Raw genomic sequence first — 115,343 nt, 5'->3', positions numbered from 1 at the left:
CTGACTTGCTTCGCGACATGCCACCGTAGAACAACGCCAGTGCAGGCGTCATCAGTAGCACGAGTGAAGCGGAAGTCAGCAGCCATGCAATGTTGCCGCTATCCATGTTCCGTTTTCTCCTTTTCCCAGCCACTCGGCTAGTCAAGAAACAGAGTCGCGTAGAACTGTTTCGCGCGAACGGCCCCAATGTTTCGGGAGCGTTACAAACGAGCCACTGCGGTAAAAGGTGTGTTGCGAGGGGGGCGAAATACGGACATTCCGCATGGCGAGTCGCGGGCGCAGTTACCCGGCGCGTCGGTAGCGAACGGCTAGTCCTCGGGGTACTCGAGCGAATCGAACAGCCATTCGCCGTCGATGTTCACGAGGGTGTAGACCGCCTCGCCGCCATAGAACTCGCCGTCCAGGGCATACGTCTCGTAGGCCGTCAGTGTGGCGTGACTGCCCAGGATGTCACCCGACTCGGGGGTGCCCTCAAACCCGGTCTCCTCCTCGTCGAGGTTAAACACATCGACGCACGACGTGGGGTCGAGCCCGAGCGACTCGAAGTAGTTGGGGGTCGTCACGGCCATGAGCGCGGGGCAAGAGTCTTCGCGGTACGCGGCGTCGAGTTCCCAATAGACGGACTCGAGCTCGTAGGGCAACGCCGCGGCGTAGGGGTCCTCAAAGTCGTCGAAGACCGAGTCGTTGAGGTCCGCCGCGCCACGAACCGCGACCACGATCAGCACAATGACGCCGACGATCACACCAATGACGGCGAGAACACCCACAATGATGAGCGCGAGCCCCCAGCCGGGGAGTTTCTTTCGCGGCGCAGACGCTGCGGCGTGGTGGGCATCTTGACGCGGCGGCATAGCGAACGGGTCGGAATAGGCGCCAACCTGACCGTCGGCGTACGTCGGCCCGGCATGCTCGTGCGTTCCGGGTGCATCGGCCCACGACTGAGGCGCGTAGCTCTGCGGGGTCGCTGCCGCCGAGGGTTGCGCGGGGCCGAAGCCCTGAGCGGGCGGTGAGGCTTGCTGAGCATCGACGGCCTGCTCGGCGAGCGGAGCCTGCTGGTAGTGCTGAGCCTGCTGCGCGGGTGGGGCCTGACCGGCAGGAGGTGCCGCAGGGGCCGGAGGCACGTACGTGTCCGCGAAGTGCTCGGTCCAGGCTTGGCCGTCCCAATAGCGCAGTCGCCCCGAGCCGTCGTCGTACCAGTTTGCGGGAATCTCAGGCATGGTGCTCCCCTACTCGCCCAGTAGGCCGTCGACGAACTGCTGCGGATCAAATGGAGCCAGGTCGTCGACGCCCTCGCCTAGCCCCAGGAACTTCACGGGCACGCCGAGTTCGCGCTGCACGGCGATGACGATGCCGCCCTTGGCTGTGCCGTCCATCTTGGTCAGAATGATCCCGGTAAGCGGCGCCACCTCGCCAAAGATGCGCGCTTGGCTGAGACCGTTTTGCCCGGTCGTCGCGTCGAGAACCAACAACACCTCGCTGGGCGGGCGCACCTTGGACACCACGCGCACGATCTTGCCGAGCTCGTCCATGAGTCCAGCCTTGTTCTGCAGGCGGCCGGCGGTGTCGACCAGGAGCACGTCCGCCCCATCGGTACGCGTCTTGTCGGCGGCCTCGAAGGCGACCGACGCGGGATCCGCGCCCTCCTTGTGCGAGCGCACGACGGGCACGCCCACGCGAGAACCCCAGGTCTCGAGCTGATCGGCAGCCGCGGCGCGGAACGTATCCGCGGCACCGAGCACCACCGAGTAGTCCTCGGCGACCAGCACGCGAGCAATCTTGCCCACCGTCGTGGTCTTGCCCACTCCGTTGACGCCCACCACGATCGCGGTGGTGCCCTCCGCCGCGCCGGGTGTCCCGAGCGAGAGGGAACGGTCCAGCGTGGGGTCGACGATGTCGAGGAGTGCGTCGTGCAGGGCCCGCTTGGGCTCCACGTCGGGCTCGCGGGTCAGCCGGGTCTTGAGCGCCGCGAGGATGTCGTCCGTGGCGGCCGGGCCCACGTCCGCGAGGAGGAGCGTCTCTTCCAACTCGTCCCAGGCATTGGCGTCGAGTTTGCCGCGTCCAAAGATGGAGAGGAGGCCGGCTCCTAGGCCGCCGCCGAGGCGGGATCGCAGTCGCGCGAAGCGGGCGTCTGGATCCTCGGGACGGTCACCCTTGGGTGCCGGAGGCTGGACGTCTGGCTGTGCTGGCGCGGTGCCTGAGGGAGCCTCGGCACCCGCCGGGGGCGTGGTGACATCATCACTCGGCTTGGCCGGCGGCGTGAATTTATCGAGGTCTCGGCGGTCACGACTCTTCGTGACGAAGACCGCGGCACCCGCGACAAGAATGGCGACGCCGGCAATTGCGGCGACGATTGCGTCCTGGTCACCAGGAATCCATGAAATATCCACGGCGTCAGTGTGTCAGGTGCGAGCCGTTTGCGTCACGTCGACGCTCAGGCTGCGGCGTTTCCCTTGCCGCGCTTGAGCTCTGCTTCGATCGCAGCGGCCACTTCAATTTCGGTGGTGTCGCGGCTGAACTCCTCGAGACGTGACATGTCGGTCACGAGTCGCAGGTTGTTGTCCTCGCGCTCCACATCGGCAAAGAGTTGTTCCTTGCCTCGTTCACCCTCGAGTCCGAGGATGACCCTCAGCAGGTGCTGCCCACGGCCCTCAGCGGCGACGGCCGCGATGAACACGATGGCGGACAAAATAAACGCGATGGTGAGCGTTGACTCCATGTTCGTGAACATTTACCACTCCTTCGGACCTAGACACTTCTCATATAGGACAAATCGTCTCTCGCGATCAGCCGTTGCGCAAGCCCCCAGAAAGGGTGGCTTTTGGGCGCCAACTTCCCGGCGGCCGCCTACCGGCCTTCCCTGTTTGGGGAACGCAGGAGAGCTCTACTCTGTTCCATGCGCGCAGGCAGAGATTGACTGCTGGGGGTGAGTGGCTCTCCCTGACGCGGCTTGGTGGCTACCGGATCGGGATCGTAGTGCGAGCGATCGGAGCGCGCTCACCGCGACGGTGAACGGCGACGGCTACTACGACGTCGGGTGCGAGTCTATAGGGTTTGCCCCGTCAACGTAAGGGTTTAGCCGCAACTGACACGACTACTAGCCCAAAACCGCCGCACGTCCCCCCCATTGGTCCGATGTCGCACGTCCCGGGGGCGTGTCGGTGTGCTGCTGGTCCGTTCTGGACCGGAAGCTACTCAGACTCCTTGAGCCTTTGGCTGATCACGGTGGTGACACCGTCCCCACGCATCGTCACGCCGTACAGCGCATCCGCGATTTCCATCGTGCGTTTCTGGTGCGTGATGACGATCAGCTGGCTGTCTTCTTGTAGTTCCGTAAAGATCTCCAGCAGCCGGCCCAGGTTGACATCGTCCAGCGCGGCTTCAACCTCGTCCATCACGTAGAACGGGCTGGGGCGCGCCTTGAAGATGGACACCAGCAGCGCGACCGCGGTGAGCGAGCGCTCACCGCCGGACAGGAGCGACAGCCGCTTGACCTTCTTGCCAGCCGGACGCGCCTCGACCTCGAGCCCCGTGGTCAGCATGTTCGCCGGGTCGGTGAGGATCAATTTTCCCTCGCCGCCGGGGAACAGGCGCGGGAAAATGCGCTCGAACTGCGCCGCGGTGTCGTTGTACGCCTCGACAAAGATCTGCTCAACCCGCTCGTCGATCTCGCGGACGATCTCCATGAGGTCCTCGCGCGACTTCTTGACGTCCGCGAGTTGGTCGGTGAGGAATTTGTGTCGCTCCTCGAGCGCCGCGAACTCCTCAAGTGCGAGCGGGTTCACTCGGCCCAGCTGGTTCATCGCGCGCTCTGCCTGCCGGAGCCGCTTCTCCTGCTGCTCGCGCACATACGGCACACCCGAGGCGTCGCCTTCCTCGGTGACCCCAACGACTTCCGTACCCTCGGCACCGGTGCCCGCCGCATCGTCGCGTCGCCGCGGCACCGGCAAGTGGGGCCCAAACTCCTCGATCAGTTGCTTGGGATCCACGCCGAGCTCATCGATGGCGCGCTGCTCAAGCTGCTCGAGGCGCACCTTTTGTTGCGCGCGCGCCACCTCGTCCTTGTGGGCGTCGTCGGTCAGACGGCGATATTCCTCGGCGTACTCCTCGACACTTCGGCGCACCTCGGACAGCTGCCCCGAGCGCTCGGTGCGCGCCTGCTCGGCGGCCGCCCGCGCATCGTCTGCGCGTTGGACGGACACGTCAATCTGGGCGAGCGTCTCGTTGGCGCCTTGGATGACCTCGCGCGCGGCCTGAGCCTGACGCTCGCGGCGCTTGGCCGCCTCTTCCGCTCGGGCGCGGGCGTCGCGCTCGGCCGTGGCCGCACGTTCCAGGGACTCCGCTCGGGCGGTCAGGGCACGTGCGCGCTCCTCGGCGGTGCGCAACGCGAGTCGAGCCTCTGTCTCTCGGGCACGGGCCGCGACCGCGTCCTGAGCGTGGGTGTCGCGCTGCGCCTGGGCCGCGATGGTGTCGGTCTCGGTCTGCTCGGGTGCTGCCTGCGCTGCCGCGAGTCGTTCCGTGAGGCCGGTGAGCGTCTCCTGGTCGCCGGCAATGCGTACCGCGGCCTCCTCGAGTTGCACGGTGAGCCGCTCGGCCTCCCCCTTCGCGGCGCGGGCCTGGGCGCCAAAGTGACCCAGCTGTTCGGCGACGGCCGCCATGCGTGCGTCGGACTCGTTCAGTCGTTCCATGGTGATGCCGTGATGCGAGCGGGCCGCTGACTCGCGCTCCTCGGCCGTACGGGTCTCGAACTGCGTGGCCTCAACCACCACCGTCGCGGCGGCGCGCTTGGTCTTCGCCTCGTCGAGTGCGGCCTGCATGTGCAGCACGGACGGCGCGTCTCCCGCGCCACCGGAGGCGTTGCGCGAGCCCAGCAGGTCCCCTCGTCGCGTGACGGCGACGACGTCACGATGCTGGCTCACCACTGATCGTGCGGTGGCGAGGTCGTCGACCACCACGACACCGGAAAGGAAGGCCCGGACGGTGTCGACGATGCCACCCGAGCCGGAAATGAACTCCGATGCCCAGGACACACCATCGGGCAGCGTCACGTTGGGGTTGTCGACCGTTGCGGTGGAGTCACCGATGAGGAACTCCGCGCGCCCGGCATCCTCGTCGCGCAGCCAGCGAATCGCATCGACCGCGTCCTCTACGCTTTCCACCGCGAGGGCATCGGCAAGCGAACTGAGTGCCGCCGCGATGGCATCCTCAGCATCGGCCGCGACGTCAATCTGCGCGGCCACCGTGCCGCGCACCGAACGTGATCCGGAGGCGAGGAGTTCGCCTGCGCCATCCTTGCGGGTCAACGTCAGCTCGAGAGCCTCGGCCTTGGCGGCCCAGGTGTCGCGCTCGCGCATCGCGGTGTTGAGCTTGTCTTTGAGATCGCTAAGGGCGCTCTTGGCGTCCTCCCATTCCTCGGTGGCGGCCTCGTGTGCCTCGTCGAGGTCCTCCTCGCCGTCCTCGACTGAGGCAACGGACGTCTCGAGGTGCTGGAACTCGGTAGTGGCATCGTTTCCGCGCTTGATGGCTGCGGCGAGGGCCTCATTGAGGCGGCCGATCTCGGCCTCGGCGGCCTCGACTCGCGAACGCCGGGCGGCGACGTCGCCGGCAATACGGGCCACGCCCTCGCGGCGGTCTGCCACGGAGCGCAGCAGGTTAGCCAGGTGCCGCTCGGACGTCTCTGCCACTGCCTCGGCATCGGTTCGGCCTGCCTCGGCGGCGGTGAGTGCCTCCGCGGCCGCGGCGACTTCGGCGGCAAGTTCCTGGCCCGCCGCCCGCGCGCGTTCGAGTTGTTCGTCTAGGTCCACCAGGTCGGTGGGCGGCGAGTGGTCGACGTTGGAGCCCAACATCCGCACGCGCTCGTCTGCGAGGGCGGCGAGGTTGCGCAGCCGCTCACGAATCGAGCTGAGGCGGTAGTAGGTGTCGTTCGCCTTGGTGAGCGCGGGAGTCGCCTCGGCGGATGCTCGCTCCAGGTCGGCGAGGCGGTCACGCATCTCAGCCAGTGACTTCTCGACTGCGGCGCGGCGTTCGAGCAGTGCGGTCTCGTCGGCCTGCTCCTGCTCAAGGGAGTTGCCCAACTGAGACAGGTCGTCGGCGAGAAGCCGAGACTTGGCATCCCGCGCATCGGCTTGGATGGTCTGTGCTTGGCGTGCGACCTCCGCCTGCTTGCCCAGGGGTCCGAGCTGGCGGCGGATCTCTCCGGTGAGATCCTGAACGCGTGTGAGGTTGGCCTGCATCGCGTCGAGCTTGCGCAGCGCCTTGTCCTTGCGCTTGCGGTGCTTGAGGATTCCAGCGGCCTCCTCGATGAAGTGGCGGCGCTCCTCGGGGGTGGCCCGCAGCACAGCGTCGAGCTGGCCTTGGCCGACGATCACGTGCATCTCGCGGCCCAGGCCGGAGTCGCTCAGCAGGTCCTGGATGTCCAGCAGTCGGCACGAGGTGCCGTTGATGGCGTACTCGGAGCCGCCCGAGCGGAACAGCGTGCGGCTGATCGTGACCTCGGTGTAGTCGATGGGCAGCGCACCGTCGGTGTTGTCGATGGTGAGGGCGACTTCGGCGCGACCCAGCGGCGCACGGCCGGAGGTTCCCGCGAAGATGACGTCGTCCATCTTGCCGCCGCGTAGCGTCTTGGCGCCCTGCTCACCCATCACCCAGGCGAGCGCGTCCACGACGTTGGACTTGCCGGACCCGTTGGGGCCCACCACGCAGGTGACGCCCGGCTCAAACTCTAGGGTGGTCGCCGACGCAAAGGACTTGAAGCCCCTAAGCGTCAGCGTCTTGAGATACACGGTGTCAGCCTAGGGGAAAGTGCGCCCGATCCAACGCAAGCCAGGGGGTACGGACGCGAGAGCGTGCCAAAAAGGACCATCAGCGCGCACGCGCGGCTCAGGGCGTGCGAAATCGGACCAATAGGGGGTGGGGCGCCATAGCCGGGAGGGGGTGCCCGCCTAGACCTTGCTGCCCCGCCGGACTACAGGCTGGGGAACCAGATGCCGATCTCGCGAGCCGAGCTCTCCTCGGAGTCCGAGCCGTGCACCAGGTTCTGCATGACCTTCAGGCCCCAGTCGCGGCCCAGGTCGCCACGGATGGTGCCGGGAGCCGCGGAGGTGGGGTTGGTGGTGCCCGCGAGCGAGCGGAAGCCCTCGATGACACCGTTGCCCTCGGCAACGATGGCGAGCGTCGGGCCCTCCATCATGAAGTCGACCAACGGCTGGTAGAACGGCTTGCCCACGTGCTCGGCGTAGTGGTCGGCGAGCAGTTCAGGGGTGGCGTGGCGAAGCTCGACGGCGACGAGCGAGTAGCCCTTTGCCTCGACGCGACGCAGGATTTCGCCGGACAGTCCGCGGCGGACTCCATCGGGCTTGACAAGGATCAGAGTGCGTTCAGTCATGTCCGCGAGCCTACTAGCCGCATGAGTATTCCCGGTGCGCGTCCCCCGTCTCCCCCTCCAGCGTTCAGCAAATGGTTAGTTTTCCGGCGCCCTGAGCCGCCATGTTCACCTCGTGGTTGCTTTCGCCGGAGCAATGGGAGGATGGAGCCCGTGATCACTCTCGCTGACTTCGACACGTACCCCGACTTCCCCGTCCCAGGGATCCTCTTCTACGACATCTCGCCCATCCTGGCGAGCCCGCGGAAGTTCCGGGAGGCGTGCGACGCCCTCAAGCCCGTCGCCGGCACGCAGGTGGACATCGTGGCCGGCGTCGACGCACGCGGCTTCATCTTCGCCCCGGTGGTCGCACAGGACCTTGGAGTGGGCATGACGATGATCCGCAAGAAGGGCAAGATGCCCGGCGAACTCCTCGAGGCCGATGCCACGATCGAGTACGGCGCGAGCGAACTGGTCATGAATCCGTCGGGGATTGACGGCAAGCACGTGCTGGTCGTGGATGACGTGCTCGCCACCGGCGGCACGGCGACCGCAGTGGCAAAGATGCTGCTCACCGCCGGCGCGGCGAGCGTGCGCTTTAGTTTCCTGATGGAGATAGAGGCGCTGCCGGGTCGCGACGTCCTCGCGAACTACGACGTGAAGTCCGTGGTGCTGGTGTAGCTCAGCGAGCCAAATCTATGCTTCGCTGACCTGCCGCTTGTACCCGGGCGCCCACCGCACCCCCACGAGCACCAGCGGGATCAGCACGAGCGCGCCCATCACGACCTCGTAGAGGATGAGCCCCTCGTTGACTGTGGTTGGCACGGGGTCCTGATCATTGAGCCAGGCGGCATGAATCGCGATGCCGGCAATCAGCGCGCTGGCGGCAACGACGACGATGATGATCGCTAGCCACAACGGCATCTGGCTGGTCTCAGGATGCTCACGAAGGAACCTGGACCACCGCACCACCGCGTAGAACAGCGAGAAGTTGATCAGTAGCAGGCCCGCAAAGAGCACCAAGTAGACGGAGAAGGGCGCACGCGCGGTTTCGGCGTTGCCACCGTCCGCGAGCGCCGTCAGGGAGGTCTTCTCCAGCGCCCAGAACAGCATTCCCATACCGATGAGCCCGGCGACCAATGCACCAGCCATCTTCCACATGAACGTGCTCATCGTCACTCCCCTGTTGCGCCAGCGTCCTCGCCGTCTCGCGTGTCCCCGACTGTAGCCTCACCTTGCGCCTCGATCCGTTCGGCGCGCTCACGGTCAATACGACCACCGATGCGCAGCCCCATGATCCACAGCACCAAGAACATCACGCCGATGACGGCAATAGCAGGAAGGATGACGCCCGCGGCGATCATGGGAATCTGCAGAATCCAGCCCGCGACACGACCCCAGCGTTCCTTCTGCTTGCCCGCGACGTAGAACAGCGCCACCATCAGCACGGTGCCGCCGCCCCAGATCCATCCGGCGGTCAGCGAGACCTCGGTGGTGCGCGACAGTCCCCACGTGACGAGCGTCGCGAACAGGGCCGCGAGGGCCTGCAGGCCCAACACTGCTTGGGTGAAGGTCAGGGTCGCGGGTCGCTGCGGCTTTTCAGCGCCTGCGGGCGCCTGGTCGGCCGATGATGCGGCTGGGTTGTTCGTATTCGCGTCGCCCGTGGGTGGGGTGGGCTCAGTTGAGTCGGTCACCGGGCGCGCCCCGTTCCCTTGCGCTTGTCCGCCCCTAACAGCACACGTGCCTCGGCGATCACCGTGACCGAGCCGACCACGAGTACACCGGCACCCATGTCGTGCTCGGCCTCGGCCAGCTGTACGGCCTGATCCAGGGCATCGGGAAGTGATTCCGACCTACGCACACGGTCCTCGCCGAAGAGCTTCTCGGCAATCTCCGCGAGTTCATCCACGGGGATCGCCCGTGCCGACGCCGATGCGGTGATGACCACCTCGTCGAGCAGCGGTTCGAGTCCGGCCAGAATGCCCTCGGCGTCCTTGTCGCTCAGGATGCCGACGACGCCGACGAGCGCCTCGAACGCGAAGGACTCCTCGATCGCGCCCACGAGCGCGTCGATGCCTGCGGGGTTGTGGGCGGCATCTACCAGGATCATGGGCGAGGTGCGAACCGCCTCGAGTCGACCGGGCGAGGTCACGGCGGCAAAGCCGGCCTCGAGCGTCTCACCATTGAGCGCCGCGAGTGGGCCACCATCGGCGAGTAGCGCCTCGACGGCGACGACGGCCAGAAGTGCATTGTGCGCCTGGTACTCGCCGTACAGGGGCACAAAGAGTTCCTCATAGCGGGCGGCGGGAGTGCGCAGCGTCACGAGCTGCCCACCCACGCCGGGCTGGCGGTCGACGACCTCCAGGGTGTCGCCCTCCCACAGTGCGCGAGCCTCGCGCTCGGCGGCGGCCTTGATGAGCACCGGGGTGACGGATTCCGATTGCTCGGCGATGACCGCGGTGGCGTTGGGCTTGATGATGCCGGACTTTTCCAGGGCAATGCCGGCGAGGTCGTCGCCCAGCCACTGCTGGTGGTCGAGCGCCACGCGGGTGATGACGCTGACGTCACCGTCGGCCACGTTGGTCGCGTCCCAGGCCCCGCCCATGCCGACCTCGATCACGGCGACGTCGATGGGCGCATCGGCGAACGCGGCGTAGGCGAGCACCGTCAGCACCTCGAAGAAGCTCAGGCGCGGCCCGTGCTTCTCAGCGGACTTGGCATCGACCATGTGGATGATGGGCGCGACGTCGTGCCACAGGCGCACGAACTCGTCCTGCGCGATGGGCTCGCCGTCAATCTGGATCCGCTCGCGCACGCTCGTGAGGTGCGGCGAGGTGAACAGTCCGGTACGCAGCCCGTGCTCGCGCACCAGCGACTCAATCATGCGGGCGGTCGAGGTCTTGCCGTTGGTGCCAGTGAGGTGGACCACCTTGTACGCGCGTTGAGGGTCTCCGAGCAGTTCAACCGCCTCACGCACTCGCGAGATCTTGGGGTCGAAGTCGTGCTCGGGGTTGCGGGACAGGATGTGGGCGTAGATTTCGCGTTCGGCCTCGTCGAGGGTGAGACCGCCGAGCGCGAGGTCGGCATTGGGGTCAGTCATGGCGTCAAGTCTCCCATGACCACCCATGCCCACCCCACTCACCACCGTGTCGCCACGTACGAGAAGCGGCTGTGGGTCGAATTCGAGCCACCATCCTCACTGCGCCACTCCTCGACTCGAGCGAAGGCGCTGTGGCCGAACGCGGTCGGGCGAAAAGTGCACCCATGCACAACGTGGGCCCGTGTGGTCGCCGTCACTGCTATACGACGAGCCGAAACAAGTATGCCCAGGCTGGCCTCGTGTATTGGAGCCCTCGTCCGTCCGCGCGGATCAGATCGGCATCCGCCAACTCTGGCCTTTTGGGGATCAGGTATTCGTCGAGAGACGTGTCTGCCAGGCTCCACTGATCCGCGTCACGCTGCACCACGCCCACCAGTTGCAGCCTGGCGTCGAGTCCCGCGATGCTGGCATCTCCGTGGCTCGCGTTGGCGAGCAGTAGCCCACCGGGAGCGAGGTACCGCTGACAGTGATCCCAGACCGGGCCCGCGAACAGCGAGATCAGTAGGTCAAAACTGCCCTCCTGACATGCGAGCGGCGCCGTATAGTCACCGTGCACAAAATCCACCTCGGGTGCCAACGCGGGAGGCACGTGCCGCTCGAGCTCGGAAGCCACGAGCGCGCCATCCGCGAAGTATTTAGCTGCACGGCGGTCCATGTCGAGGAAGGTCACCGCAGGAATTGCGGTAGCTGGCGACAGGTCTACGTAACTGCCCGCATACAGCGCCCGCTTGGGAGCCCACGTCCTTGCGATCTCGGCAAATAGCGGCGAACGGTCCCCGATCGACTCTCGGTAGGCCTCCCACGACACCGTGGCCGCGCGCCCGCTCCTCCGCGATGAATTCACCATGTTCGAACCGTACCTACCCTGCGCCCGCGCCGCAGGGGCTCACGTGCTGGGGCTAGCATCGGGCCATGCCTATCGCCGATCTCAGCCACCGCATCGCCGATGCCGATGTCACCACTCCCGGCCAGCCGGGTCCGCGCATCGGCTATTGGAAAACACATGCGGACACGCGTGGGCTCTACGCGGAAGGCACCTCGTTCTCGTTCTCGCACCTGGACATGATCGGAGGCACGGGCACCTACTTGGATGCCCCGCTGCACCGCTTCGAGAACGGCGCGGACATCGCTTCACTGCCGCTTGAGCGGCTCGTCAACGTTCCCGGCATAGTCGTTGACGCGCCCTGGCAGCACGACGTCACGCTTGCGGCCGATGCTGTGGCCGGCTTGGACGTGCGCGGCAAGGCCGTTCTAATCCGCACCGGGTGGGATGCTCGCTTTGGTACCGCCGAATACCTGGGCGGACACCCCTACCTCTCAACCGAAGCGGCCGATGCCCTGGTCGACGGTGGTGCCGCGATCGTCGGAATCGACTCGGTGAACATCGACTCCACCGAGGGCAACGAACGCCCCATTCACACGGCCCTGTTGGCGGCGGGCATACCAATTGTTGAGCATCTACGCGGCCTCGAGCTGGTGCCGCACAACGGCTTCCTGTTCACCGCGACGCCGCTGAACTTTGTGGGCCTAGCAACGTCGCCGGTGAGGGCAGTCGCGAGCTGGTGACTCTCACTCCCACCGTGCGTAATGCCTGGTAAAGAAAGAAATTGAGCGCTACGCCGGCTGCGACTCCGTCTCCGAGGCACCGGCCGTATCAGAGGTGCCCCTAGGCTCGACCCTGCCCCTCATGAGGGCGTCGGTGGCAGCAGCTTCGGGTACATCCGTCGCGTTCTCTACATCCGCGGCTCCGAGGGCATCGGCCGCGCTCTGCACATGGCGTCGCGCCTCGCCCACCAACGTGATTGATCCGGCGACCACGACCCCGTTCCTGTCACCTGTCCTAGTGGTCGCCATCTGAATCGCGAGCCGCATGGCCGTTGGCACGTCCTCGGCCTCGCTGACGCGTGCCGCCCCAAACACCTCGCGCGCGGCCGCAGCGAGTTCGGCGACCTCCATGGCACGCACGGACTCGGTGCGGGTAATAACCAGGTGGTCCATCACCGGCTCGAGACCGACAAGGATTCCATCGGAGTCCTTGTCCGCCAGGACGGCGACCACGCCCACCACGCTGTCGAAGGCGAAGGTTTCGCCCAGCGCCCCTACCAGCGCGTCCACGCCGTGGGGATTGTGCGCGGCGTCTACCAGGATGGTGGGGTGTTGCGCGAGGACCTCGAGCCGCCCGGGACTCGTCGCCGCGGCAAACCCCTGCGCGACCGCGGGTAGCTCAAGCGACCGCGGAATTCCTTGCCCCAGGAACACCTCGCACGCCGCGAGCGCCACCAGTGCATTCTGCGCTTGAAACTCGCCGTGGAGCGGCACGAAGGCATCGACATAGGTGAACGCTGCGGTGCGCAGTGTCACCACTTGCCCGCCAGCGACAACGCGGCGGTCGTCGACCGACATGTGGCCGCCCTCCCAGAAGACCGAGGCCGAGCGCACTGCCGCGTGAGCGGAGATGACGTGTGCGGCGACGTCGTCCTGTACCGCACTGACGACCGTGGCGCCATGCTTAATGATCCCGGACTTCTCTGCGGCGATGCCGGGCAGCCCACCCGTGAAGTAGTCGGCATGGTCCTCTGCCATTGGCGTCAGGACTGCCACCTCACCGGTCACAACGTTCGTCGCATCTCGCTGACCACCAATGCCTACCTCGATGACCGCGACATCCACGTTTGCGTCGGCGTAGGCGACAAGACCAAGAACGGTGAGCACCTCAAAGAAGCTCATCCTCGGACCGCCCGCCTGGATCGAAGCCGAGTCGACGGCGTGGACGGCCGGAGCCACGCGCTGCCACAGACGCACCAGCGCCTCTTGCGGCATGGGCGCTCCGCCGATCATGATGCGCTCGCGCAGCGACGTCAGGTGGGGCGAGGTGAAGAGTCCGGTGCGCAAACCGCTGGCGCGCAGTAGCGATTCGATCATGCGACTGGTCGAGGTCTTGCCATTGGTGCCGGTCACATGAACGACACGGAGCCGTTCGTGAGGATTCCCGAGTTGGCTCAGCGCCTCGGCAACACGGCGAAGCTTGGCGTCGTGGTCCTGCTCGGGAGTACGAGAAAAGATGTGTGCGTGGATCTCACGCTCAGCGTCGTCCAGGCTCAGCCCGGGGAAAACTGCGGGGGTCATGGAGATAATTGTGCGGCAAGATTTGGCGTGCTGACGACCGAAATCAGCAACAATTTTTCCAGCTTTCGAGGGGGACGAAAAGCCCCTGATAGATGGCTGGTGGCGGCTCGTAGTGACGACATTTGCACACTCCTCTATGCACACGCGCCATAAGCAACTATGGTCAGACAAAATGGGGGCCTGAGGGAGGCAACATGTCAGACGTCGCACAACCACGATCGGGTTGGTACCTAGATCCCGAGAACCAGGATCTTCAGCGGTACTGGGACGGAAGCGCGTGGACCACCAAGACGGCGCCCGCGCCCGGGAGCACCCAGCCCGCTGCGCCCGGGAGCGCCCAACCCGCTGCGCCCGAGAGCACCCAACCCACTGCCGCCACGACGCCTCCACAGGCGCCTGCAGGGAGTGAAATCCCGACGTCAGGTCAGGCACCAGCCGCGCCCGTCCAGAGTGCCGAGACAGCCGCCTCGGAGCCCGAGCGCCCTAGTCGACGCATCGGCCGAGGCACCATCGTGGTGATCTTTGTGGGGGCGATCGCAATCGCCATCGGCGGCAGCATGCTGCTCACCGGCGGTTTCCCTAGTTAACTCACTCCGTGCTGACCAGGCGGAATTGCGTAGCCTCCTGAAACTTGCGCGCAGCCTCGGGGTCGAGCTTCACGTTGACGAACTCGGTGCTGTTGTCTGCGTAGCGCAGCTCCACCTCGATCACTCGGCGCCAGTCAGTCTCGAGGTTGAGCGAAAGAGTCTCAATCGCCCGGTGGACGCGGCCGGTGTGGAATCCCGGGGGCGCGATGTCCTGAACTTGGCGGAACATCATCAACGCGCGCTTCAGCGCCATTCGATAGGCAGATGTCGTCATGTTCAGCGTCGTCACCTGTCGGAGCGCGTCACTGGCCGAGTCGAAAGCAATTTCATGAGGCAACGGGGCGTCTGCCCTTCGAGGCGTTCCCGCAGCGGCGGCGGCGCGCATCGCCGACGGCACCCCGCCAGGGTGGTCAGCCATGGAGAACAGGGTGGGCTGCACGTCGACGCCTCCGGGCCCTTCGACGTCCGACTCACGGGCGCTGCGGCGGCGCTTCGCGAACACCGGGTGCATAGACGTGAGCGAGCGATTAGCGTCTCGCACCTCGTCAGCGTCAGTGAGATGGCGCGGGTTGCGAGGGTTGTAGTGACGTCCGTTCATTGCTGACTCTCCTCTCGAGTCAGTGCCACTATCTCACCGGGGTCTGACACGACCAGGAGTCGTGTCGTGTGCCGTGCTCGTCACCTTCGGCGTCTGCTCCTGCGTGCCCGGCGCTATGGCGTCTCGTCGTCAAAGATCCCCGTGGACAGGTAGCGGTCGCCGCGGTCGCATGCGATGAACGCCACGGTGGACCCGGAATTCTCGCGGGCAATGTCGAGCGCGATCGCGGCCGCACCCCCGGAGCTCACTCCAAGCAGCAGCCCCTCGTGACGCGCGAGGTCGCGAGTGGTCGCGACGGCCCGCTCCTGGCTGACGGTGCGGATCTCGTCGATGTTCGTGGGGTCGTAGATGGCAGGCAAATATCCGGGCGACCAGGCCCGAATTCCTGCGATCTGCGAGCCGGGCGCGGGCTGCACCCCAATGACTGTCACCGCCGGCGACAGCCCCTTGAGGGCCTTAGAAAGCCCCGTGATGGTGCCCGTCGTCCCCATCGAGGACACCACGTGCGTCAGCGTCCCGCCGGTTTGCTGCCACAGCTCGGGTCCAGTGGTCGCCTCGTGCACCGCGGGATTCGCGGGGTTGGCGAACTGGTCGAGCCGCAGCGCCGAACGTTCCGTGGCAATCGCTTCCGCGACGTCCCGAGCGTGCTCGATCCCCAGGTCCTGGTCGGTCTCCACGATCTCGGCCCCGTAGGCGCGCATCGTGGAGAACCGTTCCCGGGACGATCCCGCGGGCATCACCAGAATCATGCGGTAGCCCTTGACCGCCGCAGCGGCCGCGAGCGCGATGCCCGTGTTGCCGCTCGTCGCCTCCACAAGCGTCGCGCCCGGAGCGAGCACGCCACTCGCCTCGGCGGCGGCGATCATCGCAAACGCGGGGCGATCCTTGACCGACCCCGCAGGATTGTCACCCTCGAGCTTGGCGAGAACGAGCGAGCCGCCGTCACCAGCCGGAAGGCGCTGCAGTCGCACCAGTGGGGTGTTGCCCACCACCGACTCGACCGTCGCGTACCGACTCGGGTCAGGAACACCGCTCGCCATGACGTTCAACCCGCTATCGCGCGTCGTTCTTGGCGACGGAGACTGCCAATTCGTCGCCCGATGCCACGGTCACCTGGGCGGCGCCCGTCACCGGATCCTGGGCCAGGGTCTCCCCCGCGATCAGCTCCGTGTGAGCCTCGACGGCCGCGACGCGGTCGGCGGGCACCGTCAGTTGCAGGTGAATGCGGTCGGAGACGTTGAGCCCGGCATTCTTGCGCTCGTCCTGGACGGCGCGCACCACGTCGCGGGCGTAGCCCTCGGCCTCCAGTTCAGAGGTCAGCGCCGTGTCGAGCAGCACAAAGCCGCCCGAGGGCAAAACCGCCGCAGCGGACGAGCCCGCCGCCGCATCGTCCGCCGCACCGATCACCGTGACGAGGTCGTACTCGCCCGCGACCAGGGCGATGCCGCCGGAGGTAACCACACCATCGGAGGAGACCGACCAGTCGCCGGACTTGGATCCCTTGATGGCCGCCTGCACCGACTTACCGATGCGCGGGCCTGCGGCGCGCGCGTTGACGTTCAGGCGCTGCTCCACGGGGTGCGCGGCGGTGAACTCGTCGGCGGTCACCCACCGCACTGCCTTGACGTTGAGCTCGGACGCCACCAGGTCTCCGTACGGCGCCATCGCATCGGTGTCCGCGACGGCAACCTCGAGCGACGACAGCGGCTGGCGCACGCGAATCTGCTCCTTCTTGCGCAGCGCGTGAGCGGTCGAGACCACCTCACGCACCTGGTCCATGACCCCGCCCAGCGACGAGTCACTCCACGCCGCGGGCGCCGTCGGGAAGTCCGTCAGGTGCACGGAGCGTCCGCCGGTCAGGCCGCGCCAGATCTCCTCGGTCAGCAGCGGCAGCAACGGTGCACTCAGGCGCATCACGGTCTCAAGCACGGTGTACAGGGTGTCGAACGCGTCGGTGTCCTCGCCCCAGAACCGGTCGCGCTGGGTGCGCACGTACCAGTTGGTGAGCAGGTCAAAGAAGACGCGCAGCGACTCCGAGGCGCCGGGGATGTCGAACTCCTCCATCTGACGCGTCACGTCGGCGACCAGCTCGGAGGCCTTAGCCAACACGTAGCGATCCATGACCGGCAAGCCAGCCACGGCATCGTCCGCTACTGCCTTGGCGACGTAGCCGGAACCACCGTTCGCCGCACCCGCATACATCGTGAAGAAGTAGTAGGTGCTCCACATGGGCAGCATGACCTGGCGCACACCCTCACGGATGCTCTCCTCGGTCACCACTAGGTTGCCGCCGCGCAGGATGGGGCTGGACATCAGGAACCAGCGCATCGCGTCGGAGCCGTCGCGGTCGAACACGTCCTGGACGTCCGGGTAGTTCTGCAGCGACTTGGACATCTTGCGACCGTCCGAGCCCAAAACGATGCCGTGGCTGATGCACGTGGTGAAGGCCGGGCGGTCGAACAGCCCGGTCGCGAGCGCATGCATGACGTAGAACCAGCCACGCGTCTGCCCGATGTACTCCACGATGAAGTCCGCGGGGTTGTGGCTGTCGAACCACTCGCGGTTCTCGAAGGGGTAATGTACCTGCGCAAACGGCATGGAACCCGAGTCAAACCACACGTCGAACACGTCGGTGATGCGGCGCATCGTGGACGTGCCGGAGGGGTCGTCGGGGTTGGGGCGCGTGAGGTCGTCGATGTACGGCCGGTGCAGGTCGGGCTCGCCGGTCTCGTTCAGCGGCAGGCGGCCAAAGTCGCGCTGGATCTCCTCGAGCGAGCCATACACGTCCGTGCGCGGAAACTCGGGGTTGTCGCTGACCCACACGGGGATGGGCGTGCCAAAGTAGCGGTTGCGGCTGATGGACCAATCACGCGCGCCCTCGAGCCACTTGCCGAACTGGCCCTCCTTGATGTGCTCGGGCACCCAGGTGATCTCATCGTTCAGCTCGACCATGCGGTCGCGATATTCGGTGACGCGCACGAACCACGAGCCGATCGCGCGGTAGATCAGCGGGTTGCGGCAGCGCCAGCAGTGCGGGTAGCTGTGGTCGTAGGTCTCGTGGCGCACCACGACTCCCCCGGCCTTCAGGTCGGTGATGATCTGCGTGTTTGCCTCGAAGACCTGCTGGCCCTGGTACGGAGGCACCTCGTGCGTGAAGCGACCGCGTGAGTCGATGGGGATGACCGGCTCGATGCCGGCGGCGAGGCAGACGGTCATGTCGTCCTCACCAAAGGCGGGCGCCAGGTGGACGATTCCGGTACCGTCCTCGGTGGTCACGAAGTCCGCGACCAGCACCTGGTGGGCGTTGTCGCGGCCGCGGAACTCGCCGAACGGCGGCAGGTACTTCTTTCCCTCCAGTTCGCGCCCGAGGACAGTGCGCACCACGACGGCGTTTTCGGCCGATGCTTCGGTGCCTTCCGCGGCTACTTCACCGATTTCGCGGGCATAGGCGCCGATGCGCGCCGTCGCCATGATCACTCGCTGGCCGGAGAAGTCGGACTCTGAGCCGGGCTCGACCACCGAGTACTCGATGTCGGGGCCCACCGCGGTCGCGAGGTTGGAGGGCAGCGTCCAGGGCGTGGTGGTCCAGATGATGAGCGACTCTTGCTTGCCGTCCACGACCTCGCGGTCACCCTGGGCGTCGAGCAGCGGCAGCAGCACGGTCAGCGCCGGGTCCTGGCGCATCTGGTAGACGTCGTCGTCCATCTTCAGCTCGTGGTTGGACAGCGGGGTCTCGTCGCGCCAGCAGTACGGCAGCACGCGGTGTCCCTCGTACGCGAGGCCCTTGGTGTGCAGCTCCTTGAACGCCCAGATAACGGACTCCATGTAGGTCACGTCGAGGGTCTTGTAGTCGTTCTCGAAGTCCACCCAGCGGGCCTGGCGAGTGACGTACTCCTCCCACTCGTCGGTGTACTTCAGGACGGAGTCGCGGCACGCCTTGTTGAAGGCGGCGATCCCCATGTCCTCGATCTGGCTCTTGTCGGTGATGCCCAGGATGCGTTCGGCCTCCAGCTCGGCGGGAAGCCCGTGCGTGTCCCAGCCGAACCGGCGCTCCACACGCTTGCCGCGCATCGTCTCGAAGCGGGGCACCACGTCCTTGGCGTAGCCCGTCAGCAGGTGGCCGTAGTGGGGCAGTCCGTTCGCGAAGGGCGGGCCGTCGTAGAAGACGAACTCGTTGTCGCCCTCCTCGCCGCCCTCGGACGTCACGGGACGATTGTCGATGGACGCCTGGAACGTGTCGTCGGACTTCCAGTACGCGAGGACCTCCTCCTCGAGCGCGGGGAAGCTGGGCGAGGGGCTGATCGCGGCGGCGCTTCCGTCGGTGGAGGTGCGGTGCAGCGGGTAGCGAGCGTCGTGGGTCACGGCGGCGGTCCTTTGGTGGCGTGGCCTGTTCGTGTGAGAACTGACCTGGGCGGTACGGGCATCTAACTGCGTCACTGATTTCCCTGACCGGGAAATCGGCCTTGCCACGAGGACGCCTGCTAGAAATCCAGCCGCGCGGTACCACCTCGCTTGCCCGGCGCATCGGCGCCGCACCACTCTGCTCTCGCTATAACGGGCTGCCCGTCCGGTTCTACTGAGCATCGAGGTGCAATGCCGTTCTTCCGGAAGCTCGCCGGTGATAGCCGGGTCTGCGCTGGTTCGCCCAGTGTACGCGGAGGCCTGAAGATGCGGCAACGTCCTGCTCGCGGGAGTCGCGACATGCGGCCCGGAGACTGCCCGCGCGCGGCGGTCGAGGCGCGCCAGAATCCTCTCGCAAACCGTGCACACAGGAGTGAACTTTTGGTGACCGCCGATCGTTGACTACGTAACGGCTTCGGGACAGCGATCACGGGGTCCCGATGTTGTTTTTTTATCCGTCATTTCGCCCCCATAATGGGAGTGAAAGACACCCTCTGGGCGGCGCCGCCCCACGCATCGCGCGCCGCGCCCATCGGCGTGCGACACACACCCTGGCCTGAACTAGTTTTTTGGATTGTTGCTTTGTCGCCCCTCACGCAAACGCTGGAATTGCCGATTCCCGCACTCGCCGCCTCTGATGTAGACGCGGAACCCGAAACCGACGCACTCGCCGAGGCGTTCGGCGTCGACTCGACCCACGAAACGTGGTACGACCCCGAGCCCACGACCATGTCGATTCCGATGGCCGGCGGCGCGGAGACGCTGGTGGTCGACGAGTCCGTCACCGCTGAGCGTTCGTTCGAGTCGCTGACCATCACGCCGCGCCGCGCCAAGTTTGCGCTGGCGGCTCTCGCGATTGGTGCCTTCGCGATGGGTGCCAACGAGTCTGCCGTCGTGGCGCTGAGCCCCCAGATCGCCACAGGGCTGGGCACCCCCGTCGCGACCATCGGCCTGTTGGCCACCGCCTTTGCACTGACGATCGTCGCCGCGACACTGCCGCTGACGATGCTCACGCAGCGCCTCAGCCGCCGCCTCACCCTGACCTCGACGCTCGGCCTCTGGACCGCCGGTGTCGTCGTCGCGGCCACGGCTGGCAGCGTCGCTCACCTCGCGACCGGCCGCGTCCTGTCCGCTGCCGCACACGCCCTGTTCTGGGCAATCGTCGCCCCCACGGCTGCCCGCCTCTTCGCTCCGCACCTGCGCGGGCGCAGCGTGACCCGCATCCTGGTGGGCGCGGCGGCCGCCGGCGTTGTCGGTACTCCGCTGGTCACCGTGGCGGGGAAGAGCATCGGCTGGCAGGCGCCTTTCTGGGCCCTCGCGGTCTTTGGCGTGGTACTAACCATTGCAATGGCCCTGACCATGCCGGGCAAGCACCACATCACGGCCGATGCCGCGGCCGAGTCCGGCGCCGCAGCCACCGACGAGGCGACACCCACCACCCCCATTGCTCGCGGTGACTTGCCGTCCAAGAGCGCCTTCGCGCGCGTCCTCGCGGTCGCATTCCTGGCCTCCATGGCAATGAGTGGCACCTGGACGTACATCGTGCCGTTCTACACGGGCGAGGCACGCGTCACCTCCGGGTCGGTGCCCCTCATGTTCGCGCTGGGAGGCGTACTCGCCGTGGGTGCGACGCTGGCCGTGTCGCCGTACCTCGCGCGACGAGCCGTGCGTACCGTGGCCGTGGGCATCCTCGCCCTCATGCTCGGCTGGTCGCTGTTGGCACTCGCGCAACAGTGGAGCGCGATTGCGGCACAGGTGGTGTTGTCCACCGGCTGGGCCATCCTGCTCGCCGCGCTCCTGAACTGGGCCATGCGGCACACGCCGTGGCGCACCGAGATTGGTGCCGGCGCGTACACGATGACCATGAATGCCGGGGCTGCCGCCGGGCCGATGCTGGGGGCGGCGATTGTCGCGCTCTGGGGCATCGCGTGGCTACCCGTGGTGTCGTTCGGTCTGACGTTCGCGGCCGCGGTGGTGACGCTAGGCGCGGACAAGTCGATGCGCCGTCGCTTGCACGTGGAGCGCCGTATCCGCATGGCACGGCAGGAGCGCGAAGCTCTGCGCGCACGCCGCCGCGAGTGGAAGCGACGCTCTGAGGAGGAGTTCGAGCGCCCCAAGTGGAAGGCCAGTTCCGTCAAGCACGCGAGCCGCGACGTCGCCAAGCGCGCTGGGGCGGGAGCCGCCCGCGCCGGGGCCGGGGCCGCGCGCGCCGTCAAGCGCAAGCCGCAGTCGAACCGCCACACCGATCCCCACGGCAGCACGGGGCCCAGTGCGACACGTCCAACCAGACAACCCACTGATTTCGACGCAGAATAGTGGGAGGCGCCGAGCCTCGGCGCAGTCGAGAAAGGGCGCCGTCATGTTCGGTTCAAACTCAGGATTCGCGAGCTTCTCCACCAACGATCTTCCCGCCACTTGGGACTTCTACAAGGGCAAGCTGGGGTTGCAGGTGCACGCCGTGGGCGACAACCTCAACATCACCTTCGCGAACGGCACTCACGTGCTGATTTACGGCAAGGAAGACCACGTGCCGGCAAGCCACACTGTGCTCAACATCATGGTCGACGACATTGACGAGGCCGCTGCCCTGCTCAGCCAGGCCGGCATTGAACTCGAGAACATCCTGGACACCGGGGAGGACGGCATCTCACGATCGACAGGTCAGGGAATGCCGAACATCGCCTGGTTCCGGGACCCCGCGGGCAACTGGCTGTCGATCATCGAGACTACGGACAAGGCGATTTCGTAGCGCCGACCGTCACCAGGCCGTGTGTGTCGATACGGCGCTCGCCATCGCCGATGTTGTCGCGGTGGGCACTCCTGCGGGCACGGCATCGTCACCCGAGGCAATCAGCCACCAGATAATCCCGCCCAGGACCAGAAGCGCGATCACCACCCAGAAGGCAATCCAACTCCCCTTGCCGGCAGGGTCCTCGCCGCTCGACGGCGGAAGCGCGCCGCCATCCTCATTGGGGTGCTGCATGCCGCTCGGGTCGCTGGTGTTGCGACCTACATTTGCGTTCGATTCCGGCTGGTTTGCTGACATGGTGCGCTCCTCACGCTTCATCGACTGACTGGCACGTCCGCAATGCTCACTGTCCAATTTACGCCCGTTGCCCCTGGTGAGGGGAGGAGGCGTGGAGAAAATGCGTCAAAGGCCCCTATTTTCGGACTGCTAAGGCACATTTCGTATCGATTCGCAACTTTGTCTTGACCCAAAACCGTACGTAGCATTAACAAGTTATGACTATTCGCAGATCAGTATTTGCGGCGGCCACCTTTACCGCCCTCATCGCTGTGACGGGATGTTCGTCAGCAGATCCTGACGTATCAAGCTCCGCCACCGCGTCGCAGCCCAGCACCACGTCGCAGCCCAGCATCTCTGCTTCGGGATCGCTCGAGCCCATCCCCGTGCCGAGCATCGTCGTCGACGGTGCCGCCACCGCGACAGTGACCTCTCAAACCAAAGTGGTGAGCAGCCTCGCTGCCCCGTGGGACCTCGAACCCATGCCCGATGGATCGATGCTTGTCTCGGAGCGTGACACCGGCGCGATCAAGCGCATCCGCGCCGGATTCGCGACCTCGCTCAACGGCCCGGGCGCTGAGGCGCTCCGCAACACCGTCGTCGCGGAGGGAGAGGGTGGCCTGCTGGGGCTCGCCGTTGATCCCTCTCATCCGTCACACATGTACGCCTATCTTTCGCGAGCCGATGGCAACGCTGTGGTCCGGATGACGCTGACGGGAGAGTTGCTGTCCGCCCCCGTTGACGTCGTCACCGGCATCCCCCACGCCGCCAATCACGACGGTGGGCGCATCGACTTTGGGCCCGACGGGTACCTGTACATCGCAACCGGCGACGCCGCCGATGGCGACCTTGCGCAGGACAAGGACTCGCTCGCGGGAAAGATCCTGCGTGTCGTCGCAGATGGCAGCGACGACGATGGCACCGCCCCCACGGACAATCCGTTCGACTCGCTCGTGTGGTCCATGGGTCACCGCAATGTCGAGGGCTTCGCCTGGACGGCCGATGGACGCATGTATGCGTCTGAATTCGGACAGAACACCACGGACGAACTCAACCTCATCGAGCCCGGCGCGAACTACGGCTGGCCGGATGTCGAGGCCCGCGAGGGCGCTCCCGCCGCTACCGAACTGAGCGACACCGTCGACGGGTTGACGTACCCCGTCGCGGAGTGGCCGGTCGCGGACGCCTCGCCATCCGGGGTGGCCATCACCGAGGATGCCATCTACGTCGCCGCGCTCAGGGGCGAGGACGTGTGGCGCATCCCGTTGACACAGGATGGCATCGGCACGCCTGCACGACTCGATCTCGACTTGGGCCGCATCAGGGCGGTCGCGCTCGGCCCCGAAGGTTCGATCTACATTCTGACGAACAACACCGACGGTCGCGGCGAGCCTCGTGACGAGGACGACCACGTGTTCCGCCTCGACATTTCGTAGACCCCTTGGCGGCATCGGGCCGTGAGTCAGCAGTTGACGTCAGGCAGTCGTTTCTCCTAGACGCCACTCCTCATCGCCTCACGGCTGAGGCGCACCACGCCCACACCAAGCAAAACGAGCAGTAGTGCCAGCGCCACGGCCCCCACTACGTTCGCGCCGGTCCCCGACAGTGCTCCGGTATTGGGGGGCGAGTCGGGACCGGACGCAGGAGGAACGTTGGGCGAGGGCGTGGGCGTCGTCTCAGGATCGGGTGCCGACGGGGGCTCGGGCACGGAGACCACCGTGGTCGTTTCCGCGCACTCCACTCCGGTCGAGGTCACTGTGCCGTCGTCACACTCATCAATGCCAGGGGGATCGACAGGTACGGGGGGAACACACAGCCCATCGGGCGAGCACACGTACGGCGTCGGCGGCTGGAAGACCACGTTGCTCACTGTGCCGTCGCCGCCGTCCATCAAAGTCACCGAGTACGTCAGTTCTACACTCGCCCCCACCGCTAGCGGCCCGATCCATTGCAAGAACGGTTCGGTATAACTGAGCACGCCAGGCAAAGTGGCCGCCGCATCATCTGCAAAGACCGCGTCGTCGATCACCTGCGAGAGGTCGTCCACAAGGTGAGCTGGATGCGCGGTGGTGTAGGGGGCACGCCCCACATTCGTAGCGGTCACGGTAAACGTCACCGTGTCGCCCACGTATACGGATTCGACCACATCGGTGGACTTGGTGAGCGAAAGGACGGGCGCGTTAACCTGCGTGGACGTCGAGCAATCGGGATTAATGAAGGCAAGCAGCGCGGGCAGCGCCCCGACTGCAGACATACGCGGCGCGCTCATGGAGGGGTCGATGGCACACACGGACTCTGGTGGTCCGCTCACGGTGTTGGCGAGGAGCGCGTTGCCGAGCGTTGGCTCCTGAACTAGGACCGTGTAGCGAATCTCCACGCTCTGACCGGGTGCCAGGGGGCCTCGCCACGTGATCTCGTCAGTTTCGTAGGACAGCTCACCGACCCCCTCGACCACTGTCACGTCCGTCGGGAAGGTGGCGTCGTCACCCACGTCGCTCAGATCATCGACAATCTCTGCCGGATCGTCGACCGTGTAGGCAAACGTGCCGGTGTTGGTCACGACGATGGAGTAGGCCACCGTGTCGCCGGGATCGACAGCATCCACTGCGTCGGTGGTCTTGACGATGCCTAGCGCTCGCACGTCGGTGGACGTCGTGCACGCGGCGGCGGGCGCGTTCGCTCCGGAGGGGCACGTCGACTCAGGCGGACCGCTGACTGAATTGGCAAGTTGGGCGCCGGCAGGCGGGGGGTCCAGGACAGTCAGGGAATACGTCAGTGTCACGGACTGACCAACGTCGATGGGGCCGTCCCATGTCAAGAGCTCTCCGGCTACCTCGAACTCACCCACGTTCGGGGCTGCCGCGGCGTCGTTGTTGTACGTGGCGTCATCCAGGACGTCGGCCAGGTCGTCCTCGATGTGTGCGGGGTGATCCGCATCGTATGGCGCGTTGCCGCTGTTGGTGACCACAATCTCGTAAGTAATGGTCTGCGCCGGACCAATCCAGGAATCCCGGTCGCTGCTCTTCTGAATTGTCATCGCGCGGACCGGGAGCTCGTGGGTGCATTCGGGGGGACGCACCAGGTCCTCGACATTGCAGTTGGACGTGGGCTCCCCCAGCACTGTATTGACGATGGTGGGCGCCGGGTTCGTCGGAAGTGGACGATCCACTGTCACTGAGTAGGTGACGGTGACCGTCGCTCCGCCCGCAAGCGGGCCGGTCCACGTCAGAGATTCTGCTCCTGCCGTGTCTGCGAAGGCCAGCGAGCCCGCCGTCGCGTCCTGGGTGCCGTCCCAGGTGGCGTTGTCCAACACATCACGAAGGTCGTCCACCATCGAGGCGTCGGTTACCGGCAGGACGCCCGGGTTAGTGATGGTCAGCACGTAGTGAATCTGGCCACCGGGCGTCGCCTCCTCCTCTAGCGCGGTCTTGGTGATCTCCACCTCGCTCTGCGGGAGTTCTGTGACGCATGCTGGGGCGATGGGCACGGCGCCTGCCGGGCAGTTTGACTCGGGCGGGCCGGTGACCTCGTTGGCGAACACCGTGTCCCCCGTGTTCGGGGCATCGATACTGAACTCCGCAGTAATGGTGACGGTTTCTCCGACTGCGATGGGGCCGGTCCACGTAAACGTCGTGGACTCCTCGGTGAGGTTTCCCGGCTCCTGGGAGTCGACGTCGATACTGCCCGTGACGAGAGTTGCATCCCCCAGGAGCTCCGTGAAGTCGTCGGTGATGGCGGCATTGGTATACGCAAATGAACCATTGTTGCGGGCGGTGATCGTATAGGTGATCACGCCCCCCGCCGCGGCGATCTGCTCAGCGTCGGTGACGGTTTTGTTGAGGACCAGTGACCTGACGGGAGTAGTGAGAGAACATTGCTGCTCGACGTAGGTGGCGGAGCCGGGGTCACAATTGGATTCGGGAGGTCCGGTCACCGCGTTGACGAGCACTGCCCCGTCCTTCGCCGGTTTCGCCAGACGCACCGCATAGTCCACGGAGATGCTCTCGCCAGGATCCAGCGGCCCGGTCCACGAAAGCGTGGTCGGTGTAACCTCGACGGTCCCGGGCGCGGTGGCGGGATCCGTGTCACGAATGACGGGCTCACCTTCCAAGACTCCGTGCTCAAGCACCGCGGATAGGTCGTCGCTGAATCCCGCAAGGTCATCGCCGGAGTATGCATTCTCACCGGAGTTCGTCACGGTCACCGTGTAGGTCACGAGATCCTGGGGAGCCGCGGAGTCTCCAGCATCTGAGGTCTTGGACAAGGTCAGTGCCTTCACGTCGCTGGTGGTGGTGCAGTCGTCAGCAACGGTCGCGGCCGTGGCCGGACACGTGGACTCCGGCGGACCCGTCACCACATTCGTCACATGACCGTCAGCATCGGGCCCCGGCGGCGAATCGATCGTGACCGTGTAAGTGATCGTCACGAAATCGCCAGGCTCGAGCGCGCCCGCCCACGTCAACTCCTCGTCCACGTCACTGTACGAGGCATCGCCTGGCTGATCCGACGTCACTCCCCCCACGTCATACACCACAGCATCGACCTGCTTGAACGTCGCATCGTTCACCACATCAGACAGGTCGTCCACCACCGTCGCCACACCCGTGACCTCGTCGTACGCCACCTGCCCAGCATTCGTCACCACCAACGAATACTGCACATCCTGCCCCGCCGCGACCACCGCCCCGGAACCGGAAGACTTCACTACCGTGAGCGCCCGGATGGGATCGTCAGTACTGCAGTCGTCGTCGCCACCTTGTTGAAGTTCATCGCAGGTCGACTCCGGTGGCCCGACCACGGCATTGGTCAGGCGCCCGTCTCCCCGACCGAGTTCGTCATCGATGGTCACGGAATAGCGAATGGTGACCGTCTCTCCCATCGCCAGTGGGCCACTCCAGCTCAGGGCCGCTGTGCCCGCATCGACGTCTTCGGAGTAGACCGCATCGGGCGGAGTGCTCGCCCCCGTGGTGGTGACGGTTGCGTTGCCGTCCCACGTCGCGTCGTCCACCAGGCCGGTAAGGTCGTCGCTGACCGCTGCCTCGTCACTGGGCGAGAAGTAGTCTGCGTTGCCCGTATTCGCAACGGTAATCTCGTAGGCCACCTGAGCGCCGGGCACCAGCGGCTCCGTGCTCACGAGACTCTTGGACACGTCGAGCGAGCGCGCGGGTACATTGGTGTCGCAACGGGAGTCCGTAGGTGTTTGATTCACGTCGCAGTTCGACTCGGGCGGTCCTACGACGAGATTGTTCAGTTCGCCGTTGCCGTCTTGTGGCGGGTCAAAGGTCTCGACCGAGAAGGAGATGACCGCGTAATCGCCAGGCTCGCGGGTTGCGCCCACGGCGCTAAGGTCGCCGGCATTCAATGGCCCACTCCAGGACACCAGGTCGTCAGCGGCCGCGAACGTCGCTGACCCGGCATCGGCGATGGGTGTGCCGTCACCAGAGAATCGTTCCACCGTGAGATCTCCCACCCACCGTGCGTCGTCGAGCACGTCGGTGAGGGTGTCTTCAATCTGCGCGAGCGCGGGAGCCGCGTAGTCGACTCCGCCGGTGTTGGTCACGGTGATGGTGTACTGAACAGACTGTCCCGCATCGACCTGTCCGGTGGGGTTCGCTTCCTTCAGAATGTCGAGGGACTGGATTGGCACCTCGTGGGTGCAATTGCTCGGATCCGCGGGCGACTGTTCCGCGTCACAGTTCGATTCGACTGGACCGGTCACGGTGTTGTAGGCAAGGCCGTCGCCGCGCAGCGGATCGTTGGCGATCACGGCGTAGGTCACCGTCACAGTTCCGCCCACCGGGATTGGACCCTCCCAGTGGAGGATCGGCTGGTTGAAGATGGGTGCGGGCGATCCCTCAGGCGAGATCGACTGCACGCCGGCCCACGCCGCATCGTCCACGACTGCCTGGACGTCGTCCTCGATGACCGCGGGCGCGGACGCCGTGTACGGAACCTGACCGGTGTTGGTGATGTCCAACTGATAGAACACCGTGTCTCCGGCCTTGACCGGCTGCGCGGTCAGTGACGACTTGACGATGTTGAGCTCGCGCACCAGGGTTTCCGTCGAGCACAGCCCCAGGGGGTCGTCGCCGCTTGACGCACACGTGGACTCCTCGGGTCCGGTGACCACGTTGACGAGGTGGTGGTCGCCCGGTGACGGATCCTTCGCCGTCACCACGTAGGTGATGGTGGCCTCATCTCCCGGATCGAGGGGACCGTCCCAGCGCAGGCTTTCGCTTCCCGTCGTGAGATCGACGGTGGTCACGCCGTCATTGGGCCCCTGAGACACGATGGTGACGTCGTCGCTCCAGGTGGCGTCGTCGAGGACGTCAGACAGGTCGTCGCCGAATCCCGCGAGGTCGACGCCATCGTAGGAGACCTGCCCGGTGTTCTTGATGAACACGGAGTAGGTCACGTCCTCACCCGCCGCTACGGACCCGCTTGGGGAGGCCGACTTTGACATCGCCAGGTTTCTCACCGGCAAGCTCGACGAGCACTCGGGAGCAGGGTTGGGATCGTCGGCGGAACAGGTTGATCCCGGCGTGCCGGTGACCACGTTGCCGAGGAGCCCGTTGCCACTGGGCTTGTCCACGACTACTGAGTAGGTCACCGTGACGGCGTCGCCCGGATTGAGCAGGCTCGTCTCCCAGTGCAGGGTGCTGGAGGCCGGGTCAAAGGCCACGATCCCCTCGTCTCCTGTGCTCGTTGAGCCATAGACGATGGCAGCTGTCGCGTCGTCCTGATACGTAGCGTCGTCGAGGACATCGGTCAGGATGTCGTCAAAGTAGGCACCCTCCGGTGGGGCCAGCGGGATACCACCCGTGTTTTCCACCCGAATCGTGTAGGTGACTGTCGCTCCGGCCAACACCTCTACCGCCTCCGAGGCGGACTTGGCGATGGTGAGAGATCCGACGGGCGACTCCGTCACACAGGTGGGATCGGGGATCAAGGCCCCCTCCGCACAGTTACTACCGGGTGCAACCACCGCGTTGTCGATGAGCCTGTTGCCCCCTGGCGGACTGTCCACGACCACGGAGAAGGTGATGGTGGCCAGCTCCCCCGCCGCGAGCGCTCCCTCCCAACTGAGAATCTCAGTGGCCGCATCCCAGGACACGGCTCCCACGTCGGCGCTTTCATCGTCTTGATAGGTCGCGTCGTCGACAACATCGAACAAGTTGTCGGTGAGTGTCGCAAGATCTGGACTTTCGTATGCGACTGATCCGACGTTGCGCACGGTGAGCGTGTAAAACAACTGAGTGTCCGGGGTCACGATACCCGCGGGCGTCACCGACTTCTCGACTTGCAGTCCCTTCACGGGCACTGTCGCGGTGCACTCCGGAGCTGGATCGTCTGCTCCGATCGGGCAATTGCTCAGGCTCGAACCGCTGATGACGTTGAGCAGGCTGGCGTCGGTGGTGTCGTCGTTATCGTCTCCCGGTGGCGGTGTGCCCACGATGACGGTGTAACTGAAGCTGGCCGACTCGTTGATCGCGAGTGGGCCACGCCACACCCACGCCGACGCCGAGGTAACCACCTCGCCTGCGTCGGCGTTCTCCGAATCCACCGTGACCGCCCCGTCCCAGGTGGCATCGTCGATCACGTCGATCAGGTCGTCTGCCACCCGGGCCGGCGACCCGGCGGTGAAATCCAGGTCCCCGCTGTTCTGGACGGTCACGGTGTAGGTCACTGCGCTGCCGGGCGCCACGGTCTGGGGGTCGCCATCAATGCTCTTGCTCATGGTGAGACGTGGGTACAGCGATGTGACGCGGTAGTCCTCCACCTCTCCGCCGACCGCAGGACCCGTAGGTTGGGGGTCCGCCACCGTGCCCGAGTACAGTCGCAAGCGCCCATAGGTGGTGGCGACATTGGCGTCAGCAGGGAATTCGAGGCGAATAACCTGGATGCCCGGGGTGTCGGCCACCGGCACGATGAATCGCTCGTCGTCGTTGTCGTAGTCGCCACTGCCGTCGATGTCGATCCACGCGGCAAGCGTCGCAGGTAGCCCGGTGTTGTTCGTGACGGTGACGTCTACAAGCAACGGGTCGCCCAACTCGGTTCCACTGACCAACGCGATTGAGGACTCGTCGTCGGCGCCAGCCACGTCGTCGCCGTCCGACGCTACGCCGGGGACGCCATCATCCTCCGCATCGATGCCGTTGACGCCTCCGCCGAGCATGAGCGGCGCCTCCTGTGCATTGGCGTCGTAGCCTTCAATGAGGTGGCGGGCGCCGTCGGTCGACAAGGTCGTGCCGTAGCTGTCGGGGTTGTCACCAAAGTCCATCGGCAGGGGCGAATAGAAGCATCGCGCCCCATCGCTGACGTCGGACACCGGCCCGTACGCGAAGAAGTCGGCGGTACCCATGACCGCATCGGCGCGCCAAACCTGGCCGCTGGCGTTGTGGGTCGCGTAGATGAACCCGTCGGCGTCGGCGAAGGCTGCACCAAACTCGGAGCCGTCGGTCGCTTCCTGGTTGGGTCCAGTAAGCACCCCCAGATCGCTCACCACTGCAAACGAGTGAGCGCCCGTGTCGAAGGCAACCAGCGACCACTCGTCGTCACTGCCCACCGTGCGGCCGATGCCGTAGAGGAAGGTCGTGGCCGCTCCCGTCTGGCCCTGAGCCCAGTCGCCGATGCTATCCACACCAGGATGCGCGGCTGCGCCATGGTCCACGACAGTGAGGTAAGTTGCTGAGCCGGGCGCGAGGTCAATCTGGGCCCAGTCCGCCGGCGCGCCATTAACGCTACGGGCAATCCACAGCTGACCACTGTCATCGACCTCTCCCACGTTCCACCCGCCCGCCGGGATGGAATCTCCGTCGGCGACGGCCGGCGCGCCCAAGTTCTGAACGGTGCCGTCGCTGCCGAGACGAACAATCTGGGCGCCCTGCTCGGCGTCTTCAACCACGCCATAGACGTAGTTGTCCAGCACGTTGTAGCCGATGGCATTGATGTTTGAGGGATAGATGTCCGCAGCGAGAAGGCTGTCGCCACCGGTGACGAGACTGAGTTCGTAAACGTCACTGGGTCCGCCGCTGCTTTCGCTCTGGACGAGGTACCCGTCCGCCAGGCACATGAACGGCCCAGGCAACTCCTCGACGATGACGTGGTCCTCGACCTCACCTCCGGCGATCGCGCCCGCCGGAAGCGGATTCGCTATGACACCAGGCATGATGCGCAGGCGAACGGAGGCACTGACGCTCTGATTGGTGACAGGGCCGAACGCCACCGTGACGCTGGTGGCCGCATCGGCGACGGTGACCACGGTGAGTTCGTCAGCTTCAAAGGCCCCTGAACCGTCGAGGTCTACCCAGGCGGCGAGTGTCGCATCGGCGCCCGTGGTGTTGGTGACGGACACGGGCAACACTACATTTTCCCCGCGTTCGTACGTCAGGGAGTCCGGCAGCCCGTCCTCGTCGTCGGTTTCCGCGTCGTCATCGCCCCTGGCAGCGGCGGACGGGGCACCATCAAATTCAGCGTCCACTGAGGCACCCAGCATGAGCGGCGCCGTGTGCGTCGCCGCGTCGTATCCGACGATGCTGTGGCGGGCTCCGTCGAGCCCTAGCGTGGTGCCGTAGGAGTTCGGCAAGTCGCCAAAGTCGACAGGCAATGCCGCGCCAGCGCATCGGGCACCATCGCTGGCGATGGAGGTGGGACCGTAGGCGAAGAAGTCGGCCGCGCCAGTGCCAACGTCAAACCGCCAGATCTGCCCCGAGCCGCTACTGGACGCATAGATCGTGCCGGGCTCGCCGGAATATGCCGCCCCAAAGGAGGGATTGGTGGAGGCTCCTGCGTTGACGGATTCGCCGTCGGGGGCGACCAGTAGACCGAGAGACTGCTTCTCGGTCAGGGTGCCGGCCGCCGGGTCGAAGTCGAGCAGGAACCAGTTCGGGTACTGGGGGGCAACGGCGTAGAAGTGTTGAGTCCGGGGGTCGAAGGCCCAGTCGGAGATGTTTGTCGTCCCCGACGGGCGGGAGACGGTGCCTGAATCGGCGACGGTGGGGGCGCTCGCAGGAGTTGCGTCGAAGCTGATCTTGTACCAGGTTGGGGTGGATGCGCTGCCGCTGAGCACCCACAGGTTTCCGTCCGCATCGAAGTCGCCGGTGTTGATGCCGCTCGCCAGCGTCGCCCCAGCGGGAACTCCCAGGTCGACCACACGCCCGTCGGCGGAAACGCGCAGGACATGTCCGCTGGAATTGACACCGTAGAGATAGCCATCGAGGGGGTTGATGCCTACGGCGTTGAGGTCGGCAGCAATGTCGGCGAACTCCTCGTCAAAGGTGCCCACCGCAAGGTCCACCGCAAGGAGGTCAGTGGGTGTGTTGCGTAGCAGGTATCCGTCCGCCGTGCACGGGAACGGCGGCGCCACCACTTCTACCTGCCAGTCCTCGACCTCGCCGGTATCCACACCAGCCCCGGACGTCTGTGGGTCGTCGGGTAGGTCATCGGCCGAGCCGTTCGCCACCCGCAGACGCATGTAGGTGGTCGCTCGGAAGGTCGCGGGAATGCCCGACCAGGAGAGCGTCACCCTTCCCGTGGTGTCGCCCGCATCGACGCTGGCGCGCTCGTCCGCGTCAAACGTGCCGCTGCCATCAAAGTCGATCCACCCCACCAGGGCTGCGGTCTCTCCGGAGTTATTGGTGACGGGGACGTCCACGCTGGCGCTGCCATCATCAGCGAGCACAATTTGGGGCACTGTTCCGGGCGAAAATGCGTCGTCCCCGAGATCGGCGTCGGCGCCGACGGAAGGGGTGCCGTTGAGCTCGGTCGTCACGGACGACCCAATCATGACGAGCGGCTGATCTGCATCGTTGGTGAGCACCCAGTGAAAAGGGCCTCCGGCGTTGATGGTGGTGCCGTAGGAGTCAGGGGCGTCGCCAAAGTCAAGATCGATGGAGGCGTCCGCGCATCGAGCACCGTCGTTGCCGTCGGACGAGGGACCGTACGCCACGAAGCTGTAGTCGCTGGGGTCGCTCATGCGCACGCGCCAGATGTGTCCGCTGCGGTTTGCCGCCGCGTAGAGGTAGCCGCTCGAGTCTGTGTACACCGCACCATAGGTGTTCTCGGAAAGGTTCCATTGAGGGTATTGCGAGTAGTTCCCGTTGGGGGCACGCAAGCGGGATAACGCTTGCTTGACCCTGGTGCGGTTGTCCTTGGTAGTACCCGGCTTGATACCCGGGTTGTAGGTAAAGAGCGAGGACCGGAGGTACGGGCCGTTATTGGGATTGTTCCACAACCCCATGGAGTACATCAGGCCGTCGTCCGGGTTGTACGCCCAGTCGGCACCCAGGTTGTAAAAGTCGTTGGTGGGAAGCGCGACACCATTCGCGATGACCTTCATGAAATCGGGGGAGCCAGCGTTGACGTCGACGGCAATCCAGGCCGCACCGTCGTAGCGCCGCCCTAGCCAGATTCCCTCCGGGGTGACGTCACCCACGTTGATCCCCGTGGGGAAGTTGGCGCCGCTGAGCCCGCTACCGTTCCAGTCCGGCTCGCCCAAGTCGATGACGGTGTCGTAGTCGGGAGAAATCGCCAAGATGTTGACATTGGGAGCCGAGGCGTTGTTGCCGCCTGTTCCGTAGAAGTACCCGTCCTGCTCACTAAAGCCCACGGCATTGACCACATAGCCGTCGGGAAGGGTCCCCTGGGGCGTGCTCTCCCCCGTCACCAGGTTGACATCAACGGGAGTAGTGGGGGCGCTCCCGCCCGGCCAGGTGAAGAGGGCGGCTGTCGTGGGACAGGACGTGCCCTCCGAGACCACCACCTCTGCCTCGGCCGGTGGAAGCAAGCCCGAGGCGACGATGTTGTCAGGGCCATTCGTGTAGGTGCCCCCGGCGTCGGCGGTGACGTTGATCGACAGCGTGCAGCTCACCAGTGACGAGTTCGCGAGGTTTCCCGAGGCCGCGATCCCCGCTCCGCCGTCGCTCGCAACAATGCTCCCCGCGTCGCAGTCGGTCACCGGATCGGCATCGGTGGCAACGCTGAGGCCGACAGGCAAGGTGTCAGAGAAGGACCACCCCATCTTGTCGCCGCTGGGTTGACTCGGGAGGGTGGGGTTGTACGTGTTCGTCACCGTGAACGTCATGCGCGCGCTGTCCCCCGGCAGATACACGCCGGCCCGGAATGACTTGTCGAGCTGAGGAGTCGTGTCAACTACCACGACGTTATCGAACCCGCCCTGGGTATTCCGATTTACTGCCTCGGTTTGGACGAGGGACAGCGCCGTGGGCGCGCCAGTGCTGAGAAGCGCCTGGTCGCCGAAGAAACTACCCGCGCGGCCCATGATGTTGCCAGAGCCACTCTGCGTATAGGTGCCGGCTGCGGGGGTACACGTGTTCGGCACCGCGGAATACGCGTTCACCGAGGTGGTTCCTTGCACCATCGTGATCTGCGGATCGAATCCGTCGTTGTTGCCGGACCCGCCATTGATGGCGCAGTCCATCGTGACAAAGTCGACGGAGGGCTGGTAGTAGTGCCCCTGCTGGGTAGGAATAACGGCATCGGTGCCGAGCAAGAGGCCGGCGGCGGTGGACGTCGTCAGTGCCTGTGCGCTGACCATGTTGTTGTAGTTGTATTCGGCGGTGCCGTTGAGCCGGAGCTCGGGGTAGCCATAGTTGCCATTGATCATCCACCCGGAGACGTACTGGGACTGCAGGCGGGCGCGGTTCCACACGTTTGTTCCGGAGCAGTCAGTGGCCACGGCGGTGCTGGGGGTGTTGTGCGACGGACTCAGGCCGTTCATCGCCACCAGACGGGCCACCAGCAGGCCATTGCAGGAGGCGCCTCGCGCCCACTGGTCGTCCTGCGTATAGGTCTCGCCGTTGACCCCGGTGTAGCCTGCCTGGGCCTCGGGCTCCGTGGCGGGCGGGATTGGTTCAAGAATGGGCAACACCGTATTGACGAACGTGCCGGAATTGACTTGCGCCACGTTCTGGAAGTCCTCGGACCAGGCAATCGAGGGCGCCTGCATCACACCCGGGTTGCCCGGCACGGCGGCGGCGGGAGCCGATGCGGTGAGGACCCCACCCACCAGGGTCGTGGCAACCAACACCGCGCTCAGAGTGGCGGCCACCCAGGGCCGCAGATGCCCCATGGGTGTAGACCCAGCCAAGGGCATCGACCTCACGAACGGGCGCGGCGTCAAGGCGCGCTCACGAAGAGGTTTGCCGGCGCGTGGTCAGCGCCCGTTGCCTCGATCACGCCCACCTCCCGCAGTGGGTTTGAAAAGCGCATTCACCCGGCGCTTCGTCGCGCCGAGCTTCAAAATAATCCCCGGTATGGACCGTGGACCCTCGAGCAGTTGCTACGCCTCAATTAGAAACACAATCGAACCCAGTATGCAATTCAATCGCCTCTCGCCGGGTCACGGTTGGGCATCGGTATTCCTCGGGAGGCTACTGGCGCAGCGATGCGGGTCGATCTCAGGCTCGGCGTGCCACCTTGCTTGCACCACCCTGCTCGCGCGGGCGCACCACCATCTGGTCGATGTTGACGTGGTGCGGGCGAGTCAGCGCCCAAGAGATGGCATCGGCGATGTCGTCCGCAACCAGCGGATCTATGCCCTGGTAGACGGCATCGGCCCGTGCCTGGTCGCCCTCGAAGCGGTTCAGCGAGAATTCTTCGGTGTGCACCATGCCCGGCGCGATCTCGATCACGCGCACTCCCGTGCCGGTGAGCTCGAGGCGCAGCGTGCGAGCCATAGCGACCTCGGCGGTCTTGGCAGCGACGTAGCCCCCGCCATTCTCGTACGCCTCGTGGCCCGCGGTCGAGGTCACGATCACGATGTCACCACGACCCGAGTCGCGTAGCGCGGGCAGCAGCGCCTGCGTGACGCGCACTGTGCCCACCACGTTGGTCGCGTACTGCTGAGTCCACGTGTCGAGCTCCGATGCGGCGATGGTGTCCATGCCAATTGCGCCCCCGGCGTTGTTCACCAAAGCGTGCACAGGGCCGCGCGCCGTTAGCTCGGCGACCATGGCGGCCACGTCATCGTCGCTCGTGATGTCCGCGGTGAACGTTGCGCAGCCCACCTCCTTGGCGAGGTCCGCGAGGCGCTCGGCGCGGCGCGCCACGGCAGTCACGTCCCAGCCCTCGGCGATGAGGCGGCGGACAGTAGCGGCGCCGATGCCGGACGAGGCTCCGGTCACGACGGCATGCAGTTCGGTCATGGTTGAGTTCCTTTGAACTAGACGGGAAGCAGCTGGTCGAGGAGCAGTAGCCCGTCCTCGTCGAGTTGCACGCGGTCGGTGTGGATGACCGCCCTCTGCATGATGGGACCGAACAGGTGCGGAAATGGCAGCTCGTGGTCGGGCGACTTCTCGAACTCGACGCGCGAGTCAAGCAGCTCCGAGTCGATGGTGAGCAGAATGACGTCGTCGCGACCCTTGTAGAACTTGTCCGCGACGTGGCGCACCTGACTGGCACGAGAGAGGTGAATGTAGCCCTCTTGCTGAAGGGTGGAGTCGATGCTCGATCGCTCGTAGGGCTCCCCCGGCGCAGGCGGCCAATACTCCGCGAGCGCTAGGTGGTAGTAGTACTCACGGTTCTCGAGATTCATGAATGCGGCGCCTTCTTGGTTCCATACGATTGCATGCGCTTGAGTTCGCGACGCGACAGTATTTGTAACGGGTCAGGGTCGGAAGCCCGGCGGGCGTCCTCGAGTACCAGACTAGCGACCTTCAGGTCGATGTCCCCATCCGGATCATGAAGGCTCACGGTGGGCGGCTCGGTGAGCGAGGTGAGCCCAAATTCAGCGATAAGTTCACGCGCCACGAGGTGCGCATGCGACCGCAGGGACTGGCGTCCACCGAGCGTCGTGGTGAAGATCACGCGCCAGCCCAGCACGCTCTGGAAAAGCTCGTACCCGGCGGCCTCGAGGCGTGCCGCCACGTCCGCGGACGGGCGCGCTACCTCGACGGACAGTTCAATGGTCGCCATGTCACCATCGTGGCACCGCGTACCGGAAACGTCACGCGATACGCGGTGTTCACGTGCACGACGGTGGAACGCCGCTTGGGCTAGGCGCGCCGCTTCCCGATGCCCGGCAGGAACTTGCCCGTGTGTGACGCGTACTCCGCATAACCGTCATACGCCTTCACCAGGTACTTTTCCTCGGACCGCGTCTTCACTTCGAAGAAGACGACAAGCGCGAGCACCACCACGTAGACCTGAATCTTGCCGGCGCCGACCGCGACGCCCAGGCAGATCAGCAGAATTGCGGTGTACATGGGGTGACGCGCGTACTGATAGATGCCCTTCGCGGCCATCCCCTTGCCGTTGGGCACGGGCAGCGGCGTGAGCGATTCGCCCAGGTCGCGTCCGGACCACAGCATCCCGGCCGCACCCACAAGGATCAGCACGATGCTGAGCGGAAGTGACAGCCACACCGAGGGGCCCATGGTCGGCACTAGCGCCGCGACCACGACCAGGAGGAAGAGCAGCCCTTGCAGGGCGACCATGGCCCATGCGCCTACAGTTTTGTCAGCCATGCCGCCAGCGTATGCCCCTCGTGACCCGTCCGGCTACGGATGTGCCGGGCCCGCGGCCCGTGCATCATCGCAAGGACACCCCCGTCCCGAGTAGGTCAGTCACGTCGCGCGCGACGAGCCTCCCTCGGTCTCGGGCTCGTGCTCGTCGATCCACTTGTCTACTCGCTCCCACCACGAGTACAGCCACGCCTCGCGCTCGTCGCGACCCTCCGGGATCTCGTCTTGATCCGCAAACCATCCCATAAAGGTAATGGTCTTGTCTGTGGGTAGTTCACGCCAGATGTCGTGCACCGTGGAGAGTTGCTCGAGACCGGTATGGGCGACCACCACCACGGCGGCCTCAGGGCACGCCTCCATGGCGGCGAGCACACCGCCGGCGTGTGGCGGCATCACGTGCGGCATGGCTTCGGCACGGTCGGCCAGCTCATGGTGACCGGCGGCCCTCAAGTCAGCGATGCGCTTGGTGCGTCGCTTAGGGGTGGCGTTTGCACCCTCGGGGAAGATCAGTAGCGCGTCCTCGGGTCCCAGACCCGCGGCAAGGCTGGCGATTGCTTGTGTCCCTCCCGGCGAACCCGCCCTCCGTCGTCTGAAAGGCGTAACAAATCGAGTGGGAACTCGGTTGAGCAACGTGTCGACGGCCGGGTCCCACTGCAGCGTGTCCTTGAGCACGATCGCAGGGTGGCGGCGGAAACGGTTGATCAAGCCTTCCACGATGATGAACGAGTCCGCGGGCCCTGCGTGACGCGAGACCACGATGATGGGTCGGCCTTTAGCTCCACCGTCGAGGTCGACGTGCGACCCGTCGATGGTCAGACGCAGCGTCCACTTGGCCGCCGCGAAGAGTGACTTCAGCATGCGCCCCGCGAGTCTGTAGTGAGCACGCTCAAAGACTGGCTCGTGAATCTTCCAACCAAAACCGGACCCCACCCACATGATCCACATCCAGACCAAGGCCATGGCATCCCAAAGCAGGTAGACACCAGCAATGAAGAGCACGCGCAGGATGCGCGCACCGCCTGGCATGGCCCAACTCACGACGCCAGCGACGATGATCAGGAGCCAGAATGCGATGGGCAGCCACAGGAACGCGGCCAACACGATGAGAGGTGCAACCACGCATCTACGTACCCACCGTGGCGGGATACCCCACGAGATTCTGCGCGCGGTACGCCGCTGCTGGAACGTGCCGTGCGGGTCCGGGGTTGGTGCCCCCGTAGATTCAGTTTTGGGGCCAGTAGTAGGGCCGGGCTTCGACCCGGGGTTGGACGCCGCGATGGGTTCCGTGGTTGCTCGTGCGCCGTCGTCGGTCACTTTCCTACCCCTGCCTCAGCGAGGTACGCCACCGAGGCCCGGTATCCCGCGTCGATTCGTCGTTGCGTCTGGTCGAGTCTCTTGAACGCGGTGAGCTTCTGGTCGCCCTCCTGCCTTCCGCCGTACGGCAAGATGTGGACGACCACTCCCTCGGGAACCCTGGCAAGCTCGCGGGCGAAGCGGTGGCGACGTGAAATCTCGAATGCGATCTTGGCGACATCGGATGGCTTCTTGGGCGCCACCAGCGGCTCCTCGATCCGGCCCACCTGGAGCACGTAGACCTCGTCGGCGCCGCGCGAAATGGCCTCGCCGAGCGGGATTGAATTGACCACTCCGCCGTCGATGTAGTGCTCACCGTCGATCACCGTGGGTGGCAGCGCGGCGGGAACCGAGGCAGAGGCCAGCACGGCGTCCATCACAGGGCCGGAGTCGAACCAAGTCTCGGCTGCACGCTCGATGCTCGCGGCGCACACCGCGAGCGGCACGGCGAGGTCTTCGAAGCGCGCGTCCGCGCCCACCACTTGAGCGATCAGGTCACGCAGCGGTCCCGGGTCGCTGAGATGGGTGCGAGATTTCACCAGCCTGCACAGTTGGCGCGTCCAATTCTCGCCGTAAATGGCACCCGCCGAGGGCGACGACCAGGCCGCCTCCATGGTGTCGACCACCGATGGTGTCGGGTTTGCCGCTACGGCGGCCCCGTTGATGGCCCCGATCGAGGTGCCGACAATCACGTCGGGAGTGACTCCCGCCTCGAAGAGCGCGCGCACCATGCCCACTTCGACCGCGCCGCGAACGCCGCCACCGCCAAGTACAAGGCCAACTGTCATGACAACACGCTACCGCCCCGTCCTGCTACGACGCCTCACCACGCCATACGCGGATACGTCACCGCCAGGGAAATCCGGCTCGGTCGCGGATGCACCTCCAGGTCCAGATCCAACTCCGGCTCCAGCTCCAGTTCCGGCTCCAGCTCCAGCTCCCGCTCCGGCTCCCGCTCCAGTTCCAGTTCCAGATCCAACTCCGGCTCCAGCTTCAACTCTGGCTCCAGCTCCAGCTCCGGCTCCGGCTCCGGCTCCGGCTCCGACCGGTGCTGGCCCGAGGCGCGGCCACGACCTGGTCACTGCGTCGTCGTGCTCACACCAGTCACCTTCCACATGTCGTCCTGCCACACCAGTTGCATATTCAGTGTCTTCTCACCTCCGTCGGTGCTCGCGCTGAGTGAGCCGTCCGTATTCCACACGAGCGTGGGTTCCTCTCTCACTGGGATGTGCACCACCACCGAGCCATCGTCAATGCGGCCGCCGTCAAAGCTGTCCCCCAGCGCCGTGAACGTCCCGCCGGTGACGCGCAGGTTGGAGGCCGCGGCCGTTCGTGCGGTGTCGACCACCGACCCACACCACCCGCACTCATCCGCGCTGATTGCGGCAAAGAATGAGAGGTCACCGGGACGGTCGGCCGCCGTGGCGTAGACGTCATCGGATGTGTTCATCAGGGCAAATGCCGTATGGAAGGCGGCCTCCTCCGTGTCTTCCAGCGGCACGGGCAACATCTCTGCCACATCGGCGGCCGAAAGGGTGTCCTGGGAGACGGTCAGGAACGACCCCTCCTCCATGGGACCCGGAGCAGTAGTGTCCTCACCGAGCGCCTCCATTGCGGCGCTCGGCTCCGGCGACACCCACGGTTGCGGGTCGTCGGGCACCGCATCGGCTTCTACCTTCGTGTCTGTGCCAGTATCCGGACCCTCTCCGCTCGCTTCGCCAGCCTCCCCTGCCGCATCAGCCTCGGGATCGGGAGTTGGGTTTGGCTCGGCATCTGGGCTCAGCATCGGGGACGCGCTTACCGCCCCCGGGCTCTCGCCACCGCCTGCCTCGCCCGCTCCCGCACATCCGGTCATTCCCGTCGCGAGCGCAATCACGCACACACTCGCCGCCGTCTTCGCCACTCTTTTTTGCATCGTCTTCATGAAGGCGACGCTAGTGATAGAGCCAACCCCGGCATCGGCCGCCAAAGCAATCTGTGGATAACTCGCCGCAGCATCGGATTTGCACCCCACCCCATCCCCGCGGGATTCGGCGCCGAATAGTGGTTATGTTCACACTCATACTCGTCGGACTCGTGTCCGGCATCATCACTGCCATCAGCCCGTGCGTGCTGCCGGTACTGCCCGCGATCCTCACCAGCTCCATCCAGGACGGGGCCGCAAACAAGCGTCGGCCATACGTCGTGGTGGGTGGACTGGTGGTGAGTTTCGCGGTCTTCACGCTGATCGGTGGCGTGCTCATCAGCCTGCTGGGACTGCCCGACGACGTGCTGCGCTGGGCGGGAATCATCACGCTGGCGATTGTGGGACTCGGCCTCGCAGTGCCTGCCGTCGGCCACATCCTGGAGAAGCCGTTCGTCAACACCAAGATTCCCACGCTCAACCGCGACGGCAATGGCTTCATCATGGGGCTCGCGCTCGGACTCGTGTTCGTCCCGTGCGCCGGACCGATCCTCGCGTCCATCACCGTGCTCGCAGCGACCAACGGCATCAGCTGGGGCCTCGTGGTACTGACGATGTCGTTCTCGCTGGGCATCGCGATCCCGCTACTGCTGTTCGGCGTCGCTGGCCAGTCGATCGGCAAGCGCATCAAGGCCGTCCGCGAGCGCCTGCAGGCCATCCGCATCGCCTCCGGTGTGATCCTCATGCTCACCGCGCTGGTGATCGCGACTAACCTTGCTGAGCCACTCCAGCGCTCCGTGCCCGGCTTCCTGGCGAACATCCAGGAGTCCATCGAGAACAACGGCAACGTGCAGGGTGAACTCGACAACTTGGCGGGCCGCGAAGCCGCTGCCCCAGCGACCGGCAATGCGCTGACCTTCGACGAGTGCGAGAAGGGAGACGCCACCGTGCTGCAGAACTGTGGTCCGGCGCGCGACCTGCCGGGAATCCAGGAGTGGCTCAACACCCCCAACGGCGAGGCACTCGACCTGGACAACCTGGAGGGGCCAGTGCTGCTCGACTTCTGGACCTACTCCTGCATCAACTGCCAGCGCACCTTCCCGTACCTCACAGCCTGGGACGACCGCTACCGCGACGATGGCCTGACCATCATTGGCGTGCACTCCCCCGAGTTCAACTTCGAGAAGGTGGTGGGCAACGTTGAGGACGCCACCGAGCGCTATGGCATCGAGTACCCCGTTGCGATCGACAACGACTTCACCACGTGGCGCGAGTGGGACCAGCGCTTCTGGCCCGCGCACTACCTGATTGACCAGACGGGCACCGTGCGTCAGGTTCACTATGGCGAGGGCAAGTACGAGGCCACGGAGAAGCTGATCCAGCAGCTGCTCGACGCGCCGCCGCAGGAGGCCGTAGTTGCCGACACTGGCGGACACACCCAGGGGCGCACGCCGGAACTCTACGTGGGCAAGGGTCGGCTCGCGGCTGCGGACAATGACGAGATCGTGTCCGGCGAAGCCACCGTCTACACCGGCAACGCCACCCCCGCAGAAGACGAGTTCAGCTTTGGTGGACAGTGGACGGTCGAGGGCGAATACTCCACAACCGGCACCGACGCGACACTAGATCTCAACTTCTACGCAGCCGATGTCCACCTGGTCATGGCCGGCGAAGGAACCGTGACCGTCACGTTGGCCGGGGACTCCTCCTACAACGAGGTCGTCGAGATTGACGGCACGTCCGATCTCTACGACTTGTACGTCGGTGAGCCCATCGATGACACCATGCACCTCGAGTTCTCGGAGGGCATTGAGGTCTACGCCTTTACCTTTGGTTAGGCGCTAGCTTCGGTCTCGTTGGCCGGCCCGTTCCCTGTGAGGGGGACGGGACGGCTTTCGCGTTCCCAGCGCCCGCGCACGCTCGCCCACTGGCCCACTGGCCCACTCGCCCACTCGCCCACTTGCCGACCTTCCTGCGTTCAGGTTTTGGTTGAGAATCCGCGGCCTGACGCTCCAGCGTTCACCTGGTGGTTAGTTCAGCGGTGTTAGCGTCTCAGCATGACAACTGTCGCAGTGGTTTTCGCATCCTTTGCTGGACTCATGCACGTCGGCATCTTCCTCGCGGAGAGCGTGTTCTGGCATCGGACAGTTGTGCAGCGGGCATTCGGCGCGGGCGATGCGGAGACGGCTCGCATCCAGGGGCCGGTGTTCTACAACATCGGCTTCTACAACCTTTTCCTGGGCCTCGGCACCATCGTGGGCGCGTGGATGCTCGCAAACTCGGGTGCGGTCGCGCTCGTTGTCTTCACCTGCCTGTTCATGGTGGGCGCAGGTCTCGTGCTCATCACGAAGTACCCACAACTGTGGCGCGGAGCGCTCGGCCAGGCCGTCCCGCCGGCATTCGCACTGATTGCCCTGCTGCTGAGCTAGCGGTCAACCCACGGATTCAACCACCAGGTGAACATAGGGCGACGCGAACCCGAGATTTCAACCAAAACCTGAACGCAGGGAGAGAGGTCGAGTCAAGGACACCTGAGTCCACGCCAAGAGTTTTGCAAGCCCCGCCCTCGGTACCCTCAAGCCCCACACGTGACCCCGGCAAAATCTTCGTAAAACGTCGCTAAATCTTGCCGATGTCCGGAACATACCTTTTGTGCCAGAGCGTTCCCTCACACAGCGGGCCGAGTGGCCCGTCCAGTGAACAAGGAGGCACCAGATGAACATCCGTCATGCTGCAGTTCCCGCCCTGATCCTCGTTGGAGGAGCACTGCTCGCCGGTTGCGGCGACACGAACGACGATGGCGGCACCACGCCGGGCACGACCATGGAGTCGACAATGGCACCCACGATGGAATCAACAATGGAGTCCACCATGGAGTCAGACGGCTAAACAGCCTCGAGTTTCAGATTGGGAACGGTCCGCCATCGCCGGCGGGCCGTTCCTTTTTTGTGCCCGCAACGTCGTACCCATCCCTCGCCACTAGGACTCCGAATAGTCACATGTAGGGGCAACCGGCCCCGTGCCGACAATCACGGAGGAATCATGAAGACCATGACCAAGTTTGCAGTTCCCGCCCTCATCGCAATCTCCGGGTTCGCCCTGGCAGGATGTGGCGACTCGAACGACGACAGCGGCACCACGCCGGAATCGACCATGGAGTCAACCATGGAATCCACGATGGAGCACTCCATGGAGCCCGACGCCATGATGAGCGATGACGCGATGATGGAAGACGATTCCATGGAGAAGACCGACGACGATGCGATGATGGAAGACGACAAGATGGAAGAAGAAGGCTAAGCCGACACTGACGTAGGGGGCGAGAACCACGGAGACGGAGGACGACGACATGAGCGCAGCGCGACACTTGCACGCGGTGTCGTCTCCCGTCGACCCCACGGTCCCCACCGGTGAGGCGACGCAGACAGCACCGCCCTCATCCGTCCGCGTGGATCTCGCTCCCCTGCTCACGGCGACTGGCCGCGGCTCCGCTGTCGCCTACGAGCAGCTGTACAACGAGGTGGCCGGAGCCGTCTACGGGGTCGCCCTGCGAGTGGTCCGCGATACCCAAATGGCCGAGGACATCGCCCAGGAGGCCCTGATCGAGGTCTGGCGTCACGCGGCTAGGTATCGCGCCGATGCCGGGTCGGCCCGGTCGTGGATCCTCACCATCGCGCAGCGCCGCGCCGTCGACCGCGTCCGCTCCGAGCAGTCGCACACGGACCGCGTCCTCAAGCACGCGCCGCGCGACGACGTCGCACCGGCCGAGCAAGACAAGGTGGTCGACACCCTGTTCGCCGAGTGGCAGGCGGCCCGCGTACGCGTCGGCATGGAGCAACTCACGGAACGCCAGCGCGAGGCGCTCGAACTTACGTATTTCAAGGGATACACGCACCGCGAGGTGTCCCAGGCACTCGACATTCCGCTCGGCACGGCCAAGGCACGCGTGCGCGACGGACTCATCAAACTACGCGACGCATGGGAGGCAGGAGCATGAACGACAACGTGCACTCACTGCTGGGCCCGTACCTGGTCAACGCCGTCTCCCCCGCGGAGCGCGATGATTTTGAATCTCACTTGGCCACGTGCGAGGACTGCCGCGACGAGGTCGCCTCACTGCGCGACGTGACCGCCACGCTCGCCGATGCCGAGGCAGTCTCTCCCCCTGCGTCACTTCGCGCGCGGGTCATGGCCGAGGCCGCCCGCACCGCGCAGTTGCCGCCGCTTGACGACGAGGCCAGCGTTGCCGACACCGCCAGTTCGGACGATGCCGTGGCAGCCCCGTCCTTCGTGGCGCCCGATCCCGCCCCCGCATCGGCGTCGGTGACCCCCATGACCAACGCCAGGCGCAGCCGTCCGGCACGCCGGCGTAACGCCTTCATTGGGGTTGCCGCGGCGTCGGTGCTGATTCTGGGCGCGGCGGGGATTGGCCTGTCGACGCAGAACTCCCGCGATGCGCACCAGCAGGAGCTCGCCGCGGAGAAGGAACTCATGATGGTCACGACGGCGCCCGACGCGCATTCGATGGACCTGGATCTGGGAGCATCGCACCTGGTCATGAGCGCCAAGATGGACGGTGTGGTGGCGATGGGGCACGACGCGCCAATGCCAGACAAGGGCATGGAGTATCAGTTGTGGCTGATGATGGACGACGGCAAGTCGATGCCCGGCCCCACCTTCATGCCCGAGGGCGACGGCGAGTTCGTCACCATGATGCACTCCAGCTTTGACGACGTGGAGATGATCTACGTCACGCAGGAACCCATGGGCGGGTCGGAGTCCCCGACGTCCGCACCCCTAACCGAGGTGCATCTCTAAGGGTCGTTCGTGGCCGCGGCTCACCACGGTCGATTGTGGTGCGCACGTTTCACGGCCCCGCGGCGATGCGGTGCGGCGACGTGGTGCGGCGACGTGGTGCGGCGATGCGGTGCGGCGATGCAGTCCACGCCGGCGAAACCACCGTCAGTCGTGGTCGTTGCGCAGTTCCGCCGAGATCTGGTCGGAGTCCAGCACCCGCAGGGCATGGCGGAGCGCATCGGTGCTGTGCGCCCCCACGGCACGCGCCTCCATCAGATACTCGCGTTGCTCGGCGATCACCTTGAGGCGTAGTTCGTTGATCTGGGCGCCATAGACCGGACGGGACTCGCGGTCCTCCTCGCCGCGCTCGCGCACCAACGCAACGCGCAGCCAGCGGACGGCCCGCTCGTCATAGGGAGTGCCGTCGGGCCGCCGCAACTCTGGGTCCTCGAGAACCTTGGAGGCCGTGTCGGAGAGCTCGTCTAGCAGTCCGCTCTCCTCGGCATCGTCCGCGGCGGTGGTGTCGGAGACCAGCCCCAACTTGCGCACCAGCCACGGCAGCGTTCCACCCTGGATCAGCAGCGAGCCAGCCGCCACCACGAACGCGATCAACACCAGCGTTGACCGTGCGGGAGTGTCCGCGGGCAACGTCTGGGAGGCGGCGAGCGTCAGCGCGCCGCGCATGCCCGCCCACACCAGCACCACTCCCTCACGCCTACCCAGACGGCTATCGGTGAGGTAGTCGACGTCCGCGACACGCTTCTCTACCCGCTTGGCGAAATGCCGCTTCTTGCGGTCGTCGTCGATCTCCCCAGCGAGCGACGCGAAGTCCTCCAGTTCACTCCTGGAGGCGTCTGCCTTGCGGGCGCGCCGTCGCTCGAGCACCAGCACCATGAATACGTAGAGCGAGCGAATCGCGAGCACCAGCACGAGTGCGATCCCTCCCAGACCGACTGCGAACCAGACGCTGCCGTGGCGCTCCTCGACGCTCTCGACAATGCCGATCAACTCGAGTCCCATCAGCGAGAAGATTGCACCCTCGAGCAGCAGTTCGACGGTTCGCCAGTTGGTGGTCTGGGAGATGCGGTCCTGCGGGCTAAGGTACTTCGCTGACAGCGCGCTGGTCACCAGGCCGGCCGTCACGGCCGCCACCAGGCCCGATGCGTCGAGGGCCTCGGCGGGAACGAAGGCCACGAACGGCAGCACAAAGGAGATCGCGGTGCTGGCGGCAGCGTTAGAGATTTTCTTTCGTACGCGCAGGCCGATGTAGCCGACCAGGGCACCGATCGCGACGGCGAAGATGACCGACTTGGCGAAGTCGAAGGCCACTTGGATGACGGTCACACTCACAGCCGCCGCGGCGATCGCGGAGCGCAGCAGCACCAGCGCGGAGGCGTCGTTGAGCATCGACTCACCCTCGAGCACCGTCACCACCCGCGGCGACACCCCCAGCCGCTTGATGATGTTGGTCGCCACGGCATCGGTGGGGCTCACGATGGCTCCCAGCGCGATGGCGATGGGCAGCGAGATGTCGGGTATAACCCACCAGAAGAAGAATCCCATCAGCACGGAGCCGACGATCACCAGCAACACTGACATCCCGCTTATGGCGCTGAAGTTTCGCCTGAACTCCATGGTCGGCACGGACACCGCGGCGGAATAGAGCAACGGGGGTAGCACGCCCGCCAGGATCACCTCGGGGTTGATGTCGATGTGTGGGACGCCGGGAATGAAGCTCACGGCGACGCCCGCGGCCACCAATACCAGGGGTGCTGCGACACCCACGCGCGGCGCGATCGAGTTGACCGCGACGATCCCCACGACGGCGAGCACTGCGATGACGGCGTATTCCATGTCGACCCTCCGTAGTGACTAAAAACCTATGACAACCATAGGGCTCGCATCGTCCAGCCTGGTTGATGTGCCTTGGAGGGTTTCACCGAGCGAAGATGCCCGTGTCACGCAAGACTGGGGTGATGGCAGAGATTTTGCTCTTTCACCACGCGCTGGGCCTCACCATTGGGCTCCAGTCCTTTGCCGAGCGGTTGCGCGCGAACCATCACGTGGTTCATTGCCCGGATGCCTACTCGGGCCAGACCTTCAAGAATCTGGACGACGGCTTGCGTTTCGCGCAGGACATTGGGCACGACGCGCTCGAGGAGGTCGCCAACCGCGCGTACCGCCAACATCGGGACGCCGCGGTGGTGATCGGCTTCTCGCTGGGTTCCTCGCAGGCGCAGCAGCTCGCGCAGCACAAGCGGCGCATCAAGGCCTGCCTGCTCATGGGCGGCGCCCAGGCGCCCGAGTCACTGGGAGGCGACTGGCGACACACGTGTCACCTGCAGCTTCACGTCGCGGATCCGGATGAGTGGGTGGACCCCGACGTGGTCGAGGGACTCATGTACCGCGCACCCAACGGTGAGCTGTTCCGCTACAACAGCAAGGGTCACATGTTCGTCGACCCCTCAAGCAGGGATTACGACGCCGATGCCGCGGACCAGTTTGAGGATCGCGTGGTCGATTGGCTGGCGACGATTGACGCCGATGCCGGGGAGGCCTGGGCGCGTTTCTAGCCCTGCGACCGTTCCGGCTTGAATCGCTTAAGGAGTTGCTCGGCCGCCGGACCCGAGGCAGAGCTCAGCGCCCGGTTGGCGTCCGTGAGTCGTACCGGCACTTGACCTTGCGCGAGTTCCTCGCGCGCCTGAGGGACGTCCCGGTACAGCAGCAACGCCAACATCAGGAGGAGCGGATCGAGGTCGAGCGCGATGGGCTCGATGTCGATCGAGTCCTTGCGCCGAGCGAACGGATGGCGCCACTGCTGGGTCAGGGAGGCGGCCCCCGGCACGAGGCCCATGCGAAAGACCATGGTGCCGTTCATGCCCTGGACAAAGGCGATAGACGTGACGTCGTCCCAGGCGAGTGTCCACTGACCGCGGAACACAGCGACGGAGAACCCATCGCGTGTGAGTTCGAGGAACCTCGGCCGCCGCACGGTGAGCGCGAAGTCGACCACAACGAGCGCCATCCCGGCAACCAGGATCGCCATGACAATCACCCAGCCTCCGTCGACCGCCCACAGGGCGGCCACCAGAACCGCCAACGTCAGGAGCGCGGCGACAAAAGTGGTCACGACCAGTCGTCGACTGCCAGGTATCAGCACTCCACCCTGGCGTTGAGCATTCGCGTCCTGCAGACTCTCGTGGCTGTGCCGGGGACGGTACAGCACCAGCACGCAGAGGTCGACGCAGAGCACCCACCACCACACCGCCAGCACCGCGACCAACACCGTCACGGCCAAGCTCCAGGTGCTGTCTCCTGTCAAGCTCGCCACGGCACCTACCGTCAATAACGCGGCAATCGCCACGTTCACGGGCAGCGCGAGCCAGAACACCACGCGCCCAAAGATCATCTCGAATGCCGCTACTGGCATTCTGCGTTTCCGCGCCACCGTCACCACGTCCCCACGTTAGAAAATCGAGTCCCAGACACCGGTGGCCAGATCGCCGATTGCCTTACCCGTGTCCGCCACCTCATTCCACCCTGACTCCAACGCGTCGCCCACTCCGGACAGCCCGTCGCCCCAGCCGTCCTCAAAGAAGTGATCGATCATGCCAGACGTGAACAGGCCGATGCCGGCTCCCACCACCGCGCCGACGATGGTCCCGGCGGGAGGCGCAATGAAGGAACCGATCGCCGCGCCAGCGCCCACTCCCGCGAGGAACCCGCCCACGTTTGAGGTAGCGGCCTGCGCGACGGATTCGCCATGCTGAATGTCATCGTAAATTCCGTAGCCGGTGCCCGCTATGCCGAGGACCAGGAGCCCCTTGCTGAGCTTTGACCCCACGCGCACGCCGTCCTTCAGCAAGTCATCCGCCGAGGTCGCCGCGGTGCGCGCGGCGAGCGCGTCGTCGGCCATGCCGTAGTACGCGGACTTGGGCACCACCACACGGCCGTCCTTCACCATTTGAGCGAGGGTGGCCTCGGCACTCGCGAGGCGATCCAAGTTGAGTGCCCGCACCCCCTTCAGCTGGTACGTAGTGTTGGCGATCGCGCCGGCACTGATTCCCCCGGTGAGCAGCCCGGTGGTCACGCTCGTGAGGTTGCTGCCCTTTTCACTCCACGTCGCAGAGAAGGCGTCGAGCGCCTCCTGCCACATGTCGAACCCGCTGGTCGCCTGCTGCACGCTCGTGTTCCAGGCCTTGACCTTCTTGGAATACGCGCTGCCGGCGGCCGTGCTCGCGGGGGTCTGCGTGTAGGGCGCAGTGGTCGCGAATTGGGTCGCGGGCGCATTGCCTGGACCATGAATTTTGGTTCCGGAAACCGTCAGTCCACCGGCCGATGCTGTGGCTCTGGCATCGGTCATCTTCTGTTGGGCGTTCGTCAGGCCCGTCGCGAGCTTGGAGACGGCGGCGGCCACCGCGTCGGTCTCGTCGCCAAACGAGGTGATGGCCTTCTTTGCGGTGCCTAGCCGGCCGGCAAAGGCTTCGGCGGTTTCGCCAGACCATGCACCGGAGGCTTTGGTGCGCCCGGAGGCCACGTCGCCGGCCCAGGTAGAGGACGCGCCGGATAGCGTGGTGCGCAGGTACGTAGCAACCGCCTCGATCGCGGCGGGCGAGCCCTCGATCTGGGTGTCTTGTATTTGACTCATTCCAGTGACCAGCCCATGCCCTGCAGGTTGGTGGACATGCTCCGGTCAAAGGTGCTCAGGTCCGCGAGGCCGGCATCGGCGCTGATCGCGAGGGTGTCAACCTCGTGTACCAGGCGCAACGCCACGTCCGCCGAGGTGGCGAGCACGTCCGCGAGCATTGCTTGCGCCGCGCCGGTGTCGCCGGGCTCGGGGTTCTTGCTCGCGGCGGCCTCGTCAAACTCGGAGGTCGCGTCGCGGATGGCCTTGACGGCCGCCGATGCTTTGGCGTAGTCGACCTCGATCATTCGTCGCGCTCTGACTCGCCCTCGGCACCCATGGCGGCACGAGCCGCCACCCCCTCGGGACCGTTGCGGTGTTCCGGCGGAATCTCCACGTCGAGTAGCACAGTGTCGAACTTGTCTGCTTCCCAGACGGTCTCCAATTGGACCGTCGGGAGCACTAGCCACGGCTGGGTCGCGCCCATTCCGGCGTGCAGGCGGTCAAGCGCGGAATACGCCAGCAGCGCCTTCCGGCCGTCCTTTGTCTTGCGATACTCCAACTGCGCGTCGTCGGGTCTGGCGACGACCGCGGCGGTAGGGACGTAGAGCACCGGTGGGTAGTCGGCAGGAAGTTGCACGGGACGCTCCTCGATGTCGGGTATATCCCGATTCTCGCACGGTTCCGCGCATGGCTTGCGGCGTGGGCTAGGCCCGGAAGTCCGCCTCTGCCTGCGCGATCTGCTCGGCGTTGGGGGTGGGCAGGCGGCGGCGCGCCTCGCTCGCGGCGCGCTCAAAGCTGGTTAGTGGCTCGCCACTGAGGGCCGCCTTGATCGCGCTCATCACGTCGTTGCTGTGAAGAGCGCCCGGGGTCAGGTGGAGCGGGTACCCCAGACGATCGGTCGAGTCGAGCGCGTCCATGGTGACATTCCAGTAGGGCGGCTCGGCGTAGATGACGGCCGGATCGGTCACGTCCGCGACCTCGGCGTTCAGGTGGTCGATCAGCGCCTCGGCCGCGAGGGTCGCGGAGACACCCGGCGCTCCCCCGCCGATGCTGACCTCGGCAAATGGTGCCGCGCCAGTCTCGCTTGCCCCAGCATCGGCCGCGGTGCCGTTGGCTGAAATTCCAGCGCGGGAGGCGATCAGGGCATCGGCGATGACGGGCCACGGCGTGCCATCGGCGGAGCCCTGTGAGCCGAACGGCGTGATGGTGCCGCGCACGTAGCCGGTGACCTCGAGGGCCTTGTCCGCATCGGGCATCGAGATGCGATTCACGCCGAGGTGCTCGCGTATCTTGGGCCAACTGATCTGGCGATCGCCTGGCACCAGGATGAAGAGATAGTCGCCGGAGCCGCGGCGCACCACCAGGGTCTTGAGCACCTGGCGGGGGTCGAGCCCACGCGCCTGGGCGGCCTCCTCGAGAGAGTCCACGTTCTCGTGGCGGACCACGTGATACTCCAGCCCCGACTGCGCGAGCGCGGCGAGCGCCGGATTGGTGGAGGCGTCGTCGCTGGTGGACGCGGAATCGGTCGAGTTGTCCGTCATTCCTCCACGGTAGCCGTAGAGGCGCGGTCGGGGTAGGTTGCCCCCATGCATGTCATGACAAAAGTGAAGTGGTGGATCTACGCCTGGTACGTGGTGGTGGCGCTGGGGATTGGCGCATGGGCCGGCAATACCTTCAGGACGTTCGATGTCGACGTGTACGGCAATTCGGTGTTCAATTGGACGGCCTTCGCCGTGGGTGCGTGGGTCGCGGCGGTACTGACATTTCCCGCCCCACTGATCGCGATGGCGCTGGACCGCCGCCGTGACGAGCGGGACTTCCAGCGCGAGGAGGATGTTGCGCGGAGCGCCACGCTCGAGGCCAAGGTGGACGCACTGCTTGCCGCGAACGGCGTTGAGTCACCCGTGAGTGACTCAACCGCTCAGGGTGAAGTCGAGGAGCCGGTCATGGAGTTCACCTCAATCGAGGTTGGTGCCCCGGTACGCTCTCCTTATGAGCCGCCTCCGGGGCATTAGCGATCCAAACCGTCGCGCTCGGCACCCACGTGCGGTGGCGCCGAGCGCCGTCAGCTAGCCCGCGAGGTAGGCGCCGGGCTGACGGTTCGCGCCGCCCTCGCCGTTGAAGCCCTGTCGGCAGATTCCCCGCAGCGCGGCGACCATCCACTCGCAGATCATCTCGTCGTAATCACCCTGCACGCCACTGAAGCTCACGATCAGGCCTTCGCGGATGATTGCGCCCGGGTACTTGATGTCGCCGGCCTTGTAGAGGTACGGGAAGTCCTGCCCCACACGGGAGCTGTCCAGGCCGGTGCGGATGGTGACCGCAACCTTGCCCTCGACGTTGATGAGGAGCTGGGGGTCTTCGTCGCCAATGGTTGCCATGAACAGCGGGTTCTTGGGGTCGGGGTTTGCGGGGTCCAGCACAATCAGGGTGCCGCAGAGACCGTTGGTGACGCCAAGTTCGGCGGCCCTCTCGATGGCGGGCACGATGACATCCCACGCCTGCGCGCAGACCTCCTGGTTGAGTCCGGTGAACATAGGGTGCTCCTTCGTTGAGACGCGGGTGGGGCTTTCGTTTAGCGTAGCGGCGGACGATGCTGCAGGTTATTTTTGTTGTGTGCGTTCGTGCCGCGCGGCGCAGTTTCCAAGGAGGCAACCGATGGCGAACAAGATTGGCAACATCGTCTTCTACGCGGAGGACCCGGTGGCGCTGTCGGAGTTCTGGGCGGCGGCCTTCGGCTACGAGGTGCGGCGATTTGAGGGTGAGCTGCGCGACGTGCTGCTGGCGAGTGGCCTGACGGATGACGACCTCGCGACGAGGGGACTTGCCGAGGATCCCTCGGGAGTGGGGCCACGGCTGTTCTTCCACCATGCAGACGGACCCAAGGCGGGTCGCAATCGCCTGCATCTCGACGTCAACGTGCAGGTCGAGGGTGAGACCACGCTGGCCGACCTCGACGCGGAGCGGGACCGCCTCGTCTCGCTGGGGGCGAGCGTGGTGCGTCTCATCGAGCAGAAGTGGGGCCCATGGCCGGAGCTCTATTACCAAATGCGCGACCCCGAGGGCAATGAGTTCTGCCTGCAGTAGCGGTCGCGAACGGTTCTAGCGGTCTGCTAGCCACAAACGTTTCTGGCCGTTCTGCTGGCCATCGGTACTGGGATCTCGGCGGTATCCACGCCGGCGTCCTTCCTCTGTTTTTCGCTGGCAGCCAACGCGGGTGGACAGCACTCGCCGCTCCACTACGGTGGATGTATGACTTCTGAGAACCACGACCCTTCATCCAGCGACGACGCCTCGCAGACGGGCACTGCCCCGGAGGCGCCCACCAACATCCCCACGAATGCCGCCGAGGCGGATGCCTACGCCCAGCAGTTCCAGGCGTCGGCTGAGAAGGTTCTCGAGGGCATGAAGCGTGACGTGCAGGCGCTGCTGGACTCGTTCCCGGCCGATGCCGCGACTCTCCTGATCAATGACCCCGAGCGCGAACTCGTTCCCGCGGAGATTCTGCTGGCGACCGGGCTGGAGCACATGCTCGACTCTGAGCGCGGAAACCGCTTCCTCAGCGAGGATTACGTCGCGTTCTTCAAGGCCGCCGTCGCGGTAGACCCCGAGGCTCTCGCGATCAAGGACAAGATCCAGTCGATCCTCGAGGTGCTGGACGAGGATGCCGCGATCTCGCTGGTCCGTGACCCGTACCGAGTGCTGACCGCGGAGGAGACTGCGCAGATCGACGCGCTCGACGGAGAGGACCTCACGCAAAGCACCAACCACGCTGCAGTTCTCCACCCGCAGTTGTCACGTTTCCTCGCCGACAACGTGCGTGTGGCGGACGACGTCGACGACGAGTAGTCGCAGCACAGGCGACTTCAGGGACTTCAAGGACTCCAAGGACTCCAAGGACTCCATGGAACCCCAGGAACCCACGAACTCCAGGAACTCCAGCGTCCTTCAGCTCCGCTGGAGTTTCTGCCTTCGCCTTACTATCGCGAGTTGTCCATGTTGAGCCTTCGTCGCTCCCGTCGTACCTACCTTGCGTCCCGTTGTCTAGGCACGGCAGTCCCCCGGGCAGCGGCACTCGACCGTGATGTCGCCATTGGGATGCCACGTTACGACGCATTTCTCCGGGCACAACTGCTTGTCTCCCATTGCGGCTCCCCCACCTAGGCCGCGAGCGCGAGCTCGTGGCGCATAGGAGTGGCGAGGTTGATGACGCGGTCGGCAATCTCGGCCAACGTGCAGTTCAGTCCGGCTCCCCTCGAGGCGACAGTCGTCACGACGTTGCGGTAGCGAAGTTGCCCCACGGAGCGCACGAACTCATGGTCGCCACTCGCGATCACTACCTCAGTGAAACGACGGGCGATGAAGTCGTAGTCACTCAGAACCTCGCACAGCGCGATGTCGGCTCCCGACTCCCCTGACCTGGTGACGAGACGCGCCGCTGGTGCGAGGTCGAACACCGTGAAGGCCCACTGGGGATCGACGCCGATCACGAGCTGGTCGACTTCGGCATCGAACGCGATGCTGTCAACGAGACCCTCGAAGGCCTCATCCCACAGCGAAGGCTCGGCATCGGCCGGCTTGCAGCCGAGCAGGTTCTCGAGGTCGGCGACGATCAGGCGGCGACCGGCAGCGCCGCCGTGCGAGATCGGTTCAAACTCAGAAATGATCGGTGCGGCCCGACGGTCGACCAGTGCGACTTTATGGTCGACCGGCACGACCTGACGGTCAACTGGTACGACTTTACGGTCGACTGGTACGACCTCGTGGGCAGAAATACTGGCGACGGTGATGCCGATGACGTTCATGGTGTGGTCCCCTCAGACTCGTTGGCGGTGCACGTAGTGGTGCAGTGATTTCAATGTATCTAGGGGGTCTGACACGTGCCGGGCGGCCGTAGGCCAATAATCACCTCCGTGGCCGGGCGACCTTTTTCGTCCATGCCATTGAGGTGATCGAGGTAGCCCGTGAAGAGTTCGAATGCGGTCTTGGTCAGGAGGAACTCCCGGTCCATGGGCGACTTCGCGTTGGTCAGGATGGACAGAGCGCTCCGGGAGTCGAAGGCCAGCGTCACGGTGAGCTGAATCTCATGCATTTCGATATGTTCCGGGTGAGCAAATGGCTGCGTTTCGGCGTGCGATTTCACAGAGTTCTCCTGACGTCAGTTGGTGTGGGGAGGGCTCGACACCCAATCAATTGGCGTCGAGAAGCCAGGACCATACACCCACTGCGGCCGATGCTGTCAAGGCCACATTGGCGCCTCGTCCGAGTGCCCCGTAGGGGCAAAAACCTTGACGAATCGGTCGCACCTCTGTGGTCGTGGATTCGTCCCGGCCCCACCAAACAAGGGCTCGACGGCAGGCTCCGCGACGTCAATTCCCCTCAAGAAGTACCGATACGCAGGCGCCAAGTATCTGTGACTACGCGGCTTCGATCTTGGGTGGCCCAAATCTTGCTCGGCCGCCTAGTCGCGGTTTGCGTTCGGGATCAACGGCCGCAGGCGGCCTGAACCACACCTGGTTGTCTCGGACGCCTATTTCCCAGTCGTCGCGATGAACGCGATGGTGGCAAACCGAGCACAACAACACACCGTTTTCCAGGTCGGTTCGGCCTCGGTCTCTGGCCCACCATCTGATGTGATGTGCCTCCGTGTAGGCCGGCGGAGCACCGCAGAAGGCGCAGCCCCCATCGCGTTCAATGAGAGCGATGCGTTGCGCGTAGCTGAAGGGCCGTGAACCGCGTCCAAGGTCAAGAATCTCGCCCTTGCCACCGAGCACAACGGGAATCACGGCACCATTTGCGGCCATTCTGCGGGCGGTGGAGATGCAGACCGGCTGGCTTCCACCGTCGATCTCGGCGACCCCGGTGCCGTCCTGCAGGTCGGCCAGGCTCAACCGCACCACTACCGTGGTGGACGCGAAGGGCAGGTCCTCGCTCTTGCATCCCAGGCAGTGGCGGGCAAGGGCGGCGAGGGCATCCGCGCGGATCTGCGGGACGGATCGGTCATCCGCCATCACCTGGCCGTCGTCAGTGGCCACGCCGTTGTTGTCGCGCCGGTTGTGTAAGGCATTGCCCACGAGCGAGTCGAGGGCGGCCCGCACCGGAGCTGCCGTCTCCGCATCCAGCCGCGCCCGCAGTACGAACATCCCCTCCTGGTCCTCGTACATGGTCACCGAGCGTTCCTGGCGCTGGAGTTCCTCGGTCAGCGCATGACGCCCAGCATCCATCTGGGCCTCCAGTTGACGCACGATGCGTGCAAACTTGTTGGACGACAAACCGTGGGCTCGCTCCACGAGCATGCGCTCCACCCGCTCGATGTCACACAGTTTCACGCCCAGGTCCTTGCGTCGGCCCCAGATCCGAGTCAGCATTCGCTTGATGAGACGTCCCGCATCGGTGTGGAGCTTGCCGGCCCGCACCCTGTCACTCACTATGGCGAACCGCGGGGAAATCTCAACCACCCCGGCCTCCTGCAAATCACCTGAGCCTTCGCCAGCACACGCCTCGCGCTCATCGGAAGCCAACATGTCGCCCACTTCGATGAGACCGCGGGCCTCGCCCGTGCTGCCACCCGAGATGCTCGCCAATAGCTCTTCAGGTGTCCGGTATCCCTGGCGCTTGGCCATCCCCTGCTGCCCGTTCTCACGCATGGAACGCCGGGCGATCGCGGCGCTCGAGGAGGCAACCATCGCGTCAAGTTGACGTCTCATGCGGGCCAATTCACGGTGGGAAGCGAGCAGATCATCGCTCGGCAATGAATCCAGATCTATGCCTGTCCACCCGGTGCCCGACACCAACCGCTCGCGCACCCGCACGACCGCGTCGCAGACAGCATCGTCCCTGCTATCAGTGTCGAGATCGGCTTCAATGCCGGCGGTCGTGCTCATAGGACAATTCAACCAAAAGGGACTGACAGCCAGCCCGCGCGCCCCAGAAATCTGTGGACAACCCCCGCGCAACGCGGGCCTGTGAACACCCGCCCGGCACGGCAGAGACCACGCGTCCAAGCCCCTAAGAACTACGCATCCGGCACCCTACGCGACAAGCGAGCACGCGCCACGCGCCACGTGCCAGAAATTACGCGTCCACCCCTGACCATCGGCGGCGTGCAAGGACCAGCCCCCCGGCCCCGGCGAGCATCAAAGCGGCAGCGAGCCACAGCATCGGGCCGATGCCCTCGGCACCGGTCGTCGAAAGCTCACCTCCGGTCGCGACGGGGGCACCGTCGGCCACCGGGTCGGCTGCCTGCGCGGTGACGGTCGGAGCCACTTCCGCCGTCACCGGTGCGGTGATCGCGACGGGCGCCCAACCAACCAGCCCACCATCCGCGCCATAAACAGCAATGCGGTGGTCGCCGGCGGCCAGCGCGGAAGGAATGGTGACGGGTGCGGCGCCAACCCCAAGGAGTATCGGCGACGAGAACGCCACAATCCGCGAATCGTCCTCAAGCGCAGCACCGCCACACGCGTCCAAGACCACCGTGACGGAGTCGCCCTGAACGGCGCTACCTACATGCTCGCCCGCCGCGGAACAAATCGCCACGCCGCCTTGCGCGACGCCATCAAGGTCGGACTCGTACGCGGCAAAGGTCAGCGGCGAAACCGAGCCAGTCTTCGTGAGCGTCGTCATGCCATCGGCGTCCACCGTGGGCGAATAGGACACGGATCCGGCGGCAAGATCGGCTGGGGTCACCACGTGCGTCGCACTCCAGGCGGCCGATGCGCCAGGCAGCACAGCATTCACGGCAAGAACGGCGGGATCAAGAGTCGCACCCCCGGCCTCACCCAAGGTCACCCCGGTCAGCGGGTAGGTCCCGTCGTTGGCGACAGTGACGTCGAAGGTCACCGTTTCGCCCAGCGACGCCTTGCCGTCGCCGTTCAGGTCGTCAAATGAGCCGACAACCGCGAGTGACACGGGAGGTGCCACGTACTCGCCGAGAGCCACAGCATCGGCGCCGGCAACCGCTTTACCCTCCGCATCGTCGATGTCACCTGAATAGGACAGCGTCGCGGTGTAGTCGAGCGCGCCGGAGGCAAGCCAGGCGGCATCGATCGTGACGGTGTCGGTGTGCGTCGACGACTCGCCGGGCGCCAACTGAACGCCATCAAACGCGGCCCCCACGGCACCAAACTGACCCGACTCGGTCACCGCGCCGAGCGTCACACTCTGGTCAGCATCGGCCGGAAGGGCGGCGGTCCACGTGAGTTTGACCTCCTCGCCCGACTGGCCCACACCGTCGCCATTGGTGTCCTGAAGCTCGGCGTCGGCGGTCCAGCTCACGTCAGCCGTCAACTCGCGCAGAAATACACGCGTGGTCACTGGCCCAGAACTTCCCCACGCTTGCTCATCGAACGAGGGAGATACCCCCATTCGCCCGGACACATCGACGTAGCCTCGTTGAATGTCTGCCGCTGTGAGAGTGTGGCGGTCGGATTCGAAGTAGCCACCCGGCAGGCTCGTGCCTTTTGCGAGATCGTTAGACGTACTGAGACCGGATTCGGGAATCGACTCTCCAGGTTTCAGGCCCACATCGTAGAAAAAGTACCCCGAGTGGGAGTTAGTCATGGCGAAATAATTGAGAACCACGTTGCCCGTGTTGGTGGCCACGTAGGTGCGGTCCAGGAGATCGCCGACTTGCGCGTCACCGAAGGCGCGTTCCACGCCATATCCGGGGCTATGGATCACCGTGTCAAAGTGGGTGGTGTAGCTGACCACAGGCACCGCAGTTGTCGCGCTCACTGCGGCGACAGGTGCCGATCCGCTCAAGCTCTCCACGCTCCACTCCACCGAAGTTGCGGCAAACTGCACTGAGCCAGCACGCATATCCGCGAACGTGACCGTGTGCCACGCGCCGTGGAGGGTGGTCGTATCGCCGGCGGCTAGTGACGTAGGAAGCGAAGGCGATGAGTCAAGCCTCGCGGCGCCTCCCAGCGAGACGGCCACTGCCGACTCGTTGCTCACCGTGGCGGCGAACCGGACGCGGTCGCCCTCCACCAGCCCGTCGCTTGGCAGTGTGCCGCCTCCTTCGAGTTCAACGAAGCTTGCGACGGTCACTGGCGTCGGAGGCGTATAGATCAACGGAGGCGGGCTCAGGGGCACCCGCAGTGTGGCGCCCGAACCGATGCGGTACCTGAAGTTCACTGGGCTGTAATGAGGGCCGCCACCCAACGGGTCGAGGTCGTCCGCGGTCACCAGTGCCGAAAAGTTGACGGTGTGCGGCAGCGCGACAACCTGGGGGCCGACGGGCTCGTGGTCGCCTCCAACCTGCAAGGATTCGAGCGTGATTTCCGTCAGACCAGAGCCTAGCGCCGCCGAGATCTCGTAGTGCACCACGACGACGTCGCCCGCGTCAGGGCGGCCGTTATTGTTGCCGTCCGTGTGAAACGTGGTGTCGAGCCACGTAGCAGTGACGTTTCCATCGGTAACGGAATCTCCAGTCGCGGCCCGTGCGGGAGCTGCTACAGCAACTGCACTCCCGACGACCAGCACGAGGGCCAGTAGCATCGCCACCGCTCGGGACACAGACAGGTGAACGGACTTCAACAGCATTGCGACTCATCCCCATTAGGCACCCTCATCAACCGCGATGAATGCGCGTGACCACTCCTCAGCGGTGGCCATCAGTCCATCAAACCAGGACCGCACGGTCCGGTCAATAGGACAGTCTTGGCATGTGGACTATGCCACTGGTCGCCTCGGCGGGCATGGGCGATTCTCACCGTGGCTCCCCAAAAAAGATGCGCCGATGCTGTGGCTTGGCCCGGCAACCACACTGGCCGAGGAAATACCTCACCTCTCGCCCGCGTTGCCCAGAGGTAACCCCCTGCGCTCCCCGTCCCCACCCGGGACGCTGCGCGCTCCCATCCCACCCGGAAGGCCTCATCATGCATGCACTTGTTCAGCACGAATTCGGAGATCCCACCACCGCCCTAGCCGTCGAGGACGTCCCCACGCCCACGCCCGGCCCCGGTCAGGCGCGCGTCCGCCTCGTGCTGTCGCCCATCCACAATCACGACCTGTGGACGGTCAGCGGCAACTACGGCTTCAAGCCCCAGATGCCCGCACAGGCAGGCACCGAGGCCGTCGGCGTCGTGGAGGAGCTGGGCGACGGCGTCACTAACCTCGAGGTGGGCCAGCGGGTCGCCAGCGCCGGCACCTTTGGCGTGTGGGCCGAGCAGTTCGTGGCAGACGCCGCTGCACTCATCCCGGTGTCGGACCAGATCCCGGACGAGGTCGCCGCACAACTGGTGTCCATGCCGTTCTCCGCGATCAGCCTGCTCGACTCGCTCGACCTGGCCGAGGGCGACTGGCTGATCCAGAACGCCGCTAATGGCGCCGTGGGCCGCCTGGTCGCACAGCTCGCCAAGGGCCGCGGCATCAACGTGGTGGGCCTGGTCCGTCGCGCCGACGGCATCGAGGAGCTCGCCGCTCAGGGCATCGAGCGCATCGTCGCGACGGACTCCGACGGCTGGAAGGACCGCGTCGCCCAGATCACCGGCGGCGCACCCGTCAAGGTAGGCGTCGAGTCGGTGGGCGGCGAGTCCGCTGGCGACGTCCTGTCGCTGCTCGCAGAGGACAGCACGCTCGTAGTGTTCGGGGCGATGGCCTCGCCCGTCCTGAACCTCAGCTCAGGCGACGTGATCTTCAAGCAGGCCACCGTGCGCGGTTTCTGGGGCAAGAAGGTCAGCGAAAACATGCCGGCGGACCACCGCACCCGCCTCATGCAGGAACTCTTCGCACGGCTCGCCGATGGCACCATCACCTTGCCGGTGGAGGCCACCTTCCCGCTCAGCGAGATCGCCGATGCTGCACGCGCCCACTTCACCCCCGGTCGCGCGGGCAAGATTCTGCTACGCCCGTAACTACAGCTATTGCCATGGAGGCGCCCCGGCACATCGTTCGCCGATGCTGGGGCGCCTTCACTCCTCGCGCGCGGTTTCCCCGCTTTCGAGCTCCGCAAACTTCCCCGCCATCGTCGGGTTGCCCCGCGTGAGCTTCTTGATAGTCACGTCCTGAGCCTTGTCGTTGGCCAGGCGGAGGTTGCGCTCCGACCCAAGCAGCGCATCCTTGGTCTTCTGCAGGTGGTCGATCGACTTGTCGATCTCGTCGATCGCCGTCTGGAACCGCCGCGACGCGAGGTCGTAGTTCTTACCGAACGCCGCCTTGAAGCTGTCGAGCTCGTTTTCAAAGTTGGTGATGTCAACGCTCTGCTCTCGCACCAGCTCGAGCTGGGTCTTGTACTCCATCGCACCCTGAGCGGCGTTGCGCAGCAAAGAAATTACAGTGATGAACGACTGCGGCCTCACCACATACATCTTGGGGTAGCGGTGGGAAACGTCCACGATCCCGCCGTTGTACAGCTCGCTCTCGGGCTCCAGCAACGACACCAGCACCGCGTATTCGCAGCCCTTCTCGTTACGGTCCTTATCCAACTCCTTGAAGAAGTCCTCGTTGCGCTTCTTGGTGGCCGTCGCATCGGCCTCGTTCTTCATCTCGAACATGATGGAGACCAACTCGACACCGGCATCGTCCGACTCGCGGAAGATGTAGTCGCCCTTGCTGCCCGAGCGCGCGTCGTTGTCCTTCTCGAAGTACGCCTTGGGGAAGGCGGTCGCGCGGAGCTGATTGAACGTGTTCTCGCAGTGCAGTTCCAGCGTCTCGCCCACCATCTTGGTGGACAGCCTGGCCTTCATGTCCCGCAGTCGCTCGATCGCCTCGTCGCGGTCCTTGAGCTGCGTCTCGTACTTGTCCTTGAGGCTGCTCTCCGCCAACTTCTTCTCGAACTCGGCGCGCTCCAGGCCGCTCTTCAGTTCCTGAATCTCGGCGCTCGTCTTGGCCTTGGCCTCTTGCAGTTCGTTGGCGAGCTTGGCCGCCGCCAATTCGGCCGATGCCTTCTCGGCAAGACGCGCCTGCTCGAGTTGGCTGGCGAGCGCGTCGCGTTCCTTCTCCACCGCACCGAGCGCCTCCGCGACAGCGAGCTTCTGCGAGGACTCCCCCGCGCCCAGCTTGGCCTTGAGGTCCTGGATCTCGGCGTCCTTGGCGGCTGCGGCCTTCTGCTGCTCGGCTTCCTTGGCCGCGGCGGCTTTCTGCTGCTCGGCGGCGAGCTGAGCCTTGGCGAGTTCGACGGCGCTGGCTTTGTCCTGCTCGGCCATCTCGAGACGCTCGTGCAGGGCGCTCTCGAATTCGCGGTCGCGGACCTGCTTCAGGATGTCCGCGTAGCCGGCCTCGTCGATCTTGAACGCTTTCCCGCAGTGAGGGCAAACAATCTCATGCATAGTGGCTGTCTCCTTTGACTGCCGAGTCTAGAGCCCGGGCCCGACAACGCCGCAGCACCTCGCGCCACCGCGTGTAAAGATGGGCAAATGACCACCACCGTTGCAGTCCTGGGAACCGGAATCATGGGCGCCGCGATGGCCCGCAACCTCCTACGCGCCGGGCTCGAGGTGCGCGTGTGGAACCGCACGCGCGAACGCGCGCTCCCCCTGGGGGCCGACGGCGCCACGGTCGCCTTACATGCGGCCGATGCCGTGGCCGGGGCCGACGTGGTCCTCACCATGCCTTTTGATGGCACGGCGGTACGCGAGGTGATGGCGGAAGCGGGCCCAGCCATGCGCGAGGGCGCCGTGTGGATGCAGAGCACCACGGTGGGCGTGGACGAGGTCCCAGCGATGGCGGCACTGGCCAACGACCTGGGCGTGACCTACGTGGACGCCCCCGTGCTCGGCACGCGCGCGCCCGCGGAGGCGGGGCAACTCACCGTCCTGGCCGCCGGACCGCTCGACGCCCGCGAAACGCTCGACCCCGTGCTTGATGCCATCGCCAGCAAAACCGTCTGGACCGGCGAGGACGGCGCACAGGCCGCATCGACAAGACTGAAGCTGGTCGCCAACAGTTGGGTGCTCGCGGTCTCCAACGCCGCGGGCGAGATGGTCGCACTGGCCGAGGCGCTGGACGTGGACCCGCGCCAGTTCCTCGACCTCATCGAAGGAGGCCCGCTCGACAGCGGCTACCTACGCGTGAAGGCGGGCCTCATCATGGACGACGCGCTCACTCCCCCGAGCTTCTCGGCCGATGCTGCGGGCAAGGACGCGGCGCTGATCGTCGCCGCGGCGCAAAACCGAGGCGTCCGGCTGGACGGGGCCCAAGCATCGGCCGACCGCTTTGCCCGCGCCGTGGAGCAAGGCCACGGCGGCGAGGACATGGCCGCGGCGTACTTCGCGAGCTTCGAGGGAAACTAGCCACAGCATCGGCGAGCGCAGCCGACCACAACGCAACCTACGCGCGCTCGGCCTCCGGCAGGCTCCTGCCCACCACCGCTCCGGCGATGCCCAGCGCCGCGAGTAGCAGCAGCGCCCACTGGTTGCCCAGCACCGCCAGCCCTGCGGTGATCGCGCCGACGGCGAGCAGCAGCACCCCCATCAGCGTGTTGGACACGGCCACATATTGCGTGCGCTGGTCGCCCTCGGCGATGTCCACCACGTAGGTCTTGCGGGCCAACCGGGCGCCCACATGGACCAGGGCCAGCAGTAGGTAGGTGGCGGGTGCGAGCCAGAACGCCTTGGCGAGGTCGCCCACCATCAGCAGGCCGAGGAACACGACGATGACCGCGGACGATGCGAGCGAGGCGCCGATCATTAGCCGCCGCGACGACTTGTCCGCGAGCCTGCCGGACAGCTGCCCGCCGAGCAGTCCCGCGATGCCCTGCGCCATCACGAACAGGCCCAGCGAGGACAGCCCGCAGGCGCCCTGCTGGATACCCAAAGCGATAACGAACGGCGGGCTGAGCGCCGCGACCAGCAGGAGCGCCCGCGCGATCACGAAGCGCTGGAACACCGCGTCGCCGCGCCACAGATCCCGTGCTTGGGCGACCCAGCCGGGACGGTCCTCTGCGCCGGTCTCGACGTCGCCGGCGGGTTCGCGAATGGTCGCGTAGATGAGGGCCGCCACCACCCACGCGAGCGCCGCGCCACCGAGCAGTGCGGCCAGCACCCCGGCGCCCAGGTTGTCGCCGCCCCAGAGCCGCAGCGCGAGGCCCAAGGTCAGGGCCACGGCGGCCGATGCGACGGTGGTCACTCCCTTGATCTGGCCTCGCTGCCCCTTGGGCACGGTGCGGCCCAGCACGTCCTTGCTCGCGATCGAACTGAGCGAGCGGGCAAGGGCGAAGACGGCCAGGAAGGCAAGTACGCCCGCACCCGCGATCCAGCCCGATGCCGTGGCGGCTACCGCTGCCAGGCCGGCAGCCGCGAAGGCCTGGCCTGCCGCGCCCAACACCCAGACCTGCTTGCGCTCGCGCCGCGCCTGCACCCGTGGGGCCCACGCGGCCTGGGGCAGCATCGATCCCGACTCACGGATGGGCACCAGGAAGGCGACGAACGCCCCGGGAGCACCGAGCGCGCTCAGGAGCCAGGGCAGCACCGTCTTGGCATTGACCACCTGGTCGCCAATGGACTGCAGCGTGAGGGCGCCCATTTGACGGAGAGCGTTGCCGGCGACGTGTGGGCGCGCCTCCTCGGCGAGTGTGTCGAGGTCGGACTCGTCGGTGTGGATGAGTCGCTGGTAGATCCATTGGGAAGCCACGAAATCATTATGACGGGAGGGAGCCTATGCGCGGGCAGGCTGGTACGGCCTTGCGACAGTGGGTCCCACATTTGAGCCAAAGCAGTAGCAGACCGCACCGATCCTCTAACTCCCATACGCTAAGCCGCCGATAGCGTCGAGGGTCGCCATGTCGTCAGGACAGAGCGACACCCCGGTTCCCTCAATGTTCTGCCTCAGACGTGCGCCATAACGACCGGGCATCCAGGCGAACCTCAGGCAATGCGCTATTCAGAACTCTCGCGCCTGATCGCCGGGGTCGGCAAAAAGATGCAGACCCAGATCCTGCGATCCCTGGAGCGCGACGGTCCCATCACCCGCGAGGTGGTCCCTACTGTGCCGGTGACCACCTCCTACTCGCTCACCGAACTCGACGCTTCGCTGTACCAGGCCACACGTCACATTCGTGGTTGGGCGCACAATCACTTGGGGGATGTTCAAGGCAACAGGAAGGCCTACGATGCTGCCGTAGAGTGAACGGGAGCAGTCACTTTTTGGGTAGGCGGGCCCTCGTTTCAGTCCTTGTCCCTATACAACCGCTGACCCATCTGGGACGACTCCTTCCCCACGTCCTCGATCCGTTCGAGCTCATCGCCCGGGTAAGCGCCCGCTTGGAAGTAGAAGGCAGTGCCGATGTCCACGAAAGGTCGCGCCAGGCACTTGGGCATATCTGTTCGGTTGGCGTAGTGATCGGTGAGCCGATCAAACACGTCGGTGAGCTCGCTGTAAGCACCCTCGTCCAGGTCCTCGTGCATGCGAAGCTGCAATGGAATCGAGTATTCAGAGACCAGCAGACGGTCGACCGTGGCGAGGTCGATTCCGAAGCTCACTTGGTGCTCTTCCAATGGAGTCGGGCCCATTACCGAGTCTTACTCAGAAGGCACGACGAGACGCGGCACCTGAAGCAGGACATACGCGGATCGCTCCGACACGGTACGGTATTGGAAATTTCAAAAAGCTACCGGAAGATCACCGGGAATCCAAAAGTGTAAAAGGGGATAAGCATGACAACCGCTGAGATGCTATCGAGTCCCAATCAAACGGATTTCGCGTTTGTTAGTGCTGTCCACGAATTGGTCGACTCTCGTCGAGCATCGACAACAGCTGATCTCATACTGTCCGCTATCTGCCATGCATTGCGACCAGGAAGCAAGTCCGCTACTGACCTGCATGAGGTAGTCGCTCAGATTTGGCCTGGCTCTAGAACATCTCAGGCCGATATCGAACGTGCGCTATTACTAGGCAAAGAACTTCGGCACGTCCACCAAGAGCAAGGCCTCCAGGAAAGCCTGTGGGCGCTAACTGCGACAGGTCTTGAAGATGTCGCCCGGCATGAAACTTGGGTCACCGGCATCAGAGAACAAACTTGCAAAGAGATAGTCGTGCGCGCATGGGTGGGACTCCGGATCGAGATCGATCTCGACAAAGCCGAGCTTTGGCTCGACGCGCTTGTGCGCTCACTCGTTGAGGGTATCCAGGCATCACAGGACGCGTACATGGGCCAAATCGGTAGGGTCGGTCGAGACACTCTTAGCCCGCGCGGACTTGATCCGAAACTTGTTATTCAGTCCCTCGAAAACAAGCTAAGCAACAGTTCCGATGTCGACTTCCTCAAATCTCTTGCGGTGGCAGCGTTAGACCCACTCGACACTTTTGGCAATGAACTTGTGTCGCATATCACGGTTGGGTGCGTCCTCCACTCGTACGTGGCGGGCCGAGATGGTGCCGCCGCTCGAAGCAGGCTTGGCAAACCCGTTGGTCAACGGGCACTCATCGACACTCCTGTACTAGTCGACCTCCTTGGCCCGCGCCGGGTCTTGAAACCCGCCGAGTTCACCATCGCTCAGGCAGTCCAAGCAGGTTGGGAATTAGTCGTCTGCGAGCATTCACTCGATGAACTATCTCAGCTTATAGAACGCGAAGTACCAAGAATCAAGCGTGCTTTCACTGAAGCTCACGAAAACGGCGTGCGCAATGAATGGTATGCATCATTGGTTGAAGATCAGCTTCCAAGCTACTGCGTCGAAGGTCTCCGGGACGGAACGTACTCAAGCCTCGACGATATGATTTCAGCATCCAACGAAATGCGCGAGACGTTGGAACGCCTCGGGGTCGAGGTGCGACCACATGGCAATGACCGCGATCAGTCGTCCGTTGAGCTTTTCGAGCGAGCGCTGCGAAGAGATCTCGGTACCGGACGTACTCGGTCCGATGAGGTGCTGCAACGCGATGCCAATTCTATGGCGATGGTCGCGCGTCGTCGTCGTCGCGAGAAAGGCAAGACTTGGCCCGGGGGTTGGATTGTAACTTCGGACAAACATGTCTCACCTGCATACGCGGCCGTTGAAGCATCCGACAGCATCCCGCTCGCACTTACGTTGGCTCAGTGGTCGACGCTGCATTCCGCGTCTATCGAGCCTACTAGCATCGTGGACCTTGCCCAAGCAGCTGCAAGCCAGCTAATTGATGAGGCAATGCTTCTACTACCCGCGCGCTTTCCAGCGGATGTAGCGATGGACCTCGCGCGGCAACTTTCGCCGGAACGAGGAGGCTCCGAGATGGACTTCAGGCTCGCGCAGCTCTCTCTAAACTCGGTCTTGGACGAGGCCGGACACAAGCGATCGGGGGCCTCACTTGCTTCTGAGGTACTTGAATCACGGGTTAAGAGAATCGAGTGGCTTAAAAATCAAGAGTTGGTTAGCGAAAGGCGCAGGAGGACCAACGCTGAGCAGAATGTTCTCGCGGCGAAGGCGGCTGCCCAACACGCCGATAATGAGGCCGCGAGCGCCCGTGCGTCAGCAGCAACTCAGACTGCGGAACTAGCCAAGCTCAGCGATAAATACGCATGGAGTCAACGACGATTCACGCGGTTGCTGCTTTCCGTGTGCTCGTCTCTGCTGATGCTGGCGGGCTTCATTGCCGTCCTCTATTTTGATGTCGCTCCAATTATAAAGATTGTTAGCGGAGGAACATTCTTTGGATCGATTCTTGCTGGCTGGCGGTGGTGCCTTTCTGAAAGTAGATCCTACTGGGCCATCCTCCTAGTGACAATTGCCGGAATGCTAGCGTTTGGGGCAGACTCCGTAGGAGTCTACTGCGCACTCGAATCCAACTGTAATTGATCGAATTTTCATTCAAATCCGCTTGCCTGTAGCCCTCTCCGAAAAGACACCATTAAAGTACTCGGTTACGCACGGACTAGTTCGCGCTTGCGCGAGCCTTAGTTTGCGACGTTGACAGCCTGCCTCGAACGCCCGCGCCACTGAGTCACACTCGTCCATGGCTGAGGGCGTACGCCGATGCACCAAAGAAGATCGTCGACAGGTACTTGGCTCATACGCTGGTCGCTATCGAGGCGGTTTACACGCTCGGGCTCCGAAAGGTGCGGGACCGATTCCCGACGCTCGACGACGACGTGAACGACGTCAACTTGATCGAGGAGCTCGTGATCGTAGCTCGTAGCGCGGCGCAGGTTGATGAAGGTGGTGTAATCCTAGACATCACCCGCGCGGTGGAACGTCTCGGGGCTATCGTGTTGCCTCTCGAGAGCGAACGTGGGCGGCATCTCGGCATGTTGAGGCAAGTTGCGGAGATTCCCGTAATGCGCGTCGGTCGTCCGGACGCGGACCTTCCGGGCGATCGTCAGCGGTCTACTGTCGCTCACGGACTTGGTCACCTGCTTTTACACTCGGGCTGCCCTCCTCCAACGGACTCGGGCGAGTCTCGTCGCGTAGAGCGCCGGGCGCACCGCTTTGCGTCGGCGTTCCTAATGCCTGGCGACTCGATTCTGAAGGATCCGGAGGAGGGTTGCCCAGGGAAGGGTCACTCTTTCAAGTCTGATGAAGCTGAAGGCCCGCTGGAGCGTCGCGTTAAAGTCGTTGGCGGTTCATTTCAACTAGTTGGGCGGCGTCGATGATGATCATGCGCGTAGCCTCTATGAGCAGGTTTCGGCGCGTGGATGAAATAAAGGCGAGGCCGTCCATGTGGGCAACGAATGCGCCGTTTGGTTCGAAAAGGCGCTGGCAAGAAAATACCCAGATGACGACGCACCTGGTCTAGCGGCATCCCACACGGGGTTGCATCGATCATGGTTCGAGCGGTGGACGGCTTGGGAAGTGGCGGAGTCACTGCTCGCTGAGGTCGTGGCGCTGCGACGCGAAAGAAGTCCGGTTGGGCGATGAAATGCTCTAGGTCGATCCGCCCCCAAGGAGCACTTCCGATCCGTGCGCATCACTGTGCTGGCGGAGCACCCGTCCTCAGTTCGTCAAACTCGAGGATGGGTTTTCGTTGCCCCGAGGGCGGTTTAAGTCGGTTTTCCCAGTTAACCGTAGTCAGTTGGAGTCGCGATAGTGCTCGTGACCTTCGAGCGGCGCCAGGGTTCTCTATCCCTGGGTCACGCACTCGCGTGCAACCATAGGACGAGTAGCCACTAGTGAAAGAGGAATTGTGAGAGGGAGAATCCCAGCGCACCTAGATGTGTGGCCTGTCAGTGACAGCAAGACAGGCAACACCGTTTCGTGGGCGTATGACGTCGAAACGAAGTCAGCGTACGTAGTCTTCACCGCGGGGGCTACTTACGAGTACTTGGGCGTGCCTTCAAGTGTTATCGCCGAGGTCCGATCCTCTGGATACGTGAGCAAAGCGATTGCGAATGCAATAAAAAAGTACCCGAACCAGAAACTCGCCTAGGCGGACAGAACTCAAGAGCTGCGGTAGTCATGGATCTCGTTCATTTTGACGTAGAGGGCTATCGCGCGCTCGCAGATGTAAAGAACATCCCTGTGGGTAAGCCAGCGATTCTCACGGGCCACAACGACGCAGGGAAGAGCGCGTCGCTGCGGGCTCTCGGGTTCTTGCTCGGCGAAGGGTTGATTGGGGAGCACGACTACACAAGGTTTGACGTCACGGAGGGAAACTCAGACGAAGACCTCGACGCCGAAGCCACAATGGTTGCACGAGGATTAAACGGCAACGATGCGCTTCCGATGGGCCCGGTCCCCCGAGTCGCGGTTACTGGAACCTTCCAACTTCGAGATAGCGAGGTCGCGTCTCTCGAATTGGCAAAGCGGCTACGTTTGCGCCGATCTGTAGAGCGCGGTTGCGCCCCGCGGTATGAACTGGAGGGCGAGTTCCCTCTCGAAGAACGACTTCGAGGCTTCGAGAACTTGTCACTCACCGAATTGAAGAAGCGGTGCCATGAACTAGGGATTGCCCCAACGGGACCGGCCAACACCAAGACGAGTTTCTTGGAGCCGCTCCGCGCTGCGGCCACTGCAGCCAAGAAGTCCACCGATTGGGCCGAGTGCCCGAAAACGGTGTTGGAGCGATTGCCGCGCTTTGTGTTGTTCTCGAGCACTGCGGAGCCGGATCCTGCCGCCGACGTGAGAACTGCGCTTGCGGCGAGCTTCAAGGTTCACATGGCCGAACCGTCAGTTCGAGACAGCATCGCCACAATTGAATCGAACCTGAACGCAATGCTGGCGAAAGAGATTGAAGATCTCAAGGAACATGTACTTACTTCCGTTGACGACCTCACGAGTCTTGAGATTGCCCCATCAGTGTCGCTAACGGAGAGCTTCAAGAATGTCGACTTCAGCGCTGGGCGCGAGGGCAACGCGACCGTATCTTTAGCGCAGTCCGGCGCGGGGCGAAAACGTCTTGTTACGTTGGCTGTGTGGGAATGGTCATCTAAGATCCTCGGCGGATCTGACCCAGACGATCCCGGTGTCGTCATTGCCTATGACGAGCCAGACACACACCTCGACTACGGTCGCCAGCGGCGACTGATGGACCTGTTCCATCTCCAGTGCTCGCGCGAAAATGTCCGAATGGTTGTCGCAACTCACTCGCTAAATCTCATTGATCGAGTAGACATCAGCGATGTCGCCCACTTCGGACTTGAGGCGGGGCTAACGCGAGTCGACCGGCTGATCGGAACTGAGGATCGCGACATCGCTACGTACCTGTCAGATGTCTCGTCGGCGATGGGTCTCAGGAATAGTGTATTGCTACACGAGCAATGCTTCGTCGTAGTCGAGGGTGCTACAGAGCAGCAGTGCTTTCCCGTGCTGTTCAGGCTTGTAGTGGGCCTTCCGTTGCAGTCAGTCGGACTCGTGCTTATGGCGGCAGACGGAAATGAAGGCGCGATTAAGGTAGCCGGTCATCTCAAGAAACTGGGCCGCACAGTCCATTTAGTTATCGACGCCGACACAAAGGCCCAAGACAGCACGAAGAGGATGTTCAGGCCCAACATGCTAAGAAGGGTTGGAATCGACCCATTGGTAGACGTAACATACCTAGGCAAATTAGAACTTGAAGACCTGTTCTCCGACGCGACGTGGGCTTCAGTCGCCAATTCTGTGTGGCGGCGTGTTGATGGCAAGGATTGGGCGAATAGCGATTTCTCGGTGCACCGGGAGGGCGTCAAGTTTTCATCCGATGTGCTATTGATGCTCGGCAACGGGTCCGAGAACGGCCCGCGCACAAAGCCCGCAATGATGAACGAAATAGTGAAGCATCTTGCAAATGCATCCGATGTGCCAGCGGATTTGGCCGATGCAATGAGGATGCTGAGTGCACTTACCCGCGAATCGTAGTGGTCTTTCGGGGCTTTGCCGTGCGCTGGACTCTCACGCGGCCTCTTCGGGCGTCGTGTCATAAGAGTTGCCGACTGCCTCAGTTATCGCGATGCGATTTCGAGGCCCTTCGCAGATGATTGTGGGGTCATAGTTTGGAGCCTCCTGCGCTGCGGAACATGCGGATCGCTACGCAACGTACGTCGCCTTCCCGACTTACTGGTCAGACTTAGCGGCCGGCAGGCAAGTTGACGATGTAGAAGAGGCCATACTTGATGTCGGCCAGGGCTATAGGCAACCCACACCGGCGCCCGAGCACGACATCGACAAAGTCCTGCAACGCTAGTTCCCCGAAACGCCAAAGCCGACCAGTTTCGCGGAACGTCCCATGGACTACCGGCTGTACGTCCGCGCGCCCGCGTGTCACCCACCCCCAATAGGATGAACGACAGACCACCACCGATGTCCACAGGACGCCGCACAGTCGCGGCATCCACGCTGAGGAGTTTCACCACATGAACGCCACCACCAACGCCCGCATGGCGTCCCTCATCTGGTCCATCGCGGATGACGTCCTCCGCGACCTGTACGTCCGCGGCAAGTACCGCGACGTCATTCTCCCTATGGTCGTCCTGCGTCGCCTCGACGCGGTCCTCGTACCCACCAAAGCACAAGTCCTGCAAGCAAAGACAAGCCTCGACAACGCAGGCATCACCAACCAAGACGCCCCGCTCCGCCAGGCAGCCCAGCAGGACTTCTACAACACCAGCCAGTTCACGCTCAAGGACCTCCGATCGGCCACCAGCCAAGCGCAGCTTCGCCAAGACTTCGAGGCCTACCTCGATGGCTTCTCCCCCAACGTCCAGGAGATTCTCGAGAACTTCGAGTTTCGCAATCAGATCCCCCGCCTCACCAAAGCGGACGCCCTGGGCACCCTTATCGAGAAGTTCCTCGACCCGTCGGTAGACCTCTCCCCAGACGCCCTCGACAATCACGGCATGGGCAGCGTCTTCGAGGAACTGGTGCGCAAGTTCAACGAGGCCAACAACGAGGAGGCCGGCGAGCACTGGACCCCTCGCGACGTCGTCAAGCTCATGACCCGCCTCATGTTCGAACCAATCGCCGACACCGTCCCCGAGGGCACCTATCTCCTGTATGACGGAGCCATGGGAACCGGCGGAATGCTCACCGTCGCCGAGGACACCCTCAACGAACTCACCGGCGACAAGAAGCTCTCCACCCACCTCTACGGCCAGGAGATCAACGCTGAGACCTACGCCATCGCCAAAGCCGACCTAATCCTCAAGGGAGACGGTCGCGCGGCGGACAACATCAAGGGCGGGCCCGAGTACAGCACCCTGTCCAATGACGCGTTCGGCAACATGGAGTTCGACTTCATGCTCTCCAACCCTCCGTACGGCAAGTCGTGGAAGACCGACCAGGAGCGCATGGGCGGCGCCAAGAACATCACCGACCCCCGCTTCAAGGTCACTCACGCGGGAGACTCAGAGTTCAGCCTCGTCACCCGGTCCAGCGACGGCCAGATGCTCTTCCTCGCCAACCTGATCGCGAAGATGAAGCACAACACCCCTACGGGTAGCCGCATCGCGGAGATTCACAACGGCAGCAGCCTCTTCACGGGCGACGCCGGCCAAGGCGAGTCCAACATCCGTCGCTACGTCATCGAGAATGACCACCTCGAGGCGATCGTCGCGCTGCCCCTCAACCTCTTCTACAACACGGGCATCGCCACCTACATCTGGGTGGTGAGCAACCGCAAGCAGGAGCGCCGCAAGGGCAAGGTTCAGCTCATCGACGCCACCAAGTGGTTCACGCCGCTGCGCAAGAACCTGGGCAGCAAGAACTGCGAAGTCTCCACCGCCAATATCGAGCAGATCATGGAGGCCTTCCACGCCTTTGACGAGGCCGATGCCGACGTCTCCAAGGTCTTCTCCAACGCCGACTTTGGCTACTACAAGGTTGCGGTCGACAGGCCTCTACGTTTGGCCGATGCCGAGCCCGGCCGGGTCTACAAGGCAGCCGAGATCAAGGCGCTCAAGGAAACCTCCAAACGATCGGCCGATGCTCCCGCCGTCACCAAGAAGGTTCATAGGGTGGGCACGGCAGCAGACCCGATGCGCGGACTATTCGAGATCGAGATCGCGGGCAAGACGCGCGTGGTGGAGTACGAGCGCGACAGCGATCTCAGCGACACCGAGCAGGTGCCTCTGACCGAGCCCGCGGGCCAGTACGCGAACGGTATAGAGGCTTTCGTCGCGCGCGAGGTCCACCCCTACGCGGCCGATGCGTGGATCGACGACTCCAAAACCAAGATTGGTTACGAGGTGAGCTTCACCCGCCACTTCTATAAGCCCACACCGATGCGCACCCTCGACGAGATCCGCGCCGACATCCGCGCGCTTGAGGAAGAGACTGACGACCTGCTGAACGAGATCGTCGGCTGATGTTCAACGGTTTGCAGCGGTCCGAGGATCTGATCGGCAACCAGAAAAACTGGTTCGGCGCAACACCTTCACGGTGGCGAGTACTGCCCGGCCGCGCTGTGTTCGACGAGTCGAAGATCCCCGGCCACGAGAACGAGCCGATGCTTTCGGTAACGATCAGCCGTGGTGTCATCCCGCAGGCAACGTTGCTCGCTGGCTCGTCGAAGAAAGACAGTTCGAACCTCGACAAGTCCAAGTACAAACTCGTTGAAGTCGGCGACATCGCCTACAACAAGATGCGCGCTTGGCAAGGTGCCATCGGACTCTCCAAACACCGAGGAATCGTGAGTCCTGCCTACGTGGTTGTGCGCCCTCGCGACACGGACGCGAGGTACCTCGAGAATCTGATGCGAACGCCGGCATTCGCCAAAGAGGCAGAACGTTGGTCGTACGGAATTACGTCGGACATGTGGAGTCTCCGACCCGAGCACTTCAAAATGATCTACTTCCCAATACCCCCCGCCGACGAGCAGGCCGCCATCGTCAAGTACCTTGGGCACGCCCACGCGCGGATCGACCGGGCGATCGCCGCCAAGCGCAAGCTGATCGCGCTGCTCGAGGAACAGAAGCAGGCCATAATCCACCAGGCAGTCACCCGCGGCCTCGACCCGACCGTGCCGCTCAAGGACTCGGGCATCCCCTGGCTCGGTACGATACCTGCCACCTGGGGCGTTACTCGATTGCGAAGTGTCGTAGAGATGCGTGTGAGCAGCATCGACAAGGTTCCATCCGTAGACGAATCCCCAGTACGTCTCTGCAACTACGTCGACGTTTACAAGAATGAATTCCTTACAGACTCGCTCGAGTACATGACCTGCACTGCCACAGACAATGAAATTTCGCGCTATGCGCTAAGAGATGGCGACGTGCTAATCACAAAGGACTCTGAGGACTGGCGTGACATTGGCGTTCCCGCATTGGTAGTCGATCCCGGCCCAGACCTAGTCTCGGGCTACCACCTTGCGCTTCTGCGCCCTGACCAGGGATCCCTCTCCGGCGCCTACTTGCTCCGAGTCCTTCAATCGGAAATTCTGGCCTCTCAACTGCATGTGCGCGCGAATGGCGTGACGCGCTATGGCCTTCAACACGCGGCGATCAAGAATCAGTTGCTACCGCTACCCCCCTTCCAAGAACAACTTCAAATTGCCGAGCACGTCGAAACTGAGTGTGGCGTTGCCAGCAGAGCCCAGCATCGAACCACCCAGGAAATCGAGCTGCTGCGAGAGTTCCGCACCCGATTAATCTCGGATGTCGTCACCGGTCAGGTCGACGTGCGCGAGATCGCGGCCACGCTGCCGGAACTTTCCGACGACATGCTTGCAAACTCCAGCGACGATGCAGGAGACTCGCTGGAGGACATCGCCGAGGAGTCCGTTGAGGGAGCAGAAGACTGATGCCAGCCAACATGAACGAAGCCAGCCTCGAGGAGCTCATCGTTGCGCAGATGGTCGGTGGCTCGACCTCCACACCTGCTTGGAAGCAGGGCGACCCCAAGGACTTCAACGCCTCCTACTGCGTCGACCTCGCTACGTTCCGTGAGTTCGTCCGCGACACCCAGCCAGAGAAGTTCGAGGCCCTCGCACTTGGTGGCGACTCCCCCACGGTTCATAAGTTCCTTGCGAGGCTGCAGGGTGAGATCACCAAGCACGGCATCGTCGCCTGCCTGCGAGATGGCGTCTCTCATGGACCGCACCACGTCGACCTCTACTACCCCTCGCCGACGACGGGCAACGCGAAGGCCGAGGCACGCTTTGCGGCCAACCTGCTGACCATTACCCGCCAGGTGCACTACAGCCCCACCGACACGTTGAAGTCGCTGGACCTGGTCGCATCGGTTAATGGCCTGCCCATCGCGACATTCGAACTGAAGAACGCGATCACCCACCAGACAGTCGAGGATGCGGTCAAGCAGTACAAAACAGATCGAGACCCGCGGGAGTTGATCTTCCAGTTTGGGCGGTGCATGGCGCACTTCGCCGTGGATGACTCGCACGTGCGCTTCTGCACCAAGCTCGCGGGCACGCAGTCGTGGTTCCTGCCGTTTGATCGCGGGTACAAGGGTGGCGCGGGCAACCCGCCCAACCCCGACGGCGTGATGACGGACTACCTGTGGCGCGAAATACTCGAGCCACGCAGCCTGGCGAACCTCATCGAAAACTATGCCAGCATCGTCCGCACCAAGGACGCGAAGACGGGGAAGAAGACAGCATCGGCGATCTTCCCGCGCTTTCATCAACTTGACGTGGTGCGCGCTCTGCTCGCCGACGTGTCGGCTGTCGGAAGCGGTAAGCGCTACCTGATTCAGCATTCGGCAGGCTCGGGTAAGTCGAACTCGATCGCGTGGTTGGCTCATCAGTTGGTGGGGGTCAAGCATCAGGGCTCGAACGCCTTTGATTCGGTCATCGTGGTCACGGACCGCGTGATTCTGGACGGTCAGATTCGCGACACCATCACGGGGTTCACCCAGGTTGGCTCGACGGTGGTGCACGCGGAGTCCTCCAGTGACCTACGCGTGGCCATCGAGAGTGGCAAAAAGATCATCATCACCACGGTCCAGAAGTTCCCCTTTATCGTGCGGGACCTGGGCGGTGCACAGCGCGACAAGAACTTTGCCGTGATCATCGACGAGGCTCACTCCAGTCAGGGCGGAAAGGTTTCCGCGGCGCTGGCGCGGGCACTGTCCAAGGACGGCCTGGATACGGATGTGGAGGACGTCGAGGACGCGCTGAACCGCCTCATGTCGTCCAAGAAGATGCTGCCGAATGCGTCGTATTTCGCGTTCACCGCGACGCCCAAAAACAAGACTCTCGAGACGTTCGGCGAGCCACTCGACGTAGACGGCGTGGTGAAGCATCGGCCGTTCCACAGTTACACCATGAAGCAGGCGATCCAGGAGAAGTTCATCCTGGACGTGCTGGCGAACTACATTCCCGTGGACACGTATTACAAGCTCATCAAGACCGTCGAGGATGACCCGGAGTTCGACGCCAAGCGTGCTTCGCAGAAGCTGCGCACCTACGTGGAGAGTCAGAAGCACGCGATTCGCCAGAAGGCGCAGATCATGGTGGATCACTTCCACTCGCAGGTGTACCAGCCGCGCAAGATCGGTGGCGAGGCACGCGCGATGATCGTGACGACGTCGATCGACCGGGCGATTGATTACTACGAGGCCGTGACCGCGTACCTGGCTGAGACCAAGCGGCCCTATAAGGCGATCGTGGCGTTCTCCGATGTTGAGCGTGACGGCGTCAAGGTGACGGAGTCGCAGTACAACGGCTTCCCGAGCGCGCAGATTCCGTCGATGATCCGCGAGGACCCCTACCGGTTCCTGATTGTCGCGGACAAGTTCCAGACCGGGTACGACGAGCCGCTGCTGCACACGATGTATGTGGACAAGCCGCTGTCGGGCGTCAAGGCAGTGCAGACGCTGTCGCGGCTGAACCGGGCCCATCCCAAGAAGCACGACTGCGCGGTACTGGACTTCGCGAATGACGTTGAAGGTATCGAGGTCTCCTTCCAGCCGTACTACCAGACGACGGTGCTGGCGGATGAGACTGATCCGAACAAGCTGAACGACCTGGCTGCTGTACTGAATGCCTCCGGGATCTACACGGCGGAGGACGTCGATGAGTTTGTCTCGCTGTATCTGAGCGATGCGCCTATCGACGAACTCCACCCGTTGCTCGACGCGTGCGTCGCGGAGTACAACGAACGCGACGAGGATGATCAGGTCGAGTTCAAGGGCTCGGCCAAGGCGTTCGTGCGGACCTATGGATTCTTGAGTGCCGTGCTTCCCTATACGAATGCCTCCTGGGAGAAGTTGTCGATCTTCCTGGGATTCTTGGTGCCCAAGCTGCCGTCGCCGCCGTACGAGAACCCTTCTGACGAGCTCCTAGAGACAATCGACCTGGACTCGTTCCGCGCGGAGAAGCGGGAGGCGATGAAGATCGCGCTTGACGAGGACGACGGAGAGTTGGATCCGGTGCCGAATAGCGGTGGGGGCGGTCGCGTCGATCCCGAGTTCTCACGCTTGTCGGAGATCCTCGACTCGTTCAATGCCCACTTTGGGAACATCCCCTGGGAGGACCGCGACCGCATCATGGAGCGCATCACCAATGAGGTGCCCGAGAAAGTCGCGCAGGATGAGCGCTACAAGCTCGCAATCGCGAACAATGACAAGGCGAATGCGAAGGTCGAAATGGTCCGGGCGCTACAAGGCGTGATGTTCGGTCTGCTGTCCGACGAGACACAACTGTTCAAGCAGTACTCGGACAATGAAAGCTTCAAGCAGTGGCTCGAGGACTCTGTCTTCCGCCAAACCTACAATGGAGCAACATGAACGCCCCCGATTGGGTTGCTTTGCTGAGCACTAGTCTGCTCGCTGGCGTGGGCGGCGGTGCAATCACGGCCTACTCGGGATCCCGTCTATACACCCGCAAGCGCAAGGACGAGATCAACAGTGAAAAGCGCCAGGTGATCAAAGCAGCGATCAAGGAAATCTCCGAGAGCTTGAACGCAGCTGAAGATGCAATCCGCCTGTACCAAAAGGCTGACCACGGGTCATACCCGTACGATAAAATTCGCGAGTCTGTCAGAAATTTGCAGATCGTCGCCGCGGTACTCCCGGGCCCGGAGCCCGCAACTCTGTTCGAAGACGTGGGTTGGTGCCTCATGCACGCTCCGATCGGCGAGTCGCGGTCCGTAAGCGTAGGCGAAACTACCTACCCACTTTTCGAGCTGAGTCGCGCCTACTTGAGTGCCGTTGCATCTGAGTCGGCGCTACCTAATACTTCGATTGCGAGAGATACGCGAGAAGCGCTCGATGACATCTGGCAAGAGAACTACCCCGAATAGACTCGGAGTGCCCACCAACCACTATTTCGATCCTCAATCCCACAGACTTGGATCACGGCTGGCGAGTTATGGGGAGTCTGCTCCGTGATCGATTCGACCTCCAATTCGCAATCAAGGTCGAAATCACCATGCGCCCAAGTGTCAACACCTCCCGGCACTTCCTCAACGCGTTAACTGCTCAACAACACCCCGCACTATATGGCGAGCGCGTGCCCCATAGTCTCCACGCCGCAGTGGTTTGCCGGATACGCGGTTGCCACGGAGGGTGTCCTCGAATAGGCCTGCACGCAGTGCAGCAACACAGCCGTAACCTGGGAGCGAAAATCATCCATGGCGTCCACCGCCTGCAAGAAGGCCGGTTAGACACTGGTTTGCCCCTAGTGCAACCCTAACCGCCAACCGGATGATGCTACCTCTACTTTGAGACGCTGGCTCTTCCACCCGTGTCCTCGAACGGTTCAATCTCAACCAACGTGTAACGATTCCCGATATCGCCGGGTTCGCCCGCAAAGGGTATCTCCTCGATCAGGCGCGCGCGAACATAATTATGGCTGCCAACGCGCTGACCGTCGATTTTGGTTTTCGCCTCGGATGAGACTTTACCTTTATATGTTTTCCCGAGAGTGTTGTCGTAAAGAACGAAAGACTCGCTCGGTACGACTGAGCCAACCAGGGCTCCGCGGCGGACCTCGATTCCGACTTCCTCGGTCGGCGCGGCCTCCACCTCGGCGAGTGTGCGTTCCACTTGGGCACGGGTGACTGTGGACTTCGCAAGTTCGCCGCCATCTTGGGGGGCAGACATTAGAGTCAAACCCGTTTTGCCCCGTTCAAGTGCCGCTAGTAGATCCCGGAACCGGCCTTTCACCCGAGGGGAGTGCCCACCCAAAATTTCGAGTATGTGACCAGGAGTCTGGCTTGCTTCGAGGAGGTCGAGGAGGTCTCCGATCACTGCTTCGAGCTTGCCCGGCGGAGCGAACATAGCGCCTTGAGTATTGGCACTCAAGATCGCGGCGAACGATGCAGCCTGTGCGCCGACGAATGAGAGTTGCACACCCGCCTTGACGTCGCTAGGAATGGCGCCCCTAGTCGTAGCGATCCCAAACGCTTCCTGCGCAAGCGCGTCAGCGGTGCCCTGTGTCTCGATCAGGATGCTGCCCAGTTCGCGCGCTCCAAACTCCGAAGCACCTTGCCCCTCAGCGTTCAGCTCGACCACAATCACGTGGCGCATGGATGACCGTGCCTTCCTGCGCAACTCCAACTCGTCGAGAGGCTTGAGGGTGTGCGTCGGAAGGTTCAGTGCCGCACCAGGGCGAGGAAGCTGCCACTCAGGGACTTCGTCGACACGCACCTGTCGTGACAAATCCTGCTCGAAGGTGTCACCGTCACGGAGCATCCACAGAGTGCCGGGGTCGGACTGAACTATGGCGTCGCGCATGGCGATCGCACCTGACCGCAGTTGTTCAAATCGGGATTGGTCGAGCACGAGGCAAAGAAAGTCAAAGCCTTCGTCGTTCTCGTCAACGCAGTTCGCGAGAACATAAAGTGGGAGCCCTTGAGCTCGCATGGAAAAGAGCTTCGGGCCGTCGTGAGCGAAGTAAACCTCGTGCATGACGAGCGGACCGTAAGGGAGTAGTTTTGACGCCTTATCGATCATGACGCGACTCCACTATCGTCGCGTCCGGCACTCGACTGGGCGGCTCCGGCCACCAGTCGCAGTGCGAGTCGCCGACCTCGCTGGGTGTGTCGAGCACGAGGCCGTGGTCTTCGTCGAGATCGACCATTGCGATCGACTTCCGCGCCGCCCAAGCATTGAGTTCCCGAGCTTGCCGCAGTGACTCAAGGTCTCTGAAGAGCGAGAAGGCATGAGCGCCGCAGCGCGAGGAGTTTCCGTAGTGAGGACCCTTGCGGGTGTTAAGTGGCAGGACCCAACTGTCCTCGGTTGTCGAGTCGCCAGGCGAGTGGCGTGGGGCGGATAGCCGGTAGAACGAACCGGACTCGGGTACCGCGCCTTCCGGCGGGCAGCCACTTGGTCGACCGGCGTCGGAGTGCATACACGGACGTTAGCACTACTTGAAGCCGGATTGGCGCTTGCCCATCGCCCGGCAATCTCCATTTGCCTCATTCTGGGCGGCGGGTCCGACAATCGTGGCCCAGCCAAACCCCAGAAAACCTGCACCACTAGTCAAGTCCCGTGGAGTGGTGTGGCGGTTTTCTTCATTAGGCACTGAGTACCACGTGTGTAGTTCACCTCTTCGGTGTTGAGGCCTGGCAGTAGGTTCACGCAGGACTTGGCGAGTATTTCGAGGCCGAGCTGACCGTCGTGGTCGTTAACGGGCCGCGCGGTACCCACCGCCTACCAGGCACCGTCCTGCACGATCACGAGCACGAGCACGAGACGCTCGCCGGTGCCGTGCGCAGGTCGCTCGCCAACAAGGCCGGCTTCTATGGCCTGGTTTCCAGCTCCAATTAAGGTATTCGACGCCCCAGACCGCGACGAGAGCGGGTGGGTGCTGACCGCGGCTCACCTGGTCGCCATGGCGCCCTAGGCCGTGGGCGAGGCGAGAACGCTGTCCATCCGCGGCATCGGCGAATTTGCGTACGACCATGCGGCAATCCTGGATGTCGCAGTGCGCCGCCGGCGCGCTTCGTATGTGGAAGAACCGGACAGTGGGGGATGCTGGACGACACGATAACCTAGTTGGATCTCGAACGGCTTCGCCGCGCAGTCGACCCCGACGGAACTCCGCTGCGCGACACATCCTGTGGCGCCATCGACCCGGCGCGTCACGGGCATCGCGACCGCGACGAGTGTCCGGGCACCCGGGTGTGAGTGCGGGCGCAACACCGCGCCCGCTATGTCCCCTCGGCGATCGGCATCCGGCCGCTCTTGACCGCGGCCAGCAGTGCCTCGTGATCGGCTTCCGTCTGGTCGGCATATGCCTGAGCAAATCGCGCCATCGCATTGTCCAGCACGGTGCCGCCTCCTACGTAGCCAGCAATAATTGACGCTCCGCTGGTGCGAGCGTGGCCCTTGGCGAGCAGGTGACCGGCGATGCCCGCGTACTCCGCGAGCGACCGCGCGGAAATCTCGTCGAGTGAGACCGAGCCCTTCATGTTGCGGAATTGGCGCACGTAGAACTGCCTGTCATCCACGGTGGTCCACCCGAGCAGCGGGTCACTCACCGTCTGTAGGGCGCGCTGGTACTCCACCACGCGCTCACCCTGGTGGCGGTGCCACGCGTTGTCGCCGTGCACATACTTCGCGAGCACCGACCTGCGAGCCTGCTTGAGCTGAAGGAAGATCACGTCGTCCTCGCTCGATCCCTCCAGCAGCGCAACGTACGCGCGCAGGCCCACGGACCCCACGCCCACGACCTTGTGAGCCACGTCCACCAGCGTGTAGCCCCCCAGCACGCGCCTCCAGTGCGCATCGAGGGTGTTCAGGTACTCATCGAGCCCGTCGGCGAGCATGCCGGCTTCCGCAGACGACAGCCGGGTGATGAGCGGCGGTTCCTCGACGATCTGGCGCTCTCCTTGGTGCTCGGTGGTGAAGCGGGGCAGGGCGCGGTCCGAGGTGCGCTCACGCGCCCGCTTGGCCGCCCGCTCAAGCTCGACCGTGAGCGGGCTGTCCGGAGCGTGCTCGGCCATCCGGGTGATGTCGATCCGCTCGAACGAGCGAGTGAAGAGCGGCTGGTTAGCGAGGTGGCGCATCTCCTCGCGATACGACCGAGCGCACGTGAGCACTGCCTCCTCGCACTGCTCCTCGGTGGAGCCGTTGTGGCGGCCCGCTACCCAGGTGCTCGCGACCAGCCGGCGCAGGTCCCACTCCCACGAGCCAGTGTGCGCCTCGTCGAAGTCGTTGAGGTCCAGCACCAGGTCGCGCTCGGGTGAAGCGTAGAATCCGACGTTGCCGAGGTGGGCGTCGCCGCACACCACCGGCATGATGCCTGTCGCGGGTAGACCCGCCACGTCGCTAGCCATGACCACCGCGGAGCCGCGAAGAAAGCCGTATGGCGAGTCCGCCATCCGAGCGACCCGCACGGGAATCAAATCCGAAATACGGCCTTCGTGACTCGCCTCGACGAGCGCGATGGGGTCCCGGTCGTCACGGCCGATGCGCCACTCGCCCAGCGAGGACCGTGGAACCTTCTTCCGGAGTGACCGACCCACCGCGTATCGCTCGGCGCGGGGACTCGAACGCCTGCGTAGCGACTCGTACGCGTTCCGGTCAGTGTCATTGAGAATGTCGAGACTCTCGGCCGCTTCGCTGCTCATGTCTCACGTCCTCCCCGACCCGCTCTATTGGCGGGCAACAGCACTCATCCTGGCAGGGATGCGGCCAGCATCACGCCACTGATGTTCACTTCCGAGGTTTGCTCCGCACCACCGAAACCTTCTGTTTCCCATCTCCCGGCGAGCGTAGCTCCACATCGTATCCAGGATGTGCCTTGAGTAGGTCCGTGAGCTTCGCGTAGCCCCACGTACGGGTATCGAAGTCTGAAGCGAGCTTCGAAAGCTTGGAACCTACAGTTCCCAGATTTGCCCAGCCGTCGTCGTCAGCCGATGTCTCGACGGCCTCAGTCAAGAGCTTGGCGAGCTTCTTATCGCTGTTCAGGGTGGGCGTCGCCTTGGCCTTCGCCTTCGGCGCCGTGGACGCTGCCGTTGCCCCCACTTGAGGCGCGGCCTTCGGCTTCGCCGAGACGTCCTTTCCGGCCAGGTTCTCCACGTACACAAACTTGGTGCATGCCGCCACGAACGGCTTGGGCGTCTTCATCTGACCAAAGCCATAGGCCATCAGGCCCTGCTCGCGGATCCGCGCGGCCAGCCGCGTAAAGTCGCTGTCGCTGGACACCAGGCAAAAACCATCCACAGTGCCGCCGTGCAGCAGGTCCATCGCGTCAATGATCAAAGCGCTGTCGGTCGAATTCTTTCCGGTCGTATAAGCAAACTGCTGGATCGGCTGAACCGAATGCTCCAGCAATTCGTTCTTCCACTTCGCCAACTGCGACGACGTCCAGTCGCCATACGCCCTGCGCACCGTCGCCGTGCCGTACTTCGCGATCTCCACCAGCAGTCGCTCAACGTGCTGGGCGCTCGCGTTGTCCGCGTCGATGAGTACCGCGAGCCGGGCGTCGTGCGTGGTATCTGCCATGGACTCATCGTGCCACTGATCCGGATCTGGCGCGGAGAGCCAACCAGCGTTCAGCACTGCCCCCATAAGAGGGGGCTTTCGCTCGAACCCTTCCCGTCTTACCCTGATGCTCCAGGCCACACCGTATGCCATGGTGACGGTCCATCGTGGAGGAGTCGCAATGACGCGCAAGTACCTCTTGATTTGCTCCGGCGCCGTATTGGCCGCCGCCGGCCTCTACCTCTTCGCCAGGTTCTGGAACCTGTCAGGCGCCGAGACCCCGCCCAACGGCAGCGGCATGCTTTCGAGTATGGACTGGGGGACGTTCTTCATCAGTCCAGTGCTGTTCCTGGGTGGAGTCGCCATCGTGTTCGTGGGCGCCCTCAGCGGCAGACACCGCCATCACCGCTCCCCCACCCCAGCCGACACCAACGCGCAGATGCGCATCCTGGAGTCCACACACTAAAGCCCTGCGACGTCGCTACCGCCCCAAGGTGACCTTGGCCACATGGCCGCCACGGCATCGGCCGCGCGTACCTTTCGCACCCAAAACCGCGCCATACGATGGCCCTCAGTACACAAAGTCGAGGGAGCACCACCAATGGCGACAACGCCGGACACTGCGACAACTCACCACAGCCTGATCATCGGCGCGGGCCCCGCCGGCCTCGCCGCCGCGAACGCCCTCGCCGCGCGCGGCCTGCCCTACACGCACGTCGAGCGCCACAGCGCCGTGGGCGGCATCTGGGACATCGGCAACCCCGGCTCGCCCATGTACGAATCCGCGCACTTCATCTCCTCCAAGACCCTGTCCGCGTTCCCCGACTTCCCCATGCCCGACGACTACCCGGACTACCCCAGCCACCGCCAAATCCTGGCTTACCTGCGCAGCTTCGCCGATGCTCGTGGCCTCACCGAGCGCATCGACTTCGGCACCACCGTCACCGACGTGCAGAAAGACGATGCTGGGGCCTACCTGGTCACGACCAAGAAGGGCCGGGCTAAGCCCAAGACCACAAAATACGCCCAGGTGATCATCGCCAGCGGCGTCCAGTGGACCCCCAACATCCCCGACCTACCGGGCAACTTCACCGGCGAGATCCGTCACAGCTCCACCTACCGCGACCCGTCCGAGTTCAAGGGTAAGCGCGTCCTGGTGGTGGGCGCGGGAAACTCCGGCGCCGACATCGCGTGCGACGCCGCCCGCTCCGCCAAAGAGGCCTCCATCAGCGTGCGCCGCGGCTATTGGTTCATCCCCAAACACATCTTCGGCATGCCCGTGGACGTGTTCGCGGACGGCGGCCCCGACATACCGATGTGGCTCGAACAGGCCGCGTTTGGCCGCATGCTGCGCCTCATCAACGGCGACGTCACGCGGCTCGGCCTACCCAAGCCCGACCACAAACTCTTCGAGACCCACCCCCTGCTGAACACGCAGCTGTTGCACCACCTGCAGCACGGCGACATCACCGCGCGCGGCGCCATCGCGGACACCAAGGGCAAGACGGTCACCTTCGCGGACGTCACGACGGGCGAGCAGACCAGCGCCGACTTTGACCTCATCCTGCTCGCCACGGGATACAAGCACGCGGTTCCCTACGCGCAGGAACTTGCGGGCGACGAACAGCAGCCCGACGTGTACCTCACCGCGTTCTCCAAGCACGAGGGCATCTTCGCGCTCAGCTTCATCGAGACCAACGGCGCCGCCTACGTAATCATGTCGCAGCTCGCGGCCATGGTCGCCCAGCACATCGAGGATCGCACCAAGCTGCCCAAGCGCTGGAGAGCATTCGAGCAGGTCATCGCGACCGACGAGCCCGACCTCCAGCGCGGCATCAAGTTCGTCGACTCGCCGCGCCACACGGGCTACGTGGACGGCGTCGCGATCACCAAGTACATGCGCAAGCTCTCACGCCGTATGGGGTGGGACTTCCCGGAGATCGGTGACGAGCCGCCCGCCTCCCAGGTGGAGGCGAACGCATGAGCAAGCAACCGTTCGACGCCACCGGCAAAGTGGTGGTCGTCACGGGAGGCGGCGGCGGCATCGGCGGCGCGTTCGCCCGCCAGATCGCCGAGCGCGGCGCCACGGTCATCTTGGTAGACATCCGTCCAGAGGCGGCCGATGCCGTGGTCGCCTCCCTCGCCGACACCTCCGGGGTGTCCGCTCACCGGGTGCTGGTGGGAGACCTCACGTCGCGCGCGGACGTGGAGCGCATCCTGGCGGACATCGAGGCGAACGAGGGCCGCATCGACGTGCTGGTGAACAACGCCGGCATGACGTCCGCCGAGCGCTTCGACGAGCGCTCCGTGGAGTCCATCGAACTGGAATTGGATGTCAACCTGTACGCGCCGCTGATGCTGACCAACCTGGCCATCCCGCTGCTGCGCGCCGGCACCGACCCGCGCGTGGTGACCACGGTGTCGCTCGGGGGAATCTTCCCGCTGGGCGAGACACCCATCTACACTGCGTCTAAGTTCGGCCTACGTGGGGCGATGCTGGCGATCTCGTTGTACCTGCGGGACAAGGGAATCACCGCGGGCTCGGTGTTGCCCAGCGCGACGGACACGCGAATGCTGCGCTACGAGGCGCTCGAGGGCGGCAACGAGTTGCAGTTCCAGGACCCGCCGCAGAGCCCAGAACACGTGGCGGCGACAATGATCAAGTTGCTGGACAAGCCGCGGCTGGAAATCTACCCGCGGCCCAGCGAATCGTGGCTGGTGCGCACCGCCCTGCTGGTTCCGAACCAACTCCCCCGCCTCATGCCGCTGTTTCGCGGCAAGGGCGAGCGCGGCGCCAAGAAGTACATCGCGAGCCTGCGCGAGCGCGGGATCGTAGAGACAGTCGACGGCGTGGACCGGCTAGTGGGCTAGGTCCTCCCAGACGAGCCCAAAGCAGCACTGAGTGTCTTTACCTAATCGGTAAAGACTGGTATCCTGCCTGAATGGAGGTGGCCTATGACGACCCCAAACTTGAGGCCCTGCTTGGCGATGAACGCGCCCTTCGCAAAGGATTCGGAGCACCCATTGCCGGCCGCCTCGGAATCCGGTTTTCTGCAATCAACGCGGCGTCTTCTCTAGCTGAACTACATCGGCTTCCAGGACGCACCCACCCACTTAAGGGCAATCGATCCGGCCAGTACGCAATGGAACTCCCTCAAGGATTCCGATTGATTATCCGCCCCACTGACCCCGTTCCGACGCTGCAAGATGGCGGGATCGACATCAACTCGGTGACTCGCGTCACCGTCGTAGAAATTTCCAAACATTACTCGTAGCCGGTCCCTGAATTGGAGGCTCATTATGAATACCGCTATTCCTACACATCTCGTCGCCTCCCCAGGCGCCATCCTGGACGAATGGCTCGATGAGAGAAACATGTCTCAGCGCGATCTTGCAGATCGAATAGATAAGTCTGAAAAGTTCGTGAGTCAGCTGATCAACGGAAAGGCAACGCTTTCCGACAACACGGCTCACGACCTCGAACTGATCACGCAGGTCTCCGCTGAGTCCTGGCTACGCATGGAAGGTGCCTATCGAGCTGCGCGTAAACGTACGGCCGCGATCGCGGAAGCGGCGACTGCAGAGTCTCCCGTGGAGGCTCAACTCATGCGCCTGCTCCGATCATGCGGAGTTATCACGGCGCCCCGTGGCAATCGAGGCGAGCAGGCAATTCAGGTCTATGAATTTTTGGGGGTCACATCAGCTAGCGCACTTGCGCACGTGACCACACGACGAGCTGCCGCTTTCCGCACGTCGAATGCGTTCACTCCGGATCCTGTCGCCACCGAGGTGACTCTCGCGCTATCGAGGCGTCAGGCGGACCACCTCACCACTAGTCCCATCGATCTGGACAGAGTTCGTGACTGCATCGGAAGGATTCCTCCGCTGACCCTTGAACAGCCGGCCAGAGGTGCCATCGCTGCGCGTGAGATGCTTGCTCACGCAGGCGTCGCTTTGGTATTCCTGCCCAATGTCCCGAAAGCCCACTGCAACGGCGTCACGCTGTGGGACAATGACCGAGTCATTGTCGCGATCACCGACCGTGGCAAGCGAGAGGACATCTGGTGGTTCACGCTCCTTCACGAGTTGTGCCACGTGCTTGAGGGGCCCACCGATGCTATTTATATCAATGGTGGATCCACCAAGGGCCAGGGGTCGGAAGCAGAGCTCAGGGCAGATGCCTTCGCAACCGACACCCTCATACCTCCCGAGAAGGCGCATCTCCTGGAACTAGTCCAAACCTTCGCGGATTTAGAAGACGTCGCGAATCGTCTAGGTGTGTCACCCGGAATCGCAGTCGGACAACTTCACCATCGCAGACTCAAACCCTACAGTTGGGGAAATGACTACTTGCGGCGAGTGGAAGTGGCTGTCTAGCCGCTGTACCGTCAGCGATAGGTGCCACGATGAGACGATGCAGCTCACTGAGGGAGCCCCAAGATGACCAGCCACAAGAAGAAGATCCTCTACGTCGACATGGACAACACTCTCGTCGACTTTGGCGCGAAGGTTGGCCACGTCGCGCCGTCGGTGCTCGAGCAGTACGAGGGCCGCTATGACGAGATCCCGGGAATGTTCGCGCTCATGCCGCCGATGCCTGGCGCGATCGAGGCGTTTAAGGAACTCTCCGAAGTCTTCGACATTTACATCCTTTCAACGGCACCCTGGGGAAACCCCTCAGCGTGGGAAAACAAGGTCGACTGGGTCAAGCTCCACCTGGGATTCGACAAGAGTTCGCCGGCCTTCAAGCGCCTCATCCTGTCTCATCACAAGGAGCTCAACCGCGGCGACTTCCTGATCGATGACCGCCTTCACCACAATGGCGCGTGCGGGTTTGAGGGCGAGGTGATCTGGTTTGGCAAGGAAGATCTGAACGACCAATTGCCAAAGGACCATGAATGCGAGCGCACCAGCAACATCACGCCTTGTATCGACTGGGCGGCAACGGTGGAGTATCTCAAGCTCCGCGCCTGAGTTCCCGTCAACGCCCTCGCAAACGCCAATTACAATTCAGTTCACCGGGCGTAAACTGAGAGCATGACCATCGAGATTCGGGACCCAGAGACCATCGAGCTCATCCGTGCGCTCGCCGCGCGCACCGGCCACTCGGAAGAACTCGCCGTAGAGGCCGCCGTTCTCAAGGCCCTTAGCGCGCTCGATGCGCAGGGCACCTCGTACCGCGAGCGCCGCAACTCGCGGGTCCGCGCCCGCGCTCTAGACGCACAGCAGTCGCCGGAGCCGCAGTCGGCGTAGAGACGCGCGCGCCGCGGCGACAAGCGAGCCACTCCTCTACGTGGGCGATGGTTTCTCGCACACCGACGTCGTCTCTGCCCTCCGCCCTTAAAGGCGGCGTCTCGGCTTGGGATGAGAACTGATCGCACCTACGGCCGTACCCTGAGAGTGTGCCCACCCCAGCATCGGCCGCCCCGGACAAGGCCACCCGCGAACAGAAGATAGTCCTGTGGATCGCGATCATCGCGTCCTTCGTCAGCTTCCTCGACGGGACTATTGTCAATGTCGCACTGCCCGCGATCCTGGACGACTTTGGCGGCGGCATCTCCACCCAGCAGTGGACCGTGGACGCCTACCTTCTCACCCTGGGCAGCCTGATCCTGGTGGCGGGCTCGGTGTCCGACACCTACGGTCGCCTGCGGGTGATCCGCTGGGGGCTGATCGGCTTTGGCCTCACCTCTGTGACCGTCGCGCTCGCCCCCACCGCCGAGGTGCTCATCGGCGCCCGCCTGCTCCAGGGCGCGGCTGGCGCGCTGCTGGTCCCCTCCAGCCTCGCGCTGATCATGACCAACTTCCGGGGCGCCGCACAGTCGCGCGCGATCGGCACCTGGACCGGCATGACCGCGGGCGCGATGATCGTGGGCCCCGTCATCGGCGGGCTATTCGTGGACTTCGCGTCGTGGCGCTTCGCATTCCTCATCAACGTGCTGCCCATCGCGGTCACCCTCTGGCTGCTAACCCGCCTCACGCAGAAGGACGTGCGTGTCGACGGCGCCCACATCGACGCCATCAGCGCCATCCTGTGCGCGGTCGGATTAGGCGGCATGGTGTTCGCGCTGATCGAGGAACCTAATTACGGCTGGGGTTCGGCGCAGATCTGGCTGCCAGCGGCCGTTGGCGTCGCGGCGTTCGTCGCCTTCATCTGGCGCCAGGCCGTGGTCGAGCGGCCGATGATGCCGCTGGATTTGTTCACCGCGCGCAACTTCGCCTGGGGGAACCTTTCCACGTTCCTGGTCTACGGCGCCCTGTCCCTCAACGGCTTTGTCCTTGCCGTCTACCTGCAGGAACAGGCCGGACTGTCGGCTACCGCTGCGGGCCTGGCGAGCCTGCCCATCACCGTCATCATGATCCTGCTCAGCTCGCGCGTGGGCGGACTGGCCGGGCGGTTGGGGCCGCGCATCTTCATGACGGCCGGACCCATCGCGATGGCGGCGGGCGCCCTACTGATGCTCGCCGTCGACACCGACTTCAACTATTGGTGGCAAGTGCTGCCCGGCATCATCGTGTTCGGGCTGGGCCTGACCGCCACCGTCTCCCCGCTGACCTCCGCAATCCTTGGGGCGATCGACACGTCCCGCTCAGGCATCGCATCGGCCGTCAATAATGCGGTCAGCCGTATCGCGGGGCTCGTGGCGATCGCGCTCATCGGAACCATCGTGGGTGGCCAACTGGATCTCGCGGGCTTCCATCAGGCGATGATCGTGACGGCCGCGCTGCTCGCCGCCGGAGGCGTCGTGTCGTGGCTGGGAATCAGGAATCCCGCCGTACGTGAAAACTAGGCCCTTCCCAACACATCATCCGTGGTTGGGATCCAAACCCTCATAGTAGAAGACCCCCGGTTGCCCCAACTAAAGTACGGGACGAGCGGCACGCCGCTGGCTCCCCCAACTGGGGACGCGCTGATTTCGTCTGTGTATGGCCATGCACGTTCGGGGGTGTTGATCGAAATCATGGGCACACGCACCACCCCGTATTCGTCCACCATTGGCGCACCTGCGACACGCAATTCATCCACCTTCTGCACATCGGGCGCATCGACAGACTCCACGCATAGAACTAAAGGCCCACGCTCAAAGGCAATTTGCCCGCGCAGGGCGTCGACACGTACATCTGGCCTCACGACGCGCACGCCGAGCGGTAGCTCAAGTTCAATCACCTCACCCACAGCAAATGGTCCGGCTACTTCAACTAAACCCGGCTGGACGCGCTGCTCTTCACCGCGTACTCGCAGTATTGCTGACTCACCTGCCCAGGCCGGAACACGAAGTCCGATAGTCCACGCATGGTCGATGGTCTTGGCCACGGTAACGACTATCGTGCCGTCATTCGGATAGTCCGTCTCAACGCGCAGTGCCACTCGGCCGTTGGATAGCTCTGCAGCAATCTCACCCTCGGCGTACTGCAACACCTGTACGCCGTCTGCTGTCGACGTCGCGACATACGCGCCCAATGAAGCAACAGTCCGGGACACGTTCGTCGGGCAACAGGACACGGCGAACCAAGGCGCACGCATGCTCGATGAAGCACGTGCGGAAACTTCGTCTTCTGCCGGGACAGTTCCTGGCTCACGTTGGTGCAGCGTATTCGCGTAGAAGAAACTACGGCCGTCCTCAGCCGGCGACGTGGCGAGCACGTTAAATAGTGTCCGCTCAATCACGTCGGCGTACTTCATGTCACCTGTTGCCAACAACAACCGATAGTTGGTCATCATTGATCCGATGCCAGCACACGTCTCGGCATAGGCACGATCAGAGGGAAGCTCAAAATCAGCCCCGAAGGACTCCCCCTCGTGGTGCGCGCCCATTCCACCGGTAATGTACGTGCGGCGCGCCAGCGTTGCATCCATCTGTTGCTTCACGGCGCTGAATAGCTCATCGTCGCCCTGCTCAATACTCAAATCGATAGCCCCTGCAGCGAGGTATGTCGCGCGCACCGAGTGACCTCGGAGTACGACCGAGTCCCGGATCGGCTCGTCATCCTGGTAGTACGCACGACCAAATTCGATGTCTTCCAGCACGCCATGGCCGCGTCGATCGACAAACAGTTTCGCCTGATCGATGTAGCGCTCCTGGTCTGTCATTCGGCCAAATTCGACGAGTGCGACTTCGACCTCCGCGTGTCCACAGACTGACAGAATTCCGTCCGGACCAAAGGTGTCGCACACGTGGTCTGCTGCGCGTCGCGCAATGTCAACGAAGGGGTCATCTAGGCCGCGCGTGCGTCCCCGAGCCACCGCGGCTTGCAGAAGGTGACCGTAGCAGTAGAGCTCGTGACCCCACTCAAGGTCGCTGTACCGCGGTGGCTGCCCAGCGCGACCAAAGCGGGTGTTCAGATAACCGTCTGCTTCTTGCACCGGTTGGATCCGCCCAACGAGTGCCGTGAACCTCGAGTCCAGCGACCCATCGCCGCTGCGGCCAATTTCCCATGCCATCGCTTCCATGAGTTTGTAAACATCAGAGTCTGAGAACTCACGACCTTGCCGCTCGGTAACGATACGGCCGTCGACAACGGCGTCAAAGTTGCCGATCCAGCCGAGGCGCTCCATCCATTCCTCACAATGCTGGATCATCGCTGTCGAGTTAAGGTTCTGCATCTCCGCCCAGAAGCCACTCTCGATACGCACTTGCTCTATGCCAAGAGGGTGGAGCATTCCCCTCGACGGCTGGACTGGGACGAGACGGACTTGTGACGGAGAGTTCAATGTGAGGTTCCTTATGAAATCGGTGGCTGAGATGTGGGATGAAGCTGTCACTTGACGGCTCCTAACGTGAGTCCCTCGCGAAGCAATCGGTAGGTAAAGGCGAACAACACCATGATCGGAATCGATGTGATGACCGCGAGCGCCATAAGACCGGGCCAGTCGATGCCAAATGCAGACACCTGCTGTGCCAGTAGCGCGCTGAGCGGGTAATTGTTTGGGGTAAGGAAGAAGTTGACCGCATAGAGGAATTCCCCCCATGCGAGCAGGAAAATCAACGTGCCTGTGGTCGCAATTCCATTGCGCGCGATGGGCATCATGATGGAAAAGAAGGTACGAAACGTGCCCGCACCGTCCAGCTTTGCAGCCTCTTCAAGTGCCACCGGCACGGCGCGGAAGAACGGCCGCATAAGCAACACCCCAAACGGAACCAGCATGGCGGTGTCCGCGATAATCACGCCCGCGTTGGTATTCAACAAGTTCCACTGGCCAAAGATCTGGTAGAGCGGAATGACGTTGGAGGTTTGTGGCAGCATCTGCAGGACGATCAACATTCCTAGGCCGACAGTTGTAATGCGCGAGTCCACTCGAGCCAACCCATAGCCAGCGGGAATTGCCAGCAGCAACGTGAGCACCACTGTGCCCGTCGCAATTACCAACGATTGCTGAAGCGCGGTGTACAGCCCGGAATTGCTGAGCGCCTCGGAGTACGCGTCGAGGGTAGGTATGAACACGAACGAGGACTGCGAAGAAATTACGTCACTCGGTGACTTCAGCGATGTCAACACAATCCACAGCATCGGGATGCCATAGATGAGGAAGAGAACGAACCGTAGCGGTGTTGCCACGGGCGACTTAAACCGTGCTTTGATTCCCGACGGTCGACTCGAGTCGCCGGACTTGGCAACCGATTCATTCACTGCGGTGTTCACGAATTCGCCTCCTCACGGCGGACGCTTCGGGCATAGAGGACTGCCAGCACAATCACCATCGCGACAGCTATCACGGCGGTCGCTGCTCCTAGACCAAAATCGAAACGAACAAATGCCTGGATATAACCCAAGAACGGCAATGTGGTGGTGGCCACCCCTGGCCCGCCGAAGGTCATGACATATATGAAGTCGAAGGATCTAAAGCCATAGACCACCGTGAGAACTAGCAGCACGAGCGTGGTGGGCTTCACGACGGGAACGATAATGTGGCGAATCTCTTCCCAACGCGAGGCCCCATCCATCCTCGCGGCCTCAAACACTTCTGGCGAGATGCCCATAATCGACGCGCGAAACACCAGCGCGTTGAAGGGGATTACCGCCCAAGCATTCACTAAGGCAACGGAATACAGTGCAATCGAGTCGTCGAAGAGGAAAGGAATGGGTTGTGTCGTCAACCCAGTCTCAAGGCCTATGGAATTGAACAGGCCAGAGCTTCCCAAGAGAAACTTCCACACTGAGCCATTGACGACCGGCGGCAATGCCCAGATGAAGACCAATAGGCCCAGGATGAAGCCGGTCCACCTGCCCGATTTCGACAGCAGAATTGCCGCACCCAGGCCACCTGCCAGACCAAGCAATGTGACGATTGTGACGAAGATAACCGTGTTGAGTACCGTCTCACCAAACGCGGGGCTAGCGAAGTCCGTTTGGAAATTCTCTAGGCCCGAGTACTGCCACGGATCATTGAGCGTGGAAACGGTGACATCGCTGACACTCATCCGCATTAATTGCAGGAGCGGATAGATCGCGAAGATTGTCAGGAAAACGGCCGCCGGCGCAGCGAAGAGCAACTGCCTGCGCGACGCGAGACGGCGGATGGAGTGAGGCACGCCCCGCCTCCCACCACGGTGGGCGCCGTGGTGGGAGGGCCGAGTCGCCTGAGGTTCTATTGCCATGACAGCGATGTCTCCTAAGCTCGGGAGCGAATTATGGTGTCTGTTACTTCAGACCTGCGAGCGCGGTGACAACCTGTTCAGCTGCAGCATCAGGTGTGAGCTGGCCGCCAATGACGGAACTCCACACCTGACCTACCTCCAACTGCTGATCTGCGACCGACTCGGGTGCAATGGCAGGGGACGGGTAGTTCGCACCGTTGCTGTCGATAGACGTTGCAAACGCATCCAAAAGCGCATTGCTGGTGACCGCGTCGTCCTGCGCAGCATCCGCACGGGCAGGGATGCTCCCTACGACATCTGCCGCGATCAGCTGGCCCTCGGTGCTGAAGTAAGTTTCAGACAGGTACTTCCACGCGAGATCGGGGTTCTGGCTGAAGGCACCAATACCTTCCCCTTCGCCACCCAGGTATACCTGTCCAGTTTCTCCCACCGGCAATGGAACAACGCCGTACTCGAAGTCAGCTGTCGCAGCCGCGGTACCCATCTGCCAGTTCCCATTCTCGGCGAAGGCAACGTTTCCTGCCGCGAACGTCTGGAACGGGACGGTCTGGTCCCACGTCACTGCCTCGGCAGTCAATGCTCCGGAGTCTGTCCAGTTCTGAATCATTGAGAACGCATCAGTCAGTGGCTGCACCTGTGGGTCGTCGTAGTTGAAACCGAACGCTGACATCCATGGATAGCCTTGCCACTCGCCCTGCGAGTTAGGAAGTCCTGACAAGGTAATGCCTGAGTAGCCAGCGGCGACAACCTTGTCCAGTGCTGAGTTGAGTTCGTCAATGGACGTAGGCGGTTCGACGCCCACCTCGGCGAGGATGTCTGCGTTGTACCAAAGTCCGAGCAGGTTCACATAGCCCTGGACCGCATATGCGGATCCATCAAGACTGTGAACAACCGACTCCGGGAATTGTCCCGCATCTGCAAAGTCTGCCCAATAGTCATCGATTGGAGCAAGGACGTCACCAAGCGCGAGCGTGCTCGCATCTGCGCCGTTGAATACGACCACATCGGGTCCAGTTTCAGTGCTGGCACCGGTGATTAGCCGTGAATTGAGTTGATCGTAAGGAACGAAAACATTCTCGACAGTGGCACCTTCGTTGTTGGCCTCGAATAGGTCCTTATAATCATCCATGACCTTGACCTGATTGTCGTCGCTGAAGTAGTGCCACACCGTGATGGTTTGAGTACCACTGTCGCTAGAACCACTAGCTGCGTCACTGGCGTCCCCATTGTCGGGAGTGCATCCAGCGATCACCAAGGCGCCTGTCGCGAAAGCCGCAGCTGCAAGAGCCGCGCTGCGTCGGCGTGGGGAACTGTGATTGGTCATTTGCCTACCTGCCTCTTATCGTCGTTGATGTGCAGCTCGATGGCCACCATGCGAACCACCGCTGCCCAATTTCGGAAACTCTACCGAAACGGGTTTCTGTAAACTAACACCGGTTTTACGGGCAGTCAAACTGAATCCGTGTGAACATTTGCGAAACTTCCGAAACCCCGTGCATAATGGGCGAGGGCACCTCGATGTGCCATGCGGATTCAAATGAGGAGGCGCAAGGATGTCGGCAACACCATCGTCCGAACAAACCAACACCCGTGCGACCCTCAAGCAGGTGGCGCAGCTCGCGGACGTCTCAATCGCAACCGCCTCCAAGGCTCTTAACGACCGCGTACATGTGCGCGCGTCGACACGCCAACGCGTGTTGGACGCAGCCGCGCAATTGAGGTTTAGCCCAAACGAGCAAGCGCGCAGCCTTTCCATGGGACAGACCGGCACGGTGGGACTGATCACAGGTGACCTCGAGGGCCGCTTTAGTCTTCCAATTCTCATGGGAGCGGAGGACGCGTTCGGAACCGGACGAATGTCAGTGTTTCTATGCGACGCGCGCGGCGATTCAATTCGCGAGCAGTACCATCTGGACGCACTTTTACGTAGAAATGTCGACGGAATCATCGTCGTCGGAGCCCTCACCAACGCTCGCAAGCCAATTGGACGCGATCTTCCCGTGCCGGTGGTTTACGCGTACGCCCCGTCAGAGGACCCTAACGATGTTTCTGTCGTGCCCAATGACGTCGCCGCCGGCGCTGATGCAGTTCGGTACCTGCTCGATCAGGGCCGCACACGGATCGCACATATCTCGGGCGTCTCGAACTACACAGCAGCCATTGAGCGCTCACAGGGGGTAACAGCGGCGCTGCAAGAGCGCGGGCTAACGCTCCTCGACGATATGACCCATTTTGGGAGTTGGTCCGAGCAATGGGGTCGCTCAGCAACCGAACGGCTGATTGAGCGCCACCCCGACCTCGACGGCATCGTATGTGGCAATGATCAGATTTCACGTGGAGCGCTCGACGCGCTGCAACGTGCGGGCTGGAACGTGCCTTCTCGTGTCGCTCTCTTAGGATTCGACAACTGGGAGGTGCTCACCACCGGTTCGAGACCTCAGTTGAGTAGCGTGGATTTGAACTTTGAACTTGTGGGAAGGGAAGCTGCGAGTCTTCTTTTTGGGATGATGAGTGGCACCGTGGAACCGGGTATTCGACGTATAGATTCGCGAATTGTCACTCGCGAAAGCGCGTAGCGAACTCCCTAATTCGAGCGACGCCGCACCAACGCATACCCCGCGCCCAGGCCCACCAGGAGCGCAACCCCTCCCGAGATCTGCACCGCCAGGTTGAAACTCAGCGCCACGCCCGCAATTCCGAGCACCAGCAGCAGGGCCGAGGCCTCCACATCCAGCCGACCGTTGCGGCCGATGTCCGGGTCGCGCAGGTGAGCGATGGACCGCACCAGCCACCACGAGGCGACAGCCACGACAACGACGATGAGGACCTCGTTGATGATCATTGGCTATATGGCGTCTTTCTCATCGTCGGTCAGCAGGGCAACCCAGCCTTCGTACTCTCCCTTGTGAGCATCGGCTAGGGCGATGCACAGGTCCACGCGATCACGGAGGAAGTCGGGCACCAGCGGCTGATTCCTGACAGTCAGCATGATGGTCCACTCGGGAACGTCGTGGCTGGGTAGCACCACCTCGTGGCACACGCGATCCGTGCGCAGGGAATCCGCCGCAGCATCGGCCGTGGCTTGGGTCTTAAAACAGACGGCAAACTCGCTCTCGCGTGGCGCCGTGATGTCTACCCCGCGCGACTCGAGGCGAGCCAACTGTTCGGCGTCGTCCTTGAGCAGGCCATGCGGCTCAACACGCTTCTTCGATGAAGAGAACAATCCCATGTGCCCACGCTAACCCTCATCCGGCATCGACTGTGCCAGAGTTGGGTGATGACGCGTCTCTCCCCCACTGCCCCGCTTCGCCCCGTCGGCGCCTTCTTCACCGCCGCCATCTTCTGGGCCCTCATCGCCGCCGTGATCTTTGGCCTCGTCGCCGGACTGGTCTTGGGCGACAAGAGGGACGACGGGTCGCTCATGTTCTCGTGGATCTGGGCGCTCGGGGGCTTCGCGCTGAGCGGCATCATGTTCCTCCCCATCGTCATGGGATTCGAGGCGTTGCGACGCGTGGGCCACAACCAGGAGATCCTGGGCGCCAAGCTCGACGCCATCCACGACGAGCACACCAGTGAGCCCCGTTTAGACTGAGGGCACGTTTGCAACAGACTCCCACGACTGAAGGAATCACCTATGTGCTCCCCCGCCAACTGCGACACCTGCGGCAAGACCACCTGGAAGGGCTGCGGCCTCCACATCGACGAGGCGCTCGAGGGTGTCGCCGAGCAGGACCGTTGCGCGTGCGAACGCGTTGACGCCTAAGGAGTCGCGATGGCCTACGTCAATGCAGTACTTCCCCCCAAGTCCACCGGCGTCACCTACGTGCTCTGGTTCTTTCTCGGGATCCTCGGCATCCACCAGTTCTACATGGGCAAGATTGGCCGCGGAATCCTCTACCTGTTGACCGGCGGAGTGTTCGGCATCATGTGGATCATCGACCTCTTCACCATTCCCGGCCAGCTGCGCGAGGTCAACGCTCAGCGCGCGGTCGGCATCGGCTAGAACTCGACATCGACACCCCGAGGGCCCTCATTGCACGTCGCAATGGGGGCCTTTGTCATGCACTGCGTACCGATGGGTCGCGAGCGCCGACTCGCGAAACGGGTGGGCGCGATTGCGTGCCCGCGTGGGGGTTCGTTGGTTAGAGTCGAATCAGACTGAAACCGCGAACCCCCACGAAGGGACTCCCCCCATGACGTACTCCATTGATGCTCCTGCCGACCCGGGTCTGCGGGAGCGTTTTGGCGTCCACTCCGAGGTAGGCAAACTGCACAAGGTGCTGGTCTGCTCCCCGGGGCTCGCGCACAATCGCCTGACTCCGTCCAACTGCCACGACCTGCTGTTCGACGACGTCATGTGGGTGGAGAACGCCCGCCGCGACCACGCGCAATTCGTGGACCTGATGCGCGAGCGCAACATCGAGGTGCTGGAGCTGCACACACTGCTCGCCGAGACCATGGCCTTCCCCGCGGCCCGCGAGTGGCTGCTCAACCGCAAGGTGACGCCCAACGAGCTCGGCCTCGGCCTGGTCGCGGACGTGCGGCAGTACCTCGATGAGCTGGACTCCATGGAACTCGCCACGTACCTGGTCGGCGGCCTGTCCACGCAGGATCTACCCCGCGACTTCGCGCCGCCCACGGTGCAACTAGTCCGCGAGGAGTCCGGCATGCGGGACTACCTGCTGCCGCCGCTGCCCAACACGCTGTTCACCCGCGACACCACCTCCTGGGTCTACGGCGGCGTCACCCTCAACCCGCTGTTCTGGCCCGCCCGCCATGCCGAGACGCTCATCATGAAGGCCATCTACTCGTTCCACCCGGACTTCGCAGGTGCCGGCGGCGCCGATGCCGTGGCCCAGCCGGATTCGCGAGATTCGGCCGGGGTGAAGGTCTGGTGGGGAGACCCCGAGGTGGACACCGGCATGGCGTCGTTGGAAGGTGGCGACGTGATGCCCATCGGCAATCGCACCGTCCTGGTCGGCATGTCCGAGCGCAGCTCGCGCCAGGCCATCACGCAGCTCGCGGCCGAGCTCTTCATCGCCGATGCTGCGGACCGGGTCATCGTCGCCAAGATGCCACGCCTACGGGCAGCCATGCACTTGGACACCGTGTTCACGCTCGCTGACCGCGACGTGGCCACTGTTTTCCCCGGCATCGTGGACGGCATCGAGACCTACTCCATCCGGCCCGAGAGCGCACCGGTCGTCCTCGACGTGCGCCGCGAGTCCGAGTCTCTGACCCACGTGGTGGCCAAGGCGCTGGGCCTCGGGTCGCTCAACGTGATCGAGACGGGCGGCGACCGCTACGCATCGGAACGCCAGCAGTGGGACAGCGGCAACAACGTGCTCGCGCTGGAGCCCGGCGTGGTGGTCGCGTACGACCGCAACACGTCCACCAACGACCGCCTGCGCGCGGCGGGCGTGGAGGTCCTCGAGATCACTGGGGCTGAGCTGGGGCGCGGTCGCGGCGGGGCACACTGCATGACCCAACCACTGGTGCGCGAGGCGTAGCAAGCCTTCCAGATGAAATTACGCAACCACGGAGTTGCGTTTATTAATGACTTGCCGATAGTCTCCAGGTAAGGCTCGCCTAAGTGGGCCATGCAACGCCTTTTTACGCACCGACCACACCCCACACCTGGAGCCTAACCGTGCCTCACGTCTCTACTTCAGCGCGCCCTCGTGCCGCTGTCTTGGTAACCCTAACAACCATATTTGCGCTGGTATCTTCCCTGTTCGTCGGATTTCCCGCACAGGCAGCCGATGCCGCCGCCGGTTCACTTACGTGGGGCACCAAGTCATCCTTCCGTGGCTACGTCGTGGGCTCGGGCGGGAGCGTCATCGGAGGCCAGGGAGCCGCGGACAATGGCACCGCCACCAACTATGGTGCCGTGGACAGCACTATCGACCTCGACGCTGGAACCGGCTCCGCCTCGTACTACGGGACCGTCAACTTCACCGTTGCGAGCCACGGCGTCGACATCACGTTGGGGTACCCGGTCGTGCGCATGACCGGCTCCGACACGGCAGTACTCGACGTCACCTACGACGACGCCACCGTGGCGCTGGTTGAGGTCGATCTCACCACGGCCACCATCGCCGACGTCGACGGCATCACCACGGTGCGTGGCGCGTCCACCGCAATCACGGCCGCTGGTGTACCGATTTTTCAGCAGTACAGCGAAGGCACGGCGATGGACGACCTGACGTTCTCCTTCGCCTCGCCTATCGAGGACGAAGTGGGCACAGGCGACGACGCCACCGGTGACGGCGATGAGACCGGAGATGACGCCGGCGATGGCGAAGACGGCAACCCCGCTGGTGGCGACGACTCGGCTCCCGGCGATGGCCAGGACACCGGCGACGGTGCTGGCGAAGGCGACGACGAGGCGCCCGTGACGGACCAGCAGTTCGGGGTGACCGTTGCCCCCGCAACGGGACTCGCCGATGGCGACAGCGTCACTCTCCACGGCACCCTGCCGGCCCTCACCGACGGCCTCAACACCTCGGTCTACGTTTTGTTCTGCGCCAACGGCGAGGACGAGATCGGCACCGCCGCAGGACGCCTCAGCGGCGCCGACTGCGACGGTTCACAGCAGTGGCTCATGCACACCTCCGTCTACGGACAGCCCACTACCGGCACGGTTACCGACGGCATCTGGACGTTCAGCACCACCCTCAATGTCACCGACGCTTTTGGAGACAAGGTCTGCACCACCGCGTCCCAGGACGGGGACGAGTGCGGAATTTTCGTCCGGCTGCCTCACACGTTCACCGCGAGCAACAGCGCCAACCCCTATGTCCACGACCAGTTGGTGCCCGTGACATTCGCGGCACCCACCCCCACGGTCACAGTTTCTAAGACTCAGGGGCTCGACGCTGACGGCGAGACAGTGACGGTCCATGGCGAGAACTTCTTGCCGTCCGACCCCGCCACGTCGGGTACACGCCCCCCACTGCTCGGCAAGTTCACCGGTACCTACGTCGCATTCGGACGCTATGACGACGTCTGGAAGCCCAGCGAGGCGGCGCCGCGAGACTCGCGTCGCAACGGCGACAACAGGTGGGCGCTCCTCGCGGAGGATGTCGCCACCATTGGCGGCGCGGCGGCGGGCGCGATTACCCTCAATGCCGACGGCAGCTTCGATGCCACCCTGTCCGTCACCGACGACTTCGCGGCCAACACCGGAAGCGGCAACTACGGCATCTACACCTACGCCGCGGGGGGCTCGACGTACGCGCCTTTCGAGACCTTCACCCCCATCACTTTCACGGCGCCCACCCCCACCGTGACCGTGTCAAAGACCACCGGCCTTGATGGAGACGGTGAAACCGTGACGGTCACGGGCACCGGATTCTCCCCCCAGGCCCCCGCCACCAACTCATCGGCACGCCCGCCACTGTCAGGGCTGTTTGGCGGCACGTACGTCGTGTTCGGCAAGTTCGCAGACGCTTGGCAGCCTTCGACTGGCGCCCCGGCCACCGACCGCACCGTCCTCGACGGACAGCAACAATGGGCACTCGACCCCAGCTTCCTCAACGTCGGCGATCCCACCAACCCCATCGACCCCCGCTTCCAGGCAACAGTCGCCGCAAGCGGGATTCCCATCGACGCTGACGGCGCCTTCACAGCCACCATCAAGGTCTCCGACCTCGCGCCAAACGCCAATGGCAACTACGGCATCTACACCTATCCCGGAGGTGGGGCTGTCTACGCCCCATACGAGACGTACACACCGGTCTCGTTCGCCTCGACACCCGTGACTCCAGGGCCAGATCCCGAGCCGGAGACCCCTGTGGGCGACCTGACCTGGGGCATCTACGGGCCGTTCACCGACTACGTCGAGGGCCCCGGCGCAGCCGGCACCGTCACCACTGTGGGTGCCACCCGCACGGGTGACGTATTCGGCTTCACCCAGTCGGGCGGCAACGCCAATGCGCCCGCTGGAACGGGCACCGCCACCTACGCTGGCTCGGTGACCTTCACCGGTCACCACGGCGCCCTGAACCTCGCCCTTGCCGATCCCCACGTGGTACTCACCAGCACGACGACGGCAACGGTCTCGCTGCTGGTCGATGGCACCCGGGCAACCTTCGCGACGATCAACCTGGCCGCTGCCACCAAGAAGGTTAAGGACGGCGCGACCACCTACTCAGGCGCGAAGGCAACGCTCACGTCCGCCGGAGCATCGGCGTTCCAGAACTTCTACCCAGCCGGCACTCGGCTGGATGACCTCACGTTCACCATCGGCGCATCGGACACCACGGTGCCGACCACTCCCGAAAAGCCGACTACGCCCACCACCCCTGATAACGGAAACACGGGTAGTGGCGGTTCCACCGGCGGATCAACCACTACCGGCGGAGGCACCTCGACCAGCACGAGCACGCCCTCCACTACCGCGGTCGGCTCCCTCACCTGGGGAATCTCGAGCGCGTTCCGCAACTATGTCACCGGCCCCATCGCAAGCGGCGCCATCTCCGTCTCCGGCGCCAGCTTCAACGGCCTGACCTTCACGTTCATCCAAAACGGCGGCGAGGCCGACCCCGCCAAGGGAACGGGCACCGCTTCGTACGGCGGCGCGGTGACATTCTCGGGTCACCATGGTGACCTCAATCTGCGGTTCTCTGACCCGCACATCCGACTCACTGGTCCAGACAGCGCAATGCTCTCCCTCGATGTGGGTGGCTCTCGCGTCGACTTCGCCACCGTCGATCTGGGTGCGGCATCGCAGACCACCAAGAGCGGTGCGACCCGATTCACCGGGGCTCCCGTGACACTGACCGCTGCCGGAGCGACGGCCTTCCAGGGTTACTACAGCGCCGGAACTCGCCTGGACTCGCTATCCGTCACCTTCGGTGCCGCCGCAGAGGCAACCTCGAGCAGCGGAACACGAGTCGTCGCCGCATCCATCACCCGCGCGCCTGCCGCGCAGGCAATCCCTGACACACCTCCGTCGTCCACCGGAATCGAGCTCGACGACGCGACCCTCGCGGCGCTGATCGCCGGCGAACAGGTCACCATCTCGGTGCCCGGCTTCGAGCCCAACGAACAGGGCATCATGGTCGTCATCTACTCCACCCCCACCATCCTCGCGGCGGATCTCAACGCGGACGCAAGCGGAGTCGTCACCTGGACGGGTTCGCTCCCTGCCTCACTGACCGGTGAGCACACGCTGACGTTCCAGGGGTCCGTGGACAAGGGCATTGTGCTCGACATCCCCACCTCCACCGTGGGCATGTGCCTCGCGACCGATGCCACGCTCGATTGGGGCTTCAAGGAAGGCTTCCGTGCCTACGTCGAGGGAATCGCCCATGGCGAATGGACATTGTCAGGCAACGTCGCCGAGGTCACCGGCGGCTACCAGTTCACCGGCGGCTCGGGTTCGCTCACCGAAGCGGCTACCGGCACCATTGGCTTCGAGGCCGGCATTGAGTTCACCGGCCACGAGGGCGCTCTCGACACCACGGTCTCGAACCCCGTGATCGAGTTCTCCTCCGACGGCGCTTACCTGTTACTCGACGTCAACGGCGAAACCCAACAGGGCGAGCCGATCAACCTCCAGGCGGTGCGCTTCGGCACCATCGACCTGGACTCCGCCACCATCAGCGCTGACGGGAACACCGTCACCATCGCCGATGCCCCGGTTACCCTCACCGCAGACGGCGCCAGCGCCTTCGGCACCTACCCTGAGGGTGAAGCGCTCGACGCGCTCACCCTGGTCGCGACCGGCGCCGACGGCTGCCTCGCCACCCTGGCCGGCGTCGTGGTCGAGGAGCCCGCAGTCGAGGCTTCGCCCACCGAGGAGCCCGCAGCCGCCGAGGTGACGAGTGTCGAGGTCGCTGACGAGGAGGGCGGCAGCAGCACCTGGCTGTGGATTGGGGCTGGCGCGCTGGCGCTGATCATTGCCGCTGGCGGGATCTTCCTCGTCCGCCGCGGCAGGGAGTAAGACCTGCGTCCTCGCGGGCTTGGGACACACGCTCCACAAGGGACGCATCAGAGGAACGGGGTCGCCGAGAGGCGGCCCCGTTTCTTTGTCTGCGGGGCGCAACCTCTGATCGAGTCCGCATCTGCGCGCTTGTGCGCAGGAAGGGGTGGAGGCCGACGCGCGGACCCGTCGGAGAAGTCGTTCAACGCCGCACGGGCACGATGACGGGCGAGCCGCCAACGGGGTCGTCGAGAACCCGAACCGCGATGCCATAGACGCGCTCGAGCAGCTCCGCGGTCATGACGTCGGAGGGAACACCGAACGCCGCCAGCTCTCCCCCGTCGAGGATCGCGATGCTGTCCGCGTACGCTGCGGCGAGGCTCAGGTCGTGCAGCACCACCACGACGGCGCACCCGGCCGACGCCCGTTCGCGCGCAATACCCATGACGTCCTCTTGGTGACGCAGGTCAAGCGCAGCGGTGGGTTCGTCGAGCAACACGATGTCCGTTTGCTGCGCGAGGACTCGAGCGAGCGAGACGCGCGCCTTCTCGCCCCCAGACAGCGAGGGGAAGGACCTCTCGGACAGGTGGGCGACATCTGTCGCCGCCAATGCGGCGTCCACCGCCACTTCGTCGCCATCGGCCTCGGGCCTGCCTTGCCAGGGAGCGCGGCCCATCGCAACGACGTCGCGCACCGTGAACGGGAACGACACTTGATTCTCCTGCGTCAGCACCGCGCGGCGGCGCGCTAGATCACCGTGGTGCCAGTGCGCAAGATCCTCGCCGTCGACCTGGACGCGCCCCTGCCCCGCGGCCCGGTCGCCGGTGAGCACGCTGAGCAGCGTGGACTTGCCCGCACCGTTGGGGCCCACGAGTGCGAGAACTTCACCGTGCTGCACCTCTACCGTGACACCGCTCAGAATGGCCTTGTGGCCCAGTTCGACGCTGACGTCTGCGGCGCGAAGCGCAGGCACCGAAGTGTCCATGCGACTGGCAGAACTCATGCCCACCCCCCGGCCTTGGTCCGCGCGGAGCGCAGGAGGTAAAAGAAGAACGGTCCACCGATGAGGGAGGTAAGCAAGCCGATGGGCAGGTCGGCTCCCGTCACAAGTGTGCGTGCCAGCACGTCCGAGTAGACCAGCAGGGCGGCACCGCCCAGGCACGATGTCAGAATCAGCCCACGGTGGGCGGGCCCCAGCAGCATGCGCATCAGGTGCGGAATCACGAGACCCACGAACGCGATGATTCCAACGAACGCGACGGCGCCTGCGGTGAGCACCGCGACCACCACGATCGACACGATGCGCAGACGCTCGACGCGCACTCCCAGGTGTCCCGCGGTGCGCTCGCCCAGCGACAGCAGGTCGTACTGCTTAGCGAGGTACAACGCCGCCGCCGTGCCCAGCACCGTGACGACAGCCACCACAGCAACTTCGTTCCAGCGCGACCCATTCATGGTGCCCAGTTGCCAAAACACGATCTGCTCGCGCGAGGCGGTGTCGCCCACAAACAGCAGCATTGCCAGCCCGGCACCCGCGAAGGCGTTGATGGCGATGCCTGTGAGCAGGAGGGTCACCACCTCAGTACGCCCATTGGACCGCGCCATGAAGTACACGAGCAGCGTGGCGCCCAGGCCACCCACAAAGGCGAGTAGCGCGATCCCGGTGGCTCCACCCAGGGTGAAGCCGGTGACGATGGCGACCGCCGCGCCCAGGGCTGCACCCGAGGACACTCCCACCACGCCTGGCTCGGCAAGGGGATTGCCAAAGATGGCCTGCATGACGGCCCCGGCGACCGCGAGCGCTGCCCCCACCAGCAGCGACATCGCAATCCGAGGGAAGCGAATTTGCCAGAGCGCTTGCACGGTCACATCGTCGGCGGGCGCCCACGACGTATGGATGCCCATGCTCTGCAGGACAGTCCCGACCACGTCGGTCGGCGACATCGTGAGCTGACCCACGACCGCACTCAATAGGACACCGCCGATCAGCACGGCGACAAGTATGACGACGACGGCGACGTGCCGCCTATGCAACCGGCTCACTCGCTATCCGGCGCGTAGATCGCACGCGCCAGCGCGCCAACGATCTGAGCCGATCGCGGCCCAAAGGACAGAATGTCGCCGTCTGCCATCTCGACGAAGCGGCGATGCTGGCCGGCGCTCGTGAGCGCGATCGCGGGCTTGGCGGCCAAGAGACCATCCACGCCGCCCACGGATTCGAGACCGTGCGACATCACCATGATCACGTCGGGATCCGCCGCCAACATGGCTTCATCGGTGAGTGGCATCATGCCCTCGATTCCCGCGTCCCCACCCGCGTCGACACCGCCAAGCGCGTCGATGAGCTGGTCGGCGCCGGACTCGTCGCCAAAGAGGTAGTACACCCCAGAGCTACCGCGGAGGTAGAGGAACGCAATCCTGAGCCTGTCTGCGTCGGGTGGCGCGATCTCATCAATCTGCGCCTGCACCTCCGCCACTTCGGAACCGATGCGCTGGGCCAACGCCTCCCCAGCATCGTCCGCCCCAAAGACGGCGCCCACCTGGCGCGCCATCTCCTGCGCTCCTGCAAATGACGGATCGTTGTCGACGTACACGACAGTGATGCCCGCGTCGCGCAGCTGCTGGAAGGAGTCGGACGGGCCAATGCTGCCGTCGGTAATCACAACCGTAGGGTTGAACTCGAGCACTGCCTCGGGGTTAATGGTGTGGCTTGCCGCCGTCGCGATGGGCAGATTCACGGCACTGAGGAACTCGGTCGACACGTCTCGCGCCACGAGAGTGTCGCCAAAGCCAAGGCCATACACGGTGCCCGCGATCGACCCGGAGATGTCCATCGCGATGACCCGGGACGTGTCCTCGACTGTGACCTGAATATCCCCGTCGCGTTCTCGCGATGTGACCGTCGCGGGCAAGACCTGAGTCAAGGTCAGGTCGATGGGATCAATGTCCGCGTCGGGTATCGACGCCGTGGTCGGACCCTCGTATGCGGCTGGGTCCGCGAGCGCCTGGACCTGGTCGAGGGGCTGTAACGCCTGTGTGACGGCGCCCGATGCTCGGTCGACGGTCACGTCCGGCGCGGCCTGAGCGCAGCCGGCGAGGGCCAGCGCGACAGCTGCAGCAACGATCCCCGCCTTGTGGCGCGAGAGTCGAGAAACGTTCGGGGACACGAAGCGGCTACAGGACTACGCGGAGGCGCCTAGGGCGTTAAAGATGTCGCCGTTGTAGACGAACGCACTCTTCGCCTCGGCGATCATCGCATCGATCTGATCCTCACTGAAGGGCAGCGCATCAAGCTGGTCGCGGTAGTCCCGCTTGTACTGAACGGTGCTGGGGACGTCGGCAAAGTCGTAGAACGCGAGCTGGTCCGCCGTAGCGCCGTAGTGACGTGCCACGAGCTTGGAGATTGCCTGGCCGCCGGACATGTCGCCCAGGTACCGGGTGTAGTGGTGCGCGACGTAGCACGGCAGGTCGTCGCTCCCAATCTGATGCAAGCGCGCAACGTACGCGGCCGTGGCTGGAAGTGCTGGGTGCGCGCTCTCCCAGTCTGGGGCACCCAACGCGGCGAGGTCGGACTCGATGCTCGCCGCGCGGTTGAGCGCGGGGTCGTTTACGAAGGCGGGGTCGCCGGGCTGGGCCGCCCGGGACTCGAGGGCTCGGTACACATACGCGTACTGAGCGAGATAGGTCACATAGTGATCAAGCGACAGTTCACCACTCATCAACTGCGTGATGAACGAGCGCGACTCGGTGTCCTTGTGCTCCATCGCAGTGGCGTTGCGGACACGCTCGGCAATGCCGGGGGCGGAGGCTTGTACGGCGGCTTCAATGGTCGTCATAAGGGTTACCTTACCTTAATTACGTAAGAGTACAGTTCCCTAAATTCATGAGCCGAAATCCTGGCTAAATCCCTTGGTATCACCGTGTCGAGATCGGCAACGCCCAGGAAATCTGCGTCCGGTAGAATCAGCAAATGTTGCACCATGCGCCCCTGCTGACCACCATCGCGGCGGGACTTGGCGCCGCTTTCATTCTTGGCCTGATTGCGCAGAAACTGCGCCTGTCCCCCATCGTCGGATACCTCGCCGCAGGAATGGCCATCGGCCCCTTCACTCCCGGCTTCGTGGGCGACCCCGAGATCGCGATGCAACTGTCCGAGATTGGCGTCATCCTGCTGATGTTCGGCGTTGGCCTGCACTTCTCCTTCAAGGAACTCCTCGCCGTCCGCAAGGTCGCCCTCCCTGGTGCTCTCATCCAGATGCTCGTCGCGTCCGCCGCCGGAACCGGTCTGGGCCTTTTCCTAGGCTGGAGCCTCGGTGCCGCCCTGCTGTTCGGCCTCGCCCTGTCCGTCGCATCGACCGTCGTCATGCTGCGAGCGCTCGAGGACCGCCAACTTCTCGACACCCGCGCGGGACACATCGCGATCGGCTGGCTGATCGTCGAGGACCTCGCGATGGTCATCGCGCTCGTCATCATCCCCGTCGTCGCAGCCGATGCCGTGGGTCCGCTGGAATTGACCAAGGAGTTGGCCATCACCGGCCTCAAGGTGGGCGCGTTCGTCGCTCTCATGGTCGTCGTGGGTCGCCGCGTCATCCCTTGGTTGCTGGCCAAGGTCGCGGACACCGGCTCGCGTGAATTGTTCACTCTCGCCGTCCTCGCCCTCGGCATTGGCGTCGCCGTGGGCGCGGCGTGGATGTTCGACGTCTCCTTTGCCCTCGGCGCGTTCTTCGCCGGCATGATCCTGCGCGAGTCCGAGCTGTCGCAGCGCGCCGCCGAGGATTCTCTGCCCCTGCGCGACGCATTCGCCGTGCTGTTCTTTGTCTCGGTCGGCATGCTCGTGGACCCCGCCGTGTTCATCGAGCAACCGCTCGCGCTACTCGCCACGGTGCTGGTCATTGTGGGCGGCAAGTTCGCCATCGCGTACCTGGTCGTGCGCGTCCTCAAGTACTCGCGGCGGATGTCGCTGGTGGTCGCGGCGTCCCTCGCGCAGATCGGCGAGTTCTCCTTCATTCTCGTCACGCTGGGCACCGAGTACGAGATCCTGCCGGGCGATGCCGGCGATCTGGTGCTCGCAGGCGCCATCGTCTCGATCGTCATCAATCCGTTCCTGTTCGCGTGGGCGTCGCGCGCCTACCGGGCCTCCGAGGCGGACGATGCCGCCCCCCGCGAATACGAGGGACGCGGACACGTGATCGTGGTCGGGTTTGGGCGCGTGGGATCTCGGGTGGCCGCCGGGCTGTGGGAGCGCGACATCCCCGTCGTCGTGGTCGATGACAACGAGAACCGCGTCAAGGTCATGCGCGACGAGGGGCGCGAGGCAATCCTCGGCAACGGCGTGCGATCCAAGGTGTTGCACGCGGCCGGCATCGACGAGGCACGGATGGTGGTCGTGGCCATTCCCGATCCCCTCAACGCCGGCGCCGTCGTGTCCAAGGCGCGAGCGCTGCGACCCGAGGCCGTCATCCTAGCCCGCGGCCACCGCGACGTCGACATCGCCTACCTCACCGAATTGGGCGCCTCGCAGGTCCTCGTGGGAGTCCACGAAGTCGCCGATCTCATCGTGCAGCAGGCGGCCCTGCCCCACGACGCCACACACTAGCGTTCGCGCGCACTCGCCAAATCAGTCAGAGTAGGCGAAGGAGCGACCTCGGCAATGACGTAGATTCGACGTCGAACCCTGGCCGCATTTGAGCCGAGCCGGCGTCCCACCCGTGGGGCGCACGTAGTGAAAGGCAACACGCATGACCGACCCCTCGACGCCCGCAGGACCCCACGAGGACAGCGACACCCCTCGCGACGGCAGCACTCCAGAGGAAACCGGCACGCCGGGGCAGCCGGTGGAGTCGCACTCGCCCACGGGACCGCAGTTCAATGTCCCTGACAACGACTTCGAGTACCGCCCCACCACGCAGGCGACACCCACGGTGTCGCAGTCCCCCGCTGCGGACGGCTCCTCCCCCGCGCCTGTCGCCGCGACTCCTGCACCCATGCCGTCACGCGCCGCCGGGACTCCCGGCCCCGTCGCCGAACCCGTGACTCAACCCGTGGCTGAACCCGCCCCTGAAACCGTCACTACGGCGGAGGAGGAAAGCGAGCCAGCGCCGGCCCCAGCATCGGCTCCCCTGACGGAGCGCTACGTCGCGGTCACGCTCGGGCTGGTTCCGGTGGCGCAGCGAGAGTTCGCCGAGCCGGCCCTGCGCGCGGCCATCGAGGACGAGATCGAGCACCGCCACGACCAGTTGCTGGGTGAGGAGGGGATCACCAAGAGCGACATCGAGGTGGATGTCCTCGAGGAGATGGGAGATCCCGAGCAGGTCGCAGCGGCCATGACCCACCGACCCAAGGTCCTGGTGGGCGCCCGCTTCTACGTCGACTACAAGCGCATACTGCTGTGGGCCCTCGCGATGGTCATCCCGGTGTCCGCCGCGCTGGCAATGGTCTCCACCGCACAGGAGAACGCGGAACTACGGCCGATGATCGAGCACGGCTTGGCCGTCGCCCTCACCGCCGCGGTCTACGCGGCAATGTGGGTCACGCTGGGCTTTGCCATCGCGGAGCGGGTGGCTCGCCATCGCTCCGAGGTCTCGAGCGCGGACTGGACTATCGACCGCCTACCGACGCCCGCACGCACGGTCATCTCCACCTCGCAGACGGCCTTCGCAGTGGTCATGTCCCTGGTGGTCGCGACCGCCATCATCCTGCAGCAGCTCGACCCCTCGCTCTTCTCGGACCAGGGCGAACCGGTGACGTTCTTGAACCCCGACCACTGGCCCCTCGCGTGGAGTGCAGTGGTGGTGTTGCTGGGGATCAATGCACTGGTCGCCATCGGCCGCCACGTGCGTGGCTATTGGGCCATGCGCGCCGCCTTCGGCAACCTCGCGTTGCTGACCGGGATCTACGGCCTGCTGGCATGGATGCTGGTCGACCACTCGCTGCTCAACGACGCCTTCTTTGACCAGGTGGGCTGGCCGAGCGACAACCTTCCGCCGGCCCAGATGGAGGATTGGGCCGCGATTGCGATGGCCGTGTTCTGGTTCATCGGTGTCACGCTGGGCTTTGTGCACGCCTTCCGGGCCCGCGCAAAGTCCTAGCGCGCGACGCTTCCAGGCGAGGCCTTACCCGGGTAGGGCCTCGCCAGCAGGACGATCACCGCGACGACGGTCAACCCCACCAGGGGGAGGGTGACGAGCCCTCCAACATTTGCGAGGTCGCTGTCCGACGCCTCGTACGCAAACGAGGAAAAATCCCACGCGGCGTGCAGCAGCATGGCCCAGATCAGCGAACCGGTCACACGCCGGGTGACATAGAACGCCGAGCCGAGGAAGAACACGATCACCATCTGAGAGATGGTGGCGCTCACTCCTTGGCCCACGAACGCGTTAATCGCGTGCAACAGGGAAAAAAGCACCGTTGAGATGAGCCACACGAGGCGCTCGCCAAAGCGTGCGCGCAGGCCGACGAGCATCACTCCCCTGGTCACCAATTCCTCGGAGAATCCCACCAGCAGGACGCCGACGGCGAGGTTGAGTAACAGGTCCGACCCGACGTTGCCCCAGTCCGTGGCCACCAGGCTAAAACCGATGGGCAGGAGTAGGAGAAGGGGAAGTGCGATCATCCACTTGGGCGCGGTGCGCCCCTCCACCATGGCGGGCTTCCACCACCCCAGGTAGGTCGTCGCCACCACGAGCAAGACGGCACCGGCGCCAATGGGAACAATCAGGGCATCCCGAATGGTGGCCGCGGAGTCCGAGATGGCCAGGTAGTCGACGTCGTTGATCTTCCACAGCGTGAAAACCACACCCACATACGTGACGAAGAGAGCAATCGGGATCCAGGCCCGAGGCTGTACGCGCATCGACGTGAGTGTCACGGGCTACGTGCGCTTCTGCGCTTGGTCCTTGAGCAGGAACTTAGGCAGCAGCCAGGCCGCGAGCGCCGTGATGGCCCACACCAGCAGCGTGGCAAACACCCACGCGACGATGCCGCTGATGCTGAGGCCCTCGAGGAACAGGTCGGTGAGCAACAGCGCCACGAAGGTGGAGACCACCCCCACCAAGCCAATGAACCCGTCCGCGTACTTGCGCGCGGCCTTAAGAATGAGCGGCGCCAACAGCGCCTGGAGCACCGCGAAGATGATCGCGACAAAGACCAGGCCCTCGAAGGTGACCTCGAAACCGTCGACAATGAGCGACGTCACCCATACGGCGAGCGCGGCCGACCCCACGAAGATGGCGGCACGGATGAGGAATCTAATCATGCAGTGGAGACTACCCCTGCTGACGTATCACCGCAGGTTCATGACTACTTGATGAGCGATGCGGTTACTCGCTGCCGCGCGTCACGCGGTTCCAGGCATTCACCACCGCGATGATCTCCACGAGGGAGCCCAGGGCCTCGGCATCGAAATACTTGCCGGCCTCGTCGCGAGTCTCGATCTCCAGCCCGCGCGGGTAGTCGGTCAGCACCTCCGCGAAGCGCAGCGCCGCGGCCTCGGCCGGGCTGACCAGGTCATCGCGCATGAGCTTGACCGGGCGTGCAAGCGCGCTGATCAGGTGCGTGCTCGCACCAAGTGAGGCGAGCTGCTCGGAGTGCAGGCGGATGCAATACGCGCAGCCGTTGATGTAGGAACACCGCAGTCTCACCATCTCGCGGACCCGCGGTTCGACGCCCTTGCCGATGCGCGCGTCGAGGCTTTCCATGGCTTTGAGGAACTGGGGTCGCATTGTCGCTTCGCTCACTGGTTGAGGCTAACAAGAACTTCTGACTTTTCAACCAATCCGACCGCCCCCGGCGCACGAATCATTCACGTACCTCGCCTCACACTCAATGCCCCCGAGTGTGGGGCGGGGGCACCCGGCCGCGGAAGCCCGCGACCGCATCGGCCGCGTGAAAGGAGCCTGATCATGAGCAATCCTCATGGCCGCAGGCCCCCGAATCGCGGGGACGACGGACCCCTGGCACGAGCAACACGAATCGCCGCCATGTCCGAAAGGTTGGATCTGGGCCCCCGGGGTGCTTGGATAGGTGACACGCGATGAGTGTCGCCGTTCTCGAGTACCGAAAGGTGGGCATGGAACCCAGCCAGCACCTGCGCGCTGTTCCCGACAGCCCGCCCACGGTTTCGCGACACGCACCGGATCCCGCATCGGCGCAGCGCCTTGACGACCTCCTGGTCGCCTCCGGTCGTGGCTCCGCCCAGGCTTTCGAGGGCGTGTACACGACCATGCTCAACCAGGTGTATCGCCTGGCATTGCGCGTGGTGCGAGACCCAGGCATGGCCGAGGACATCGCTCAGGAGGCCCTCGTCGAGGCGTGGCGCAAGGCTCCTACGTTTGAACCGAGCCGGGGCTCCGCAAAGTCGTGGGTACTGACTATCGCCCACCGGCGCGCCGTGGATCGCGTTCGCCGGGAGCAGCGTCAGCGCCAGCAGATGGAGGCCGAGGCGGCCGTCGCCGAGCGCGAGGCCACACCGGCCGAGCAGGACGCCGTCGTTGAGCGTGACTTCGCCGAGTTCCAGAACGCACGTGTTCGAACCGCGGTAGCCACGCTGAGCGACAAGCAACGCGAGGCGGTAGAACTTGCCTTTTACCAGGGGCAAACGCACGTGGAAGTGTCAGAACAGCTCGGCATTCCGCTGGGCACAGCAAAGACCCGCATCAGAGACGCATTGACCAAACTGCGCGACGCATTGGAGGAGGTGTAGAGCCATGAACGATTCACAGGAGTCCATCCACGACCTGGTTGGCGCGTACGCGCTCAACGCCATCGACGACGCCGAGCGCGTCACGTTCGAGGCCCACCTCGACGAGTGCGCCCAGTGCCGCGAGGAGCTCGCCAGCTTTGGCGACGTGCTCGACGCACTTGCAGACGATGCCGACGACCAGGTCCAGGCCCCGGCCGGCCTCGCCGACCGCATCGGCGCGCAGATTGCGCTGACCCCTCAGGTTGCCTCTCCGTCGTCGACATCCGGCGTCACCTCCGACGACGTCGACCATCTCGATGGCGCGACCGTGGGCGGCGCTCCCGTCAGCGACGGCAACACCGCAGACCTTCCCCGCGTCGAGGCCGAGATCAACGACACCTCCGCGCAGAGCGCGAACGTGGTGTCCTTTGACCGCGCCGTCTCTGCCGATAGCCCCAAGACCTCCGGGGAGCGCACGCACGCCGACCCCGTTGGCCGGCGCTCGCGATTGACCATGATGCTCGCCACTGCGGCGGCCACCGTTGCGGTGGCTGCGGTGGGAATCGGCTTCCTGGTCTCGAACGGATCGCCCGACTCCAACATTGCGGCGATCGACGCGGTGCTCACGGCTCCCGACGCACGCGTCATCGACCTCGGCGTAGGCGATGCGCAGATCACCGTCTCCGACGAGGCCGGCGGCTTCGCGGCCACTGGCACGGCACCAGACCTGCCCACGGGCGAGGAGTACCAACTGTGGATGGTGAACACGGATGGCACGATCTCCGCTGGCCCCACCTTCGAGGCCGGCGACTTTGAGACCGCGGTGCTGGCCGACATGTCCAGCGTGACCGCGATCGCGGTGTCCGTGGAGCCCGACGGTGGCTCACTGCAGCCCACCACGGACCCCATCGCGGCAGCCGAGCTCTAACTGGCTCCCGCCCAGCTCCCCTGCCGCCCAGCTCCCCACTGCCCCTCCCCACTCCCCACTGCCCCTCCCCGTATTGGTCCGATTTCGCACGCTTATGAGGGGTCGGGGCGCCCTGCTGGTCCGATTCCCACCGCGACCCAAGTAGCCAGGCCGGTAGGCGCATCGGCCGACGTCTGAAAGAATGACCCCATGACTTCG

101 protein-coding genes (2 of these 101 running past the window's edge) are annotated in these 115,343 nt (G+C 64.1%); 46 read left to right on the top strand and 55 right to left on the bottom strand.

Translation table 11 applies throughout. The annotated features are described in order from the left end of the window. The 6 genes from AOP73_RS07510 to ndk form a co-directional block, all read right to left on the bottom strand. Nucleotides 1-106: the beginning of an ammonium transporter gene (locus tag AOP73_RS07510; RefSeq protein WP_061964352.1), read on the bottom strand. The gene continues 1,127 nt to the left of window position 1, outside the view; 106 of the gene's 1,233 nt are visible here — the first part of the coding sequence; the start codon lies at nt 104-106; its stop codon lies off the left edge, out of view. Between the two features lie 202 nt (nt 107-308). After that, nucleotides 309-1,217, bottom strand: coding sequence for a DUF2510 domain-containing protein (locus AOP73_RS11895; RefSeq protein WP_061964350.1), 909 nt, complete (start codon nt 1,215-1,217; stop codon nt 309-311). Between the two features lie 9 nt (nt 1,218-1,226). Beyond that, entirely contained in the window at nt 1,227-2,387 is a 1,161-nt protein-coding gene (gene ftsY, locus AOP73_RS07500) for a signal recognition particle-docking protein FtsY (RefSeq protein ID WP_061964348.1), read from the bottom strand. A 44-nt stretch (nt 2,388-2,431) separates the two neighbouring features. Then, the gene (locus tag AOP73_RS07495) at nt 2,432-2,728 is read right to left on the bottom strand and encodes a hypothetical protein (RefSeq protein ID WP_061964346.1); all 297 of its coding nucleotides are present in this window, start codon (nt 2,726-2,728) and stop codon (nt 2,432-2,434) included. Between the two features lie 460 nt (nt 2,729-3,188). Continuing rightward, nucleotides 3,189-6,779: a chromosome segregation protein SMC gene (gene smc, locus AOP73_RS07490; protein WP_061964344.1), complete on the bottom strand. Its 3,591-nt coding sequence runs from the start codon at nt 6,777-6,779 to the stop codon at nt 3,189-3,191. A 182-nt stretch (nt 6,780-6,961) separates the two neighbouring features. Next, nucleotides 6,962-7,381 carry a nucleoside-diphosphate kinase gene (gene ndk / locus AOP73_RS07485; RefSeq protein ID WP_061964342.1) on the bottom strand — a complete coding sequence of 140 codons (420 nt, stop codon included), beginning with the start codon at nt 7,379-7,381 and terminating at the stop codon, nt 6,962-6,964. 150 nt (nt 7,382-7,531) lie between these two features. On the opposite strand from ndk, the gene AOP73_RS07480 reads away from it, so the two are divergent. Then, nucleotides 7,532-8,038, top strand: a complete 507-nt coding sequence (locus tag AOP73_RS07480; RefSeq protein WP_160295454.1) for an adenine phosphoribosyltransferase — start codon at nt 7,532-7,534, stop codon at nt 8,036-8,038. 15 nt (nt 8,039-8,053) lie between these two features. Here the strand turns inward: AOP73_RS07480 and AOP73_RS07475 are convergent, their stop codons facing one another. The 4 genes from AOP73_RS07475 to AOP73_RS07460 all read right to left on the bottom strand — a co-directional run bounded on the left by AOP73_RS07475 (nt 8,054) and on the right by AOP73_RS07460 (nt 11,304). Beyond that, nucleotides 8,054-8,530 (bottom strand): hypothetical protein, encoded by a 477-nt coding sequence (locus AOP73_RS07475; protein WP_061964339.1) that lies wholly within the window; start codon nt 8,528-8,530, stop codon nt 8,054-8,056. Between the two features lie 2 nt (nt 8,531-8,532). Continuing rightward, on the bottom strand, nt 8,533-9,051 hold the full coding sequence (locus AOP73_RS07470) for a DUF4233 domain-containing protein (protein WP_061964336.1): 519 nt from the start codon (nt 9,049-9,051) through the stop codon (nt 8,533-8,535). Continuing rightward, complete coding sequence (locus AOP73_RS07465) at nt 9,048-10,457, bottom strand: bifunctional folylpolyglutamate synthase/dihydrofolate synthase (RefSeq protein WP_061964334.1); 1,410 nt, start codon at nt 10,455-10,457, stop codon at nt 9,048-9,050. Before AOP73_RS07465 ends, AOP73_RS07470 begins: the two co-directional genes overlap by 4 nt. Nucleotides 10,458-10,656: 199 nt before the next feature. Further along, nucleotides 10,657-11,304 (bottom strand): class I SAM-dependent methyltransferase, encoded by a 648-nt coding sequence (locus AOP73_RS07460; RefSeq protein ID WP_061964332.1) that lies wholly within the window; start codon nt 11,302-11,304, stop codon nt 10,657-10,659. A 65-nt stretch (nt 11,305-11,369) separates the two neighbouring features. On the opposite strand from AOP73_RS07460, the gene AOP73_RS07455 reads away from it, so the two are divergent. Continuing rightward, entirely contained in the window at nt 11,370-12,023 is a 654-nt protein-coding gene (locus AOP73_RS07455) for a cyclase family protein (protein ID WP_061964330.1), read from the top strand. A 48-nt stretch (nt 12,024-12,071) separates the two neighbouring features. Here AOP73_RS07455 and AOP73_RS07450 read toward each other — a convergent pair whose 3' ends face one another. Next, nucleotides 12,072-13,583 (bottom strand): bifunctional folylpolyglutamate synthase/dihydrofolate synthase, encoded by a 1,512-nt coding sequence (locus AOP73_RS07450; protein WP_061964328.1) that lies wholly within the window; start codon nt 13,581-13,583, stop codon nt 12,072-12,074. Between the two features lie 194 nt (nt 13,584-13,777). Here AOP73_RS07450 and AOP73_RS07445 point away from each other — a divergent pair, with 194 nt between their 5' ends. Further along, a complete protein-coding gene (locus AOP73_RS07445; RefSeq protein WP_061964326.1) occupies nt 13,778-14,170 on the top strand; it encodes a DUF2510 domain-containing protein in 393 nt (130 codons plus the stop codon). 1 nt (nt 14,171) lies between these two features. Here the strand turns inward: AOP73_RS07445 and AOP73_RS07440 are convergent, their stop codons facing one another. The 3 genes from AOP73_RS07440 to ileS form a co-directional block, all read right to left on the bottom strand. Beyond that, on the bottom strand, nt 14,172-14,768 hold the full coding sequence (locus AOP73_RS07440) for a hypothetical protein (protein WP_061964325.1): 597 nt from the start codon (nt 14,766-14,768) through the stop codon (nt 14,172-14,174). Between the two features lie 113 nt (nt 14,769-14,881). Further along, nucleotides 14,882-15,808: a cysteine synthase CysM gene (gene cysM / locus AOP73_RS07435; RefSeq protein WP_061964323.1), complete on the bottom strand. Its 927-nt coding sequence runs from the start codon at nt 15,806-15,808 to the stop codon at nt 14,882-14,884. A gap of 13 nt (nt 15,809-15,821) precedes the next feature. Further along, the gene (ileS, locus tag AOP73_RS07430) at nt 15,822-19,130 is read right to left on the bottom strand and encodes an isoleucine--tRNA ligase (RefSeq protein WP_061964321.1); all 3,309 of its coding nucleotides are present in this window, start codon (nt 19,128-19,130) and stop codon (nt 15,822-15,824) included. A 621-nt stretch (nt 19,131-19,751) separates the two neighbouring features. Between ileS and AOP73_RS07425 the strand changes: the two genes are divergently transcribed. Together AOP73_RS07425 and AOP73_RS07420 are read left to right on the top strand one after the other, a co-directional pair. Further along, the gene (locus tag AOP73_RS07425; protein ID WP_061964319.1) at nt 19,752-21,485 is read left to right on the top strand and encodes an MFS transporter; all 1,734 of its coding nucleotides are present in this window, start codon (nt 19,752-19,754) and stop codon (nt 21,483-21,485) included. Nucleotides 21,486-21,528: 43 nt separating this feature from the next. After that, complete coding sequence (locus AOP73_RS07420) at nt 21,529-21,918, top strand: VOC family protein (protein ID WP_061964316.1); 390 nt, start codon at nt 21,529-21,531, stop codon at nt 21,916-21,918. 9 nt (nt 21,919-21,927) lie between these two features. On the opposite strand, the gene AOP73_RS07415 is transcribed toward AOP73_RS07420, so the two are convergent. Next, a complete protein-coding gene (locus tag AOP73_RS07415; RefSeq protein WP_152650574.1) occupies nt 21,928-22,215 on the bottom strand; it encodes a hypothetical protein in 288 nt (95 codons plus the stop codon). Between the two features lie 197 nt (nt 22,216-22,412). On the opposite strand from AOP73_RS07415, the gene AOP73_RS07410 reads away from it, so the two are divergent. Next, a complete protein-coding gene (locus AOP73_RS07410) occupies nt 22,413-23,630 on the top strand; it encodes a PQQ-dependent sugar dehydrogenase (protein WP_061964312.1) in 1,218 nt (405 codons plus the stop codon). A gap of 56 nt (nt 23,631-23,686) precedes the next feature. Here the strand turns inward: AOP73_RS07410 and AOP73_RS07405 are convergent, their stop codons facing one another. From AOP73_RS07405 to AOP73_RS07370, 9 genes are all read right to left on the bottom strand, one after another. Beyond that, complete coding sequence (locus AOP73_RS07405; protein WP_160295453.1) at nt 23,687-35,242, bottom strand: DUF7927 domain-containing protein; 11,556 nt, start codon at nt 35,240-35,242, stop codon at nt 23,687-23,689. Between the two features lie 370 nt (nt 35,243-35,612). Beyond that, nucleotides 35,613-36,359 (bottom strand): SDR family oxidoreductase, encoded by a 747-nt coding sequence (locus tag AOP73_RS07400; protein ID WP_061964309.1) that lies wholly within the window; start codon nt 36,357-36,359, stop codon nt 35,613-35,615. Between the two features lie 17 nt (nt 36,360-36,376). Beyond that, on the bottom strand, nt 36,377-36,748 hold the full coding sequence (locus tag AOP73_RS07395; protein ID WP_061964307.1) for a DUF952 domain-containing protein: 372 nt from the start codon (nt 36,746-36,748) through the stop codon (nt 36,377-36,379). Beyond that, nucleotides 36,745-37,128 (bottom strand): hypothetical protein, encoded by a 384-nt coding sequence (locus AOP73_RS07390; RefSeq protein WP_061964305.1) that lies wholly within the window; start codon nt 37,126-37,128, stop codon nt 36,745-36,747. Before AOP73_RS07390 ends, AOP73_RS07395 begins: the two co-directional genes overlap by 4 nt. A gap of 80 nt (nt 37,129-37,208) precedes the next feature. Further along, on the bottom strand, nt 37,209-37,679 hold the full coding sequence (locus AOP73_RS07385; protein WP_084626640.1) for a methyltransferase family protein: 471 nt from the start codon (nt 37,677-37,679) through the stop codon (nt 37,209-37,211). Nucleotides 37,680-37,778: 99 nt separating this feature from the next. After that, entirely contained in the window at nt 37,779-38,990 is a 1,212-nt protein-coding gene (locus AOP73_RS07380; protein ID WP_236683527.1) for a 1-acyl-sn-glycerol-3-phosphate acyltransferase, read from the bottom strand. Beyond that, the gene (locus AOP73_RS07375) at nt 38,987-39,817 is read right to left on the bottom strand and encodes a patatin-like phospholipase family protein (RefSeq protein ID WP_061964301.1); all 831 of its coding nucleotides are present in this window, start codon (nt 39,815-39,817) and stop codon (nt 38,987-38,989) included. The genes AOP73_RS07380 and AOP73_RS07375 overlap by 4 nt, the downstream gene beginning before the upstream one ends. Before the next feature lie 35 nt (nt 39,818-39,852). Next, nucleotides 39,853-40,026, bottom strand: coding sequence for a hypothetical protein (locus AOP73_RS12030; protein ID WP_160295452.1), 174 nt, complete (start codon nt 40,024-40,026; stop codon nt 39,853-39,855). 81 nt (nt 40,027-40,107) lie between these two features. After that, nucleotides 40,108-40,953: a hypothetical protein gene (locus AOP73_RS07370; protein WP_152650571.1), complete on the bottom strand. Its 846-nt coding sequence runs from the start codon at nt 40,951-40,953 to the stop codon at nt 40,108-40,110. 125 nt (nt 40,954-41,078) lie between these two features. On the opposite strand from AOP73_RS07370, the gene AOP73_RS07365 reads away from it, so the two are divergent. The 6 genes from AOP73_RS07365 to AOP73_RS07345 all read left to right on the top strand — a co-directional run bounded on the left by AOP73_RS07365 (nt 41,079) and on the right by AOP73_RS07345 (nt 45,750). Beyond that, a complete protein-coding gene (locus tag AOP73_RS07365) occupies nt 41,079-42,770 on the top strand; it encodes a cytochrome c biogenesis protein DipZ (RefSeq protein WP_061964297.1) in 1,692 nt (563 codons plus the stop codon). 219 nt (nt 42,771-42,989) lie between these two features. Further along, the gene (locus tag AOP73_RS07360) at nt 42,990-43,361 is read left to right on the top strand and encodes a DUF1304 domain-containing protein (protein ID WP_061964295.1); all 372 of its coding nucleotides are present in this window, start codon (nt 42,990-42,992) and stop codon (nt 43,359-43,361) included. A 286-nt stretch (nt 43,362-43,647) separates the two neighbouring features. Beyond that, nucleotides 43,648-43,821 carry a hypothetical protein gene (locus tag AOP73_RS12025; RefSeq protein WP_160295451.1) on the top strand — a complete coding sequence of 58 codons (174 nt, stop codon included), beginning with the start codon at nt 43,648-43,650 and terminating at the stop codon, nt 43,819-43,821. A 153-nt stretch (nt 43,822-43,974) separates the two neighbouring features. After that, nucleotides 43,975-44,232 carry a hypothetical protein gene (locus AOP73_RS07355; RefSeq protein ID WP_061964293.1) on the top strand — a complete coding sequence of 86 codons (258 nt, stop codon included), beginning with the start codon at nt 43,975-43,977 and terminating at the stop codon, nt 44,230-44,232. 49 nt (nt 44,233-44,281) lie between these two features. Continuing rightward, nucleotides 44,282-44,929 carry a sigma-70 family RNA polymerase sigma factor gene (locus AOP73_RS07350; protein WP_084626638.1) on the top strand — a complete coding sequence of 216 codons (648 nt, stop codon included), beginning with the start codon at nt 44,282-44,284 and terminating at the stop codon, nt 44,927-44,929. Beyond that, entirely contained in the window at nt 44,926-45,750 is an 825-nt protein-coding gene (locus tag AOP73_RS07345; protein WP_061964291.1) for an anti-sigma factor, read from the top strand. Before AOP73_RS07350 ends, AOP73_RS07345 begins: the two co-directional genes overlap by 4 nt. A gap of 144 nt (nt 45,751-45,894) precedes the next feature. On the opposite strand, the gene AOP73_RS07340 is transcribed toward AOP73_RS07345, so the two are convergent. Then, nucleotides 45,895-47,583 (bottom strand): cation:proton antiporter, encoded by a 1,689-nt coding sequence (locus AOP73_RS07340; RefSeq protein WP_061964289.1) that lies wholly within the window; start codon nt 47,581-47,583, stop codon nt 45,895-45,897. Nucleotides 47,584-47,705: 122 nt separating this feature from the next. On the opposite strand from AOP73_RS07340, the gene AOP73_RS07335 reads away from it, so the two are divergent. After that, the gene (locus tag AOP73_RS07335; RefSeq protein ID WP_160295450.1) at nt 47,706-48,302 is read left to right on the top strand and encodes a dienelactone hydrolase family protein; all 597 of its coding nucleotides are present in this window, start codon (nt 47,706-47,708) and stop codon (nt 48,300-48,302) included. Here the strand turns inward: AOP73_RS07335 and AOP73_RS07330 are convergent. The 5 genes from AOP73_RS07330 to AOP73_RS07310 form a co-directional block, all read right to left on the bottom strand. Further along, entirely contained in the window at nt 48,299-49,159 is an 861-nt protein-coding gene (locus tag AOP73_RS07330; protein ID WP_061964285.1) for a hypothetical protein, read from the bottom strand. The two genes, AOP73_RS07335 and AOP73_RS07330, sit on opposite strands and share 4 nt — an antisense overlap. Nucleotides 49,160-49,195: 36 nt before the next feature. Next, complete coding sequence (locus AOP73_RS07325; protein WP_061964283.1) at nt 49,196-50,377, bottom strand: hypothetical protein; 1,182 nt, start codon at nt 50,375-50,377, stop codon at nt 49,196-49,198. Next, on the bottom strand, nt 50,374-50,661 hold the full coding sequence (locus AOP73_RS07320; protein ID WP_061964281.1) for a hypothetical protein: 288 nt from the start codon (nt 50,659-50,661) through the stop codon (nt 50,374-50,376). The genes AOP73_RS07325 and AOP73_RS07320 overlap by 4 nt, the downstream gene beginning before the upstream one ends. Then, nucleotides 50,658-50,993 carry an SAV_915 family protein gene (locus tag AOP73_RS07315; protein ID WP_236683526.1) on the bottom strand — a complete coding sequence of 112 codons (336 nt, stop codon included), beginning with the start codon at nt 50,991-50,993 and terminating at the stop codon, nt 50,658-50,660. Before AOP73_RS07315 ends, AOP73_RS07320 begins: the two co-directional genes overlap by 4 nt. A 67-nt stretch (nt 50,994-51,060) precedes the next feature. After that, nucleotides 51,061-51,897, bottom strand: coding sequence for an aminoacyl-tRNA deacylase (locus tag AOP73_RS07310; protein ID WP_084626631.1), 837 nt, complete (start codon nt 51,895-51,897; stop codon nt 51,061-51,063). 54 nt (nt 51,898-51,951) lie between these two features. On the opposite strand from AOP73_RS07310, the gene AOP73_RS07305 reads away from it, so the two are divergent. Beyond that, nucleotides 51,952-52,371, top strand: a complete 420-nt coding sequence (locus tag AOP73_RS07305) for a hypothetical protein (RefSeq protein ID WP_160295449.1) — start codon at nt 51,952-51,954, stop codon at nt 52,369-52,371. Between the two features lie 54 nt (nt 52,372-52,425). Here the strand turns inward: AOP73_RS07305 and AOP73_RS07300 are convergent, their stop codons facing one another. Further along, nucleotides 52,426-52,893, bottom strand: a complete 468-nt coding sequence (locus AOP73_RS07300) for a hypothetical protein (RefSeq protein ID WP_061964277.1) — start codon at nt 52,891-52,893, stop codon at nt 52,426-52,428. A gap of 121 nt (nt 52,894-53,014) precedes the next feature. Between AOP73_RS07300 and AOP73_RS07295 the strand changes: the two genes are divergently transcribed. Together AOP73_RS07295 and AOP73_RS07290 are read left to right on the top strand one after the other, a co-directional pair. Then, a complete protein-coding gene (locus AOP73_RS07295; RefSeq protein WP_061964275.1) occupies nt 53,015-53,443 on the top strand; it encodes a VOC family protein in 429 nt (142 codons plus the stop codon). A 165-nt stretch (nt 53,444-53,608) separates the two neighbouring features. Continuing rightward, complete coding sequence (locus AOP73_RS07290) at nt 53,609-54,205, top strand: hypothetical protein (protein WP_061964273.1); 597 nt, start codon at nt 53,609-53,611, stop codon at nt 54,203-54,205. 311 nt (nt 54,206-54,516) lie between these two features. On the opposite strand, the gene AOP73_RS07285 is transcribed toward AOP73_RS07290, so the two are convergent. From AOP73_RS07285 to AOP73_RS07270, 4 genes are all read right to left on the bottom strand, one after another. After that, nucleotides 54,517-55,161: a PIN domain-containing protein gene (locus AOP73_RS07285; protein WP_061964271.1), complete on the bottom strand. Its 645-nt coding sequence runs from the start codon at nt 55,159-55,161 to the stop codon at nt 54,517-54,519. Nucleotides 55,162-55,220: 59 nt separating this feature from the next. Then, a complete protein-coding gene (locus AOP73_RS07280; protein ID WP_152650570.1) occupies nt 55,221-55,448 on the bottom strand; it encodes a hypothetical protein in 228 nt (75 codons plus the stop codon). A 325-nt stretch (nt 55,449-55,773) separates the two neighbouring features. After that, nucleotides 55,774-57,240: an HNH endonuclease signature motif containing protein gene (locus AOP73_RS07275; protein ID WP_061964267.1), complete on the bottom strand. Its 1,467-nt coding sequence runs from the start codon at nt 57,238-57,240 to the stop codon at nt 55,774-55,776. Nucleotides 57,241-57,430: 190 nt separating this feature from the next. Next, nucleotides 57,431-59,902, bottom strand: coding sequence for a CLIPPER-2 domain-containing protein (locus tag AOP73_RS07270; protein WP_061964265.1), 2,472 nt, complete (start codon nt 59,900-59,902; stop codon nt 57,431-57,433). Between the two features lie 335 nt (nt 59,903-60,237). On the opposite strand from AOP73_RS07270, the gene AOP73_RS07265 reads away from it, so the two are divergent. Next, nucleotides 60,238-61,215 carry a zinc-binding dehydrogenase gene (locus tag AOP73_RS07265; protein WP_061964263.1) on the top strand — a complete coding sequence of 326 codons (978 nt, stop codon included), beginning with the start codon at nt 60,238-60,240 and terminating at the stop codon, nt 61,213-61,215. Between the two features lie 57 nt (nt 61,216-61,272). Here AOP73_RS07265 and AOP73_RS07260 read toward each other — a convergent pair whose 3' ends face one another. Next, the gene (locus AOP73_RS07260) at nt 61,273-62,628 is read right to left on the bottom strand and encodes a DUF2130 domain-containing protein (RefSeq protein WP_061964261.1); all 1,356 of its coding nucleotides are present in this window, start codon (nt 62,626-62,628) and stop codon (nt 61,273-61,275) included. Between the two features lie 87 nt (nt 62,629-62,715). On the opposite strand from AOP73_RS07260, the gene AOP73_RS07255 reads away from it, so the two are divergent. After that, nucleotides 62,716-63,591 (top strand): NAD(P)-dependent oxidoreductase, encoded by an 876-nt coding sequence (locus AOP73_RS07255; RefSeq protein ID WP_061964259.1) that lies wholly within the window; start codon nt 62,716-62,718, stop codon nt 63,589-63,591. A 37-nt stretch (nt 63,592-63,628) separates the two neighbouring features. On the opposite strand, the gene AOP73_RS07250 is transcribed toward AOP73_RS07255, so the two are convergent. Then, nucleotides 63,629-64,930 (bottom strand): MFS transporter, encoded by a 1,302-nt coding sequence (locus AOP73_RS07250; protein WP_061964257.1) that lies wholly within the window; start codon nt 64,928-64,930, stop codon nt 63,629-63,631. A gap of 240 nt (nt 64,931-65,170) precedes the next feature. Here AOP73_RS07250 and AOP73_RS07245 point away from each other — a divergent pair, with 240 nt between their 5' ends. Continuing rightward, entirely contained in the window at nt 65,171-65,425 is a 255-nt protein-coding gene (locus AOP73_RS07245) for a winged helix-turn-helix transcriptional regulator (RefSeq protein ID WP_061964255.1), read from the top strand. A gap of 38 nt (nt 65,426-65,463) precedes the next feature. On the opposite strand, the gene AOP73_RS07240 is transcribed toward AOP73_RS07245, so the two are convergent. Further along, nucleotides 65,464-65,778 carry a hypothetical protein gene (locus AOP73_RS07240; RefSeq protein WP_061964253.1) on the bottom strand — a complete coding sequence of 105 codons (315 nt, stop codon included), beginning with the start codon at nt 65,776-65,778 and terminating at the stop codon, nt 65,464-65,466. 174 nt (nt 65,779-65,952) lie between these two features. On the opposite strand from AOP73_RS07240, the gene AOP73_RS11885 reads away from it, so the two are divergent. The 8 genes from AOP73_RS11885 (at nt 65,953) to AOP73_RS07205 (ending at nt 78,881) form a co-directional block, all read left to right on the top strand. Continuing rightward, the gene (locus AOP73_RS11885; RefSeq protein WP_152650569.1) at nt 65,953-68,070 is read left to right on the top strand and encodes a hypothetical protein; all 2,118 of its coding nucleotides are present in this window, start codon (nt 65,953-65,955) and stop codon (nt 68,068-68,070) included. A gap of 260 nt (nt 68,071-68,330) precedes the next feature. Beyond that, complete coding sequence (locus tag AOP73_RS12285) at nt 68,331-68,864, top strand: ImmA/IrrE family metallo-endopeptidase (protein ID WP_439645233.1); 534 nt, start codon at nt 68,331-68,333, stop codon at nt 68,862-68,864. Nucleotides 68,865-69,394: 530 nt separating this feature from the next. Then, nucleotides 69,395-69,637 (top strand): KTSC domain-containing protein, encoded by a 243-nt coding sequence (locus AOP73_RS12265; RefSeq protein WP_160295448.1) that lies wholly within the window; start codon nt 69,395-69,397, stop codon nt 69,635-69,637. A 29-nt stretch (nt 69,638-69,666) separates the two neighbouring features. After that, on the top strand, nt 69,667-71,544 hold the full coding sequence (locus tag AOP73_RS07225; RefSeq protein WP_061964247.1) for an AAA family ATPase: 1,878 nt from the start codon (nt 69,667-69,669) through the stop codon (nt 71,542-71,544). Nucleotides 71,545-72,038: 494 nt separating this feature from the next. Beyond that, nucleotides 72,039-73,988: a type I restriction-modification system subunit M gene (locus AOP73_RS07220; RefSeq protein ID WP_061964245.1), complete on the top strand. Its 1,950-nt coding sequence runs from the start codon at nt 72,039-72,041 to the stop codon at nt 73,986-73,988. Next, complete coding sequence (locus tag AOP73_RS07215; protein WP_061964243.1) at nt 73,988-75,421, top strand: restriction endonuclease subunit S; 1,434 nt, start codon at nt 73,988-73,990, stop codon at nt 75,419-75,421. Before AOP73_RS07220 ends, AOP73_RS07215 begins: the two co-directional genes overlap by 1 nt. An 11-nt stretch (nt 75,422-75,432) precedes the next feature. Then, nucleotides 75,433-78,366, top strand: coding sequence for a type I restriction endonuclease subunit R (locus AOP73_RS07210; RefSeq protein ID WP_236683525.1), 2,934 nt, complete (start codon nt 75,433-75,435; stop codon nt 78,364-78,366). Then, a complete protein-coding gene (locus AOP73_RS07205) occupies nt 78,363-78,881 on the top strand; it encodes a hypothetical protein (RefSeq protein WP_061964239.1) in 519 nt (172 codons plus the stop codon). Before AOP73_RS07210 ends, AOP73_RS07205 begins: the two co-directional genes overlap by 4 nt. A 415-nt stretch (nt 78,882-79,296) precedes the next feature. On the opposite strand, the gene AOP73_RS07200 is transcribed toward AOP73_RS07205, so the two are convergent. The 4 genes from AOP73_RS07200 to AOP73_RS07190 all read right to left on the bottom strand — a co-directional run bounded on the left by AOP73_RS07200 (nt 79,297) and on the right by AOP73_RS07190 (nt 84,033). Then, a complete protein-coding gene (locus AOP73_RS07200) occupies nt 79,297-80,535 on the bottom strand; it encodes a DUF6575 domain-containing protein (protein ID WP_061964237.1) in 1,239 nt (412 codons plus the stop codon). Further along, entirely contained in the window at nt 80,525-80,932 is a 408-nt protein-coding gene (locus AOP73_RS11880) for a hypothetical protein (RefSeq protein ID WP_152650568.1), read from the bottom strand. Before AOP73_RS11880 ends, AOP73_RS07200 begins: the two co-directional genes overlap by 11 nt. Nucleotides 80,933-81,734: 802 nt before the next feature. Further along, the gene (locus AOP73_RS07195) at nt 81,735-83,156 is read right to left on the bottom strand and encodes a DUF2252 domain-containing protein (protein ID WP_061964235.1); all 1,422 of its coding nucleotides are present in this window, start codon (nt 83,154-83,156) and stop codon (nt 81,735-81,737) included. An 85-nt stretch (nt 83,157-83,241) separates the two neighbouring features. Beyond that, nucleotides 83,242-84,033, bottom strand: a complete 792-nt coding sequence (locus tag AOP73_RS07190; protein ID WP_061964936.1) for an NYN domain-containing protein — start codon at nt 84,031-84,033, stop codon at nt 83,242-83,244. A 160-nt stretch (nt 84,034-84,193) separates the two neighbouring features. Between AOP73_RS07190 and AOP73_RS07185 the strand changes: the two genes are divergently transcribed. From AOP73_RS07185 to AOP73_RS07150, 8 genes are all read left to right on the top strand, one after another. After that, complete coding sequence (locus AOP73_RS07185; RefSeq protein WP_061964233.1) at nt 84,194-84,478, top strand: hypothetical protein; 285 nt, start codon at nt 84,194-84,196, stop codon at nt 84,476-84,478. Nucleotides 84,479-84,613: 135 nt separating this feature from the next. After that, the gene (locus AOP73_RS07180) at nt 84,614-85,996 is read left to right on the top strand and encodes a flavin-containing monooxygenase (RefSeq protein ID WP_174435867.1); all 1,383 of its coding nucleotides are present in this window, start codon (nt 84,614-84,616) and stop codon (nt 85,994-85,996) included. Then, nucleotides 85,993-86,883, top strand: coding sequence for an SDR family NAD(P)-dependent oxidoreductase (locus AOP73_RS07175; RefSeq protein ID WP_061964232.1), 891 nt, complete (start codon nt 85,993-85,995; stop codon nt 86,881-86,883). Before AOP73_RS07180 ends, AOP73_RS07175 begins: the two co-directional genes overlap by 4 nt. 71 nt (nt 86,884-86,954) lie before the next feature. Continuing rightward, the gene (locus tag AOP73_RS07170; RefSeq protein ID WP_061964229.1) at nt 86,955-87,287 is read left to right on the top strand and encodes a type II toxin-antitoxin system RelE/ParE family toxin; all 333 of its coding nucleotides are present in this window, start codon (nt 86,955-86,957) and stop codon (nt 87,285-87,287) included. A 25-nt stretch (nt 87,288-87,312) separates the two neighbouring features. Next, a complete protein-coding gene (locus tag AOP73_RS07165; RefSeq protein WP_061964227.1) occupies nt 87,313-88,389 on the top strand; it encodes a helix-turn-helix domain-containing protein in 1,077 nt (358 codons plus the stop codon). Between the two features lie 63 nt (nt 88,390-88,452). Then, on the top strand, nt 88,453-88,986 hold the full coding sequence (locus tag AOP73_RS07160) for a 5' nucleotidase, NT5C type (RefSeq protein ID WP_084626628.1): 534 nt from the start codon (nt 88,453-88,455) through the stop codon (nt 88,984-88,986). 63 nt (nt 88,987-89,049) lie between these two features. Beyond that, on the top strand, nt 89,050-89,265 hold the full coding sequence (locus tag AOP73_RS07155; protein WP_061964224.1) for a type II toxin-antitoxin system VapB family antitoxin: 216 nt from the start codon (nt 89,050-89,052) through the stop codon (nt 89,263-89,265). A gap of 149 nt (nt 89,266-89,414) precedes the next feature. Continuing rightward, nucleotides 89,415-90,803: an MFS transporter gene (locus AOP73_RS07150; RefSeq protein ID WP_061964222.1), complete on the top strand. Its 1,389-nt coding sequence runs from the start codon at nt 89,415-89,417 to the stop codon at nt 90,801-90,803. Here the strand turns inward: AOP73_RS07150 and AOP73_RS07145 are convergent. From AOP73_RS07145 to AOP73_RS07130, 4 genes are all read right to left on the bottom strand, one after another. Beyond that, the gene (locus AOP73_RS07145; protein ID WP_061964220.1) at nt 90,800-92,674 is read right to left on the bottom strand and encodes a glycoside hydrolase family 127 protein; all 1,875 of its coding nucleotides are present in this window, start codon (nt 92,672-92,674) and stop codon (nt 90,800-90,802) included. The two genes, AOP73_RS07150 and AOP73_RS07145, sit on opposite strands and share 4 nt — an antisense overlap. Nucleotides 92,675-92,772: 98 nt before the next feature. Continuing rightward, a complete protein-coding gene (locus AOP73_RS07140) occupies nt 92,773-93,654 on the bottom strand; it encodes a carbohydrate ABC transporter permease (RefSeq protein ID WP_061964219.1) in 882 nt (293 codons plus the stop codon). Further along, a complete protein-coding gene (locus AOP73_RS07135) occupies nt 93,651-94,544 on the bottom strand; it encodes a carbohydrate ABC transporter permease (protein ID WP_061964217.1) in 894 nt (297 codons plus the stop codon). The genes AOP73_RS07140 and AOP73_RS07135 overlap by 4 nt, the downstream gene beginning before the upstream one ends. A gap of 109 nt (nt 94,545-94,653) precedes the next feature. Next, the gene (locus tag AOP73_RS07130) at nt 94,654-95,934 is read right to left on the bottom strand and encodes a sugar ABC transporter substrate-binding protein (protein ID WP_084626626.1); all 1,281 of its coding nucleotides are present in this window, start codon (nt 95,932-95,934) and stop codon (nt 94,654-94,656) included. Nucleotides 95,935-96,163: 229 nt separating this feature from the next. On the opposite strand from AOP73_RS07130, the gene AOP73_RS07125 reads away from it, so the two are divergent. Continuing rightward, entirely contained in the window at nt 96,164-97,186 is a 1,023-nt protein-coding gene (locus AOP73_RS07125; protein WP_061964213.1) for a LacI family DNA-binding transcriptional regulator, read from the top strand. 8 nt (nt 97,187-97,194) lie between these two features. Here AOP73_RS07125 and AOP73_RS07120 read toward each other — a convergent pair whose 3' ends face one another. Beyond that, nucleotides 97,195-97,452, bottom strand: a complete 258-nt coding sequence (locus AOP73_RS07120; protein ID WP_061964211.1) for a hypothetical protein — start codon at nt 97,450-97,452, stop codon at nt 97,195-97,197. A gap of 3 nt (nt 97,453-97,455) precedes the next feature. Continuing rightward, the gene (locus AOP73_RS07115) at nt 97,456-97,839 is read right to left on the bottom strand and encodes a ribonuclease E inhibitor RraB (RefSeq protein WP_061964209.1); all 384 of its coding nucleotides are present in this window, start codon (nt 97,837-97,839) and stop codon (nt 97,456-97,458) included. A gap of 48 nt (nt 97,840-97,887) precedes the next feature. On the opposite strand from AOP73_RS07115, the gene AOP73_RS07110 reads away from it, so the two are divergent. From AOP73_RS07110 to AOP73_RS07095, 5 genes are all read left to right on the top strand, one after another. Next, entirely contained in the window at nt 97,888-98,202 is a 315-nt protein-coding gene (locus AOP73_RS07110; RefSeq protein ID WP_061964208.1) for a hypothetical protein, read from the top strand. 42 nt (nt 98,203-98,244) lie between these two features. Beyond that, a complete protein-coding gene (locus tag AOP73_RS12235) occupies nt 98,245-98,373 on the top strand; it encodes a DUF8730 family Cys-rich protein (protein WP_269078511.1) in 129 nt (42 codons plus the stop codon). Nucleotides 98,374-98,382: 9 nt separating this feature from the next. After that, nucleotides 98,383-98,613, top strand: coding sequence for a TM2 domain-containing protein (locus AOP73_RS07105; protein ID WP_061964206.1), 231 nt, complete (start codon nt 98,383-98,385; stop codon nt 98,611-98,613). Nucleotides 98,614-98,803: 190 nt separating this feature from the next. Beyond that, entirely contained in the window at nt 98,804-100,120 is a 1,317-nt protein-coding gene (locus tag AOP73_RS07100) for an arginine deiminase (protein WP_061964204.1), read from the top strand. 182 nt (nt 100,121-100,302) lie between these two features. Then, a complete protein-coding gene (locus tag AOP73_RS07095; RefSeq protein WP_160295447.1) occupies nt 100,303-104,559 on the top strand; it encodes an HtaA domain-containing protein in 4,257 nt (1,418 codons plus the stop codon). A gap of 181 nt (nt 104,560-104,740) precedes the next feature. Here AOP73_RS07095 and AOP73_RS07090 read toward each other — a convergent pair whose 3' ends face one another. From AOP73_RS07090 to AOP73_RS07075, 4 genes are read right to left on the bottom strand one after another with little or no spacing between them, the layout of a single operon-like run. Beyond that, the gene (locus AOP73_RS07090; protein ID WP_084626733.1) at nt 104,741-105,541 is read right to left on the bottom strand and encodes a heme ABC transporter ATP-binding protein; all 801 of its coding nucleotides are present in this window, start codon (nt 105,539-105,541) and stop codon (nt 104,741-104,743) included. Next, nucleotides 105,538-106,581, bottom strand: coding sequence for a FecCD family ABC transporter permease (locus tag AOP73_RS07085; RefSeq protein ID WP_061964198.1), 1,044 nt, complete (start codon nt 106,579-106,581; stop codon nt 105,538-105,540). The genes AOP73_RS07090 and AOP73_RS07085 overlap by 4 nt, the downstream gene beginning before the upstream one ends. Continuing rightward, the gene (locus tag AOP73_RS07080; RefSeq protein WP_061964196.1) at nt 106,578-107,705 is read right to left on the bottom strand and encodes a heme/hemin ABC transporter substrate-binding protein; all 1,128 of its coding nucleotides are present in this window, start codon (nt 107,703-107,705) and stop codon (nt 106,578-106,580) included. The genes AOP73_RS07085 and AOP73_RS07080 overlap by 4 nt, the downstream gene beginning before the upstream one ends. Before the next feature lie 15 nt (nt 107,706-107,720). Next, nucleotides 107,721-108,374: a biliverdin-producing heme oxygenase gene (locus AOP73_RS07075; protein WP_061964194.1), complete on the bottom strand. Its 654-nt coding sequence runs from the start codon at nt 108,372-108,374 to the stop codon at nt 107,721-107,723. A gap of 134 nt (nt 108,375-108,508) precedes the next feature. On the opposite strand from AOP73_RS07075, the gene AOP73_RS07070 reads away from it, so the two are divergent. Together AOP73_RS07070 and AOP73_RS07065 are read left to right on the top strand one after the other, a co-directional pair. Continuing rightward, nucleotides 108,509-110,134, top strand: a complete 1,626-nt coding sequence (locus tag AOP73_RS07070; protein ID WP_061964192.1) for a cation:proton antiporter domain-containing protein — start codon at nt 108,509-108,511, stop codon at nt 110,132-110,134. 142 nt (nt 110,135-110,276) lie between these two features. Continuing rightward, nucleotides 110,277-111,626 (top strand): hypothetical protein, encoded by a 1,350-nt coding sequence (locus tag AOP73_RS07065; RefSeq protein WP_061964190.1) that lies wholly within the window; start codon nt 110,277-110,279, stop codon nt 111,624-111,626. Here the strand turns inward: AOP73_RS07065 and AOP73_RS07060 are convergent. From AOP73_RS07060 to AOP73_RS07050, 3 genes are all read right to left on the bottom strand, one after another. Then, nucleotides 111,623-112,390 (bottom strand): CPBP family intramembrane glutamic endopeptidase, encoded by a 768-nt coding sequence (locus AOP73_RS07060; protein ID WP_152650567.1) that lies wholly within the window; start codon nt 112,388-112,390, stop codon nt 111,623-111,625. The genes AOP73_RS07065 and AOP73_RS07060 overlap by 4 nt on opposite strands. An 18-nt stretch (nt 112,391-112,408) precedes the next feature. Further along, nucleotides 112,409-112,792 carry a phage holin family protein gene (locus AOP73_RS07055; protein WP_061964186.1) on the bottom strand — a complete coding sequence of 128 codons (384 nt, stop codon included), beginning with the start codon at nt 112,790-112,792 and terminating at the stop codon, nt 112,409-112,411. Between the two features lie 64 nt (nt 112,793-112,856). Continuing rightward, nucleotides 112,857-113,273, bottom strand: a complete 417-nt coding sequence (locus AOP73_RS07050) for a carboxymuconolactone decarboxylase family protein (protein ID WP_152650566.1) — start codon at nt 113,271-113,273, stop codon at nt 112,857-112,859. 296 nt (nt 113,274-113,569) lie between these two features. On the opposite strand from AOP73_RS07050, the gene AOP73_RS07045 reads away from it, so the two are divergent. From AOP73_RS07045 to valS, 3 genes are all read left to right on the top strand, one after another. Then, nucleotides 113,570-114,238: a sigma-70 family RNA polymerase sigma factor gene (locus AOP73_RS07045; RefSeq protein WP_236683524.1), complete on the top strand. Its 669-nt coding sequence runs from the start codon at nt 113,570-113,572 to the stop codon at nt 114,236-114,238. Nucleotides 114,239-114,242: 4 nt separating this feature from the next. Next, on the top strand, nt 114,243-115,145 hold the full coding sequence (locus AOP73_RS07040) for an anti-sigma factor (RefSeq protein WP_061964182.1): 903 nt from the start codon (nt 114,243-114,245) through the stop codon (nt 115,143-115,145). 189 nt (nt 115,146-115,334) lie between these two features. After that, a protein-coding gene (gene valS / locus AOP73_RS07035; RefSeq protein ID WP_084626623.1) for a valine--tRNA ligase crosses the window boundary here: on the top strand, nt 115,335-115,343 show its start. Its footprint extends 2,802 nt past the window's final position; 9 of the gene's 2,811 nt are visible here — the first part of the coding sequence; it begins with the start codon at nt 115,335-115,337; its stop codon lies beyond the right edge, outside the window.

This window comes from Demequina aurantiaca (genome assembly GCF_000975135.1).
Lineage (GTDB): Bacteria > Actinomycetota > Actinomycetes > Actinomycetales > Demequinaceae > Demequina > Demequina aurantiaca.
The sequence above is the reverse complement of the archived record's forward strand: the minus strand, read 5'-3'. Positions and strand labels throughout refer to the sequence as shown.

Bases quoted from the DNA above. Each gene is read 5' to 3' on its own strand.
- AOP73_RS11895 (WP_061964350.1), bottom strand. From the start codon at position 1,217: ATGCCTGAGATTCCCGCAAACTGGTACGACGACGGCTCGGGGCGACTG.
- AOP73_RS07495 (WP_061964346.1), bottom strand. From the start codon at position 2,728: ATGTTCACGAACATGGAGTCAACGCTCACCATCGCGTTTATTTTGTCC.
- ndk (WP_061964342.1), bottom strand. From the start codon at position 7,381: ATGACTGAACGCACTCTGATCCTTGTCAAGCCCGATGGAGTCCGCCGC.
- AOP73_RS07475 (WP_061964339.1), bottom strand. From the start codon at position 8,530: ATGAGCACGTTCATGTGGAAGATGGCTGGTGCATTGGTCGCCGGGCTC.
- AOP73_RS07465 (WP_061964334.1), bottom strand. From the start codon at position 10,457: ATGACTGACCCCAATGCCGACCTCGCGCTCGGCGGTCTCACCCTCGAC.
- AOP73_RS07460 (WP_061964332.1), bottom strand. From the start codon at position 11,304: ATGGTGAATTCATCGCGGAGGAGCGGGCGCGCGGCCACGGTGTCGTGG.
- AOP73_RS07455 (WP_061964330.1), top strand. From the start codon at position 11,370: ATGCCTATCGCCGATCTCAGCCACCGCATCGCCGATGCCGATGTCACC.
- AOP73_RS07450 (WP_061964328.1), bottom strand. From the start codon at position 13,583: ATGACCCCCGCAGTTTTCCCCGGGCTGAGCCTGGACGACGCTGAGCGT.
- AOP73_RS07445 (WP_061964326.1), top strand. From the start codon at position 13,778: ATGTCAGACGTCGCACAACCACGATCGGGTTGGTACCTAGATCCCGAG.
- AOP73_RS07440 (WP_061964325.1), bottom strand. From the start codon at position 14,768: ATGAACGGACGTCACTACAACCCTCGCAACCCGCGCCATCTCACTGAC.
- cysM (WP_061964323.1), bottom strand. From the start codon at position 15,808: ATGGCGAGCGGTGTTCCTGACCCGAGTCGGTACGCGACGGTCGAGTCG.
- AOP73_RS07420 (WP_061964316.1), top strand. From the start codon at position 21,529: ATGTTCGGTTCAAACTCAGGATTCGCGAGCTTCTCCACCAACGATCTT.
- AOP73_RS07415 (WP_152650574.1), bottom strand. From the start codon at position 22,215: ATGTCAGCAAACCAGCCGGAATCGAACGCAAATGTAGGTCGCAACACC.
- AOP73_RS07410 (WP_061964312.1), top strand. From the start codon at position 22,413: ATGACTATTCGCAGATCAGTATTTGCGGCGGCCACCTTTACCGCCCTC.
- AOP73_RS07400 (WP_061964309.1), bottom strand. From the start codon at position 36,359: ATGACCGAACTGCATGCCGTCGTGACCGGAGCCTCGTCCGGCATCGGC.
- AOP73_RS07395 (WP_061964307.1), bottom strand. From the start codon at position 36,748: ATGAATCTCGAGAACCGTGAGTACTACTACCACCTAGCGCTCGCGGAG.
- AOP73_RS07390 (WP_061964305.1), bottom strand. From the start codon at position 37,128: ATGGCGACCATTGAACTGTCCGTCGAGGTAGCGCGCCCGTCCGCGGAC.
- AOP73_RS07385 (WP_084626640.1), bottom strand. From the start codon at position 37,679: ATGGCTGACAAAACTGTAGGCGCATGGGCCATGGTCGCCCTGCAAGGG.
- AOP73_RS07375 (WP_061964301.1), bottom strand. From the start codon at position 39,817: ATGACAGTTGGCCTTGTACTTGGCGGTGGCGGCGTTCGCGGCGCGGTC.
- AOP73_RS07370 (WP_152650571.1), bottom strand. From the start codon at position 40,953: ATGAAGACGATGCAAAAAAGAGTGGCGAAGACGGCGGCGAGTGTGTGC.
- AOP73_RS07365 (WP_061964297.1), top strand. From the start codon at position 41,079: ATGTTCACACTCATACTCGTCGGACTCGTGTCCGGCATCATCACTGCC.
- AOP73_RS07360 (WP_061964295.1), top strand. From the start codon at position 42,990: ATGACAACTGTCGCAGTGGTTTTCGCATCCTTTGCTGGACTCATGCAC.
- AOP73_RS12025 (WP_160295451.1), top strand. From the start codon at position 43,648: ATGAACATCCGTCATGCTGCAGTTCCCGCCCTGATCCTCGTTGGAGGA.
- AOP73_RS07355 (WP_061964293.1), top strand. From the start codon at position 43,975: ATGAAGACCATGACCAAGTTTGCAGTTCCCGCCCTCATCGCAATCTCC.
- AOP73_RS07350 (WP_084626638.1), top strand. From the start codon at position 44,282: ATGAGCGCAGCGCGACACTTGCACGCGGTGTCGTCTCCCGTCGACCCC.
- AOP73_RS07345 (WP_061964291.1), top strand. From the start codon at position 44,926: ATGAACGACAACGTGCACTCACTGCTGGGCCCGTACCTGGTCAACGCC.
- AOP73_RS07340 (WP_061964289.1), bottom strand. From the start codon at position 47,583: ATGGAATACGCCGTCATCGCAGTGCTCGCCGTCGTGGGGATCGTCGCG.
- AOP73_RS07335 (WP_160295450.1), top strand. From the start codon at position 47,706: ATGGCAGAGATTTTGCTCTTTCACCACGCGCTGGGCCTCACCATTGGG.
- AOP73_RS07330 (WP_061964285.1), bottom strand. From the start codon at position 49,159: ATGCCAGTAGCGGCATTCGAGATGATCTTTGGGCGCGTGGTGTTCTGG.
- AOP73_RS07325 (WP_061964283.1), bottom strand. From the start codon at position 50,377: ATGAGTCAAATACAAGACACCCAGATCGAGGGCTCGCCCGCCGCGATC.
- AOP73_RS07320 (WP_061964281.1), bottom strand. From the start codon at position 50,661: ATGATCGAGGTCGACTACGCCAAAGCATCGGCGGCCGTCAAGGCCATC.
- AOP73_RS07310 (WP_084626631.1), bottom strand. From the start codon at position 51,897: ATGACGGACAACTCGACCGATTCCGCGTCCACCAGCGACGACGCCTCC.
- AOP73_RS07305 (WP_160295449.1), top strand. From the start codon at position 51,952: ATGACAAAAGTGAAGTGGTGGATCTACGCCTGGTACGTGGTGGTGGCG.
- AOP73_RS07300 (WP_061964277.1), bottom strand. From the start codon at position 52,893: ATGTTCACCGGACTCAACCAGGAGGTCTGCGCGCAGGCGTGGGATGTC.
- AOP73_RS07295 (WP_061964275.1), top strand. From the start codon at position 53,015: ATGGCGAACAAGATTGGCAACATCGTCTTCTACGCGGAGGACCCGGTG.
- AOP73_RS07290 (WP_061964273.1), top strand. From the start codon at position 53,609: ATGACTTCTGAGAACCACGACCCTTCATCCAGCGACGACGCCTCGCAG.
- AOP73_RS07285 (WP_061964271.1), bottom strand. From the start codon at position 55,161: ATGAACGTCATCGGCATCACCGTCGCCAGTATTTCTGCCCACGAGGTC.
- AOP73_RS07280 (WP_152650570.1), bottom strand. From the start codon at position 55,448: ATGCATGAGATTCAGCTCACCGTGACGCTGGCCTTCGACTCCCGGAGC.
- AOP73_RS07275 (WP_061964267.1), bottom strand. From the start codon at position 57,240: ATGAGCACGACCGCCGGCATTGAAGCCGATCTCGACACTGATAGCAGG.
- AOP73_RS07270 (WP_061964265.1), bottom strand. From the start codon at position 59,902: ATGCTGTTGAAGTCCGTTCACCTGTCTGTGTCCCGAGCGGTGGCGATG.
- AOP73_RS07265 (WP_061964263.1), top strand. From the start codon at position 60,238: ATGCATGCACTTGTTCAGCACGAATTCGGAGATCCCACCACCGCCCTA.
- AOP73_RS07260 (WP_061964261.1), bottom strand. From the start codon at position 62,628: ATGCATGAGATTGTTTGCCCTCACTGCGGGAAAGCGTTCAAGATCGAC.
- AOP73_RS07255 (WP_061964259.1), top strand. From the start codon at position 62,716: ATGACCACCACCGTTGCAGTCCTGGGAACCGGAATCATGGGCGCCGCG.
- AOP73_RS07245 (WP_061964255.1), top strand. From the start codon at position 65,171: ATGCGCTATTCAGAACTCTCGCGCCTGATCGCCGGGGTCGGCAAAAAG.
- AOP73_RS11885 (WP_152650569.1), top strand. From the start codon at position 65,953: ATGACAACCGCTGAGATGCTATCGAGTCCCAATCAAACGGATTTCGCG.
- AOP73_RS07225 (WP_061964247.1), top strand. From the start codon at position 69,667: ATGGATCTCGTTCATTTTGACGTAGAGGGCTATCGCGCGCTCGCAGAT.
- AOP73_RS07220 (WP_061964245.1), top strand. From the start codon at position 72,039: ATGAACGCCACCACCAACGCCCGCATGGCGTCCCTCATCTGGTCCATC.
- AOP73_RS07215 (WP_061964243.1), top strand. From the start codon at position 73,988: ATGTTCAACGGTTTGCAGCGGTCCGAGGATCTGATCGGCAACCAGAAA.
- AOP73_RS07210 (WP_236683525.1), top strand. From the start codon at position 75,433: ATGAACGAAGCCAGCCTCGAGGAGCTCATCGTTGCGCAGATGGTCGGT.
- AOP73_RS07205 (WP_061964239.1), top strand. From the start codon at position 78,363: ATGAACGCCCCCGATTGGGTTGCTTTGCTGAGCACTAGTCTGCTCGCT.
- AOP73_RS07200 (WP_061964237.1), bottom strand. From the start codon at position 80,535: ATGATCGATAAGGCGTCAAAACTACTCCCTTACGGTCCGCTCGTCATG.
- AOP73_RS11880 (WP_152650568.1), bottom strand. From the start codon at position 80,932: ATGCACTCCGACGCCGGTCGACCAAGTGGCTGCCCGCCGGAAGGCGCG.
- AOP73_RS07195 (WP_061964235.1), bottom strand. From the start codon at position 83,156: ATGAGCAGCGAAGCGGCCGAGAGTCTCGACATTCTCAATGACACTGAC.
- AOP73_RS07190 (WP_061964936.1), bottom strand. From the start codon at position 84,033: ATGGCAGATACCACGCACGACGCCCGGCTCGCGGTACTCATCGACGCG.
- AOP73_RS07185 (WP_061964233.1), top strand. From the start codon at position 84,194: ATGACGCGCAAGTACCTCTTGATTTGCTCCGGCGCCGTATTGGCCGCC.
- AOP73_RS07180 (WP_174435867.1), top strand. From the start codon at position 84,614: ATGGCGACAACGCCGGACACTGCGACAACTCACCACAGCCTGATCATC.
- AOP73_RS07175 (WP_061964232.1), top strand. From the start codon at position 85,993: ATGAGCAAGCAACCGTTCGACGCCACCGGCAAAGTGGTGGTCGTCACG.
- AOP73_RS07170 (WP_061964229.1), top strand. From the start codon at position 86,955: ATGGAGGTGGCCTATGACGACCCCAAACTTGAGGCCCTGCTTGGCGAT.
- AOP73_RS07165 (WP_061964227.1), top strand. From the start codon at position 87,313: ATGAATACCGCTATTCCTACACATCTCGTCGCCTCCCCAGGCGCCATC.
- AOP73_RS07160 (WP_084626628.1), top strand. From the start codon at position 88,453: ATGACCAGCCACAAGAAGAAGATCCTCTACGTCGACATGGACAACACT.
- AOP73_RS07155 (WP_061964224.1), top strand. From the start codon at position 89,050: ATGACCATCGAGATTCGGGACCCAGAGACCATCGAGCTCATCCGTGCG.
- AOP73_RS07145 (WP_061964220.1), bottom strand. From the start codon at position 92,674: ATGCTCCACCCTCTTGGCATAGAGCAAGTGCGTATCGAGAGTGGCTTC.
- AOP73_RS07130 (WP_084626626.1), bottom strand. From the start codon at position 95,934: ATGACCAATCACAGTTCCCCACGCCGACGCAGCGCGGCTCTTGCAGCT.
- AOP73_RS07125 (WP_061964213.1), top strand. From the start codon at position 96,164: ATGTCGGCAACACCATCGTCCGAACAAACCAACACCCGTGCGACCCTC.
- AOP73_RS07120 (WP_061964211.1), bottom strand. From the start codon at position 97,452: ATGATCATCAACGAGGTCCTCATCGTCGTTGTCGTGGCTGTCGCCTCG.
- AOP73_RS07115 (WP_061964209.1), bottom strand. From the start codon at position 97,839: ATGGGATTGTTCTCTTCATCGAAGAAGCGTGTTGAGCCGCATGGCCTG.
- AOP73_RS07110 (WP_061964208.1), top strand. From the start codon at position 97,888: ATGACGCGTCTCTCCCCCACTGCCCCGCTTCGCCCCGTCGGCGCCTTC.
- AOP73_RS12235 (WP_269078511.1), top strand. From the start codon at position 98,245: ATGTGCTCCCCCGCCAACTGCGACACCTGCGGCAAGACCACCTGGAAG.
- AOP73_RS07105 (WP_061964206.1), top strand. From the start codon at position 98,383: ATGGCCTACGTCAATGCAGTACTTCCCCCCAAGTCCACCGGCGTCACC.
- AOP73_RS07100 (WP_061964204.1), top strand. From the start codon at position 98,804: ATGACGTACTCCATTGATGCTCCTGCCGACCCGGGTCTGCGGGAGCGT.
- AOP73_RS07090 (WP_084626733.1), bottom strand. From the start codon at position 105,541: ATGAGTTCTGCCAGTCGCATGGACACTTCGGTGCCTGCGCTTCGCGCC.
- AOP73_RS07075 (WP_061964194.1), bottom strand. From the start codon at position 108,374: ATGACGACCATTGAAGCCGCCGTACAAGCCTCCGCCCCCGGCATTGCC.
- AOP73_RS07070 (WP_061964192.1), top strand. From the start codon at position 108,509: ATGTTGCACCATGCGCCCCTGCTGACCACCATCGCGGCGGGACTTGGC.
- AOP73_RS07065 (WP_061964190.1), top strand. From the start codon at position 110,277: ATGACCGACCCCTCGACGCCCGCAGGACCCCACGAGGACAGCGACACC.
- AOP73_RS07060 (WP_152650567.1), bottom strand. From the start codon at position 112,390: ATGCGCGTACAGCCTCGGGCCTGGATCCCGATTGCTCTCTTCGTCACG.
- AOP73_RS07055 (WP_061964186.1), bottom strand. From the start codon at position 112,792: ATGATTAGATTCCTCATCCGTGCCGCCATCTTCGTGGGGTCGGCCGCG.
- AOP73_RS07045 (WP_236683524.1), top strand. From the start codon at position 113,570: ATGAGTGTCGCCGTTCTCGAGTACCGAAAGGTGGGCATGGAACCCAGC.
- AOP73_RS07040 (WP_061964182.1), top strand. From the start codon at position 114,243: ATGAACGATTCACAGGAGTCCATCCACGACCTGGTTGGCGCGTACGCG.